98 protein-coding genes, 2 tRNA genes and 3 pseudogenes (1 of these 103 running past the window's edge) are annotated in these 115,343 nt (G+C 59.3%); 32 read left to right on the top strand and 71 right to left on the bottom strand.

Translation table 11 applies throughout. The features are described 5' to 3' along the window. From HF327_RS22160 to HF327_RS17175, 8 genes and pseudogenes are all read right to left on the bottom strand, one after another. Positions 1-294, bottom strand: partial view of a type IV pilin protein gene (locus HF327_RS22160; protein ID WP_281421567.1) — the 5' portion only. It extends 147 nt beyond the left edge of the window; 294 of the gene's 441 nt are visible here — the first part of the coding sequence; it begins with the start codon at positions 292-294; its stop codon lies beyond the left edge, outside the window. Between the two features lie 491 nt (positions 295-785). Next, positions 786-2,255: pseudogene (locus HF327_RS17205) on the bottom strand (transposase); the annotation flags it as partial. A gap of 403 nt (positions 2,256-2,658) precedes the next feature. Then, positions 2,659-2,862 (bottom strand): annotated as a pseudogene (locus HF327_RS17200) (tripartite tricarboxylate transporter substrate binding protein); the annotation flags it as partial. Positions 2,863-2,963: 101 nt separating this feature from the next. Then, on the bottom strand, positions 2,964-4,379 hold the full coding sequence (locus tag HF327_RS17195) for a malonyl-CoA decarboxylase (protein ID WP_198461560.1): 1,416 nt from the start codon (positions 4,377-4,379) through the stop codon (positions 2,964-2,966). 164 nt (positions 4,380-4,543) lie between these two features. Then, positions 4,544-5,377, bottom strand: a complete 834-nt coding sequence (lgt, locus tag HF327_RS17190; protein ID WP_198461575.1) for a prolipoprotein diacylglyceryl transferase — start codon at positions 5,375-5,377, stop codon at positions 4,544-4,546. Positions 5,378-5,503: 126 nt separating this feature from the next. Beyond that, positions 5,504-6,562, bottom strand: coding sequence for a Bug family tripartite tricarboxylate transporter substrate binding protein (locus tag HF327_RS17185; RefSeq protein WP_236024248.1), 1,059 nt, complete (start codon positions 6,560-6,562; stop codon positions 5,504-5,506). A gap of 132 nt (positions 6,563-6,694) precedes the next feature. Further along, a complete protein-coding gene (ilvD, locus tag HF327_RS17180; RefSeq protein ID WP_198461558.1) occupies positions 6,695-8,551 on the bottom strand; it encodes a dihydroxy-acid dehydratase in 1,857 nt (618 codons plus the stop codon). Between the two features lie 140 nt (positions 8,552-8,691). After that, positions 8,692-8,931: a TIGR04438 family Trp-rich protein gene (locus tag HF327_RS17175; protein WP_198461557.1), complete on the bottom strand. Its 240-nt coding sequence runs from the start codon at positions 8,929-8,931 to the stop codon at positions 8,692-8,694. 111 nt (positions 8,932-9,042) lie between these two features. On the opposite strand from HF327_RS17175, the gene HF327_RS17170 reads away from it, so the two are divergent. Continuing rightward, positions 9,043-9,348, top strand: coding sequence for a c-type cytochrome (locus HF327_RS17170; protein WP_198461574.1), 306 nt, complete (start codon positions 9,043-9,045; stop codon positions 9,346-9,348). 110 nt (positions 9,349-9,458) lie between these two features. Here the strand turns inward: HF327_RS17170 and HF327_RS17165 are convergent, their stop codons facing one another. The 11 genes from HF327_RS17165 to HF327_RS17115 all read right to left on the bottom strand — a co-directional run bounded on the left by HF327_RS17165 (position 9,459) and on the right by HF327_RS17115 (position 21,471). Then, on the bottom strand, positions 9,459-10,235 hold the full coding sequence (locus HF327_RS17165; protein WP_198461556.1) for an ABC transporter ATP-binding protein: 777 nt from the start codon (positions 10,233-10,235) through the stop codon (positions 9,459-9,461). 20 nt (positions 10,236-10,255) lie between these two features. Beyond that, a complete protein-coding gene (locus HF327_RS17160; RefSeq protein ID WP_198461555.1) occupies positions 10,256-10,969 on the bottom strand; it encodes an ABC transporter permease in 714 nt (237 codons plus the stop codon). Then, a complete protein-coding gene (locus tag HF327_RS17155) occupies positions 10,966-11,652 on the bottom strand; it encodes an ABC transporter permease (protein WP_198461554.1) in 687 nt (228 codons plus the stop codon). Before HF327_RS17155 ends, HF327_RS17160 begins: the two co-directional genes overlap by 4 nt. A gap of 71 nt (positions 11,653-11,723) precedes the next feature. Then, positions 11,724-12,476 (bottom strand): ABC transporter substrate-binding protein, encoded by a 753-nt coding sequence (locus HF327_RS17150; protein ID WP_236024247.1) that lies wholly within the window; start codon positions 12,474-12,476, stop codon positions 11,724-11,726. A 222-nt stretch (positions 12,477-12,698) separates the two neighbouring features. Continuing rightward, complete coding sequence (gene typA, locus HF327_RS17145; RefSeq protein ID WP_198461552.1) at positions 12,699-14,522, bottom strand: translational GTPase TypA; 1,824 nt, start codon at positions 14,520-14,522, stop codon at positions 12,699-12,701. Then, positions 14,519-15,511, bottom strand: a complete 993-nt coding sequence (gene truB, locus HF327_RS17140) for a tRNA pseudouridine(55) synthase TruB (protein ID WP_198461551.1) — start codon at positions 15,509-15,511, stop codon at positions 14,519-14,521. The genes typA and truB overlap by 4 nt, the downstream gene beginning before the upstream one ends. Positions 15,512-15,514: 3 nt before the next feature. After that, positions 15,515-15,892, bottom strand: coding sequence for a 30S ribosome-binding factor RbfA (gene rbfA / locus HF327_RS17135; protein WP_099736565.1), 378 nt, complete (start codon positions 15,890-15,892; stop codon positions 15,515-15,517). Between the two features lie 15 nt (positions 15,893-15,907). Then, positions 15,908-18,736, bottom strand: coding sequence for a translation initiation factor IF-2 (gene infB / locus HF327_RS17130; protein WP_198461550.1), 2,829 nt, complete (start codon positions 18,734-18,736; stop codon positions 15,908-15,910). Between the two features lie 23 nt (positions 18,737-18,759). After that, positions 18,760-20,247: a transcription termination factor NusA gene (gene nusA / locus HF327_RS17125; protein WP_198461549.1), complete on the bottom strand. Its 1,488-nt coding sequence runs from the start codon at positions 20,245-20,247 to the stop codon at positions 18,760-18,762. A gap of 86 nt (positions 20,248-20,333) precedes the next feature. After that, on the bottom strand, positions 20,334-20,909 hold the full coding sequence (gene rimP, locus HF327_RS17120; RefSeq protein ID WP_198461548.1) for a ribosome maturation factor RimP: 576 nt from the start codon (positions 20,907-20,909) through the stop codon (positions 20,334-20,336). A gap of 181 nt (positions 20,910-21,090) precedes the next feature. Further along, complete coding sequence (locus tag HF327_RS17115) at positions 21,091-21,471, bottom strand: thioredoxin family protein (protein ID WP_198461547.1); 381 nt, start codon at positions 21,469-21,471, stop codon at positions 21,091-21,093. Positions 21,472-21,701: 230 nt separating this feature from the next. On the opposite strand from HF327_RS17115, the gene HF327_RS17110 reads away from it, so the two are divergent. Together HF327_RS17110 and HF327_RS17105 are read left to right on the top strand one after the other, a co-directional pair. Beyond that, a complete protein-coding gene (locus HF327_RS17110) occupies positions 21,702-22,682 on the top strand; it encodes a DnaJ C-terminal domain-containing protein (protein WP_198461546.1) in 981 nt (326 codons plus the stop codon). Positions 22,683-22,692: 10 nt separating this feature from the next. Beyond that, positions 22,693-23,025 carry a chaperone modulator CbpM gene (locus HF327_RS17105; RefSeq protein ID WP_198461545.1) on the top strand — a complete coding sequence of 111 codons (333 nt, stop codon included), beginning with the start codon at positions 22,693-22,695 and terminating at the stop codon, positions 23,023-23,025. Between the two features lie 87 nt (positions 23,026-23,112). On the opposite strand, the gene HF327_RS17100 is transcribed toward HF327_RS17105, so the two are convergent. From HF327_RS17100 to HF327_RS17080, 5 genes are all read right to left on the bottom strand, one after another. Beyond that, on the bottom strand, positions 23,113-23,274 hold the full coding sequence (locus HF327_RS17100) for a hypothetical protein (protein ID WP_196354051.1): 162 nt from the start codon (positions 23,272-23,274) through the stop codon (positions 23,113-23,115). A 196-nt stretch (positions 23,275-23,470) separates the two neighbouring features. Continuing rightward, positions 23,471-25,126, bottom strand: coding sequence for an ABC transporter ATP-binding protein (locus HF327_RS17095; protein ID WP_198461544.1), 1,656 nt, complete (start codon positions 25,124-25,126; stop codon positions 23,471-23,473). Continuing rightward, positions 25,123-26,223: an ABC transporter permease gene (locus tag HF327_RS17090; RefSeq protein ID WP_198461573.1), complete on the bottom strand. Its 1,101-nt coding sequence runs from the start codon at positions 26,221-26,223 to the stop codon at positions 25,123-25,125. Before HF327_RS17090 ends, HF327_RS17095 begins: the two co-directional genes overlap by 4 nt. A 49-nt stretch (positions 26,224-26,272) precedes the next feature. After that, the gene (locus HF327_RS17085) at positions 26,273-27,301 is read right to left on the bottom strand and encodes a microcin C ABC transporter permease YejB (protein WP_198461543.1); all 1,029 of its coding nucleotides are present in this window, start codon (positions 27,299-27,301) and stop codon (positions 26,273-26,275) included. Next, entirely contained in the window at positions 27,268-29,166 is a 1,899-nt protein-coding gene (locus tag HF327_RS17080; RefSeq protein WP_198461542.1) for an extracellular solute-binding protein, read from the bottom strand. Before HF327_RS17080 ends, HF327_RS17085 begins: the two co-directional genes overlap by 34 nt. Before the next feature lie 120 nt (positions 29,167-29,286). Here HF327_RS17080 and fabI point away from each other — a divergent pair, with 120 nt between their 5' ends. The 3 genes from fabI to HF327_RS17065 all read left to right on the top strand — a co-directional run bounded on the left by fabI (position 29,287) and on the right by HF327_RS17065 (position 31,889). After that, positions 29,287-30,087, top strand: coding sequence for an enoyl-ACP reductase FabI (fabI, locus tag HF327_RS17075; protein ID WP_198461541.1), 801 nt, complete (start codon positions 29,287-29,289; stop codon positions 30,085-30,087). Positions 30,088-30,275: 188 nt separating this feature from the next. After that, positions 30,276-30,797, top strand: coding sequence for a superoxide dismutase family protein (locus tag HF327_RS17070; RefSeq protein WP_198461540.1), 522 nt, complete (start codon positions 30,276-30,278; stop codon positions 30,795-30,797). A gap of 177 nt (positions 30,798-30,974) precedes the next feature. Continuing rightward, positions 30,975-31,889 carry a DNA ligase gene (locus HF327_RS17065; protein ID WP_198461539.1) on the top strand — a complete coding sequence of 305 codons (915 nt, stop codon included), beginning with the start codon at positions 30,975-30,977 and terminating at the stop codon, positions 31,887-31,889. 180 nt (positions 31,890-32,069) lie between these two features. Here HF327_RS17065 and HF327_RS17060 read toward each other — a convergent pair whose 3' ends face one another. After that, on the bottom strand, positions 32,070-32,798 hold the full coding sequence (locus HF327_RS17060; protein ID WP_198461538.1) for an IclR family transcriptional regulator: 729 nt from the start codon (positions 32,796-32,798) through the stop codon (positions 32,070-32,072). A 141-nt stretch (positions 32,799-32,939) separates the two neighbouring features. Between HF327_RS17060 and HF327_RS17055 the strand changes: the two genes are divergently transcribed. From HF327_RS17055 to HF327_RS17045, 3 genes are all read left to right on the top strand, one after another. Then, entirely contained in the window at positions 32,940-33,884 is a 945-nt protein-coding gene (locus HF327_RS17055; protein WP_198461537.1) for a hydroxymethylglutaryl-CoA lyase, read from the top strand. A 26-nt stretch (positions 33,885-33,910) separates the two neighbouring features. After that, on the top strand, positions 33,911-35,125 hold the full coding sequence (locus HF327_RS17050; RefSeq protein WP_198461536.1) for a CaiB/BaiF CoA transferase family protein: 1,215 nt from the start codon (positions 33,911-33,913) through the stop codon (positions 35,123-35,125). Between the two features lie 234 nt (positions 35,126-35,359). Then, positions 35,360-36,298: a Bug family tripartite tricarboxylate transporter substrate binding protein gene (locus tag HF327_RS17045; RefSeq protein ID WP_236024254.1), complete on the top strand. Its 939-nt coding sequence runs from the start codon at positions 35,360-35,362 to the stop codon at positions 36,296-36,298. 212 nt (positions 36,299-36,510) lie between these two features. On the opposite strand, the gene HF327_RS17040 is transcribed toward HF327_RS17045, so the two are convergent. Beyond that, positions 36,511-39,021, bottom strand: coding sequence for an arginine/lysine/ornithine decarboxylase (locus HF327_RS17040; protein ID WP_198461534.1), 2,511 nt, complete (start codon positions 39,019-39,021; stop codon positions 36,511-36,513). Positions 39,022-39,161: 140 nt separating this feature from the next. Between HF327_RS17040 and HF327_RS17035 the strand changes: the two genes are divergently transcribed. The 4 genes from HF327_RS17035 (at position 39,162) to HF327_RS17020 (ending at position 40,947) form a co-directional block, all read left to right on the top strand. Continuing rightward, a complete protein-coding gene (locus tag HF327_RS17035; RefSeq protein ID WP_198461533.1) occupies positions 39,162-39,587 on the top strand; it encodes an NfeD family protein in 426 nt (141 codons plus the stop codon). Positions 39,588-39,688: 101 nt separating this feature from the next. Then, positions 39,689-40,609, top strand: coding sequence for an SPFH domain-containing protein (locus HF327_RS17030; RefSeq protein ID WP_099736544.1), 921 nt, complete (start codon positions 39,689-39,691; stop codon positions 40,607-40,609). A gap of 90 nt (positions 40,610-40,699) precedes the next feature. Then, a tRNA-Ser gene (locus HF327_RS17025) sits at positions 40,700-40,790 on the top strand. A 66-nt stretch (positions 40,791-40,856) separates the two neighbouring features. Continuing rightward, positions 40,857-40,947, top strand: a tRNA-Ser gene (locus HF327_RS17020). A gap of 77 nt (positions 40,948-41,024) precedes the next feature. Here HF327_RS17020 and HF327_RS17015 read toward each other — a convergent pair. The 3 genes from HF327_RS17015 to phaR form a co-directional block, all read right to left on the bottom strand. Continuing rightward, entirely contained in the window at positions 41,025-41,789 is a 765-nt protein-coding gene (locus tag HF327_RS17015; RefSeq protein ID WP_198461532.1) for an SDR family oxidoreductase, read from the bottom strand. A gap of 150 nt (positions 41,790-41,939) precedes the next feature. Continuing rightward, on the bottom strand, positions 41,940-43,322 hold the full coding sequence (locus HF327_RS17010) for a DUF1329 domain-containing protein (protein ID WP_198461531.1): 1,383 nt from the start codon (positions 43,320-43,322) through the stop codon (positions 41,940-41,942). Between the two features lie 241 nt (positions 43,323-43,563). Further along, positions 43,564-44,100 (bottom strand): polyhydroxyalkanoate synthesis repressor PhaR, encoded by a 537-nt coding sequence (phaR, locus tag HF327_RS17005; protein ID WP_198461530.1) that lies wholly within the window; start codon positions 44,098-44,100, stop codon positions 43,564-43,566. A gap of 260 nt (positions 44,101-44,360) precedes the next feature. Between phaR and HF327_RS17000 the strand changes: the two genes are divergently transcribed. After that, the gene (locus HF327_RS17000) at positions 44,361-44,849 is read left to right on the top strand and encodes a hypothetical protein (RefSeq protein WP_198461529.1); all 489 of its coding nucleotides are present in this window, start codon (positions 44,361-44,363) and stop codon (positions 44,847-44,849) included. A gap of 57 nt (positions 44,850-44,906) precedes the next feature. On the opposite strand, the gene murB is transcribed toward HF327_RS17000, so the two are convergent. After that, the gene (gene murB / locus HF327_RS16995) at positions 44,907-46,004 is read right to left on the bottom strand and encodes a UDP-N-acetylmuramate dehydrogenase (RefSeq protein ID WP_198461528.1); all 1,098 of its coding nucleotides are present in this window, start codon (positions 46,002-46,004) and stop codon (positions 44,907-44,909) included. 104 nt (positions 46,005-46,108) lie between these two features. Here murB and HF327_RS16990 point away from each other — a divergent pair, with 104 nt between their 5' ends. From HF327_RS16990 to HF327_RS16980, 3 genes are all read left to right on the top strand, one after another. Continuing rightward, positions 46,109-46,594, top strand: coding sequence for a YajQ family cyclic di-GMP-binding protein (locus HF327_RS16990; RefSeq protein ID WP_198461527.1), 486 nt, complete (start codon positions 46,109-46,111; stop codon positions 46,592-46,594). 123 nt (positions 46,595-46,717) lie between these two features. Continuing rightward, a complete protein-coding gene (locus HF327_RS16985; RefSeq protein ID WP_236024245.1) occupies positions 46,718-47,347 on the top strand; it encodes a retropepsin-like aspartic protease family protein in 630 nt (209 codons plus the stop codon). Positions 47,348-47,368: 21 nt separating this feature from the next. Continuing rightward, complete coding sequence (locus tag HF327_RS16980) at positions 47,369-48,364, top strand: HD-GYP domain-containing protein (protein WP_198461525.1); 996 nt, start codon at positions 47,369-47,371, stop codon at positions 48,362-48,364. 26 nt (positions 48,365-48,390) lie between these two features. Here HF327_RS16980 and HF327_RS16975 read toward each other — a convergent pair whose 3' ends face one another. From HF327_RS16975 to HF327_RS16945, 7 genes are all read right to left on the bottom strand, one after another. Next, a complete protein-coding gene (locus HF327_RS16975; protein ID WP_198461524.1) occupies positions 48,391-50,118 on the bottom strand; it encodes an NAD(P)-binding protein in 1,728 nt (575 codons plus the stop codon). Beyond that, the gene (locus HF327_RS16970; protein ID WP_198461523.1) at positions 50,118-51,674 is read right to left on the bottom strand and encodes a polyamine aminopropyltransferase; all 1,557 of its coding nucleotides are present in this window, start codon (positions 51,672-51,674) and stop codon (positions 50,118-50,120) included. Before HF327_RS16970 ends, HF327_RS16975 begins: the two co-directional genes overlap by 1 nt. Before the next feature lie 149 nt (positions 51,675-51,823). Beyond that, positions 51,824-52,042: a DUF350 domain-containing protein gene (locus HF327_RS16965; RefSeq protein WP_099736534.1), complete on the bottom strand. Its 219-nt coding sequence runs from the start codon at positions 52,040-52,042 to the stop codon at positions 51,824-51,826. Positions 52,043-52,079: 37 nt separating this feature from the next. Next, complete coding sequence (locus HF327_RS16960) at positions 52,080-53,606, bottom strand: DUF4178 domain-containing protein (protein ID WP_198461522.1); 1,527 nt, start codon at positions 53,604-53,606, stop codon at positions 52,080-52,082. Positions 53,607-53,706: 100 nt separating this feature from the next. Beyond that, positions 53,707-54,393, bottom strand: a complete 687-nt coding sequence (plsY, locus tag HF327_RS16955; RefSeq protein WP_198461521.1) for a glycerol-3-phosphate 1-O-acyltransferase PlsY — start codon at positions 54,391-54,393, stop codon at positions 53,707-53,709. Between the two features lie 112 nt (positions 54,394-54,505). Continuing rightward, the gene (gene ybaK, locus HF327_RS16950; RefSeq protein WP_198461520.1) at positions 54,506-55,006 is read right to left on the bottom strand and encodes a Cys-tRNA(Pro) deacylase; all 501 of its coding nucleotides are present in this window, start codon (positions 55,004-55,006) and stop codon (positions 54,506-54,508) included. Positions 55,007-55,079: 73 nt separating this feature from the next. Continuing rightward, positions 55,080-56,141 (bottom strand): aldo/keto reductase, encoded by a 1,062-nt coding sequence (locus HF327_RS16945; protein WP_198461518.1) that lies wholly within the window; start codon positions 56,139-56,141, stop codon positions 55,080-55,082. 170 nt (positions 56,142-56,311) lie between these two features. Here HF327_RS16945 and HF327_RS16940 point away from each other — a divergent pair, with 170 nt between their 5' ends. Further along, positions 56,312-57,283, top strand: a complete 972-nt coding sequence (locus tag HF327_RS16940) for an alpha/beta fold hydrolase (RefSeq protein ID WP_198461516.1) — start codon at positions 56,312-56,314, stop codon at positions 57,281-57,283. A 118-nt stretch (positions 57,284-57,401) separates the two neighbouring features. Here the strand turns inward: HF327_RS16940 and HF327_RS16935 are convergent. After that, positions 57,402-60,003: pseudogene (locus HF327_RS16935) on the bottom strand (penicillin acylase family protein). Positions 60,004-60,121: 118 nt separating this feature from the next. Between HF327_RS16935 and HF327_RS16930 the strand changes: the two are divergent. Then, positions 60,122-60,505, top strand: coding sequence for a hypothetical protein (locus tag HF327_RS16930; RefSeq protein WP_198461514.1), 384 nt, complete (start codon positions 60,122-60,124; stop codon positions 60,503-60,505). 40 nt (positions 60,506-60,545) lie between these two features. Here the strand turns inward: HF327_RS16930 and HF327_RS16925 are convergent, their stop codons facing one another. Next, a complete protein-coding gene (locus tag HF327_RS16925; RefSeq protein WP_198461512.1) occupies positions 60,546-60,794 on the bottom strand; it encodes a hypothetical protein in 249 nt (82 codons plus the stop codon). A gap of 237 nt (positions 60,795-61,031) precedes the next feature. Here HF327_RS16925 and fusA point away from each other — a divergent pair, with 237 nt between their 5' ends. Next, on the top strand, positions 61,032-63,155 hold the full coding sequence (gene fusA / locus HF327_RS16920; protein WP_198461510.1) for an elongation factor G: 2,124 nt from the start codon (positions 61,032-61,034) through the stop codon (positions 63,153-63,155). 61 nt (positions 63,156-63,216) lie between these two features. On the opposite strand, the gene HF327_RS16915 is transcribed toward fusA, so the two are convergent. The 7 genes from HF327_RS16915 to HF327_RS16885 all read right to left on the bottom strand — a co-directional run bounded on the left by HF327_RS16915 (position 63,217) and on the right by HF327_RS16885 (position 70,197). Beyond that, a complete protein-coding gene (locus tag HF327_RS16915; RefSeq protein ID WP_198461508.1) occupies positions 63,217-63,582 on the bottom strand; it encodes a SpoIIAA family protein in 366 nt (121 codons plus the stop codon). A 91-nt stretch (positions 63,583-63,673) separates the two neighbouring features. Continuing rightward, positions 63,674-65,467, bottom strand: a complete 1,794-nt coding sequence (locus HF327_RS16910) for a hypothetical protein (protein ID WP_198461506.1) — start codon at positions 65,465-65,467, stop codon at positions 63,674-63,676. Further along, positions 65,464-65,934: a hypothetical protein gene (locus HF327_RS16905; RefSeq protein WP_198461504.1), complete on the bottom strand. Its 471-nt coding sequence runs from the start codon at positions 65,932-65,934 to the stop codon at positions 65,464-65,466. Before HF327_RS16905 ends, HF327_RS16910 begins: the two co-directional genes overlap by 4 nt. 73 nt (positions 65,935-66,007) lie before the next feature. After that, positions 66,008-67,063, bottom strand: coding sequence for an LD-carboxypeptidase (locus HF327_RS16900; protein WP_198461572.1), 1,056 nt, complete (start codon positions 67,061-67,063; stop codon positions 66,008-66,010). 179 nt (positions 67,064-67,242) lie between these two features. Further along, complete coding sequence (gene tadA / locus HF327_RS16895) at positions 67,243-68,625, bottom strand: tRNA adenosine(34) deaminase TadA (protein WP_198461503.1); 1,383 nt, start codon at positions 68,623-68,625, stop codon at positions 67,243-67,245. A gap of 57 nt (positions 68,626-68,682) precedes the next feature. Continuing rightward, positions 68,683-69,882 (bottom strand): branched-chain amino acid ABC transporter substrate-binding protein, encoded by a 1,200-nt coding sequence (locus HF327_RS16890; RefSeq protein WP_198461502.1) that lies wholly within the window; start codon positions 69,880-69,882, stop codon positions 68,683-68,685. A 66-nt stretch (positions 69,883-69,948) separates the two neighbouring features. Beyond that, positions 69,949-70,197, bottom strand: a complete 249-nt coding sequence (locus tag HF327_RS16885; RefSeq protein ID WP_198461501.1) for a hypothetical protein — start codon at positions 70,195-70,197, stop codon at positions 69,949-69,951. Between the two features lie 116 nt (positions 70,198-70,313). Here HF327_RS16885 and HF327_RS16880 point away from each other — a divergent pair, with 116 nt between their 5' ends. Continuing rightward, complete coding sequence (locus tag HF327_RS16880) at positions 70,314-72,317, top strand: peptidase U32 family protein (protein ID WP_198461500.1); 2,004 nt, start codon at positions 70,314-70,316, stop codon at positions 72,315-72,317. A 265-nt stretch (positions 72,318-72,582) separates the two neighbouring features. Here the strand turns inward: HF327_RS16880 and HF327_RS16875 are convergent, their stop codons facing one another. The 3 genes from HF327_RS16875 to HF327_RS16865 form a co-directional block, all read right to left on the bottom strand. After that, the gene (locus HF327_RS16875) at positions 72,583-73,518 is read right to left on the bottom strand and encodes an alpha/beta hydrolase (protein WP_198461499.1); all 936 of its coding nucleotides are present in this window, start codon (positions 73,516-73,518) and stop codon (positions 72,583-72,585) included. A 65-nt stretch (positions 73,519-73,583) separates the two neighbouring features. Further along, positions 73,584-75,047, bottom strand: coding sequence for a flavin-containing monooxygenase (locus HF327_RS16870; RefSeq protein WP_198461498.1), 1,464 nt, complete (start codon positions 75,045-75,047; stop codon positions 73,584-73,586). Positions 75,048-75,059: 12 nt separating this feature from the next. Further along, entirely contained in the window at positions 75,060-75,812 is a 753-nt protein-coding gene (locus tag HF327_RS16865; RefSeq protein ID WP_198461496.1) for an SDR family NAD(P)-dependent oxidoreductase, read from the bottom strand. A gap of 309 nt (positions 75,813-76,121) precedes the next feature. On the opposite strand from HF327_RS16865, the gene HF327_RS16860 reads away from it, so the two are divergent. After that, the gene (locus HF327_RS16860) at positions 76,122-76,922 is read left to right on the top strand and encodes an SDR family oxidoreductase (RefSeq protein WP_198461494.1); all 801 of its coding nucleotides are present in this window, start codon (positions 76,122-76,124) and stop codon (positions 76,920-76,922) included. Between the two features lie 48 nt (positions 76,923-76,970). On the opposite strand, the gene HF327_RS16855 is transcribed toward HF327_RS16860, so the two are convergent. From HF327_RS16855 to HF327_RS16800, 12 genes are all read right to left on the bottom strand, one after another. Next, positions 76,971-78,557, bottom strand: coding sequence for a class I adenylate-forming enzyme family protein (locus tag HF327_RS16855; protein ID WP_198461492.1), 1,587 nt, complete (start codon positions 78,555-78,557; stop codon positions 76,971-76,973). Positions 78,558-78,620: 63 nt separating this feature from the next. After that, positions 78,621-79,424 carry an SDR family oxidoreductase gene (locus HF327_RS16850; RefSeq protein ID WP_198461490.1) on the bottom strand — a complete coding sequence of 268 codons (804 nt, stop codon included), beginning with the start codon at positions 79,422-79,424 and terminating at the stop codon, positions 78,621-78,623. 6 nt (positions 79,425-79,430) lie between these two features. Further along, on the bottom strand, positions 79,431-80,999 hold the full coding sequence (locus HF327_RS16845; RefSeq protein ID WP_236024243.1) for a class I adenylate-forming enzyme family protein: 1,569 nt from the start codon (positions 80,997-80,999) through the stop codon (positions 79,431-79,433). Positions 81,000-81,015: 16 nt separating this feature from the next. Then, complete coding sequence (locus HF327_RS16840; protein WP_198461488.1) at positions 81,016-81,882, bottom strand: BKACE family enzyme; 867 nt, start codon at positions 81,880-81,882, stop codon at positions 81,016-81,018. A gap of 62 nt (positions 81,883-81,944) precedes the next feature. Beyond that, on the bottom strand, positions 81,945-83,105 hold the full coding sequence (locus HF327_RS16835) for an acyl-CoA dehydrogenase family protein (protein ID WP_198461486.1): 1,161 nt from the start codon (positions 83,103-83,105) through the stop codon (positions 81,945-81,947). Beyond that, complete coding sequence (locus tag HF327_RS16830) at positions 83,098-85,074, bottom strand: acetyl/propionyl/methylcrotonyl-CoA carboxylase subunit alpha (protein WP_198461484.1); 1,977 nt, start codon at positions 85,072-85,074, stop codon at positions 83,098-83,100. Before HF327_RS16830 ends, HF327_RS16835 begins: the two co-directional genes overlap by 8 nt. After that, entirely contained in the window at positions 85,071-85,913 is an 843-nt protein-coding gene (locus HF327_RS16825) for an enoyl-CoA hydratase/isomerase family protein (protein WP_198461482.1), read from the bottom strand. Before HF327_RS16825 ends, HF327_RS16830 begins: the two co-directional genes overlap by 4 nt. A gap of 10 nt (positions 85,914-85,923) precedes the next feature. Then, a complete protein-coding gene (locus HF327_RS16820; RefSeq protein WP_198461481.1) occupies positions 85,924-87,102 on the bottom strand; it encodes an acyl-CoA dehydrogenase family protein in 1,179 nt (392 codons plus the stop codon). Positions 87,103-87,154: 52 nt separating this feature from the next. Next, the gene (locus HF327_RS16815) at positions 87,155-88,798 is read right to left on the bottom strand and encodes an acyl-CoA carboxylase subunit beta (RefSeq protein ID WP_198461480.1); all 1,644 of its coding nucleotides are present in this window, start codon (positions 88,796-88,798) and stop codon (positions 87,155-87,157) included. Next, positions 88,795-89,685, bottom strand: coding sequence for an SDR family oxidoreductase (locus HF327_RS16810; RefSeq protein WP_198461479.1), 891 nt, complete (start codon positions 89,683-89,685; stop codon positions 88,795-88,797). The genes HF327_RS16815 and HF327_RS16810 overlap by 4 nt, the downstream gene beginning before the upstream one ends. After that, complete coding sequence (locus HF327_RS16805; protein ID WP_236024242.1) at positions 89,685-90,332, bottom strand: TetR/AcrR family transcriptional regulator; 648 nt, start codon at positions 90,330-90,332, stop codon at positions 89,685-89,687. The genes HF327_RS16810 and HF327_RS16805 overlap by 1 nt, the downstream gene beginning before the upstream one ends. 89 nt (positions 90,333-90,421) lie before the next feature. Beyond that, positions 90,422-91,441 carry an AraC family transcriptional regulator gene (locus tag HF327_RS16800; RefSeq protein WP_198461477.1) on the bottom strand — a complete coding sequence of 340 codons (1,020 nt, stop codon included), beginning with the start codon at positions 91,439-91,441 and terminating at the stop codon, positions 90,422-90,424. A 114-nt stretch (positions 91,442-91,555) separates the two neighbouring features. Here HF327_RS16800 and HF327_RS16795 point away from each other — a divergent pair, with 114 nt between their 5' ends. The 8 genes from HF327_RS16795 to HF327_RS16760 all read left to right on the top strand — a co-directional run bounded on the left by HF327_RS16795 (position 91,556) and on the right by HF327_RS16760 (position 98,805). Next, entirely contained in the window at positions 91,556-92,740 is a 1,185-nt protein-coding gene (locus HF327_RS16795) for a lipid-transfer protein (RefSeq protein ID WP_198461476.1), read from the top strand. Positions 92,741-92,750: 10 nt separating this feature from the next. Continuing rightward, entirely contained in the window at positions 92,751-93,191 is a 441-nt protein-coding gene (locus tag HF327_RS16790; RefSeq protein WP_198461475.1) for a MaoC family dehydratase N-terminal domain-containing protein, read from the top strand. 14 nt (positions 93,192-93,205) lie between these two features. After that, the gene (locus HF327_RS16785; protein WP_198461474.1) at positions 93,206-93,619 is read left to right on the top strand and encodes a MaoC family dehydratase; all 414 of its coding nucleotides are present in this window, start codon (positions 93,206-93,208) and stop codon (positions 93,617-93,619) included. A 29-nt stretch (positions 93,620-93,648) separates the two neighbouring features. Then, positions 93,649-94,479 (top strand): SDR family NAD(P)-dependent oxidoreductase, encoded by an 831-nt coding sequence (locus HF327_RS16780; RefSeq protein ID WP_198461473.1) that lies wholly within the window; start codon positions 93,649-93,651, stop codon positions 94,477-94,479. A gap of 2 nt (positions 94,480-94,481) precedes the next feature. Then, positions 94,482-95,642 carry an acyl-CoA dehydrogenase family protein gene (locus tag HF327_RS16775; protein ID WP_236024241.1) on the top strand — a complete coding sequence of 387 codons (1,161 nt, stop codon included), beginning with the start codon at positions 94,482-94,484 and terminating at the stop codon, positions 95,640-95,642. Between the two features lie 50 nt (positions 95,643-95,692). Further along, positions 95,693-97,249, top strand: a complete 1,557-nt coding sequence (locus HF327_RS16770) for an acyl-CoA synthetase (RefSeq protein WP_198461472.1) — start codon at positions 95,693-95,695, stop codon at positions 97,247-97,249. Further along, the gene (locus tag HF327_RS16765; RefSeq protein WP_198461471.1) at positions 97,249-98,031 is read left to right on the top strand and encodes an enoyl-CoA hydratase/isomerase family protein; all 783 of its coding nucleotides are present in this window, start codon (positions 97,249-97,251) and stop codon (positions 98,029-98,031) included. The genes HF327_RS16770 and HF327_RS16765 overlap by 1 nt, the downstream gene beginning before the upstream one ends. A gap of 129 nt (positions 98,032-98,160) precedes the next feature. Beyond that, the gene (locus HF327_RS16760) at positions 98,161-98,805 is read left to right on the top strand and encodes a 3'-5' exonuclease (RefSeq protein ID WP_198461470.1); all 645 of its coding nucleotides are present in this window, start codon (positions 98,161-98,163) and stop codon (positions 98,803-98,805) included. Between the two features lie 25 nt (positions 98,806-98,830). Here the strand turns inward: HF327_RS16760 and HF327_RS16755 are convergent, their stop codons facing one another. Then, positions 98,831-100,060, bottom strand: coding sequence for a GGDEF domain-containing protein (locus HF327_RS16755; RefSeq protein WP_198461469.1), 1,230 nt, complete (start codon positions 100,058-100,060; stop codon positions 98,831-98,833). 209 nt (positions 100,061-100,269) lie between these two features. On the opposite strand from HF327_RS16755, the gene HF327_RS16750 reads away from it, so the two are divergent. Continuing rightward, positions 100,270-101,547: an O-acetylhomoserine aminocarboxypropyltransferase/cysteine synthase family protein gene (locus tag HF327_RS16750; protein WP_198461468.1), complete on the top strand. Its 1,278-nt coding sequence runs from the start codon at positions 100,270-100,272 to the stop codon at positions 101,545-101,547. A gap of 46 nt (positions 101,548-101,593) precedes the next feature. On the opposite strand, the gene egtB is transcribed toward HF327_RS16750, so the two are convergent. The 4 genes from egtB to HF327_RS16730 all read right to left on the bottom strand — a co-directional run bounded on the left by egtB (position 101,594) and on the right by HF327_RS16730 (position 106,223). Continuing rightward, complete coding sequence (egtB, locus tag HF327_RS16745) at positions 101,594-102,934, bottom strand: ergothioneine biosynthesis protein EgtB (RefSeq protein ID WP_198461467.1); 1,341 nt, start codon at positions 102,932-102,934, stop codon at positions 101,594-101,596. Beyond that, a complete protein-coding gene (gene egtD / locus HF327_RS16740) occupies positions 102,921-103,988 on the bottom strand; it encodes an L-histidine N(alpha)-methyltransferase (RefSeq protein WP_198461466.1) in 1,068 nt (355 codons plus the stop codon). Before egtD ends, egtB begins: the two co-directional genes overlap by 14 nt. Positions 103,989-104,391: 403 nt before the next feature. Beyond that, on the bottom strand, positions 104,392-105,000 hold the full coding sequence (locus HF327_RS16735; protein WP_198461465.1) for an OmpW/AlkL family protein: 609 nt from the start codon (positions 104,998-105,000) through the stop codon (positions 104,392-104,394). Between the two features lie 209 nt (positions 105,001-105,209). Beyond that, positions 105,210-106,223 carry a DUF808 domain-containing protein gene (locus HF327_RS16730; RefSeq protein ID WP_198461463.1) on the bottom strand — a complete coding sequence of 338 codons (1,014 nt, stop codon included), beginning with the start codon at positions 106,221-106,223 and terminating at the stop codon, positions 105,210-105,212. Positions 106,224-106,368: 145 nt separating this feature from the next. Here HF327_RS16730 and HF327_RS16725 point away from each other — a divergent pair, with 145 nt between their 5' ends. Next, a complete protein-coding gene (locus HF327_RS16725; protein WP_198461461.1) occupies positions 106,369-106,578 on the top strand; it encodes a hypothetical protein in 210 nt (69 codons plus the stop codon). A 39-nt stretch (positions 106,579-106,617) separates the two neighbouring features. Here HF327_RS16725 and HF327_RS16720 read toward each other — a convergent pair whose 3' ends face one another. The 5 genes from HF327_RS16720 to HF327_RS16700 form a co-directional block, all read right to left on the bottom strand. Next, positions 106,618-107,739, bottom strand: coding sequence for a VWA domain-containing protein (locus HF327_RS16720; protein ID WP_407927051.1), 1,122 nt, complete (start codon positions 107,737-107,739; stop codon positions 106,618-106,620). A gap of 107 nt (positions 107,740-107,846) precedes the next feature. Continuing rightward, the gene (locus tag HF327_RS16715; RefSeq protein ID WP_198461458.1) at positions 107,847-110,438 is read right to left on the bottom strand and encodes a DUF5682 family protein; all 2,592 of its coding nucleotides are present in this window, start codon (positions 110,436-110,438) and stop codon (positions 107,847-107,849) included. Positions 110,439-110,607: 169 nt separating this feature from the next. Beyond that, positions 110,608-111,690, bottom strand: coding sequence for an ATP-binding protein (locus HF327_RS16710; RefSeq protein WP_198461457.1), 1,083 nt, complete (start codon positions 111,688-111,690; stop codon positions 110,608-110,610). Between the two features lie 34 nt (positions 111,691-111,724). Continuing rightward, on the bottom strand, positions 111,725-113,503 hold the full coding sequence (locus HF327_RS16705; protein WP_198461456.1) for a DUF5691 domain-containing protein: 1,779 nt from the start codon (positions 113,501-113,503) through the stop codon (positions 111,725-111,727). Continuing rightward, positions 113,500-114,912 carry an SWIM zinc finger family protein gene (locus tag HF327_RS16700; RefSeq protein WP_328701883.1) on the bottom strand — a complete coding sequence of 471 codons (1,413 nt, stop codon included), beginning with the start codon at positions 114,910-114,912 and terminating at the stop codon, positions 113,500-113,502. Before HF327_RS16700 ends, HF327_RS16705 begins: the two co-directional genes overlap by 4 nt. Between the last annotated feature and the right edge of the window lie 431 nt (positions 114,913-115,343).

Raw genomic sequence — 115,343 nt, 5'->3', positions numbered from 1 at the left:
CATCGTGATGGTGGTGGCCGTGACGTTCGTGCAGGAAAAATTGAAATTCTTGCTGGAGCCGTTAGCCAGGCCCACGCCCGGCGGGCAGCCCCCGATGCCGCCAGCGCCCACATAGCTGCGGTTGTCCTGAAAGTACTGCTGCGCGGAAAGCCCCATTCCAGAGAGCAGCGAAAACGCCTCCGGCAGCTTGGCGCGTGTCACGTAGCGGCTGTAGGACGGCAGGGCCACAGCGGCCAGAATGCCGATGATGGCCACCACGATCATGAGCTCGATCAGCGTGAAACCGCCCGCCAGCGCTGAGCGGGAGGTTCCGGGAGCGTAACGCCCCCAAAGGCAGGTTCTAGACCTTGGGTTCTTTATGCTGTGCGCTGTGCGCTGTGCGCTGTGCGCTGTGCGCTGTGCGCTGTGCGCTGTCAATTCCCCGGGTGTTGTGCGTCTCATATTGTTTTGAGCATTCAAATTCAGCCCAGTGAATCTAAATGCAACAGCTTCGATCACCACCACGACAAATGTTAAAGAATGTCGAGGACGAAATTTCAATTTCCCATTGTATGAGCTTCCACCAGAAAGCTAACAAAAAGAAGCAAACGGATAGGCGTTTTAACCACATGAGGCCAAGTATCGCACCGCGGAAGCGCCATCAAGCCGGCTGAGACACTCGATTTTCCCGCCCAGGTGTCAGGTTCACCACCAGGGTTTGGCGTTCAGGAGAGTGATTTGCGGCGCTCGGCGTGTACCGGGCGCAGAGCCAGTTCGCGGCAAGTCAAAATCGCCGCTTTGTTCATTCACCAACTGATGCGCTGATCGACCTCAAAGTCCGGTGCCGGTTGCGCCGCCAGGTCCCAGTCTGCTGGCTCGGTTTGCGCCCCGTCATCCATCTGCGCATCACTACAGTCATCCCACAGCGGTGGCCCGCGTGCCGGGGAGATGCGGGGTGGCTCTGAATCTGCCCCGATGTGGTCCAGGATGTGCCGGATGTCAGCGCTGTGCGTAATGAACGCGATGATGCGCATATGCCCGCCACACAGCGGACACAAGAGGGGGAACACCTCGTAGATGCGGGCGATCAGCACCGCCCACAGGTAGTGCGCTGCACGCTTGGGCAGCACCGGCTCGCTCTGGGATGGCAGCGCGCTGCTCATCGGTACCACACCAGGCGCGCACTCCCCCGTGCTGATCGACGCGCCCAGCACGGGAGCGGCTTGCGCCGGTGTCGCCAGCGCCGTCACCGCAGCCCTGAGCGGCGAGTTGGGTGCCAACACGCCAAAATAGCGGTGCCGGTGGGTGCGTGGCGGGGGAACCAGCGCGGCAATGCGGTCGATCAGCTCCAGCGGTGTGAGGTGCAGCTCATCAACCTTGGCACCGCGCTTGTCGCTGGTGGGTTCGCTGCGCTGCTTGCCGCAGCGGTACACCAGTTTGCTTCCCTCTTTGCGCAGCCTGTCCATCGCAAAGGGTGGGCGGGCGCAATAGCGCAAGAGCCGCTCAAGGCCTGGACGGTCGTGGGATTCAATGCACACCCCGGCATCCACCGAGAAACCGCTGTGTTTGTACCCCAGCATCTCTTTTGCCTCGAAGTTCTCCAGCAGCCCACGGCCCACAAAGGCGCGCAGGATACGTTTTTGCAGTGTGGTCTGCACTGGGGCCACGGTAGCCGCATCGATGCCGGTGGCCGCGTGAAAGATGACACCCGGCGATGAGATTCGAGGGGTCGCATCAGCATCGCCCTCGCCCTCCACTTCCTCAAACACCCCGTCCACCACACAAACGTGGAAGTGGACGTGTTCATTGAGGCTGGAGCCGAATCGGTGAATGAAGGCGATGGCACCGATGTGCAGGCCTGCCTTGTCCATATGGGCCGCACCGGGGCTGTGGGTCTGCAGAGTTTGTGCGATCACCCGCAGAAAGATGCGCAGCACCATGCTCAGCACCGCTCCGTCGCGTTGCATGAAGTACCGCAACCTCTTGGGCACGGAGAGCACCCACTGGCGCACCGGCAGGCGGGGGAATACGTGATCGTTCAGGTGCGCTGCTGTCTCCACCATGCGCCGGGTGGTGCACGAGGGGCAGACTCCCCGGCCTTTGCAGGAGAAGGCTACAAAGTAGTCGTGCCCACAGTCGCCGCAGCGAGCGCGGGCAAAGCCATGGGCAAAGATGCCGCACTCAAGATACTTGGCAAACGCTTTGCGCACGAAGGGCTTGGGGGTGTGGTGGTCGCCCTGGCCGTCGAACTGACCCGCGCTGACCAACTCTAGCAGGCCGTTGAAAAAATCCCCCGTCGACGCTGGCCTCGGCCAGTATGATCTGAAACGATCGGCGAACGACGCGGACGAGGACGATGAGAGGCAACCAAGACTTCCAGGGGGCGATGTTGGGGACGTCTAAGAAAACGGAAAATAAAGTACGTTAAGCCATTGGCATGGCCACCGCTCTCGCAAACGATCATTTTCAAGAAGCCACCGTGAGAATGCGGGCCGCGCCAGTGCTGGCCTTGTCCGTCCCGTTCTCGAAAACCGCTCTCGAATCGAGCCGCCGAGACTGCCGAGTTTCGAGAACAGCCGAAACGCCGCTTCCAGCGGCAGACGCCACACGCAAAGCCGCGCCGTTGCTGGATCGAGCATTCCTTAGCGTGCTTTAAATTCCGTTTTCTGAATCGACCCCAAACTGGGCCGAAAAAGGCCTGGCAAAAGTGTCAGTTCCGCCACCAGCCGGAAACGGCACGATCAGGTTCACCGGTCTGGCGGGCCAGTCAGCGGCGTAAGCAAGACTTACCCAGCCCGCCGCACTGGCTGCAGCCAGCGCCCCTGCCGATTGAAGCAGCGTGCGGCGCTGCAAACCCAAGCTCTTTGTCGAAAAGTCCTGCATGCTCTGTCTCCTTGGCGTGCCCGGTCGGCAGCAAAGCGGCAGCCGGGCTTGTGGTTAGGCGACGCAGGACGGCAAAGGCAGGCACAACAAACGCTATGCGCTCATCCCTTGCACAGCGATTCAATCTCCGAGGAAACGGGAATCTTGCCCTGCGCCAGCAGGCTACGGTGCTTGTCCAGGCGCTTGAGGTCATAGAGGTAGTTGACCATCAGCCCCATGGATTGCTTGAGGCCTTTGGTCGACAGATCTGCCGCCCAGTTCAGACGCTCCACTCGTGCACCGTTGCCCAGGTGAAAGCGTGCCACGGCATCGAGCGGGCGACCCTTGGCAGTTTCCCGCCCCAGATAGCGGGCTGCGCAAAACATGGCGGCCCCACGCACCACCGACTTTTCAGGCAGCGATCCCGGATCATCCAGCGCGCTCAGCAATTGCGCAGCACTCACTCCGCCGGCGACCTTTTCCAGCGCTGCCTTTTGCTTGTCGTCCAGCCCAGCCAGCACAGCATCGCCATTCTTGACCAGCCAGCTGCGCAGACCCGGAATGGGCGACAGCGTGGCGAATTGCTTGAGCTTTGGGAATTCCTGCGTCAGTGTCTCCACCACATGCTTGATAAGCGAGTCGCCAAAACTCACGCCCTTCAGACCGGTCTGCGTGTTGCTAATGGAATAAAAAATAGCGGTGTTCGCTTTGGAGAGGTCGGCGGCAGCCGCCGACTCATCCAGCAGCGGCGCCATGCTGCCCGCCATCTTGTCCAGCAGCGCCACCTCCACAAAGATCAGCGGCACATTGGGCATGCGCGGGTGGAAAAAGCCGTAGCAGCGACGGTCGCTGTCCAGACGGTTCTTCAGATCGGCCCAGCTGCGAATATCGTGCACCGCCTCGTACTGAATCAGCTTTTCCAGCAGCGATGCGGGCGAGTCCCAGTTAATGCTTTTGAGCTCCAGCAGCGCCACATCGAACCAGCTGGAGAACAGATGCTCCAGCTCCGCATCCAGCGCCACATAACGCTGTTCGGCTTTGGGCAAGGCCAGCAGATCGGCACGCATATTGACGAGAAAACGCATTCCCCCTTGCGGCTGAGCAAAGCGCTGCAGCAGCCGCGTGCGCGATGAGATCAGCGCACGGCGCAGAGCCATTTCGGCTTCGCTGCGCTCGACATCGCTGGTGGCCTTGTCATAACGATCACGCGCGGCCTGCAAGGCCTTGGCATCGGGGCCGAATTTTTCAATGGCCAGCAGCCAGAAGTCCTTGCGCGCTGGCAGCTCGGCTTTGGCGTACCAGTCCATCAGCACCTGAGCGTAACGACCGCCCTCCACATCGCTGAGCGAGGCATCGGCCACCTGCTGCATGTCTTGCAGCAAGCGGCGCAGCTCACGCGGCGACAGCGATTCCTGCCCGCGCCGCAAGGTGGCTTCCAGCCGCTGCGCCAGCGGGCGGTGCAGGGCATCACCCTTCTCGCCTTCAGCACCGCGCACCCATAGTTTGGTTTGCTCAATCCAGTCTGCTGCCCAACCCATATGGCTCTCCTTGTTCTTGCACCTTGCCGCTCTCATTCACGAAGCAAGTACCGCTGACGCAGTAACGCTTTCCAGCATTATGAGCAAAGTTTTATGCGAATCAGTGCCTGAATAAAAAACGCAGACCGAAGTCTGCGTTGGGTGAGAAATGCTCAGAAGCGTGTTCAGGCAGCGGTGCGCTGCACATCGTATGCAGGGCGCTTACCGCACACGGCCCACATGAAAATACCGGCCGCAATCATGGGGATGCACAGCCACTGGCCCATGCTCATGCCCAGCGACAGAATGCCCAGAAAATCATCGGGCTGGCGGAAGTACTCGGCAATAAAGCGGAAGGCGCCATAGCCCACGAGGAAGACGGCCGCCACCTGACCGGGCTTGTGCTCCTTGCGGGCATACAGCCAGAGGATGATGAACAGCAGCAGGCCTTCCATCAGGAACTGATAAATCTGCGACGGGTGACGCGGCAGGGTGGAACCGCTTTGCGGAAACACCATGGCCCAGGGCAAGTCTGCGCTGGCAAAACGGCCCCAGAGTTCGCCGTTGATAAAGTTGCCAATTCGGCCTGCAGCCAGCCCGGTGGGTACGCAGGGTGCGACAAAATCTGCCACTTCCAACCAGTTGCGCTTGCGCGAGCGGGCAAACCAGATCATGGCGACGATCACACCCAGAAGCCCGCCGTGAAAGGCCATGCCGCCTTGCCAGACCGCAAAAATCTCCAGGGGGTGCGAGAGGTAGTAGCCGGGCTTGTAGAACAGGCAGTAGCCAATACGCCCACCAACCACCACGCCCACCACGCCAAGGAAGAGGATGTCTTCCACATCTCTGCGCGACCAGGCTCTATCACCAGTCATGTATTTGAACGGCGGATGGAGCAAGCGTCTTGTTCCGAGAAACAGGAACAGGCCAAACGCCATCAGATAAGTCAGGCCATACCAGTGCACGGCCAGTGGACCAACTTGCAAGGCAACGGGATCGATTTGCGGATACATCAGCATGACAGGCATTGTGCCGCAGGCTGGTGACTTTTCGGCGAAACCGCTCAGGCGGATAGCCCCGCAGAAGCAGTTTGAAGCAATATCAGCCTTTAGCCCTTGTTAAATAAGCGCAAGCAGCTATGTTTTTTACAAATCAAGCCCTCTCAAGGGCTGATCATTCAGCGCACCGCTGCCGGTTGCAAGCCGAACCGTCTGACGCACGGTAAGACTGGTCTCGTCGATCAGGCTACTGAGCCGCTGCGGTGCCCCACCCAAGGCCTGCACACCCATGGTTTGCAGCCGCTCCTGCACCGCCGCATCTTGCAAAGCAGCGTTGGCGGCGCTGTTGAGCTTGTGCACCACGGCCGGCGGTGTGCCCACGGGCGCGACAATGCCGAACCAGGTGATCGCCAGATCATTGAGCGCGGGATAGCCCAGTTCCTTGAAAGTCGGCACCTGCGGCAAGGCCGGCAAGCGCTCTTGGGCGGCCACCGCAAATGGAGTCAGTCGACCCGCAGCCACATGCGGGGCTGATGAGGGGTATTGATCGCTGAGCACATGGGTCTCGCCCGAGAGCGCACTACTGACCACCGGGCCTTGGCCCTTGTAAGGGATGTGGTGCAGCTTGATCTTGAGGTCGGCATTGATGCGCTCAGCGATCAGATGGCCTATGGAGCCCACACCCGCAGAGCCAATATTGAGCTGCCCCGGCTTGCTGCGTGCCAGCGCGATGATCTGCCCATAGTGGTGCACACCCAGATTGGGGTGCACCGAAAACACCGAGGGGATAGACGCCAGCGCCACCACGGGCACAAAGGCTTTGGCCTGGTCAAGCCTTGCAGGCTGCGGCAGCATGACCGGGTTCACAACCAATGTGCTGATGGTGCCCAGGCCAATGGTGTAGCCATCCGGCGCGGCATTGGCCACGGCTTCTGCTCCGATCAGGCCACTGGCACCCGAGCGGTTGTCAACCACCACGGGCTGACCGAGACTGGCGTGCATGGCATCTGCAATGACACGCGCCACGAGATCGGTGGAGCCTCCAGCTGTGAAAGGCACCACCAGCCTGACGGGCCGCTGAGGATAGCGGGCATCAGCGGCATGCACCGCGCCCGCACTCATCAGCGCCAGCAAGCCCCCACCGCAGACTTTGCACCCCAGACCAGCGGTCTTCACGATGAAGGAACGACGGGATGGAGCAGGCATGGAGATCACTTTCTGGCGAGACAATAAAAACAGCCGCGCGATTTGCATCGAGCGGCTCCGTGATTGTCCGTCAGCACGGATGCCCGTACTGCGGTCGATGACGAAACACTCGTAACCGAGCGTCGATTTGATTTAGTCGAGCAACGTCAGGTCACGCACGGCGCCGGTGTCGGCGCTGGTCACCAGCATGGCATAGGCCTTGAGCGCAGCGGAGATCTTGCGAGGACGGGCCTCCACAGGCTTCCAGCCCTTGGCGTTCTGCGCTTCGCGGCGCTTCGCCAGCTCTTCGTCGCTGACCAACATGTTGATGGTGCGATTGGGAATGTCGATACGGATGATGTCGCCGTTTTGCACCAGCCCAATCGCGCCGCCAGCGGCCGCTTCGGGCGAGCAGTGGCCAATCGACAGACCCGAGGTGCCGCCCGAGAAGCGACCATCCGTCAACAACGCGCAGGCCTTGCCCAGACCCTTGGATTTGATGTAGCTGGTGGGGTAGAGCATTTCCTGCATGCCGGGACCGCCCTTGGGGCCTTCATAGCGCACGATGACCACGTCGCCGGCCTTGACCTTGTCGGCCAGGATATTGGCCACGGCTTCGTCCTGCGACTCAACCACATGGGCCGGACCTTCGAACACCAGAATGGATTCATCCACACCGGCGGACTTCACCACGCAACCGTCCAAGGCGATATTGCCGCGCAGCACGGCCAGGCCGCCTTCTTTGCTGAAGGCGTGCTCATAGCTGCGGATGCAGCCTTCGGCACGGTCCAGGTCCAGGCTGGGCCAGCGGGTGTTCTGGCTGAAGGCCACCTGCGTGGGAATGCCTGCGGGGCCGGCCCTGTAGAAGTGGCGCACGGCTTCATCTTGCGTGACGGTGATGTCCCACTGGGCCAGTGCGTCAGCCATGGTTTTGGCGTGTACGGTGGGGACGTCGGTGTGCAGCTTGCCAGCGCGGGCCAGCTCGCCCAGGATCGCCATGATGCCGCCTGCGCGGTGCACGTCTTCGATGTGGTACTTGGGCGTATTGGGCGCGACCTTGCACAGCTGTGGCACGACCCGCGAGAGGCGGTCGATATCGGCCATGGTGAAGTCGATTTCGGCTTCCTTGGCAATGGCCAGCAGGTGCAGGATGGTGTTGGTGGAGCCGCCCATGGCGATGTCCAGCGTGATGCAGTTCTCAAACGCTTTGAAACCCACAGAGCGTGGCAGCACGCTGTAGTCGTCCTGTTCATAGTGCTGGCGAGCCAATTCCACAATGCGACGGCCGGCGCGCAGGAACAGCTCTTCGCGGTCAGCGTGTGTGGCCACCACGGTGCCATTGCCCGGCAAGGACAGACCCAGCGCCTCGGTCAAGCAGTTCATGGAGTTGGCCGTGAACATGCCCGAGCAGGAACCGCAGGTGGGGCAGGCAGAACGCTCTACCTGCGCGACCTCTTCATCCGAATAGCGGTCATCGGCCGCAATCACCATGGCATCGACCAAATCGAGCTTCTTGAACTCGATGACCTTGGTATCGGGGTTGGCCAGCTTGGTCTTGCCCGCCTCCATGGGGCCGCCGGAGACAAAGATCACCGGAATGTTCAGGCGCATGGCGGCCATCAGCATGCCGGGAGTGATCTTGTCGCAGTTCGAGATGCACACCAGCGCATCAGCGCAGTGAGCATTGACCATGTACTCCACCGAGTCAGCGATCAGATCGCGGCTGGGCAACGAATACAGCATGCCGTCGTGCCCCATGGCGATGCCATCGTCCACGGCGATGGTATTGAATTCCTTGGCCACGCCGCCGGCCTTTTCAATCTCGCGGGCAACCAACTGACCCAGGTCCTTCAGGTGTACGTGGCCGGGTACGAACTGGGTGAAGGAGTTAGCAATGGCGATGATGGGCTTTTCAAAGTCGCCATCTTTCATACCGGTGGCACGCCACAGGGCGCGCGCACCGGCCATGTTGCGGCCGCCAGTGGAGGTTTTGGAACGGTATGCGGGCATGGGGATTCGCTATAAGACGTTATCGAGGAATGAGCCTCCGATTATGGCCCAGCACCGCTGCAAGACCTAAGGCTGTCCATGACGGGCTATTGGGCAAAACACCCGCAAGACATCGTCAATCACGATACCTACTCATTCACTCAGCGACGGCGCTGACCAGGTGTCATCGCCTGCTTCTGGCGCTCAAGACGATCTTTCTTGCGCTGATCCATTTTCTCCATGGCTTTGCGCTTGGTGTAGCCAGAGGCATCTGCCCACGCCCACCAGGCAACGGCAGCTCCGTAAACGCTCAAGATGATCCACCAGCTCCAGCCCGCCACAGGGCCAATTTCAGCCACTTTCAGCAACGTCAAAACAATTGCCAAGCCTAACAAATACATACGTCCGCCCTCTCTCAAATTGTCAAAATAGCGTGCATACCAAAGAGTACACAATGCACGCTCTACAATGCGCTAAAACTTGAACTTTAAATCCCTCCCCGGAAACTCATGATGAAGCAAACACTGATCGCTATCGCTCTGTCAACTGCGGCTATCGCCCCTGCAATGGCAGACCAGGCTTTGGCCCAGTCCAAGAACTGCATGGCCTGCCACGCAGTCGACAAGAAGCTGGTGGGTCCCGCATTCAAGGATGTTGCAGCCAAGTATGCAGGTCAAAAGGATGCCACTGACAAGCTGGCTGCCAAGATCATCAAGGGTGGCTCCGGCGTGTGGGGTCCTATCCCCATGCCTGCCAACGCTCAGGTCAACGATGCCGAAGCCAAGAAGCTGGCCGCATGGGTGCTGGCACAGAAGTAATCTGCTGCCGCTCAAGGGGGTGAAAGCGCCCACATCAAAAAAACCGCATCGGCTTGCCATGCGGTTTTTTGTATTACCAAGCAGGAAATTGAATTCTGCCTGAGCGTGCCTTACTTCAGGCTGCCAGACAGGAACTTGGCTAACCGCTCACTTTGCGGATTGCGCAACACTTCACGCGGATCGCCCTGTTCCTCCACCAGTCCTTGGTGCAAAAAGATCACGTGATTGGAAACTTCGCGGGCAAAGGCAATTTCATGGGTCACGACCACCATGGTTCGCCCCTCCTCCGCCAGCAGTCGCATGACGCGAAGTACTTCACCGACCAGTTCCGGGTCCAGCGCGCTGGTGGGCTCATCAAACAGCATCACTTCAGGTTCTACCGCCAGCGCTCGCGCAATAGCAACGCGCTGCTGCTGACCACCGCTCATATGGTTGGGCCAGGTATCTTCGCGGCCCTCCAGCCCCACCAGTTTAAGATATTTGCGCGCCCGCTGGACAGCCTCGTCCTTGCCAAGGCCTAGAACATGCACGGGGGCCTCAATAACGTTCTGCAGCACCGTCTTATGTGCCCACAGATTGAAATGCTGAAATACCATGGCCAGCTTGGTGCGCAATTGTTGCAGCTGTCTCGGATCGACCGGCTCCAGTTCTCCATTGCGTCCCGCCTTGAGCTTCAGCTCTTCGCCCGCCACAAGAATTCGCCCTTGCTGGGGCTTTTCCAGCAAGTTGATACATCGCAGCAATGTGGACTTACCAGACCCTGAGCTACCGATCAGGCTGATCACATCACCAGCTTTGGCGGTCAGCGTAACGCCTCTGAGCACATGGTTGCTACCATAGCTCTTGTGAATGCCTTCTGCTTGCAGTTTGTATGCGGTGGGTGTCATGGATTCGAACAGGTACTCAGTTATTGCGTACGAGGTGCCAGATAGGCCAGAAAGCGCTTTTCCAGCAGGCGAAAAGTACCAATCAGAGCAAACGTCACACAGAGATAAATCACTGCAGCGGCAAGATAGGCTTCAAACGGCAGGTAAAAATCGGAGTAGATACGACTGGCCACGGCCGTCACATCGGTGAGGGTTGGTACCACACTGGCGAGACTCGTGGAGTGAAGCATCTGCACCACCTCGTTGCTATAGGGGGGCAGCGTGCGCCGCATGGCACTGGGCAACACGATGCGGCGCATGATCTGAAAGCGGCTCATGCCCATGGCCCGCGCCGCCTCTACTTCGCCAGGAGATGTCTCACGAATAGCGCCAGCCAGCATTTCGGCGGTATAGCCTGCATTGTTGAGTGAAAACGCCAGCAAGGCGCAAAAGAACGGTTGCTTGAAATAGGTCCAGGGCCAGACCTCATCCCAGCGCGCCTGAATCCACTCCAGCTGCCCCAGCCCGTAATAAATCAGATAGACCTGAATGAGCAGCGGCGTGCCGCGCACAAAATAGGTAAAGGAGCCTGCCAACTTGGTCAGCAGCCAGCTGCGACTGGTCAGCGCAAGAGCCGTGATCATGGCCAGCACAAAACCAATCAAGAGACAGGACAGCAGCAGCCACAGCGTAGTGATCAGCCCCTGCCCGTACATGGCCAGATGCTCGGGCTGAAAGATAATCTCCCAGCTCATAACTGCACCTTTTCAGTGCCCAGGCTGTAGCGTGCATTCAGACGCTTGAGCACCCATAAGGACATGCTGGTGAACACCAGATACAAGGCAGCTGCAAACAGCAAAAAAGCAAAGGGTTGACGCGTCGCTGCACTGGCCTGCTTGGCGAGATAGGTCATATCGTGCAAGCCAATCAGACTGACCAAAGCCGTCGCCTTGATGAGCACCAGCCAGTTGTTGGTATAGCCCGGCAAGGCATAACGCACCATCTGCGGTAGCGTAATGCGCAGAAATGTCTGCAGCGGGCTCATGCCAAACGCCCATGCCGCTTCCATCTGCCCACGCGGAATGGCAAGAATCGCGGCGCGAAATGTCTCGGTCATATACGCGCCATAAATAAAGCCCAGTGTGGCAACGCCCGCGACAAAGGGGTTCAGATCCAGCACAAAGTCGGAGCCCATGGCCTCGAACAGGCTGTTGAGCCCAATCGCAGCCCCATAAAAAACCAGCAGCATAAGCACCAGCTCAGGAATGCCGCGAATCACCGTCGTATAAAGCGTCGCCACCCAGACCAGAGGTCGCTTACTCGAGAGCTTGGCTGTCGCTCCCAGCAAACCCAGCACCGTAGAGACGCACAAGGAGGCGATAGATGCCGCCACAGTCAGCAAGGCTCCGTGCAAGATAGATAAGTAGTATTCACTCATGCGCGAAAAAGCTTGATGAAACAGAGCCCGCAGCTGTTAAAGCCGCACTGCGGGCAGCCAGGCTTCAGGGCTCAGTTCCCGTACGGGTCGAAGTCAAAGTACTTCTTGGCAATCTGGTTGTAAGTACCGTTGCTGCGAATCGTCTTGATGGCCTTGTTAATCTGATCTTTCAGGTCTTTTTGCCCCTTGCGCATGCCAATGCCAATGCCATCGCCGTAATACTTGGTCTCATACTGATCGGGACCCACATAGGCGTAGTCTTTGCCTTCAGGCTTACGCAGGAAGCCACCATGTACTTCAACCTTGTCGGCCACCGTGCCATCCAGACGGCCCGCCTTGATATCCAGATAGACCTGATCTTGTGCTTCATACGGCACGACCGTCACGCCTGCAGGTTTGAGCTCTCCCATGGCCCATTTCTCTTGCGTGCTGCCCTTCAGCACGCCAATACGCTTGCCTTTGAGAGAGGCTGGATTGGCATATACCGTACCCTTTTTCACGACAATCGCGCTCGGGGTCTTGTAATAGCGATCCGAGAAGTCAATCACGCGCTTGCGCTCTTCCGTGATCGACAAGGAACTGACGACCACATCGTATTTGCGTGCCTGTAGGCCCGGAATCATGCTGTCCCAGACCTGCTCCACAAACACGCAATTGCGCTTCATTTCTGCGCAAATGGCATTGGCAATGTCTACATCAAACCCCGTGGGCTTACCGTCGGCCGTCTTATACGTAAAGGGTTCGTAGGTGGGGTCAATGGCCACCTTCAAATCCGCGGCTTGGACCGTCAACGCCAGTGTGCTGCCAACAGCAATCAAGGCCATGTTCAACATTCTTAGTGTCATACCGTTCCTAGAGTTAATGCAAACCTGCTGAAACGCAGGATGCGTGCCACTTTGTGACGATGATTCTAGAAACCAACTCCCGCAGAACAAGGCCGATTACCCTTGGTCTGCCAGTCATGCGACACACCAGACACACTGCCCCACCGTTGCAACAGGCAATAAAAAAGGCCCCGAAGGGCCTTTTTTATTGCACAAAGCAAATCAATCGCGCGAAGCACGCTTGCGGTCATGTTCCTTCAGGTGACGCTTGCGCACGCGCAGGCTCACAGGAGTGATTTCCAGCAGTTCGTCGTCTTCGATGAATTCCACACCGTATTCCAGCGACAGCTCGATAGGAGGCGTGATCTTGATCGCGTCTTCCTTACCGCTCACGCGGAAGTTGGTCAGCTGCTTGGTACGCGTAGCATTCACCACCAGGTCGTTGTCACGGCTGTGGATACCCACAATCATGCCTTCGTACACGGGATCGTTAGGCTTCACGAACATACGACCACGATCATCCAGCTTGCCCAGGGCATAGGTGAAAATTTCACCATCATCCATGGAGATCAGCACGCCGTTCTTGCGGCCACCGATGTCGCCCTTATGGGGTTCGTAGCTGTCAAAGATGTTGGCGATCAGACCGGAACCACGTGTCAAGTTCAGGAATTCGTTGGTGAAACCGATCAGGCCACGGGCAGGAATACGGTATTCCAGACGGACGCGACCGCGGCCATCGGGTTCCATGTTGACCAGCTCGCCCTTGCGCTCGCCCAGGGCTTGCATCACGCCGCCTTGGTGGGCTTCTTCGATGTCGGCAGTCACCAGTTCGATAGGCTCGTGCTTCACGCCGTCGATCATCTGCATCACCACGCGAGGCTTGGACACAGCCAGCTCGTAACCTTCGCGGCGCATTTCTTCCAGCAGAATCGTCAGGTGCAGTTCACCACGGCCGGCCACTTCAAAGATACCGTCTTCGTCGGTTTCCTTGACGCGCAGAGCCACGTTGGAGCGCAGTTCCTTTTGCAGGCGGTCCCAGATTTGACGGCTGGTCACAAACTTGCCTTCACGACCTGCCAAAGGCGAGGTGTTCACGCAGAAGTTCATGGTCAGTGTAGGCTCGTCAATCTTCAGCATCGGCAGAGGCTGGGGATTGGCCACGTCGGTGATGGTTTCACCGATACCGATGTTTTCGATACCGCTGACCAGCACGATTTCCGAAGGACCGGCTTCGGTGGCTTGCACGCGATCGATACCCTGGAAAGTGTGAACCTGGTTGATCTTGCCGGTGTAAGGCTTGCCATCAGGGCCAGCCATCACAGCGACTTGCTGACCGGGCTTCAACGTACCTTGCGTGATACGGCCCACGGCGATACGACCCACGAACGTGGAGTAGTCCAGTGCGGAGACTTGCATCTGCAAAGGTGCAGTCGCATCGCCTTCCACGGCAGGCACGTGTTCCAGAATGGTATTGAACAGGGCCGACATGTCGGGACCCCATTGCGCACCAGCTTCGCCTTCTTCCTTGGAAGACCAGCCGTTGATGCCCGAGGCATACACCACGGGGAAGTCCAGCTGCTCATCAGTAGCGCCCAGCTTGTCGAACAGATCGAAAGCAGCGTTGATGACCTTGTCGGGGTTGGCACCAGGCTTGTCCACCTTGTTCACAACCACGATAGGACGCAGGCCCAGAGCCAGTGCCTTCTTGGTCACGAAACGCGTTTGAGGCATGGGGCCTTCTTGCGCATCGATCAGCAACACCACGCCGTCAACCATGGACAGGGCACGTTCGACTTCACCACCGAAGTCCGCATGACCGGGTGTGTCGAGAATGTTGATGTGGGTGTCATTCCAAGACACAGCACAGTTCTTGGCCAGAATGGTAATGCCACGTTCACGTTCGATGGCATGGTTGTCCATCACTGTGTCCACGACTTTTTCGTGTTCTGCGAAAGTACCCGACTGGCGCAGCAGCTGGTCAACCATGGTGGTCTTGCCATGGTCAACGTGCGCGATGATCGCAATGTTGCGGATTTGTTTGCTCATAAAGTTTCCAAACTGCCGCTTACTTGTGGACGCGGCTTTCCTTCCAAAATTTGTTGAATTTCTAGCGGACTGAGCAGACGCTCGGGAATCAACTCCCCGCTCATCACACGGCCAACCCCCAAAAGGGCATGCGGGCGCTCACCATACACCGCGACAGCCGGGGCATCATCCCATGACCCTCGACGGCGCAAGCCTGATAAATAGCGTCCTGCATCCTCTTCACCCAAGGTGATGACGGCATGACGATGCAGCAAGGCATCCACAGGCTCAACCTGCGCAACGCGCTCTTCATCATTCATGGCCTCAAGCGCCTCCAGTGTCACGCAGCGCGAAACATCAAGCCCCCCCGTTTCCACCCGGCGCAGAAAACGCAAATGGGCGCCACAGCCAAAGGCCTCGCCCACGTCTTCACCCAAGGTACGGATATAAGTGCCTTTGCTGCAGGTCACTCTCATCTTGATAGCTGGATACCCTTGCTCGTCCTGCGTTAGAGACAAATTCAATGCATGAATTGTGACATCGCGCGCTGGACGCTCCACTTCAATGCCCGCGCGGGCATATTCATAGAGAGCCTTACCGTCTTTTTTCAAAGCACTGTGCATGGGTGGCACTTGCTTGATCTCGCCTGTGAATTGAGCCTGCACCTCGGCCAGTCTCTCTGGCGTGATAGAGGCCAGATCCACCGCACGCTCCAGCACCACATCCCCTTCGGCGTCCGCCGTGGTGGTGGTCTGCCCCAGACGGGCGATGGCTTCATAGGTCTTTTCAGCTTCCAGTTGAAGCTGACTGAATTTGGTTGCAGCGCCAAAGCACAATGGCAAGACGCCACTGGCCAGCGGATCGAGCGTGCCTGTATGCCCGGCCTTTTCGGCGCGCAGCAGCCACTTGACCTTCTGCAAGATATCGTTGCTGGACCATCCCAGCGGTTTGTCGAGCAGCAACACCCCATGCACGGGGCGCCGCTGCACCCGTGTGCGAGGGGCGTTCATTGCTTACTCTTCTTCAGGACCGCGCGATGCAACCGCCTTGGCGATCAAGGCGTTCATATCGGATGCGCGCTCGGTTGTGCGGTCATAGACGAAATGCAGCGTAGGCACGGTATGAATGTGCAGACGCTTAAACAGGCCGTTGCGCAGAAAGCCTGCGGCCTGATTGAGTGCAGTCAGCGTCACTTCCGGATCGCCTACCAGCACGCTGAAGAACACCTTCGCATGGGCATAGTCTGGAGTCACCTCCACGCCTTGCAGCGTGACCATACCGATGCGCGGATCCTTCAACTCGCGGGCGATCAGCTCCGACAGATCACGCTGGATCTGGTCGGAGACTTTGAAGCTGCGGTTTGGCGCAGCAGTTTTCTTACGAGTTGCCATTAGAAATTACAGCGCTCACAGAGTGCGGGCGATTTCCTTGATCTCGAAGACTTCCAGCATGTCGCCTTCTTTGATGTCGTTGTAGTTGCGCAGCTTGATACCGCACTCGAAGCCTTCCTTGACTTCCTTAACGTCATCCTTCATGCGACGCAGGGACTCAATCTCACCCGTGTAGATAACCACGTTGTCGCGCAGCAGACGGAAGTGCGAACCGCGGGTGACATGACCTTGAGTGATGTACGAACCTGCAATTGTGCCGATCTTCGTGGCCACGAACACGGTACGGATTTCAGCCATACCAATGATCTCTTCACGCTTCTCGGGAGCCAGCATGCCGGACATCGCAGCCTTCACTTCATCTACAGCGTCGTAAATGATGTTGTAGTAGCGAAGATCCACGCCATTGCCTTCGGCTGTTTTACGAGCCTGGGCATCTGCACGCACGTTGAAGCCGATGATGATGGCCTTGGAAGCCAGCGCCAGGTTGACGTCGGATTCGGAGATACCACCCACGCCGGAGTACACCAGCTGGACCTTGATTTCGTCGGTCGAAAGCTTGAGCAGCGATGCTGCCAGTGCTTCCTGCGAGCCTTGCATGTCGGCCTTGATGATGATGGGCAGTGTCTGCACATCGCCAGCAGTCATTTCGGCGAACATGTTTTCCAGCTTGGCGGCTTGTTGCTTGGCCAGCTTGGTATGACGGAACTTGCCAGCACGGTAAGTGGCGATTTCACGGGCACGACGTTCGTCGCTCAGCACCATGAAGTCATCACCAGCCATAGGCACTTCGTTCAGGCCCTGGATTTCCACAGGAATGGAAGGACCCGCCGCCTTGGTTTGCTTGCCGTCTTCATCCAGCATGGCGCGAACGCGGCCGTAGGTCTGGCCAGCCAGCACCACATCGCCCACCTTCAGCGTACCGGACTGCACCAGCACCGTGGCCACGGTACCGCGGCCCTTGTCCAGCTGAGCTTCGATCACGATACCCTTGGCAGCTGCATCCACAGGTGCCTTGAGTTCCAGTACTTCGGCCTGCAGCAGCACTTGCTCCAGCAGCTCGTCGATGCCTTGACCAGTCTTGGAGGACACTGCGATGAACGGAGAATCACCACCGTATTCTTCTGGCAACACCTCTTCAACCACCAGTTCTTGCTTGACGCGATCGGGGTTGGCATCGGGCTTGTCAGCCTTGGTGATGGCCACAACGATAGGAACACCCGCAGCCTTGGCATGCTTGATAGCTTCCTTGGTCTGAGGCATCACGCCGTCGTCGGCAGCCGCGACCAGAATCACGATATCGGTCGACTTGGCGCCGCGAGCACGCATGGCCGTGAAGGCCTCGTGACCGGGGGTATCCAGGAAGGTAACGATGCCGCGAGGCGTCTTCACGTGGTAAGCACCAATGTGCTGGGTAATACCACCGGCTTCGCCCGACGCAACCTTGGTGCGACGAATGTAGTCCAGCAGCGAAGTCTTGCCGTGGTCCACGTGGCCCATGACGGTCACTACAGGAGCGCGAGACAGCAACTCGGCTTCTTGATTGGACACTTCTTCGGTCGTGAAGACTTCCAGATCATCCAGCGCTGCCACCTTGGCGGTGTGACCCATTTCTTCCACCACGATCATGGCGGTGTCTTGATCCAGAGGCTGGTTGATGGTGACCATCTGGCCCATCTTCATCAGAACCTTGATCAGCTCAGATGCCTTGATGGCCATCTTGTGTGCCAGTTCGGCCACAGTGATGGTCTCGGGCACCGAGATTTCAAGCTGACGGAACTCAGGAGCCTGTTGCTGCTGGTGCTGTTCGTTACGATCACTACCGCGACGACCGCCACGAGGACCACCGCGCCAGTTGGAACGGCCCACTCCACCCGAGCTGTCGCCACGGGTTTTGATTTCCTTCTTCTTGCCTGCGTCGTTAGACCAGCTTGAAGACAGCTTTGCGGACTTGACTTCCTTGCCTGGACGGGCAGCGCTGTTAGCGCCAGCACCGGCAGTACCTGCGGGCTTGGCACCATCCTTGGCAACAGGCTTCTTGGCATCCGCAGCAGCCGGAGCAACCTTCTTAGGCTCTTCCGGCTTCTTGGCGACCAGCACTTTCTTGGGCGCAGCCATCATGGCGCGAATAGCTTCAGCTTCTGCCAGAGCCTTGCGACGGCGCTCGTCCAGATCCTTGGCACGAGAAGCTTCTTCGTCAGCCTTGGCCTTGGATTCAGCTTCTGCCTTGACTCGGGCTTCAACCTGCGCAGCTGCACGAGCAGCAGCACCGGCCACATGTCCGCGCTTTTCTTCTTCCTTTGCCGCCTTGGCTTCAGCTACTTTGGCTGCTTCGGCTGCTGCATAAGCAACAGCGCGTTCCTCGGCTTCACGCTCACGGCGCTCGCGCTCTTCGCGCTCTAGACGTTCCTTGGCCAATTCTTCTTCCTGGTGACTCAACTGCTCAACCTCGCGGCGAGCGTCTTCTTCACGGCGCACCAACTCTTGAGTAGCAGCACGCACCTGCACGGCCTTGGCCATGCTTTCCGCATTGGCCTGAACCTCTGCGGGTGTATCTTCACGCTTCACAAAAGTGCGCTTCTTGCGCACTTCCACTTGAATCGTACGAGCGCGACCCGAGGAATCCGCCTGCTTGATTTCGCTGGTGGATTTCTTCGTTAGCGTAATTTTTTTGGCTCCGCTGCCATGGCTAACCTGGAGGTGGCTCAGCAAACGCTGCTTGTCACCCTCGGTCAACACATCAGCCGCATTCGCCTTATCAACCCCGGCTGCCTTGAGCTGCTGCAGCAAGGAATCAGGGGTCGTGTTGCGCTCTTCCGCAAATTCTGCAACCGTATTACTCGACATAAATGCTCTGAACCTCCCTGACCTTACTCTTGCCCATCGGTAAACCAGTGCTCACGCGCCTTCATGATCAAAGCCTTGGCTTCTTCAGCGGTCTGACCAGTAATTTCGGTCAGCTCGTCGATTGCCAGATCGGCCAGTTCATCACGGGTGTGCACATCAGCTTGCGCCAGCTTGTCCAGCAGTTCGGACGTAATACCGTCCAGGGACAGCAGATCCTCAGATGCCTTGCTCACATTTTCTTCGCGAGCGATTTCTTGACTCAGCAGTGCATCTTTAGCGCGGCTACGCAGCTCGTTTACCGTCTCTTCGTCGAAGGATTCAATTTCGAGCATTTCCTGCAGAGGCACATAGGCCACTTCTTCCAGAGTCTCGAAACCTTCTTCGATCAGGATGTTGGCGATTTCCTCGTCGACATCCAGCTTCTCCATGAACAGCTTGCGCGAGCCAGCTGACTCGTCAGCCTGCTTTTGAGCAGACTCGACAGCGTCCATGATGTTGATTTTCCAGCCAGTCAGCTCGGAGGCCAGACGCACGTTCTGACCGCCACGACCGATGGCGATGGCAAGATTTTCTTCATCCACCACCACGTCCATGGCATGCTTTTCCTCATCCACCACGATGGAAGAGACATTGGCAGGAGCCAGGGCGCCGATCACGAACTGGGCGGGGTCTTCAGACCACAGCACGATATCCACGCGTTCGCCAGCCAATTCATTGGTCACGGCATTCACACGGGTACCACGAACGCCCACGCAGGTGCCGATAGGGTCCACGCGCTTGTCATGGCTCAGCACGGCAATTTTCGCACGGCTGCCAGGATCACGAGCGCAGCTCTTGATTTCCAGCAAACCTTGCTCGATTTCGGGGACTTCATTGCGGAACAGTTCCACCATGAATTCAGGGGCAGAGCGCGACAGGATGATGGGAGCACCGCGCAGGGTGGCATCCACTTCCATGATCATGGCTCGCACACGGTCACCGTTGCGCAGATTTTCCTTGGGGATCATCTCGCCGCGCTTGAGGCGGCCTTCCACGCGACCGGATTCGACAATGATGTCGCCCTTGTCCATGCGCTTGACAGTGCCTGTGAAAATCTTGTCGCCACGAGCCAAGAACTCGTTGAGCAGCATTTCACGCTCGGCGTCACGGATTTTTTGCAGAATGACCTGCTTGGCCGCCATGGCACCAATACGGCCAATCGGCACAGACTCAATCTGCTCTTCGATGAACTCACCGACTTCAATACCGGGGACGCGGTCTTCCGCATCCATCAGCATTTCTTCGGCTTCCGGGTTTTGCAGACCGGCATCGTCAGCCACCACCACCCAGCGGCGGAAGGTGTCGTAGTCGCCGCTTTCGCGATCGATGGACACGCGGATGTCTACTTCACCTTGGTACAGCTTCTTGGTGGCTTGTGCCAGTGCGGATTCCACGGCACCAAAAACCAGATCGCGCTCAACGTTCTTCTCGCGCGAAATGGCTTCAACCAACATCAACAGTTCGCGATTCATGCGACGACTCTCCTATTTCAATCACACAAAGAGGAAATTGCTTACAGCCTCTTTGCCCCAAAAAATTCAACGCTCCAGCCGTCTTATTAGGACTTGGCGGCGCGCCCTTTGAAATTCACAATCGGTGCCAGACGCACGTCACGCAGCTCATCCAGCGTGAAGCCCATCACGTTCATCGGTGCAGGCTCACGCTTTTTGCTAACGCGCACGCCCGGCTTGGGAGGGGGCTCATCACTCCAGACGAGCTGCCAGCCACCTTCTTCAGAACGCTCCAGCGTGCCACGAAATTTCTTGCGGTTTGCATTGATCTTTTCACCGCCAGCCGCCCCAATGGGTGCCTTGAGCGTCAAGTCCACTTCAGAGCCTTCAAAACGGATGAAGTCCTGCTCATGGCGCAATAAACGATCAATTCCTGGAGATGAAACCTCCAGACGGGCGTAATCCGCGCCATCGACTTCCAGTGCGAACTGGAGCTGACGCGTGACCTTTTCGCAGTCTTCCACTGTCACGAACTGATCGGGCAGCTCAGGCGCACCGTCCTCCGGCGCCTGCCAAGGCAAATCAATCGTGATGCGCAGCAAGCCACCTGCTGTGCGTTCAATTTCGACCAAGTCATAACCTAGACCTGTCACGGTTTGTTCAACGATTTGCTGTAGTGCCACGTGTATTCAGTTCAATCCCGAAAAAATTCGTCAAATCATGGACTTAGCTCTGCTTCAAACAGACCCCGCCATGAATTGCCCAAAAAAAACGGGCGGTATGTACCCGCCCGTTTGGTCGTGAAGCCGTAATTGTAGCCGCAAACCATTGTTTTCGCACAAACTAGCTCGCATAAAACAGCTGTCAGCGCAAGACTTCCTGCAAGTCATCAGCGCGTAACAAGCGCTGCAGTAAATCTTGCGCCTCCTGCACATCGGCAGGTCTAGCTGCTGCATCCTGCGGCAGCGACTGCAACATGCGAGCCAGCACGCCCGTTTGAGGCAGCACAGGCCCTAGAAACTTGGCCTGACTTCCCTGCCCTACCAGAATCGACGGAAAAGTCTCTATCTCCAGATCACCGGCCACATCGTCGCGGTCTTCGACGTCGAGCCAGACAAAGCGCATTTGCGGAAACTGAGCGGCCAGCGCCTCAAAGGACTGCTGGTATTGCTTGCAGGTACCGCACCAGGCGGCACAGAGACAGACCACCAGCCATTCATCGGCTTTTGTATTTTTTTGTGTCATTTCAACAAACTCTGGGCCAGCATTGGCTCACCCCTTTAATCAGTCACCGTAATGGTAGCGGCTTATCAATCACTTGATCGCCGTATCAGGCATCGCTGCGGCCTTGAAGCATGCTTACTCTTGAATCCATTGCGTTCAGCCCCTATGATTTTTAACAACGGATAAATGGCGCACTGCCCAAATCTTGGCTTTGCGCCCATTCGATCTTTCTTTAGAGGACTGGTGACTCCATGGATTACAAGGACTATTACAAGATACTTGGCGTGGATAAAAAAGCCTCCGCCGACGAAATCAAAAAAGCCTACCGAAAACTCGCACGTAAATATCACCCCGACATCAGCAAAGAAAAAGATGCAGCTGTGCGCATGGCCGAAGTGAACGAAGCCAATACCGTGCTCTCGGACGCCGAGAAACGCGCCGCTTATGACGCCATGGGAGACGAGATGCACTTTGCTCAAAACTCAAGAGCACAAGGCAGCGGCGGTTTTCGCCCACCACCCAACTGGGATCAGCAAGACTTTCATTTCAGCAGCGAGTCTGATCCAGCCAGCGACGCCGATTTCAGCGACTTTTTTTCGCAAATGTTCGGCCAAGCTGCACGCACCCGACGCCATCAAAGCCAGCAAGGCACCCGCAGCACGCCCGATCTGCGCGGGCAGGATCAGCACGCCAGCATCGAACTGGATTTACAGGACAGCTACAGCGGCGCCGTTCGTTCCCTGCACCTGAGGACTACCGTGCTTGACGAGCAAGGCATACCCACCATCAAGGACAAGGAGCTTCAGGTCAGCATTCCCAAGGGGGTCCGTGAAGGTCAGATGATTCGGCTGGCCCGCCAAGGCAACCCTGGCCTGGGCAAGGGTGAGCCCGGGGATTTGTTGCTGGAAGTGCATTTTCGCAACGACCCGCGCTGGTGGTCGGAAGGCAAGGATGTCTATCAGCGCGTGCCACTAGCACCTTGGGAGGCCGAGCTGGGCGGCCCCATCCCCTTCAAAACCTTAGCCGGAGAACTGGAGGTCACCGTGCCGGCCGGATATCGCTCTGGGCGCAAGCTGCGCATCAAAGGCAAGGGGCTACCAGCGGCCACTCCCGGTGATCTCTATCTGGTGCTGGAAGTGGTGTTCCCACCCGCCGTAACGCCTGCACAAAAACAGGCCTATGCGGACTTCGCCAAAGCTTTCCCGCTGTTTGATGCGCGCAGCCTGAATTGAAAGGTTTCTCATGAACACCTCACTTACGCCTTTCTCTGAGCCTGCAGAACTGCTGGACCAGACCATGCTGAGCCTGCATGAACTGGCCCGCCACTGCCGCACCAGCCCGCAATGGGTGATTGAGCATGTGCAGACCGGCATCATCGGCTATGACAACGACGGCAGCACCGCCGCAATCAGCCATGAGCAGTGGCGTTTCAGCAGCCAGTCGCTGGTGCGGGCGCGCCGCATTGCACAGCTGGAGCACAGCTTTGAGGCAGACCCGCAGCTCGCAGCGATGACCGCCGACCTGATCGAAGAAGTGCAATGGTTGCGCCGCAAACTGCTCCATCTGCAGCGCTAAACTGCAGCGCCATAAAACAAAAAGCCCTCGCACGTAAGTGACGAGGGCTTTTCTGCAGGGCCACGCAAGCGCAGCCTGCTGCAGCAATTAACCGTGGCGCTTGCCAGCTTGCTTCTTGCTGCGAGTGTGCGAACCACGCTCCAGGCTCACGCGCTGACCACGGCCTGGTGTAGGCAGTGTCACGCCGTTAGGCGCTTGGGGACGAGGAGTGGCCTTGCGGTCTGCTTCGGTAACGATCTTATTGCCCATGTCGAATTCTCAATTGGTCGGTTGAAAAACGCTAATTAGGCCACAGCCAGAGAATTCGCGCCAAATAAATACAAATTTTCGAGTACAGATTCAATGTTTTTCAACTCTGACGCCGTATGTGAAACGAAAAATCCTCCTAAATTTCAAGCATTTAGCGCCACAACCATTACCCAAAAAGCGTTGCCTGCTACTAATTTTATAGAGCCAGTACTGGCTGAACCTCGCCCGCAGCCTCTACCAATTTACGGGTATAGGCCTCTTGCGGCGCCAGCAACACTTGCTGTACCGCGCCCTGCTCCACAATCTGGCCGTCCTTCATCACCAGCACATCATGGGCCATGGCGCGAATCACATCCACGTCGTGAGTGATGAGCAAATAGGCCAGCCCGCGCTCTTTTTGCAACCGCTGCAGCAGCGCCAGCACCTGCTGCTGAATGGTCACATCAAGCGCGCTGGTAGGCTCGTCAAGCACCAGCACCTCGGGCTCCATGATGAGCGCCCGCGAAATAGCCAGCCGCTGCCGCTGCCCGCCCGAGAACTCATGCGGATAGCGCTGCAGCAAGCCGGGGAACTGCGCGTCGCTCATTCCCACCTCGGCCAGCATCTGCACTACACGCTCGCGGCGCTGGTCGGCGCTCAACTCCGGGGCGTGGATTTGCAGGCCTTCGCCCACGATTTCCTCCACCGTCATGCGTGGCGACAGCGAGGAAAACGGGTCTTGAAACACCACCTGAATTTTGCGGCGCAAAGCCAGATTAGCCGTGCTGTTGCGAATGGTCGGTGGCTGCCATTGCTGGCCCGCCACCTGCAGCTCGCCCCCATGGGGAAGCAGCCCCAGCACGGCCTGCGCCAGCGTGGATTTGCCTGAACCCGACTCGCCAATCACCCCCAGAGTTCGAGCGGGTTTGAGTGCCATATCCGCACCCTTGACCGCAACAAACGCCCCTTTCTTGAACCAGCCACGAATACCGGGCAGCGGCGTCGCATAGCTCACCTGCAGCGACTTGGCCTGTACCACAGCTAGAGCATCAGAAGGCACCGGCCCATCATTCACATCGCGCACGGGCTTGCTAGCCAGCAGCTTGCGGGTATAGGCATGCTGGGGGTTTTGCATGACAGCGGCCACAGCGCCCTGCTCGACCAGCACGCCTTTTTCCATCACCGCCACCCGATCGGCAAAGCGGCGCACCAAATTCAGGTCATGCGTAATCATCAGCACGGCCATGCCGGTCTGGCGCTGCAGATCAGCCAGCAGATCCAGAATCTGGCCACGCAGCGTCACATCCAGCGCCGTGGTGGGCTCATCGGCCAATAACAAGCGTGGGCGGCTAGCCAGCGCCATGGCAATCATGGCGCGCTGGCGTTGGCCGCCGCTGAGCTGGTGCGGAAAGCTTTGCGCACGGCGCTCTGGCTCTGGAATGCCGGTGGTGGCCAGCAGCTCTATCGCCTGCTTTTGCGCCTGCGCCTTGCTCAACGCCTGTTTGAGCTGCAGCACCTCGGCCACTTGGTCGCCCACCGTCATCAGCGGGTTCAGCGCCGTCATGGGCTCCTGAAAAATCATGGCGATATCACCACCGCGCACGGCCTGCATCTCTCGCTCTGAAAGACGTAGCAGGTCGCGCCCGCCCAGAAAGGCTTGCCCGCTTAATTGAGCATCACCCACCAGTCGCAGCAAAGACAGCGCTGTGACGGACTTGCCCGAGCCCGATTCACCCACCAGTGCAAGCTTTTCACCGGCTGCCATTTCAAAACTCACGCCCTGCACCACGGGCTTGCCCGCAAAAGACACACCCAGGTCGCGCACCGAAAGCAGCTTGCCTGTCGTATTCACCTTAAATTCTTCTCGGCTCATGGCTTGCCTCCCGCACTTTTGACCGCAGCGCTGCGCGCCTGCTTGCGCGGGTCCAGTGCATCGCGCAGGGCATCGCCCATAAAAGTCAGCAGCAGCAAGCTGATGACCAGCACCGCAAAGGTGGACAGCGAAATCCACCATGCATCAATATTGTTTTTTCCCTGACTCAGCAACTCACCCAGGCTGGGCGTGCCGGGCGGGACACCCAGCCCCAGAAAGTCCAGCGATGTCAGCGCAAGAATGGCGCCGCTCATGCGAAACGGCAGAAAGGTGATCACCGGCGTCATGCTGTTGGGCAGGATGTGGCGAAAGATGATGGAGCGGTTGCTGGCACCCAGCGCCTGCGCAGACTTTACGTAATCCAGCTGACGGTTGCGGAAAAATTCGGCACGCACATAGTCGGCCAGTCCCATCCAGCCAAACAGGCTGAGCAAAACCAGCAGCAGCGACACGCTGGGCGCAAACAGCGCGCTGAAGATGATGAGCAGGTACAACTCGGGCATGGAGCCCCAGATTTCTGTAAAACGCTGAAAGGCCAGATCCGTCTTGCCGCCAAAAAAACCCTGCACTGCCCCGGCCAGCACGCCCAGTAGTACACCCACCACCGTCAGCGCCAGCCCGAACAGCACGCTGACGCGAAAGCCGTAAATGAGCTGCGCCAGCAGATCGCGCCCCCGGTCGTCCGTGCCCAGCCAGTTATCGGCCGATGGGGCCGATGGGTTGGGCTGCTTGGCAAAGTAGTTGATAGTGGCCTTGCCATAGCGGTTGACGGGGAAAATAGCCCAGTTGCTGCCCTCGCTCAGCTTTTGCTGAATAAAGGGATCGAGATAGTCAGTCGGCGTATGAAAGTCGCCGCCAAAGGTGGTCTCGGGGTAGTCATTGAGCAGCGGCAGATAGGTCTGCCCTTCATAGCGCACGAGGAGAGGCTTGTCGTTGGAGAGCACCTCCGCAAACAAGCTAAGCACGAGCAGCACGGCAAAAATCACCAGACTGACAAAGCCCAGACGGTTGGATTTAAAGCGCCGCCAGGCTCTGCGCCCCGGTGACTCGGACTGGACAGCAGGTGCTGGCAACACGGTTTTCACTCCTGCGTTCATAGCTGCTTGCGCTTGTGCCATCTGGGCTTGAGGTTCATTTTTCATGAAATCAGTCAAACTTGACGCGGGGATCAACCCAGACATAGCAAAGATCGCTGATGAGCTTGGTCACCAGCCCGATCAGGGTGAACAGGTACAGCGTGCCCAGCACCACGGGAAAGTCGCGACGAATCACGCTTTCGTAGCTGAGCAGGCCCAGCCCGTCGAGCGAGAACAAGGTCTCAATCAGCAGCGCCCCGGCGAAGAAGGCACCAATAAAGGCAGACGGAAAGCCGGTGACGATGGGAATCAGCGCATTGCGAAACACATGTTTGTAGAGCACCTGCCGCTCGCTCAAACCTTTGGCGCGCGCCGTCAGCACATATTGCTTGCGGATTTCTTCCAGAAAAGAGTTCTTGGTCAGCATGGCCGTGACGGCAAAACTGCCCGCCACCATAGCCGTGACTGGCAGCGCGATATGCCAGAGGTAATCCACCACCTTGCCTAGGGTGCTGAGTTCATCAAAGTTCGATGAGGTCAGCCCCCTCAGCGGGAACCATTGCAGCTGACCGCCAAAAACCACCAGCAGGGCCACGCCCAGCACAAAGCCAGGGATGGCATAGCCCACCAAGATCAGCACCGTGGTGGCCAGGTCAAAGCGCGAGCCGGCGCGCACGGCCTTGGCAATACCCAGCGGCACGGCGACCAGATAGCTGATAAAAAACGTCCACAAGCCCAGGCTGATGGAGACAGGCAGTTTTTCCTTGACCAAGGCCCAGACGCTTTTGTTCTGAAAGAAGCTGGTACCCAGATCAAAGCGCGCAAACTGGCCCAGCATCTGCACAAAGCGCTCTACGGGTGGTTTGTCAAAGCCATACAGAGCCTTGATTTCTTCAAGCCGCTTGGGGTCCACCCCTTGCCCGCCGCGGTAGCTCATGGATGCGCCTTCAACCCCGCGACCCGCGCCGGCCTTGGCTTCTGCCAGATATTGCTCTACGGGGCCACCGGGCACAAACTGAATGACGATGAAGGTCAGCAGCAGCACACCCAGCAGCGTGGGGATCATCAACAAGATGCGTTTGAGAATATAGGCAAACATGGCGTCGTCAGATCAGTGCTTGATGGGGCGGAAGGCGCGGTCTGCGCTGGCTGCTTAGCCCAGGCGGCATAGACCACCCACAACTCTCCCGGCGAATAAGGCGGAATCTTCCCCGGCAAGGCCAGTCTCCAGTCGTCATACACCATGCGGTGCTTGCCAGAGAAATACTGCGGAATCAGGTAATGGCCGTGCACGATGATGCGCTCCAGCGCGTGGCAGGCTGGCAGCATCTGCTGCTCGGACTTGGCCGACGCCATCCGAGCGATGATGGTGTCAACCGCCTTGCTTTTCAGGCCCACATAGTTCGATCCACCCTCGACATCGGCGGCGGCGCTGCCGAACAGCTCCGCATATTCCTGCCCCGGGTTGTGCGTGCCGGGCACGTTCAGCGTCACGATGTCGAAGTCGTATTTGTCCATGCGCTGCTGATAGAGGGCGTAGTCCACATTACGCACCTTGAGCGTGATGCCCAGCTTTTCCAGATTGCGCATCCAGCTGCTCACAATCTTGACGCTGCTTTCGCCGCTATCCAGGTACTCGATCTCCATAGGCTCGCCAGCAGCGTTGCGCAGTGCTCCGTCCTTGACGTTCCAGCCGGCGTCGGCCAGTAGCTTCTGCGCGCGGCGCAGGTTTCCACGCAAGCCGTCGCCAGTATCGGTGCGCGGCGGCTCGGCCATGGGACCCAAGGTGTCAGGCGGCAAACTGGCCTTGTAAGGCAGCAGCAGCGCCAGCTCTTGCTCAGTCGGCTCACCCGTGGTTTCGCAGGCCGTGTTGCCAAACAGGCCATGCACGCGCTGGTAGGCGCCGTAGAACATCTGGCGGTTCATCCACTCATAGTCGTAGGCCAGACCCAGCGCTTCGCGCACGCGCACATCCTTGAGCTGATCGCGCCGTGTATTCAGGAAAAAACTCTGAAAACCCGAGGGCAGCTTGTTCTCAAACTCCCCCTTGACCAGTTCGCCCGAGTTAAAGCGCTTGCCCGTCAACCGCCGCGCCCAGTCGCCTGCGCTGTTGATGCGCATCAGGTCAAACTCGCCCGCCTTCAGAGCCTCCAGCCGTGCCGTTCCATCTTTGTAGATCTTGATGGTGATGCGGTCAAAGTTGGCCTGCCCCACACGCACTGGCAGTGCAGCGCCCCAGTAAGCGGGGTCACGCACATAGGTAATGTCTTTGCCAAACTTAACCGGGCCGATCTTGTAGGGGCCACTGCCAATGGGTATATCCGTCACCACTTGATCAAAAGGCTTGGGCTTGCCATTCGCATCCAGCCCCCAGTCGCGGCTGAACACCGGCAGGGCAGCGCCCACGGTCAGCGGAAGATCGCGGTTGGGCTTTTTGAAGCGAAAGCGCACCGTACGCTCATTCAGCACATCGCAGCCCTCCACCTCGGCAAACAAGGTCTTGTAGCCGGGCGAGGCGTATTTGCTCAACAGCATCTCGTAGCTGTGCTTGACATCCTGCGCCAGCACAGGCTTGCCGTTGTGAAAGCGCGCCTGCTTGCGCAGCCTGAAAGTGGCAGACAGGCCATCGGCGGCCACCTCCACATCTTCAGCCAGCAGGCCGTAGCCCGTGGCGGTTTCATCGAGGCTGGGGCTAAGCAGGGTCTCCAGCAGCATGTCCCCCACGTAGGCGGGCGGCGAGCCTTTGATGGTGAAGGGGTTGTACTTATCAAAGGTGGAGTAACGCAGATTACTCACCATGCGCAACTCGCCGCCCTTGGGGGCTGCGGGGTTCACATAATCAAAGTGTTTGAAGTCCGCCGCATACCGCGGCGCGCCCCATAGTGCATAGGCATGTGCGGCCAGAGCTGGCGTGGCAACTTGGCTGCAGGCAATCAGGGCTGAACAAATCATCCAATGGCGCATGCGACAATTCTGCCCTACCCCGACTGATTCGCACCCAGTTCGAGCGGATACGTTTTCAAAGATGGCGCGTCTGCCACAGATGCAGCCATCCTCTCTTTCAATTTTCTCTGGAGATCAACAATGGGTTTTCTCGCCGGTAAAAAGCTGCTGATCACGGGCGTTCTGTCCAACCGTTCCATCGCCTACGGCATCGCCAAGGCCTGCCACGCACAAGGCGCAGAGCTGGCATTCAGCTATGTAGGCGAACGCTTCAAGGACCGTATCACCGAGTTCGCAGCCGACTTTGACTCCAAGCTGGTCTTTGACTGCGACGTGGGCAGCGACGAGCAAATCGACAAGATGTTTGCCGACCTGGGCGCTGTCTGGGGCAAGTTCGACGGTTTCGTGCACTCCATCGGTTTTGCACCCCGCGAAGCCATTGCAGGCAACTTCCTCGATGGTCTGTCACGCGAATCTTTCAAAATCGCGCACGACATCAGCGCCTACAGCTTCCCCGCAATGGCCAAGGCCGCCATGCCGTTCCTGAACGACAAGTCTTCGCTGCTGACCCTGTCGTACCTGGGTGCCCTGCGCTCCATCCCCAACTACAACACCATGGGCCTGGCCAAGGCATCGCTGGAAGCCTCCGTGCGCTACCTGGCAGAAGCCGTGGGCCGCACCGAAGACGGCCGCGCCATCCGCGCCAACGGCATCTCGGCCGGCCCTATCAAGACCTTGGCCGCCTCGGGCATCAAGGACTTTGGCAAGCTGCTCGGCCGCGTGGCCGATGCATCGCCCCTGCGCCGCAACGTGACCATTGAAGACGTGGGCAATGTCGCCGCCTTCCTGCTGTCCGATCTGGCATCTGGCGTGACCGCTGAAATCACCTATGTGGACGGCGGTTTCAGCCAGACGGCTGGCCTGTCTTCCGATCAGGTCTAAGCCCCCAAAGCTGACGCTTCAAAGCCCCGCAGGTTGCAAAGCCTGCGGGGCTTTGTGCTTGGCACATGTACTTTTCGTTGGAGTTTTCGCAACGCGCAGACGAGATCTTCGCCCTCGCCCTACAAGCAGCAGCGGGCGCAGCCGCTATGGTTTCAAGGTATTTCCACCACTACTTTAAGAGGATTGCCATGCCATATCGCTTTCTGCTTCTCGCCCTCTCCACCGCGGCACTGGCTGCCTGCAGCACCCCCGCACCCCAGCCCGCACAGGCCATTGCCAAGCTTCAGCCCACCTCGGGCAGCAAAGTCAGCGGTGATGTGAAGTTCACCCAAAAAGAAGGCCAGCAGGTCATGATCAGTGCCGTGATTTATGGTCTCAAGCCCAATTCGGAGCACGGCTTTCACATCCACGACAAGGGCGATTGCGGTGACAACGGCAATGCCGCAGCGGGTCACTTCAATCCCATGGGCAACCCGCATGGCAAATATGACACCACCCAGCACCATATGGGCGACCTGCCCAGCCTGAAGGCCGACTCCAACGGCGTCGCCAGCGTCAATGTGCAGTCGCGTGACATCACCTTGCTGGCCGGCCCCGGGAATGTCATTGACCGCGCCGTCATCGTCCACGCCCAGCCCGATGACTACACCACCCAGCCCACAGGCAATGCCGGCGCACGCATTGCCTGTGCCGTGATCGCGCGCAACTGAGGCCGCTAACTCTCGAAAAGCCGCTGCCGCCGTGCGGCGGCTTTTTTATACCCAATCGGCCTCAACCGCTTTCGCAGAAAGAACAAACAGCTATTCTTTTGATATCAAAGCGGACATCTCATCGACAGCCGGCACCCACCGCCCTGGCATGGGTTGCCCACCCACCAGGAGATCGCCATGCCTGTTTTGCCGTCCGCTCTGTGGCCCCAGTCACTGAACTGGCTTTGGCGTTGCCTTCTTTGTGCCTGCCTTTTTCTGAGTTTACCGGTACTCGCTCAATCGGCAGCACAGCCGCCACCGCTGATGCTGGCCCATATCTGGCGCAGCAACCTGCCATTGCAGGACTACTGGGTCAGCGAAAAGCTGGACGGCGTGCGCGGTTACTGGAATGGGCGTCAGCTCATCAGCCGTGGCGGGCAGGTGATCACAGCGCCAAGCTGGTTTACCCAAGGCTGGCCTGCCACGCCAATGGATGGCGAGCTCTGGGCCGGGCACGGCCATTTCTCTCATGCCCAGGCCACCACGGCACAGATCCAGCCCAGCGATACGGCATGGCGGCGCATGCAGTTCATGGTGTTTGACCTGCCTGCCGCCCCTGGCAGCTTTGACCAACGCCTGCCGCAGCTCAAGCAGACCGTGGACAAAATCAAGCAGCCCTGGGTGCAAATAGTGGCCCAGCAAAAATTGAGTAGCGAAGCGCAACTGCAGGCCTTGCTGAATCAAGTCGTCAAAGATGGCGGCGAAGGTCTGATGCTGCACAAAGGCAGCGCGCCCTATCGCAGTGGTCGCAGCGATGATCTGCTCAAGCTCAAACCGTTTGACGATGCCGAAGCCAAAGTCATTGGCTACAAGCCCGGGCGCGGCCAATGGCTGGGCATGACCGGGGCACTTATCGTGCAAAGCCCGCAGGGGCTGCAGTTTGCGCTGGGCACGGGACTGAGTGCCGAGCAGCGCAAAAACCCGCCGCCGCTGGGAAGCTGGGTCACCTACCGCTATCAGGGACTGCATGAAAAAAGCGGCCTGCCGCGCTTTGCACGCTTTATGCGAGTACGCGACGAACCTGGCTTTCAGCCTGAAGCGATCACGCCATAAATTCATAGCTGCTCGCGCTTGCTAGTAAAGCGGTACAGCCATTTTTACTGAGAACCGCTAACACGCCCCAGTCAACCGAAGCTTGACGGTAGGGACGATGCGCGAAGCCACAGGCAATACAACAGGTAGGGCCAGGCTTCGCGCCGACATATCAAGAATTTTTTTAGAGGGCCTTGACCCTCAAACCAGCTGTGCCCCCAGCTCTCGCGCCGCCTGCAGCACGTTTTTGACGTAATGCTCCTCATAACGGTGCGCAGGCATGGTCAGCGTCAAGGCTGCGGCCAGCTCCCCGCTCTGGCGGAACACAGGGGCAGAGATGCCGGCAATCTCGCTGTGCCTGTCACCCACCAAGGCCTCGTAGCCATCGGCCCGCACCCGCGCATAGTGGTTGCGGTTTTTCTTCTGCCAGTCGCCCAGCTCCGGATCAAAAGCCACCAGCACCCGCCCGCCTGCACCCTTGTCCAGCGGCAGCAAATCACCCGCGCGCGCATGGTCACGCACGGGGTGTGGTGAATCCACGCGGTACAGGCAGAGCCGCTCGCGCCCTTGGCGCACATGGTAGGCGGCGCTCTCGCCCGTGGCCTGCACCAGTGCTTTGAGCACCGGCATGACCACGCTGTCCAGCGAAAAATTCTGCGCATACACCCTGTGCAAGCGCGCCACGGCCGCCCCCACCGCATAGCGCCCATCGTCCAGCCTGGTGATCCAGCCACCGTGCTCCAGTGATGCCAGCAGGCGCAGCACCGTGCTTTTGTACATGCGCGTGCGTTCGGCCAACTGGGACAGGCTCAAGCCGTCATCGCGATCACCAAAAGCCGCCAGCAGGCTCAAGGCCCGGTCAACTGCGGCCACGCCACCGGGTGCCGCGTTTTCATCGGCAAGGGATTCAGTTTGAGATTTACGCGGCATGAAAACTCCAACCCTGCCGCTTGACAGGACATCAAGACGCAGGGCAATATTTCAACAGAGAGAACTTTATTCTATTAGATAGAACTCATTACAACACTGCCTTTGCTGCAAAGCAAGCATTGAATTCAGGTCAGGCACCCCATGTCATCCCCATCTCGTTTCGACGTCTTGATCAGTGAAGTCGGTCCCCGTGACGGTCTGCAATCGATTTCCACCACCATGAGCACCGCCCACAAATGCGCATGGATTGACGGCCTGGTTGCCTCAGGTGTGCAGGAGATCGAGGTCGGCTCCTTTGTCTCGCCCAAACTCTTGCCGCAAATGGCCGATGCTGCGCAAATCGTCACCCATGCCATCCAGCACAGCGGCGTCACCGTCATGGCTCTGGTGCCCAATATCAAGGGCGCAGAAGCGGCCATGCGCGCTGGCGTGCACAAGATCACCTTGCCCGTGTCGGCCAGCCCCGCGCATTCCATGGCCAATGTGCGCAAGACACACCAGCAGATGGTGGAGGAAGTGCGTGCCATTGCCCAATTACGTGACGACCTTGCGCCGCAGGTGCATATCGAGGCGGGCATCTCCACCGCTTTTGGCTGCACTCTGCAAGGTCTGGTCCCTGAAGATGATGTGATTGCGCTGTCCGTGGCCTGCGTGGCGGCGGGCGCGAATGAATCGGGCCTGTCTGACACCACGGGCATGGCGAACCCGGCTCAGGTCAAGCGCCTGTTCACGCGGCTGCGCAGCGAACTCGGTGATCACGCAGGTGCTGCGCATATGCACAACACGCGTGGACTGGGTCTGGCCAATTGCCTGGCTGCCTATGAAGCCGGTGTGCGCACCTTTGATGCATCGCAGGCCGGCCTGGGCGGCTGCCCTTACGCACCCGGCGCATCCGGAAATGTGGTGACAGAAGATCTGGTCTTTATGTTCGAAGCCATGGGCATACGTACCGGTATTGATATTGAGCGACTGCTTGCTGCGCGAAATGCGCTGGCCGCTGGTCTGCCGGGCGAGGCGCTTTACGGCATGCTGCCACCTGCAGGCCTGCCCAAAGGCTTTGTACCTCATCCGTATTCCACGCACTGACCCCCACAACAACAAACGAGACGCACATGCACTCCTCCAGCAATCCCCCAAGCCCCGCCAGCTCCCTGCCCTACGCCGGCATTCGCGTGGTCGAATTCACCCACATGGTCATGGGCCCCAGCTGCGGCCTGATGCTGGCTGACATGGGCGCCGAAGTCATCAAGGTTGAGCCCGTGGGTCATGGCCGCAATGGTGACGCCACGCGCAAGCTGCTGGGCTCAGGCTCCGGTTTCTTCCCGCTATTCAACCGCAACAAGAAAAGCCTGACCCTGGATTTGCAGACCCCCGAAGGCAAGGAAGCCGCCCTCAAACTGATTGCCACCGCCGATGTGGTGACCGAGAACTTCAAGCCCGGCACCATGCAAAAGCTGGGGCTGGACTATGAAAGCCTCAAAGCGCAGTTTCCCCGCCTGATCTATGTGAGCCACAAAGGTTTTCTGCCCGGCCCTTACGAGCACCGCACGGCACTCGATGAAGTCGTGCAAATGATGGGCGGACTGGCCTATATGACGGGTCGCACCGGCGATCCGCTGCGCGCAGGCACCAGCGTCAACGACATCATGGGCGGCATGTTTGGCGCCATGGGGGCCATGGCGGCCTTGGCTCAGCGTGAGAAAACCGGCAAAGGCCAGGAGGTGCAAAGCGCACTATTCGAGAACAATGTGTTCCTGATTGCCCAGCACATGATGCAGTATGCCGTCACCGGCAAGCCCGCTGCGCCCATGCCGGCACGCATCTCAGCCTGGGCCATTTACGACGTGTTCGAAGTCAAGGACGGCGAGCAGATCTTTCTGGCCGTGGTCAGCGACGGCGCGTGGCGCGAGTTCTGCAATGCCTTTGACCTGGGCGAGCTGCACGGTGATCCTCGCCTGGGCAGCAACAACGACCGCGTTCAGGCCCGCAGCTGGCTAATGCCGCTGCTGCGCGAAAAAATGTCGGCCTACAGCGGCGCACATATTGCCCAGGTCTTCGAGGAAAAAGGCCTGCCTTTTGCCCCCATTGTTCGCCCCCACGATCTGCTGGACGACCCGCACCTGAACGCCACGGGCGCACTGGCACCCATCCAGCTACCCGATGGCCGCGAGAGCAAAACCGTGCTGCTGCCGCTGACCCTGGACGGCAAACACCTGGAGGTGCGCCTGTCACCACCCAAGCTGGGAGAGCACAGCCTGGAGATTCTGACCGCCCTGGGCTATAGCCCAGAACAAGCCCGCACCCTGGCACAAGGTCAGGCCGCCTGAGCCAACACCGGCCATGAAAAGCCGGTAGCTGACGCTCCCGCGTCACTGAACACCGCGCGAACCTATCGCGCTACCCCAATCCAACCCTGGAGCAGGACGCTTGCCGTGCCTGCAGGGATGGCTATTACCCAAAATTTCTACATCTCAGGAGACAAGACCATGAAGCACCAGCCCTTATTTCACCCCACCAAACCTGGCATCAGCCGCCGCAAGGCACTTGCTGCCACGGCCTTGATGGCCATGACCGCAGGCTCCGCACTGGCTCAGCCTGCGCCATGGCCTGCCAAAGCACTTCGCATGGTCGTTCCCTTTACCCCGGGTGGTGGCACCGATGCGGTGGCCCGCCTGATCAGCGAGCGCGTGAGCACCGCCAACCATTGGACGATGGTGGTGGAGAACAAGCCCGGCGCGGGCGGCAATATCGGCCTGGACACGGTGGCCAAGGCAGCGCCCGACGGCTATACCTTCGGCCTAGGCCAGACGGCCAACCTGGCCATCAACCCTGCCCTGCTGCCCAGCATGCCCTTCAACCCCAAGACGGATCTACTGCCTGTCGCCCTGGTCGCGGCCCAGCCCGTGGTGTTGGTCGTGCCCGCCGATTCACCATGGAAATCCATCCAGGATTTAATCAAAGCCGCCAAAGCCGAGCCCGGCAATATCAAGCAAGGCCTGGCTTCCACCGGCACCGTGGGCCATCTGGCGGGCGAAATGCTGTCCTTCAAGGCCGGCATCAAGGTGCTCAATATTCCCTACAAAGGCGCAGCGCCTGCCATCACGGACTTGCTGGGCAAGCAAACGCATTACATGTTCGGGACGCCGCAAGCGGTCTACCCCATGCTCAAGGGCAAACGCCTGCGTGCGCTGGCCGTCAGCTCGGCCAAACGCCTGACCATATTGCCCGAAGTACCCACCGTGGCCGAATCCGGCTTTCCCGGATTTGAAGCCGTGGACTGGAAGCTGATCGTCGCCCCCAAGAACACGAATGCCGAGATTGCCAAAAAGCTCAATACTGCGGTCAACAAGGCCTTGCAGGATCCTGCGGTGCTCAAACAGCTGCAGGACGAAGGCAGCACCCCCCTGGGTGGCAGCATGCAGGACGCCGCGAACTATCTGCAAAAAGAACAAAACAGCTGGGCAACGCTGATTCGAGACGCCAAGATTCAGCTGGAATAAGCGCTTTTCACTCATGAATCCATAGCTTCTTGCGACTGCTTCCATTGGGCTTCAAAGCTTTTAGGTACTGAAACCCATTGATCACATGCGCTAGCTGCTATCCTTTTTGATAGAGCAACACCGAAGCCACGCACCGAGCAGACAAGAAAAAAGCCCGAAGCTTTGAAACTTCGGGCTTGATCTGCTGTGCCGACCGCAAGCGGCCAGCGTGCTTACTTGCTGGGCTTTTTGACTGCAGCTTTGACGGCGGGCTTGGCTGTCGATTTAGCGGCAGGCTTGGCTGCAACTTTCACCGCGGTTTTAGCTGGCGTCTTGACTGGTGCTTTGGCTGGCGCTTTGGCGGCCGGCTTTGCAGCGACTTTCTTGGCTGCAGGCTTTTTCGCCGCTACAACCTTCTTCACAGGCTCGGGGTGAACGCTGGACTCCGCCACGCAGTCGGCGTAGTAGCGCACTTCGCCGTCTTCACCTTCCAGCTCGACCAGACCGTGAATATCGGTCTCAAAGCCAGGGGCCATCTTCGCGAATTCGCGGGCGAACAAAAGATAGTCCACGATCTTCTTGTTGAAGACTTCACCAGGAATCAACAGCGGAATGCCCGGTGGGTATGGCGTGACCAGACCCACGGTGGTGCGGCCTACCAGATTGTCGATTTCCACACGCTCGGTCTTGCGCTGGGCAATGTGGGCGTAGGCGTCCGAGGGCTTCATCGTGGGCTTGAGGTCCGACAGATACATCTCGGTCGTCAGGCGCGCAATGTCGTACTTGGCGTACAGCTCGTGCACGTGCTGGCACAAGTCCTTCAGGCCCATGCGCTCGTAACGGCGGTGCTGCTGAATAAACTCGGGCAGGATGCGTGCCAGCGGCTGGTTGCGGTCGTAGTCGTCCTTGAACTGCTGCAGCGCCGTCAGCATGGTGTTCCAGCGGCCCTTGGTGATGCCGATGGTGAACATGATGAAGAACGAATACAGGCCGGTCTTCTCAACCACCACGCCGTGCTCAGCCAGATACTTGGTAACGATGGACGCAGGAATGCCCGTGTCATCAAAATCGCCGTCCAGATCCAGACCCGGTGTGACGATGGTGGACTTGATGGGGTCCAGCATGTTGAAGCCGTCAGCCAGATCGCCAAAGCCGTGCCAGTTGTCAAACTCTTTGCCGCTCTTCTTGGCCTTGGTCTTGGTCGATGCGTGCTTGCCGCGGATGATCCAGTCCTGGGCCAGGCCCACGCCTTCTTCGGCCAGAGCCTCGGGACCCCAGACCTCAAACCACCAGTCGTCGTCGCCAAACTCGTCTTCCACCTTGCGCATGGCGCGGCGGAAGTTCAGCGCTTCCAGAATCGACTCTTCCACTAGCGCCGTGCCGCCGGGCGGCTCCATCATGGCGGCAGCCACGTCGCAGCTGGCAATGATGCTGTACTGGGGGCTGGTCGAGGTGTGCATCAGGTACGCCTCGTTGAACAGCGGGTGATCCAGCTTTTCGGTCTGCGAATCCTGCACCAGCACATGCGATGCCTGGCTGATACCAGCCAGCAGCTTGTGGATGGACTGGGTGGCATAGACCACCGAGTGCACCGGGCGCTTGCGCTTCTTGCCCATGGCGTGGTAGCTGCCATAGAAGGGGTGGAAAGCCGCGTGAGGCAACCATGCCTCGTCAAAGTGCAGGTTGGCCACATAGCCGTCCAGCATGCTCTTGATGGTTTCGGTGTTGTAGAGAACGCCGTCGTAAGTGGACTGCGTCAGCGTCAGCACACGGGGTTTGACGGTCTTGGCATCCACACCCTTGAGCAACGGGTTGGCTGCAATCTTGGCCTGAATGGACTCGATCGAGAACTCGCTTTGCGGGATGGGGCCGATGATGCCGAAATGGTTGCGCGTGGGCTTGAGGAACACCGGAATCGCACCCGTCATGATGATGGAGTGCAGGATGGACTTGTGGCAGTTGCGGTCCACCACCACCACGTCGCCCGGGGCCACAGTGTGGTGCCAGACGATCTTGTTGGACGTCGATGTGCCGTTGGTCACAAAGTAGCAGTGATCGGCATTGAAGATGCGCGCAGCGTTGCGCTCGGACTCGCCGATGGCACCGTTGTGGTCCAGCAGCTGGCCCAGCTCTTCCACGGCATTGCAGACGTCGGCACGCAGCATGTTTTCACCGTAGAACTGGTGGTACATCTGGCCCACAGGGCTCTTCAAAAACGCCACGCCGCCCGAGTGACCGGGGCAGTGCCAGCTGTAGGAGCCGTCTTCGGCGTAGTCCAGCAGCGCTTTGAAGAACGGGGGTTGCACGCCTTCCAGGTAGCCCTTGGCTTCGCGGATGATGTGCTTGGCCACGAACTCAGGGGTGTCCTCGAACATGTGAATGAAGCCGTGCAGCTCACGCAGAATGTCGTTGGGCAGGTGGCGACTGGTCTTGGTCTCACCGTAGATGTAGATGGGCACATCTTCATTCTTGCGACGCACTTCACCGATGAAGCTGCGCAGGCTGTGAATGATGGGATCTTTGTCGCCGCCGAGCTGGAATTCCTCGTCGTCAATCGACAAAATAAAGGCACTGGCGCGGCTTTGCTGCTGAGCGAACTGCGAGAGATCTCCGTAGCTGGTCACACCCAGAACTTCAAAGCCCTCTTCTTCAATAGCTTGAGCAAGGGCGCGAATGCCCAGTCCCGAGGTGTTCTCGGAACGGTAGTCTTCGTCGATGATGACAATGGGAAAGCGAAACTTCATGGACAGCCTCCGTACCAATCAGGCCTAAAAAACGAAACAGCCGCGAAGTGTAAGGAATATCCTTATTGCGGCTTTGAAACAGGCTGTTTTTAACCCAGAATGTGGTGCACTAAATACAAGCCACAAACAGGAGCTCAGGTATGGATCATTCCACCGCGTGGTGGTTGCTTGCAGGTTTACTAGTCATTGCAGAGCTTTTGACCGGTACTTTTTACCTCCTCATGCTGGCCCTGGGTGCCATGGTCGGCGCGCTATGTGCCCACTTTGGTCAGGGCACCAGCACCCAGATTGTGGCTGCAGCACTGCTGGGCGCTGGCGCCGTCTTCGTCTGCTATCTGCTGCGCAAGCGCAGTCCACGCAGACAGCCCGCCTCCAGCAATCGTGATGTCAACATGGATGTGGGTGAAACCGTGGTCGTAGAACAGTGGAACTCCGACGGCACGGCACAGGTTCGCTACCGCGGTGCCACCTGGACCGTGATCTGCCGCACGGGCGCACTGACCATGCCCGGCCCGCACCGCGTGGCCGAAGTGGTGGGCAACCGCCTTCTTGTTGACAAAGTCTGAGCCCCAATCAGCACATTTCTCAGCCCCGGCATGGCTATGCTGAGGGCTGAAAATTTCACCCTCTTCTTCACATCAACGCCCCCACAAGGGCTGGAGACAATATGGATTACGCAGTTCCTCTCGCCATCGCCATCATTGCCGTCATCTTTATCGTGCGTTCGATCAAGGTCGTGCCCCAGCAGCATGCATGGGTCAAAGAGCGTCTGGGCAAGTACGCAGGCACCCTCACCCCCGGTCTGAATTTTCTGATCCCCTTTGTCGACCGCGTAGCGTACAAGCACAGCCTGAAGGAAATCCCGCTGGATGTGCCCAGCCAAGTCTGTATTACGCGCGACAACACGCAGCTGACCGTGGATGGCATTCTGTACTTCCAGGTCACAGACCCCATGCGCGCCAGCTACGGTTCGTCCAACTACATCATGGCCGTGACCCAGCTGGCCCAAACCTCGCTGCGCAGTGTGATCGGCAAGCTGGAACTGGATAAGACCTTTGAAGAGCGCGACATGATCAACGCTCAGGTCGTCAACGCTATTGACGAAGCTGCGCTGAACTGGGGCGTCAAGGTGCTGCGTTATGAAATCAAGGACCTGACACCGCCCGCTGAAATTCTGCGCGCCATGCAAGCGCAGATCACCGCCGAGCGTGAAAAGCGCGCCCTGATCGCGGCCTCCGAAGGCCGCCGCCAGGAACAGATCAACATCGCCACCGGCGAGCGTGAAGCCTTCATCGCCCGCTCTGAGGGTGAAAAGCAGGCCGCCATCAACAAAGCCCAAGGCGAAGCCTCTGCGATTACGACCGTGGCCGAAGCGACCGGTCAGGCTCTGGAACGCGTGGCAACGGCCATTCGCCAGCCAGGCGGTGAACAGGCCGTTCAGCTCAAGGTCGCAGAAAGCGCTGTGGAAGCCTATAGCAAGGTGGCCGCTGACTCCAATACCACGCTGGTCATCCCTGCCAACATGACCGAGGTTTCTGGCCTGATCACTTCCGCCATGAAGATGATGCAAGTGGGCAAGAGCGTCTGATCACACACCTTGATGAAGCGTGCAGAAAATAACTTGCTGCACTTTCATTTTGACGCCGGAATTTCTGGTTAGAATAGCGGCTTCAAACACGGAGCGGTGGATGAGTGGTTTAAGTCGCACGCCTGGAAAGCGTGTGTGGGTTAATAGCCCACCGCGGGTTCGAATCCCGCCTGCTCCGCCAAGTTTTAAAATCAAGTTGATCACACTTGATTTTTTACTTCAGAAATGAAGTATTCCGGTATCGCGTGGAGCGGTGGATGAGTGGTTTAAGTCGCACGCCTGGAAAGCGTGTGTGGGTTAATAGCCCACCGCGGGTTCGAATCCCGCCTGCTCCGCCAAAAACAAAAAGGCCTTGAAGAAATTCAAGGCCTTTTTTGTTTTTCGATTCATACCCCGCATTAGCGAGGCATCAGAATTAAAGACCCATGCCCAGAATCGAATTGTCGGCATGCAGCTCGCTGCCGCTCATGACACTGGATTCATCGCTGGCCAAGAACAGCACGAGCTGCGCGATGCGCTCAGGCATATAAGCGCGGCCACCACGATTGCGCTTGGCGTCATGCAGCACCATTTCCTTTGACACGCCCTTGGGCAAAGACGCCTGCATCATTGGCGTATAAATTCCGTCAGGGTGAATGGAGTTCACGCGAATTGCATAGCCCTGCTTGCGGCAGTTCAACGCAGCAGCGCGCGTCAGAGCCGAAACTGCGGCCTTGCTAGCGCTGTAGCCCGCATATTGCTCAACCGGCAACCAACTCGACACTGATGCCATATTGATGATGGAGCCGCCGGCCTCCTTCATTGCAATAATTCCTTGCTGGCAACCGAGGAAGACCGATTCGGTGTTGATCTTGAGTAAGCGGCTAAAGTCCTCGACTCGCCCAGTCTCTATATCACCAGGCAGCAAAATACCTGCGTTATTGACCAGCACGTTGAGCGTGCCCATGCGCTGCTGCACGGCAGCCATAACGCTCGTCCACTCCACTTCACTGCTCACGTCGTGGCGGACAAACATGGAGCGCTCACCCAGTTCCGCGGCCAGCTGCTGACCCACGGCTTCATTGATATCGCTGAATGCCACTTTGGCACCTTCACCCAGCAGCAGCTTCACGACTTCCAGACCCACACCACTGGCTCCACCTGTGACCAAGGCCACCTTACCCTGCAAACGATTTGCCATTACCTGTCTCCTCTTGATTTTTTCTCAGCCCTCGACGAGCTATTTTTCAGACCATAAAAAAGGAGGCGCAAGCGCCTCCTACCTTGAAAAACCAATAGCTCGCAGCCACTTCAAGGCATGCCAAAAGCTATTAACCATCTTCATGCTTGATCAGTTACCTGCATTACGAGCCGCCTGAGGCGTGAACATGGATGCATCCAGATTGCCCTTGTTCAAGATCGGACCCAGCGGACGCTCCTGGAACAAGTTGTAAGCCACATAGGCGCCCGAATTCAGGTCGTGATAGAAGCTGGTGCCGGCATGCCAGACATTCGCGTCAAACGCGTAGTAATAGTTAACCAGACCGTACTGCCACAGCTGCCCACGTGCATCGTAGAAATCGCTCATGACAGCTTGGCCTGTATCCTCATCAAGGAACAAGACGCGCTTGCCGTACATATGGCGGTAGCCGGATTTCAGAGTGGCTTCCAGCACCCAGACGCGGCGCAGTTCGTAGCGCAGGAAATCTGGACTCGCATGGCCGGGCTTGAGCAAGTCAACATACTTCACGGTATTGGCGTGAACCTTGTACGCATTGGCAGGAACGTAGACCTCCTTCTTGCCCAACGACTTCCAGTTGTAGCGCTCCGGTGAGCCATTGAACAAACGATCAGAGTCAATCGTCAGCTTGCCACCGGTGCCAGACAAAGGCTGGTCAAAACCGTATTCGGGCAACTGGCGTACGCGGCGGGTGCCGGGGTCGTAGCTCCAACCCAGTCGTTTGTCCTTGCCAAAGTCCAGAGGCTCGGCAATCACGCTCACACTGCCTTTTTCGCGCTCAGGCAGCTTGGTGATATTGATGGTCTGAGACATCGCACCCACCAGCGGCTGACCCGCTACATCGACCGCCTGAACAGGGCTGAGGGCCTTGTTATCGGCACGCCCGTAAACAATGCTTTTATCGGCAAAAACAATGCCGTTATCGCGCAACGTTTCTTCGGTGTAGGCACGCGAAGGCAGCAAATTATTGAATGCCAGCTCTAGACCATTCTTTGGAATGGGAAACGGCAGCGCACCCTTGACGGCACCAGTCACACCCAAACCATCGGAGTTGACCACAGCATCCTGAGCATTCTTCTTGGCAGAAGCGCAGGTCGCATCTGTAAAGCGGAAGTCCCGGTGACCGGTGTACACAGGGATACGGAAAGTCTGAGGATACCTGGCAAACATCGCCTTCTGACCTTCAGTCAAGCGCTCTGCATACTGGCTCAAATTTTCAGCCGTAATCGTGAACAACGGCTTTTCATTCGCATACGGATCTACCGGGTGCTGCCCCGTATGCGGCGTGTACTTTACACCCGCTGGCACACCCAGCCATTTACCAGTGAACTCCGGCACCCCACTGGCCGTCCCTGCTTTTTCGCCGCCCGTGCAATTGAGCGACTTACCCAGTTTTGCAACCTCATCCGCCGTTGCTTTGGCCCACACTGAACCTGTGGCCAACACTCCCACTGTCAAGGCCGCCAACAAACGGGGCGCCATACCAACCTTCATGCCTAGTCTCCTTGAATGCATTGCTTGCATTTGTTGTTGCTCAAACTCTCATCGCGCACACTCACCTCTACGTACTACGTACTTCGGAAGCGCCGAAATCATTGTTCGATTGACAGCACGCACAGGCATCGTCAATTGGGACTAGCGCATCCAGACCTCTTGCCGCCCCACCACAGCGAAACAAAGCAGGCACAAAAAAGCGGGCCATTTGGCCCGCCTCTTAAAAACCCCAATTCAGCGTTCAGCGCTTGATACCAAACACACCCAGCATCTGCTCCGTCTGCTTTTGCATCTGCTCCTGCATTTGCGTGAGCACCGTCTGCGACTGCTCCATATAGTTGCCCATCATGGCTTGCATGGCTGGGGGCTGCATGCTCATGAACTGCTTCCAGGCCTCGGGAGCTGCTGCTTGCGACTGGCCAGACAGTTGGGTCTGCAAGTCCGTGAACATCTGCACGTTTTTCTCGATATACGTACCCATAAAGCCCTGCATGGCGTGGCCGTAAAAGCGAATAATGTTGGCCAGCATCGCTTCGGAAAACATGGGAGCACCGCCCGCTTCCTCTTCCAGAATGATCTGCAGCAAGATAGAACGCGTCAGTTCTTCATTGGTCTTGGCATCCCGAATCACCACATCTTCGCTATCCATCACGAGTTGCTTAACCTCAGCCAGCGTGATGTAGGAAGAAGTTTTCGTGTCATACAGACGCCGATTGGGGTATTTCTTGATGAGCCGCTGCTTTGCCGCATGAGCTTCGCCCTCTGTGTTCTCTTGCATCGCAAGTCCTTTTTAATTGGGGATCGGCCCCGTTATCCATTGAGCTATTGCAGTGCAACAGATTTTAGGCAGTGCATGGAGCAGCAACGGCAAGCAGTAACCCTGACGGGCTGCGCTGTATCAACAGCAACAAAGATGTACCGTTTTCACCTACACAAACCCATCTTTGCCATTTATTCACAAAAAACAGGCTCCGGTCTTGCAAAGAAACCCTTGCAGAAGGTTTACAGTGCCTGCGTTGTTTGACGAAAGGTTAACGAATGAGTTTCACAAAAACACGTCACGCTCTTTGCCTGAGCACCTTGCTGGCCACTGCTGGCTTCATGACCGGCGCACAGGCACAGGCACAGACCGACGCACCCGCAGCCGACAACGCCAAGGCTGCCGCCCCCACCGCAGCACCAGCTGCCCCTGCCAACGTCGATGCACAAGCCGCAGATGCGGCGCTGCGCAAGCGTCTGCAAGCGGTGGTGACAGCCATTGAAGGCAAGTCCAAGCTGGCCGCCAGCAACTTCAATGAAGAGTTCCTGAAACAGTCGCCCATCGACAATGTGCAAAAAGCACTGGAATCGATTCGCACGGGTGTCGGCAGCTGCCAGGCAGCAGGCCGCATGGAAAGCACTACGCCTCTGGCCACCAGCGTTTTGCTGAATTGCACCAAGGGCTTTGTGCCTATGGAACTGGCTGTGGAGCCTAAGCCCCCCTACCGTATTTCTGGTATTTTACTGCGCCCAGCCTTCTGGAAATAAGCGCTAATAGCTATCAAAAAAGGAGCTAACAGCTCCTTTTTTCTTGTGCGCAATGGCTTAAATCACCACCGGCTCTGGCTCTAGCCGAATGCCAAAGCGCTCATAAACACTGGTCTGAATAGCACCTGCCAGCGTCATCACCTCTCCGCCGCTCACGCTACCCTCAGCGCTATGGCGGTCGCCACGGTTGACCAGCACCAGCGCCTGCTTGTCATAGACGCCCGCCCGCCCCATGGTCTTGCCTTTCCAGCCACAGGCATCAATCAGCCAGCCAGCAGCCAGCTTGATCGAGCCGTCATCCATGGGGTAGTGCACGATTTTTGGCTCGCGCGCGATGATGTCCGCGCACTGCTCGACCGTTACTGTGGGGTTTTTGAAGAAGCTGCCCGCATTGCCAATGACATCGGGGTCGGGCAGCTTGGCGCTGCGAATTTCGCAAACCCATTCAAAAATCTGCTGAGCCGTGGGCTGCGCAATCCCTTTTTCCGTCTGTTTTCGCTGCAAGTCCAGATAACCCAGATCAGGCTGCCACACCTTGGGCAAGGCCAGTCGCACATGCGTAATCACGGCCCGTCCTTTGAGACCCAGACCACGCGGCACAGCCGCAGAGCCCGTTACCGGCCAGTACTTGGGCTGTGCAGGTGCATGCTTGAACACGGAATCGCGATAACCAAAAGCACACTGACCAGCGTTCAGACTGAACTGTTCACCGGTGACCAAGTCAACCGCATCCAGCGAATCAAAGCGATCCTGCAACTCCATCCCATAAGCGCCAATGTTTTGCACCGGTGCGGCACCTACCGTACCGGGGATCAGAGCCATGTTCTCCAGCCCTGTGTAGCCCTGAGCCAGCGTCCAGGCCACCATGTCGTGCCAGCGCTCGCCCGCGCCGATCTCGACAACCCAGTGTTTGTCTGTCTCATGCAGCAGCCGCATGCCCATGATTTCCATCTTGAGCACGACTGGAGCCACATCACCCGTCAATACGACATTGCTACCGCCGCCAAGGACAAAAACCGGCTGCCGCCCCCAGAGGGGATGGGCCAAAAACTGGCGAATATCATCCTGGCTACGAATACGCACCAAGGTTTCAGCGCGCGCGGCAATGCCAAAGGTGTTGCAATGCTGCAGGGGAACATTTTTCTCGACTAACATCCATCCAATTGTCGCACTGCGCCCACCTCGCTGCTGGAAACCAGCGCATCACAGGCTGGCGCTCTGTGGCTGTTTACTGCTCTGATACTGATAGGAATAAAACCATGCCTTCTTTTGACACTGTTTGCGAAGCCGACTTCGTCGAAGTAAAGAACGCTGTCGACAACGCCTCCAAGGAAATTGGCACCCGCTTTGACTTCAAGGGTACATCGGCCGCCGTCGAGCTCAAGGACAAGGAAATCACCATGTATGGCGATGCCGAGTTTCAGCTCCAGCAAGTCGAAGACCTGCTGCGCAACAAGCTGACCAAGCGCAATGTGGACGTGCGCTTCCTGGACATTCAGAAGGCCCAAAAAATCGGCGGCGACAAGGTCAAGCAGGTCATCAAGGTCAAAAACGGTATCGAGTCCGATCTGGCCAAGCAACTGCAGAAGCTGATGAAGGAAAGCAAGCTCAAGGTGCAGGCGGCCATTCAGGAAGACAAAGTCCGCATCACCGGTGCCAAGCGCGACGACCTGCAGGCTGCCATGGCATTAATTCGCAAGGACCTGGCTGACCACCCCCTGTCGTTCAACAACTTCCGCGACTAAACAATGATCCGCCCCCTGCGCAGCTTTGCTGCTTTCCCCTCTCTCGCTTCGCGGGAAGGGAACGACACCTGCGCTGCGGGGCAGCCCTTGCAGAGTGCCTCTCACCGGCGTCACGCGGGGCTCATGCTTATCGCCACGCTGGCAGTCAGCAGTGCCTGGGGGCAATCCGTCGCATTGACCGGCGTACTGGGCAGCAAGGCCCTGCTGGTGGTGGATGGCAGCACGCCCAAAGCCATTGCAGTCAATGAAAGCCACAAGGGCGTTCGTCTGCTGCAAATCAATGGTGACGCCGCCGTAGTGGACGTCAAAGGCCAGCGCCAGAACCTGCGACTGGGCGAGGCACCTGTCAGCGTGGGCAGTCGGGGCGGCCAGGGCGGTGGCTCACGCTCAGGCAAGCTGGTGTTGATTGCCGATTCCCGGGGTCACTTCATAGACCGGGGAATGATCAACGGTAAAACCATGCAATACATGGTGGACACCGGTGCCAGCACGATTGCCATTGGCCGAGCCGATGCAGAACGCCTCGAACTGCCTTTCCTCAAAGGCGCACCCATGCTGATGCGCACAGCCAACGGCACCGCGCAAGGCTGGCGAATCAAACTCGACAGCGTCAAACTGGGCGACATAGAGCTCCGCGACGTCGATGCCATCGTCGCCCCTGAATCCATGCCCTATGTGTTGCTTGGCAACAATCTGCTGGCCCAGTTTCATATGACTCGCAAGGGCAGCGAAATGGTGCTGGAAAAAAACTAAGATCCGCCCAAGTCCCTCTTCATGCACGCACGCTACGACGAACCTTATGAGGACCTGCTGGGTCTGTGGTCAGACCTGGAGTCCGCCCTCTCCGTTCTGCTGACCGATCCGCTGCGCATTCCGGGTTTCGCCATCAAGCTGCATCAGATTGATCTCTGGCTACAGGACCTCATCACACAAGACACCGACGCTGCGCTCTACCTGATGTTTCAGCGCGCCAGCTCAACCACCGTGGGTTACAGCTCCTCGCATGCTGTGGTCTGCGCAGGCCTGTGCCATATTCTGGCGAAGGCGCTGAACCTGCCTCAGTCAGAGCGCGATACGCTGATTCATGCCTCGCTGACCATGAACATCAGCATGACGTTGCTGCAAAACCAGCTGGCCGAGCAACGCGCCCCGCTCAGCAGCACGCAAGCCGAAGCCGTCAAGCAGCACCCGCAAGAAAGCCGTCAGGTCCTTGAGCGCCTGATGGTGCGCGACACCCTCTGGCTGGAGACCGTTCAGCACCACCATGTCGTGCTGCCGCCCGCCCCGCTGGCGCAGTTGCCGCCGCTGGCGCGTCTGGTTCGCATTCTGGGCACGGTTGATCGCTATGCCGCGCTGATCAGCCCCCGTAAAACCCGTAGCGGCCGCTCGGCCCTCGAATCGCTGCAAATCCTGCAGCAAGGCCAGCAATATGCCGATGAGGTCAAACAGGCGCTGATCGATGTCGTCGGCCTTTATCCGCCGGGCACCTATGTGCAGCTCGATAACGGCGAGGTGGCCGTGGTTCTGCGCCGAGGCAAAACCGCAGACGAGCCCCAGATTGCCAGCGTGATTGACCGCGATGGCTCAAGCCTGTACCCGCCCATCTGGCACCTTGATGGGCGCAGACCCGCCATTCAGTCCGCCTTGGCGCGCTCATCGCTGACGCTGGATCTGGACCTGCGTTCCATGGCGCAGCTAGGCGGACACAGCTCTCGCGGCAACGCGGCGCTCAATCGCGTCATCAAGCTCCCCGGCAGCCAGCCTAGATAACTCAGGTCACGCCATCAAAAGCGCTTTTAGCCTTGCGCCGCCAGCAGCCCAGCGTGGTGACCCCGGGTAAAGGCTTCTTCCAGCACCGAATAGCCCGCCCAGTCAGAGTGCGCAAAGCTGAGCCTGGCCGTACTAGGGGTTGGGAGGCCTTGCACTTGCTCCCCATTCAATAGCTGCTTGCGCTTATTAATATTGGATTTGAGAGCAATTTCACTCAAAATTTTCTGATCACCAGGGCGCGGAATCGCCATGGCATGACCATAGCGGGTGATCTCCATGCGCGTAGCGCGTAGCAGCAAATCGGCGTGCGGCTCGCTCAGGGTGTTCACAATCCGGTCGCGCCAAAAGGCGAAGGGCTGCGCCATCAACTGCTTGCGCCCATCCGCCCAGTCGCCCAGCGCCTGGTAGTAGCTCAGCACCGTGGGCTGGCGGCTGACGCGGTCCAGCCGCTGATTACCCGCATCCACATAACCCAGGCCACCCTGATTGCCGTCCTGGTACAGCACGTTGTCCCAGGCAGGCTCCGCGCCGGGGTAGTCGGCCAGCGGACTGGCTATATGAATATTGGCCACCAGCCAGGGCGCCCAGTGCAGCCGGCCCGCCACCGTTCGCAAGAAATCAGGAGGGTTGCGCAACACGCGGGCCGCGATAAACGTGGGCAACGCCACCACGCAATGCCCCGTTAGCCAGCGCTCATGCTGCTGACGACCGTGGTGATAGGTGTCGATCTGCACGCCGCGGGCATCTTCAGTTATCGCCAGCACGCTGCAATCCGTCTGCTGCTGCGTGCTTTTCAGCCCTGCGACCAGTTGCTGGGCCAGCCAGCCATTGCCCTGCGGCCAGGTCAGCACCTGCTCGCCCAGCTCCTCGGCTTCATGTTCAGACTCTTGGCGCGGTGCATGAAAGCCGTGACGGCTGGCAAAGTAATGAATGCCGGCCCAGGCCGAGACCTGGGCCAGCCCCGCCCCAAAATCATCACGGCAGCAATATCCCAGATACCAGAGCAGGCGCTCGTCATCCAGCCCCTGCTCTGCCAGCCATTGCTCAAAACGCTGCGCATCCAGCCTGGCATGCGCCGCTGGCAACTGCCCTGCGCGCTGCCAGACGCGAATCGAAGGCATGGCAAAGGCGGCGAGGCTCATGGCCTCGCTCACCCGCTTTTCAAACAGCGCATATTGGTCCAGCGTGCGCTGGCTTACCCCGTGCACGGGTAGCAAGCCCTCATGCCATGTACCTTGCCAGAACAAGCGTTCCTGCGGGCTGTGGCATAGATAGCGCTCGTCATAACGCCAGCGGCCAGAGACGCGCTGGCGCACGCCCAGCTGCTCCAGCCAGTCCTGCACCTCATGGGCATCATCACCGGGCACGGGCAGGTAGTGCGCACCCAGCGGGCAGGCGATGCCTTTGATCTGCCCGCCCTGACTATTGCCGCCCATGGCAGCTTGTGTATCCAGCAAGGCTGCGCCCTGCACACCGGCCAGCTCCAGCGCCCGTGCGGCTGCAAGCCCGGCCATGCCGCCGCCCGCAATCACCACCGGAGCGCGGTGCACTACGGTAGGCGCAGGCAAATCCAGCCCCTGCGCCAAGCGCTGCCAGAAGGGGCGCAGGCTGTGGCCGCGCTCAAGCGCCGTGCCGGTAAAGCCGCCTGGCAAATCATCAAGTTGGGGGGGCACAGGCTTGCAGCCCGACAGACCCAGGGCCGCAGCACCCGCCCACTGCAAAGACTGGCGGCGATTGATGGCAAACCCCGCCATCAATGCTCTACCTTGCCCCACTCGCGCTCATAGGTGTTGACCAGCACCTGATTGGACAGGCGGTTCACCTCGGCAGGCACGCGTGCCATATCGAGCGGAAAGTCAAACATCAGGCGCAGAGTGGGCATAGTCAGGTAACGCATGCCTTCGGGCAGGCCGGGCGGTTCGCGCCAGGGACGATGACTGGCCAGCACAAAGCCCCACTCGCCAAAACTGGGCACATGGGCGTGATAAGGCTTGGCCGTCAGTCCCACGGATTCAATGGTCTGCACCACCGTCCAGAAGCTGTGCCGCGCAATCAGCGGCGATGTGGTCTGCACCACGGCATAACCACTGGCCGCAAGGCGCTTGTCCAGCAGCGAATAAAAGCTGTTGGTAAACAGCTTGCCAATCGCAAAATTGGTGGGGTCGGGGAAGTCCACCACGATCACATCAAAGCTGTCCTTGCTCTCCTGCAGCCAGTGAAAAGCATCGGTGTTGACGGTGCTGACTCGTGGATCATTGAGCGCATTACCGTTGAGCGCCGTCATCATGGCGTTGGTACGAAACAGATCGGTCATGGCCGGGTCCAGCTCCACCAGCGTGACGGCTTCTACGCTGGGGTACTTGAGCACCTCGCGCACAGCCATACCGTCGCCACCGCCCAGCACTGCTACTTTCTTGGGCGCACCATGCGCTGCCATGGCAGGGTGTACCAGCGCTTCGTGATAGCGATATTCATCACTCTGGGCAAACTGCAGATTGCCGTTCAGATACAGGCGCGCGCCCTGTCGACCCTGCGTCACCACAATGCGCTGATAGGGCGAGCTGCTGCTCAGCACAATGCGGTCTTGATAGAAATGGTCATCGGCCAGCTTGGTCAGCTGGTCGGCCCCAGCAATGCCGCCGCCCAGCGCCAGCAGCACCAGCGCGCAGGCCCAGACATGGGCACGCAGATTACGCAGTTCGTGCTTGAACAGCACCAGCGCCCACACGGCAATCGCCGCATTCATAAAGCCAAACAGCAAGCCCGTGCGCACCAGCCCCAGCTTGGGCACCAGCACAATCGGAAAAGCCAGCGACACGGCCAGTGCGCCCAGATAGTCAAAGGTCAGCACCTTGGACACCAGATCCTTGAGCGAGGCATTGCGCTTCAAAATGCGCATGACCAGCGGAATCTCCAGCCCCACCAGCGTGCCCACCACCAGCACCATGCCGTAGAGCAGAAAGCGGAAGGCGCCCGGCGCATAGGCATTGGCCAGAAACAGCACCGCAGGCAGTGCGCCGCCCACTAGCGCCACCATCAGCTCCACCCGCAAAAAATGCGCCGGCAGCTGGTCTTCAAAATAACGCGACAGCCATGAGCCAATGCCCATGGCAAACAGATAAGTACCGATGATGGTGGAGAACTGCAGCACCGAATCGCCCAGCAGATAGGACGCCAGTGCGCCCGCTGCCAGCTCATAGAGCAGACCACAGGCCGCAATCACAAACACACTGGCCAGCAGCGCCACATCAATAGGCCGCGGCCCCAGCTCCTGCGGAGCGCCGCCCGGCTCTGCCTGCGTCGAAGTCATCAAACGTACTTTCTGTCTAAATCAACCATCCAAAAAACTGGGCGCACAACTCCCAAGGGACAGCAAGCAAGGGCCGCCCCGCAGCAATGCTGTCGTCCCCCTCCGCGAAGCAGAGAGGGGGAAGCGGCAAAGCCGCTCAGGGGGTGCTATCAATGAATAGCCGCAGCCACAATGATGCTGATCCCCAGACACATGGCGGCCACCACCATGGCCAGCGCCTTGTTGTGCTTTTCCACAATTTCGGCCCACATGTCCACGGGCGTGATCTTGTCAATGATGATGAAACACAGCCAGAACACCACCACACCCACCAGAGCGTAGAGGATGGAGCCGAAGAAGTTCTGGGCGCTGAACCAGTCAAAATTCATGATGTCTCTCCTGAAATAAGGTTTGGGGCTGCCACGCTTATTTATGGCTGCCGCCCGAGGTGTAACCGCCGTAGGAGCCGCTGCTGGAGCGGCTATAGCTGCAATTGGGATCTGTGCGCGGGTCGCAGTTGGGGCTGGACATGCAGGCCCGCAAAAACGGCAAGGTGAACAACAGGATGAACAGCCAGAACAAGATCGTGCCCCAGCTGAAGCCGCTGCCCGAGACGGGGCTGACCTGAGAGCGATCCTTGAGCTTGCCTATGCCAAACGCCTGTGCGATGGACTCTGCCGACACACGCTGTCCATGGGTCCAGGTCGTTTCCTGATTCGCTGTTTCCAGCGCCAGCGTGTTTTGCTTGCCGCCATGGGCATAGTCCACATTGCTGGACTTGGCGCCCTTGAACACCGGCCAGTAAAATTCGCCCTCGGCGTATTCGGTCACAGACAGATAAGCGTAGTCGCGCTGGTATTTGCGCTGCAGATACGTGGCCGTGGCGCCGTTCTTGCTGAGCTTGGGCGCGCCGTTGATGACGCGGGCCGTGCTCCAGCCATCTTCTGAATCGACGATGAACGAAAAACCGGCTTTCTGGTTGTAGAGCAGGTACTCGTCCCACATGAAGCTGTCGTCTTCATCTTCACCCATGCCCCGGCCGCTGCGGCGTTGAAAGCCTACCACCTGCCACTTCAGGCCATCCAGCTTGCCCTGACTGCCCAGCGCTATCAGCGGACGTATTTTCTTGCGCTGCTCGGCAAAGCTCAGCTCGCCGCCCATGCCCTGAGACATGTCAATCAAGCTGCCACAACTCGGGCAGCTCATGGCCTTGGTGGTGTCAAAGCGCACCGGAACCACTGCACCGCACTTGGGGCAGTTGAAGTGGCGGCCTTCTTCCTTCTTGTTGGCGCTGCTGCGCAGACCCTGCATCTGCAAACTATCCAGTGCAATCGCAGCACCCAGACTGAATGCGGGTGCCTTGCCGCTGAAGTCGATGGAGAGAATCTGGTCTTTCTCGTTGCGCAGCTCTACCAGCTTGAAGCTTTTTCCCAGCTCCGGCAGTTGGGCCAGTTCGCCCTGCGCGGCCAGCAACTGGGCGTCTTGAATGCTGGTGACGGTAAAGGCATCCGCCCCCACCTTCATCTCGCGCCCCATGCGCCATTCGCGCGCATTGAAGGTCGTCACATTCCAGCCCGGTGGCTGCCAGGGTACTGAGAAAACAAAACTTCCACTGTCTTCACTCAGCCAGGCCAGATCCCCGTTGCTGAGCCTGGCCACCCATTCAGACCAGTTGCCGGCCCCACTCTTGTACTGAGTACGGCCTACCAGGGTAAACGGCTCGGGCTTGCCGTTGCGCTTGACCATGCCCGAAGCCCCCAGCTTGAGCGGGCTGTAGTCCTCAAACACCTCAGCCATGGAGCCAATGCGCTTGAGCGTCTCGCCATCGCGCACCACGGTGCTGCGGCAAAACTCGCAGACGGCAAAACTCGATTGCGCACTGGTGAAGTGAACCGGTGCGCCACAACCAGGACAGGGCGCGCTGTAATCACGCTGCGATGGGCTGGACGCCATAAGGGAGTGCTTTGCTTGGTGCTATTGAATAGGGAGCTGCTTGCGCCCCGTCTGCCTTGGGTTTCTTGATAAAACCCTTGATTCTTCAAGAGCCAGCGCCTTAGCGGCGCTTGCCCTTGCCTGCTTTTTTACCCGCCGTCTCGGCAGGCTTGGATTCCTCGGCTTTTTTCTTGCCCAGCCGGGATTCCTTGCCAGCGATCAGGCGCTGAATGTTTTCACGGTGGCGCCAGACCAGCAAAATTGCCATCACCACAATCGCGGTCGTAATGGGCGGCTCGGCGTCCCAGACAATGCCGCTGCACAGCACGTAGTACACCGGCGCAAAAATCGATGCGATCAGCGCCGCCAACGACGAGTAGCGGAAGAACACCGCCACGATCACCCAGGTCAGCGCCGTCGCCAGACCCAGCCAGCCGCTGATGCCCAGCAACACGCCCAGTGCAGTCGCCACGCCCTTACCGCCCTTGAAGCCAAAGAACACGGGGTAGAGATGACCCAGAAATGCGGCCAGACCGACCAGGGCCAGGGTGTTATCACCCAGACCGAACTGCTCGCCAAACACCTTGACCAGCAGCACGGGCACAAAGCCCTTGAGCGCATCCAGCAGCAGCGTCATGACCGCGGCCGGTTTGCTGCCAGAGCGCAGCACATTGGTCGCTCCGGGGTTGCCGCTGCCGTAAGTGCGCGGATCATGCAGCCCCATGACGCGGCTGACGATGACGGCAAAGGACAGGGAGCCGATCAGATAAGCCGCAACAACGGCAATCACAGGATAGAGGGCGTTCAACGAAATTCCTCGGCCAGAGTCTGGCACTGAGAGCCGCAGCTTCAAAAATGATGCGACTCTTGTTGTTGTTTGAGTTTTTACCTACCGGGCCCATTGCCCGCCAAGCCGGCCCCTATTCTGCCAGCGCGCAGTGCACCGGCTGGGCATTGAGTAGCCGGGTACAAACCTCAGGGGCCAGTTGCAGCAGATAACCGCGCCGCCCGCCATTGATGGCAATGCGGGGCAGCTCCAGAATGGTGTCCTCGATATAGACCGGCATGTCGCGCTTGGTGCCAAAGGGCGATGTGCCGCCCACCAGATAACCACTGTGGCGGTTGGCTACTTCGGGCTTGCAGGGCTCCACGCTTTTGGCACCAATCTGGCGGGCCAGATTCTTGGTGGACACCTTGCAGTCGCCATGCATGAGAACAATCAGCGGCTTGGCGTCCTGGTCTTGCATCACCAGCGTTTTGACCACCATGTGCTCGGTCAGCCCCAGCTGCTTTGCCGACTCTTCGGTACCGCCATGCTCAACGTACTCGTAGGGGTGCTCGGAAAACTCCACCTTGTGGGCCTTGAGCATTTGCGTGGCGGGGGTTTCGCTCACATGGGCGTTTTTGTCTTTTTTGGCCATGATTCAAATTTGATAGCTGCTAGCGCTTATTGGATTTACGCTAGCAGACATTCTTACTCAAAACTGCACCGTCTCAAACCGCCGGATCACGCATCTCCCAGCGGATGGCGTCAATCTCGGCCAGCAGCTCTGGCGAGAGCTGGGTGCCCCATGCGTTCAAGTCCTCATCCAGCTGCGCTACCGAGGTCACGCCGATGATGGTGCTGGCCACCTGCCATTTGGTATAGCAAAACGCCAGCGCCATTTGCACCGGCGTCATGCCATGTTTGCGGGCCAGCGCGTTGTAGCGGCGGGCGGCAGCCAGCGCATCGGGGCGGCCCCAGCGCTGCTTTTGTACCGATTCATATTTGCCAATGCGTGAATCCTTGGGCGCACCCGCGTCTGCCGGGGCAAACTCATCAAACTTGCCCGTCAGCAGACCAAAGGCCAGTGGCGAATAGGCCAGCAGCGACACATTCAGACGATGGCAGGTTTCGTCCAGGCCGTTTTCATAGCTGCGGTTGACCAGGCAATACGGGTTCTGCGTGCTCGCCACACGCGGCAGGCCATGCTGCTCGGCCAGTCGCACAAATTCATGCACGCCATAAGGGCTCTCGTTCGAGAGGCCGATATGGCGAATCTTGCCCTGCTTGACCAGACCGGCCAGCGCCGCCAGCTGCTCATGGATGGGGGTGGCCGAGGTTTCCTTCGTGGGGTCGTAATACATGGCACCGAAGGCGGGTACGTGACGTTCGGGCCAGTGAATCTGGTAGAGGTCAATCACCTCCGTCTGCAGGCGCTGCAGGCTGGCATCGCAAGAGCGAACAATGTCTGCGGCCGTCATGCCCGTGCCTTCGCGAACCCAGGGCATGCCGCGCGTCGGGCCGGCCACCTTGGTGGCCAGCGTGAGCTGCTCGCGCATTCCCGGGCGGGCCTTGAGCCAGCGTCCGATGATGGCCTCTGTCGCGCCAAAGGTGGCGGCGCGGGCGGGCACGGAATACATTTCGGCGGTGTCGAAAAAGTCCACGCCGCGCTCCACCGCGCGGTCCATGATGCGATGGGCCTCGGCCTCATCCACCTGCTCGCCAAACGTCATGGTGCCCAGACAGATGGGGCTGACGCGCAAGTCACTCTGCCCCAGAGCGACAGGATTCATGGAAAGGCGATGGTTTTGAGCTGCAGAAGTCATAGCCATCAGTTTATGGCCTGAGCCTGCATAACCACGGCAGCCCCCGTGTTTTTGCTGACGCCCCTCTGTCCCGTCTGTGTCCCATGAACGACGGCGCTGGCGGCCACAACCGCAATAATCAAAACAACGGAGACATCATGACAACGCACAACCCCATCGATCAGAGCACCGCCACCACGCAAACGCCCTACCAGCCCCGCCGTCAGTGGCAGTCGCAGATGCTGCCGGTACGCAATATGCATTACCACCTGCGTCACTGGGAGCCCGCTCAGATCAACCCCGATCTGCCCGTGCTGGTGCTGGCCCATGGCTGGATGGATGTGGCCGCCTCGTACCAGTTTGTGGTGGATGCCTTCAGCGAAGCCTTTGCGCAGGGCCGTCGCATCGTCGCCCACGACTGGCGCGGTTTTGGCCTCAGCCGCACGGCCCAGCCTTGCGACAGTTATTACTTCACCGACTATCTGGCCGATCTGGACATGCTGCTGGAGCAAATCTCGCCAGACCGCCCCGTGGATCTGGTGGGTCACAGCATGGGCGGCAATATCTCCTGCATGTACGCAGGCGCGCGGGCTGAGCGGATTCGCCGCTTTGTCAATCTCGAAGGGTTTGGCATGCCCGAAACCGCTGCCAGCCAGGCCCCAAAGCGGCTGGCTCAATGGATGGATGAGTTGCGCGAGCAACGCGCGGGCGGCATGACCCTGGCCCCTTATGCGAGCGTGGAGGCCGTGGCCGACCGTCTGCAAAAAACCAACCGCCGCCTGCCGCGCGACAAGGCGCTGTGGCTGGCCCACCACTGGGCTGCGCCTGATGAACAGGGCCACTGGCGCATTCTGGGTGATGCATCGCACAAGATCACCAACCCCTATCTGTACCGAGTGGATGAGGCCCTGGCCTGCCTGGCCTCCATCACCGCGCCCACTTTGTCGGTAGAGGCGTCTGACGACAGCCTGGGCCAGTGGCACAAGGGCCGCTATTCGCTGGCCGAGTATCACGAGCGCCTGACGCATATTCCGCAGTGCGAAATAGCCGTGGTACATGATGCAGGCCACATGCTGCACCACGACCAGCCAAAGGCCGTTGCCAAGCTGATTGAAGATTTTTTGCGCTGAAGTTTTGCTATAGCTACATGAGCTTTTAGCGCCTGTATTGAATGGGTTTCAGACTATTTATGAGCTGAAACCCATGAATATCTGGTGCTAACAGCTCATATCTTCATAGCAACACACTTCAATGCTTTGCCAGCTTTTGCGGCTGCAGCTCCAGCACATGGCGCCAGCGCGCGGGCTGCATCTGCAGTTGACGATAGCGGCCATCGGCCCATTCCTGGCTCATATCGCCATAACGTCCTGACAGCGCCAGCCCGCTCTGCCCCGTCTGGTAAATGAACTGCGACGACTCCAGATCGCCCAGGTCATAAATGGCGCGCAACGACGGCGCATGGCGGCTGACAAAGCGCCCGCCCAGCAGCTTCTTGGCACCCGCAGCTTTCACATCCGCAGGCAAAGGGTTGGCGTTGTACTGACCGACGTTGACCGTATAACTATCCCCGCCCGATGGCACGCTGACATTGAAGATGCCCGCCAGTGCCGCCACCGACCCGAAGGGCTTGTGTGCGCTCAGCGCCGGGTGCGCATCGCCCCAACGCCACTGGCCTGGATCGCTGCCGTAAGCAGCCTGCAGCTTGTTCAATGTGCGGGTCAGCGCCTCGCTTGCCTGCTGCTCGCAGCTCAGCGGTGCGCACCACCACGCATCGTTGCGCGCCAGAATGCCTTCCAGGCCGGCGCGAAAATCGCGCTTGCCATAGGTCATGGCAAAGCGCTGCTCGCCAATGCGGGGGATGACGATGCCGCGCGTCAGCTCATCCACCCAGACCGAGAAAATCAGCGGCTCGGGGCGTGCCTTGTCCATCTGCCCCTCAAAACCGGCCAGCAACTGCTGAGCCTGCGCGGCCAGTGGGTGGCTGGATTGTGCGTTGCGCAGCGCGGGCAGCAGCGCTTGCGTGGCCAGCGACTGTACGTCTCCCTGCAACGCCGCCATGCTGGCTGTGTCATGCTGGTTGCTGGCCGCCAGCGCCTGCTCTATGCGTTGGTAGCGGTAGGGCAGGCTCCAATCCTGCGTCAAAAAATGCGCATAGCCGGGCTCGGTCACACGCTGGTTAGCGGTGGCCACAAAGCCGCGCGCGCTGCCGTCATCCTGAGGGGTCTGGTCGTAACTCAGCCAGCCCTGCCAGTCATAGCGCGCATCCCAGCCGGGGGCCGGGGGCCGGGGCCACGCCGCGCAAGTCATGCGCGCTTGATCGCACCGGCACCTTGCCTGCGGCCTTGAAGCCGATATGGCCCTGCACATCAGCCGCCACAATGCTTTGCATGGGTGAGTGGTAACCCGAAAATGCCGCCAGCAGCTGCGCCACCGTCTGCGCGCCATTGGCCTTAAGACCAGCCTCGACCGTGCGGTTGTCTGTATCCAGCGCCGCCCAGCGCAGTGCCAGCGCGTATTTATCGGTGTTGATGACCTTGCCGTATTGCTGCTGCGCATCGCTGACCACCGGGCCATGGCGCGTGCTGCGCAGCGTCACTTTCACATCGCTCTGGCCTTTGACCTTGAAGACCTCCTCACGCATGCCAAATTTTTCCCAGCCCGTAGGGGTGCGGTACTGGCTGGCATCTGCGGGGTTGATCTGTTCAAGATACAAATCTTGGACATCGGGATTGGTGTTGGTAAAGCCCCAGGCCACATGAGCCGTTCGACCCAGCACCACAAAAGGCATGCCGGGCAAGGTAGCACCCGTCACATCCAATGCGCTCAGGGAGCTGCCGTCAGCCGCCTTGCCGCCCGGCGACTGCAGGCGGGCAAAGTACCAGATAGCCGGCGCGCTCAGGCCCAGATGCGGGTCGTTGGCCAGCAGCGGTTTACCGCTTTTGGTTTTGCTGCCTGCGACCACCCAGTTATTGCTGCCCAGCCCATCATTGGTGCCCATGTCTCGCACCGCTGCGCCAGCCCATTGCTGCAGGGCCGATTGAATCTGCTGCGCTGGGACGGAGACTTTTTGTGGTGCATCCGCGTTGCGGTACACGCCCAGCTGCCGATAAAGCTGGGCCAGATCAACCGCCGTCGCCGGCGACTCACCCGGGTAAGCGGGCATCAGTTGCCACAGCTGCTCGGTGCTCAAGACTTGAAGCAAATTGAGCCGCGCAAATTCATTGCCCCAGTTGCCTCCCAGATCCAATGCCATCATCAACGCCCAGCCGACGGTGTCTTCAGGGTCCCAGGCCGATGGCCCACCCGCCCCGGCCTTGGTGCCCAGCAGAAAAAATTCAGGTGCCATGGCCTGCGAAGGTCTGGCGTAGAACGCAGCAATGCCGTGGCTGTAAACCTGCAGCGACTCCTGCACCGATGGCGGCAGAGCCTGGTACTGGCGGCGGGCGGTGCCGCGAATATCCAGAGCGCGCATGAGTTGGTCCAGCTCCAGCGTGGCAGGTCCCAGAATTTCAGACAAGCGCCCCTGCATCAGCCGCCGGTTGAATTCGAGCTGCCAGCCGCGCTCCTGCGCGTGCACAAAACCCAGCGCGCGCCACACATCCTGAGGAGATTGCGCGCTGATATGCGTGACATCCGCCTCATCTCGGCGTACCCACACCTTGCTTGCCAAGCCGGCCAAGGCCATTTGGCCATCCATGCGCGGCTGGGCACGCACGCCATAGACGGAAGCAGCAGCGCCCGCCAGCAAGGCCAGTCCAGTCAATGCGGCCCCGGCGTGAAGTACGCGCCGAGTCCATGGAGCAGATGAAGCCTTGCCCCCTGAGTTTTTGTCTGCCGCCATGTCTCCCATATGCACCTCTTTTACTGGTCTTCTTGCTGATCTGTGCGCAACAACCACATGGCCGCGGCCACAAAGCATGGGTGACAATACCTGTTTGGGCACAGGCCCGGTGTTAGGAATTCAACGCATGTGGCCATTCAGCCTGTTCAAGAAACTCAGCCAAGATCCCCCTGTGGGTCAACCCCGCGGCGACTATATGGGCTGCTATCTTCTGGGCACGCACACCTCTGGCCGTGACGACGACATCAGCTATATCTCGCTGGCTACCACCCGCGAGCAGCTGGGAATAGACGCACGCAAGTATCTGCAGGAATTTTTGCAGCAGCACCCACAGCTCAAAGATTCTGAGCGCGTGGCCCTGCAAGACCTGCTGGAGCATTGGGAAGAGCGCGCTGACGCGCATCTGACCGCAGCCACTGGCAAGCCCCTGGCCGTGCAAGGCGGCAGCGATCTTTTTTTGCGCACCGGCATGCGAGCACGCAAAAAAGAAAAAGGCATTTATCTGGAGTAAGAGCGCTAAAGTCCGCCAGGCCGGCGGATTAAAGCAGTTCTTACTGGTTGAAGTTCAAATCAAATCCGGCATCCGTCAACTGAACCGCACCATCAGCGCCCATCTGCAGCCACCCTTTCCTCACTGCCAGGTCCAGCCCTGCACGTTGGTCACCATCGCTGAGGCCATGCCTTTGCAAATCCGCCGCCAGCGCCTTGGCACTCATGCTCTCTTGCGTGCGCAAGCTCTGCTCCACCACCAGGATGTAGAGAATTTTGTGGGCCGCTGCCTCAATCGTTTGCTCTGCCATGCTCAAGACTCCTGCTATGGGCTTATTGCCCGGTGATTTAGAAATGCGCCGCTGATAGAACTCAGCGCCCAGCAACAGCGTAGTGGCGAGTCACTTTGTGACGCACATCGCATACCCACGCTGGCAGTGAGCATGTCCATGCCGCTCTAATATTTCCCGCACTGTCAGTCAGGTTGCTGGCGCCGCCAATGCGGTGTCGGTGTTCGAGTTGCAGGTCTAAGTATCAGGGAGGTCATCATGGCTCGCCACACCCCTATAGAGCGCTATCGCAATATCGGCATTTCCGCGCACATTGATGCCGGCAAGACCACGACAACCGAGCGCATCCTGTTCTACACCGGGGTGAACCACAAACTGGGTGAGGTGCATGACGGCGCAGCCACCATGGACTGGATGGAGCAGGAACAAGAACGCGGCATCACCATCACCTCGGCGGCAACCACGGCGTTCTGGTCGGGCATGGAGCACAATTTCCAGCCCCATCGCATCAACATCATCGACACCCCCGGCCACGTGGACTTCACCATCGAGGTCGAGCGCTCCATGCGCGTGCTGGATGGCGCCGTCATGGTCTATGACTCCGTGGGCGGCGTGCAGCCGCAGTCTGAAACCGTCTGGCGCCAGGCCAACAAGTACAAGGTTCCGCGCCTGGCCTTTGTCAACAAAATGGACCGCGTAGGTGCCGACTTCTTTCGCGTGCGCCAGATGATGATGGACCGGCTCAAGGCCCATCCCGTGCCCGTCGTCATCCCCATCGGGGCTGAAGCCGATTTTCATGGCGTGGTCGATCTCATCAAGATGAAAGCCATTTTCTGGGACGATGAATCACAGGGCGTGAAATTTGAATATCAGGACATTCCTGAAGCCTTGCAATCCAGCGCCAGCGAGTGGCGGCAGAAGATGGTAGAAGCCGCGGCCGAAGCCACGGAAGCCTTGACCGAAAAATACCTGAACACCGGCGACCTGAACGCGCAAGACATCATCACGGGCCTGCGCCTGCGCACGATAGCGACCGAGATTCAGCCCATGCTCTGCGGCTCCGCCTTCAAGAACCGAGGCGTGCAACGGCTGCTGGATGCCATCGTCGAACTCATGCCCTCGCCGCTGGATGTACCGCCCGTAGAGGGACACAGCGAAGACGACGATGCCAGCGCCACACTGGTGCGCCATGCCAGCGACGATGAAAAATTCGCAGCCCTGGCCTTCAAGCTCATGACCGACCCGTTTGTCGGGCAGCTGACCTTTGTGCGCGTGTACTCCGGCGTGCTGTCCAAGGGTGATCTGGTTTACAACCCGATTCGCAGCAAAAAGGAGCGCATTGGCCGCATCGTGCAGATGCATGCCAACGCCCGCCAGGAAATCGAAGAAATCCGCGCAGGCGATATTGCGGCTTGCGTAGGCCTGAAGGACGTGAGCACGGGCGAGACCCTGTGCGACCCGCATGCCCCGATTGTTCTGGAGAAAATTGCCTTCCCCGACCCCGTGATTGCTCAAGCGGTAGAACCCAAAACCAAGGCCGATCAGGAAAAAATGGGACTGGCACTGGCCCGTCTTGCCGCTGAAGACCCGTCCTTCCGAGTCAGTACCGACGAAGAATCGGGCCAGACCATCATCGCGGGCATGGGCGAGCTGCACCTTGAAATCATCGTGGACCGCATGAAGCGCGAGTTCAACGTAGCGGCCAATGTGGGCAAGCCACAGGTGGCCTACCGTGAAACGATTCGCAAACCCGTAGCCGATGTCGACGGCAAGTTTGTGCGCCAGTCCGGCGGCAAAGGCCAGTACGGCCATGTCGTGCTGACAGTAGAGCCGCTTGAATCAGGCAAAGGCTTTGAGTTTGTGGACGAGATCAAGGGCGGCGTCATTCCACGTGAGTTCATTCCTGCCGTGGAAAAAGGCCTGCGCGAAGCCATGACTTCGGGCGTACTCTCGGGCTACCCCGTGGTGGATGTGCGCGTGCGCCTGACCTTCGGCTCCTACCACGATGTGGACTCGTCGGAACAGGCCTTCAAGATGGCAGCCATTCTGGGCTTCAAGGAAGCCTGCAAGAAAGCCAGCCCGGTGATTCTGGAGCCCATCATGGCTGTGGAAGTAGAGACTCCCGAGGACTATGCGGGCACCGTCATGGGCAATCTATCTTCACGCCGTGGTGCGGTTCAGGGCATGGACGATATCGCCGGTGGCGGCAAGACCATCAAGGCCGAAGTACCGCTGTCGGAGATGTTTGGTTATGCCACACATTTGCGCTCCATGACCCAAGGCCGTGCCACCTACAGCATGGAATTCAAGCGCTATGCGCAAGCGCCATCGCAGGCTGTCAGCGGTGCAGCTACAGCGCAAGCCAGCCGAAAACAAGGTTAGGCAGCACCGCCATCTCTTCCGCTAAAAATGCGGGAGAGATGGCGCGCCGTTCAGACAGAACTCAAGCCGAATGCAGCCACTGCATGGCCTTGGCATCTTCGGTAAACGGAAAATGCCTAACCTCGGCCCCCGAGAAATGCTTGCCCATGAACTCGGCCATACCGGCCAGATGGCTGTCTGTGACCAGAGCCACCTGCTCCACCTGCTTGCGGTGGTCACGCACAAAGTTCATATGAGCACTGAACCCGGCCCAGTTTTCCCAACCGGGAAAGTCCTTGGCCTGAACCATCACACCGTGCAGCTTGGGGTGATCTTCCAGAAATGCGTCTACATCCTGGCTGACGCCGTCGAAATCCTGCTCGGTCAAAGGCCCATGGGGCTCCAGCAGCAAGATTCCTTCAGGTTTCATAAGGGAGTAATTGAGCATGTTCAACTCCTGCAATGAATCATCACTGTACGACTTTGCAGGCACGCTCGCAGCCCTAGACAGTACCCGCGTCGCAGGTTTTTTGACCCGGTCATGGGCAGCCCATGACCTGACTCACTGCCTGAAGCTGCTCTTTCAGCGCCGTGCACAAATCCTCGCGCATGGCGTCCCGGGTCAGCAGCTCCTCGGCGTATAGCGCAGCCCAGTCAATGCCCACACCCAGCAAGGCACCTGCCACGGCTCCGGCAACTGCCCCCGCAGCTGTACCAATGCCAGGCACCACCGATCCCACAGCCGCACCGGCCACCGCAGCGCCTGCCTTGCCCAGCCCCTGCTTGGCGGCGGCTTTGGCCAGCACCTTGCTTGCGGCTTTCATAGAGGTTTTGGCCATGGCCTTGCCTGCGACCACCGCCGCAAAAGCGCCAGCCCCTGTGCCTGCTACTGCACTGGCCGTCAGGCGCTGGCGAGCATTGCCCAGCAAATCCAGTGCGGGCAGTTGAGGCACATCGGCCCGCACCCGGCATTGGTTCGCATCCAGCGCCAGATGGTGGCGAGCCAGCGTTTCCTGAATCTGTTGCTGGCCTTGTGAAAGGACTGCTCCACTTGTCTGGGCCTGCTGCTGCAAGTTCCGCATCCAGCCCTCAAGCCCGGGCGTCGCGCCTAATGTCTCGGTCAGTTTGCTCTGCAAGAACTGACTGACATCGCCCGTCAGCAGGCTGAAGATACGCCCCCACTCTGCACCCAGACTGAAGTACCAGTCCAGATAACGCTCCACTGCCGCATCCAGTTGCTGATTGATGGCCGGAATGCTCTGGCACAGCGCCTTGGCGACTTGCGCCTGCCCTAGTATTTCCAAGGCCTGCTTGCATGTCGCCTCCAGCGTCCCAAGGGTGTAGAGCTGCTGGCCAATGCGCTCGCATTCGATCAGCGGTTTGAGCGCCAGCGGGCTCTCGTGCTGGCGTGCCAGTCCATCCACACTGGCGGTGGTCTGAACCAGAATGCCCAGAACCAGCACCGCCACCAGTGCCAGCAACGGAGCGCTATGCACTGCAGAGCCAGCAGCCTGCGGCGGCCTGGCCTGCCGAAGAATAGCCGCCGATCCTGACGCCCCCTGCATGGCGCTGCCCATGCACAGCAACACACCCACCGGCCCCAACAACGCCAGCAACAGCCAGCGCAGCGCAGGTGTTTGCGGTAAATCGGCCAGCGCACCGCCAGCGATCTGCACAGCCAGCAAAGCATCCAGCCCCCAGCGCACCAGTCCCGAAGGCGCCGCGTGAATTTGACTCAAAGCCACATTCAATACCGCAGGCTCCGTGCCGGTAGAAAGCACACGGCCAAAGTCTTGCTGGCGGGCCATGCCATACAACCAGGCGCTACCCAGAATCCCCAGCAGCAGCCATTGAGCCATGCGCTGGCTCCACGCCCACGCAAAGGCTGAAGAGGAAAATTCAAGGGCCAGCTTGCGCTGCGCCCACCCAGCCCAGGCGACATACAGCAAAGGGGCGCAAGCCAGCAGCGCCCACTCCCAAAATGCCAGAAACCATGATTGCCAGAGCGTTGCCGTGCACAGCAGCAAGGCCAGCACCAATGCCTTGCAGGCTGGCCACCAGCCGCCTGAAAACCAGCGCGCGATGCGCCCCTGTGGTGAAAATTGAAAGTGCAGCAGCTTTTTGCGCAGCATGAAGGCCAGCCACAGGCCCCATGCAGGCAACAGTGCCAGCAGCAATACGGCAAACAGCCAGCCCCATGGCGGCAGCCTTGTCAGAAAGTGAGAAAAACCGGCCAACGCGGCCAACCAGAGCAAGCCCAGAAGCACCGTACGCACTGCCCACAAGGGCATGGCGCGCATCCATTTGGCATCTGGCTGGCGGCTTGCACTCATGGCTGGCTGGTAAGGTCTTCCGCCGATGAGCCTGTGCCGCCTCTGCCCGCTGCCGCAATGCCTCGGGCCATGCGGGCGTTGTAGACGGTCAGGCGGCTCAGGCCCAGCTGCAGGGCCACTTTGGCATCCGATGCGGTGCCGAGCAAGGCGACCGCAGCATCGCTCCAGTCAAAAGCGCCGATGCCTGCAGCGGTTACAGAAGCAATACCCAGCTCACCGCGCTTGGCCACTACGCTGGCTTTGCTGATGCCCAGTTGCCTGGCCAGCTCGGCATCTGACTCGCTGCCCAGCAACGCAATGGCCTCAGGCGTCCACTGAAAGTGTCCAAAAGCCGCAATCCCCATCGCATTGCGCTTGAGGTTCACAGTCTTGGCCGATGTGCCCCAGCGCTCGGCCAACACAGCATCTTTTTCGCGGCCCAGCTGGGCCAGCATCTCATCGGTCCATTGCAATGCAGCTTTGCCCATGCCAGCCCATTCCTTCTCTATTTCATTAAAAACAGGCCGCAGCGCTTATTCAGCAAGCGCTAGCAGCTATCAATTAATGAGTATGACCCCAGTAGATCAGAGCGTCACGACCCTCTACGGACAAAGACACTTGCGCGCCCACGGGCAGCAGTACCTTGGTCGGCACATGACCAAACGGCAGGCCTTGCAGCACGGGGCGCTTGATCTGCATGCGCAGCCAGTCGATGACGGTCTGCAGCTTGAAGCCCTTGTCGTGCGTGGTGAGCTTGAACTCGGTGAACTGGCCAAACACGATGGCCTTTTGCTTTTGCAGCACGCCAGCCAGCAGCAACTGGGTCAGCATGCGCTCAATCTTGTAGGGGTGCTCGCCCACGTCTTCAATAAACAGAATACCGCCATCAATCTGCGGGAAGTACGGTGTTCCCAGCAGGGACACCAGCACCGCCAGATTACCCCCCCACAGCGTGGCAGCGCCGGGCACATAGAAGTCCTTGAGTTGTGGCTTGCCGTTGGGCAGCTCGCCAATCTTGGGCATTTGCCAGCCTGCGCCCTCGCCCTGACCGCTGAGCAAATCCTCAAAACAGTCGAGCATGATGTCGTCCACGGGCTCACCCGTTTTCTTGGCGTCCACACCAAAATCGGCGTTGAGAGCGGGACCCGCCCAGGTGGTCGCACCCGTCTGGGCCAGCATGGCCAACTGGAAGGCGGTGAAGTCGCTTAGACCCACAAACTTGGTGCCGTTGGCGATGGCCTTGGCCACGGTCTTGTACTTGATGCCGGGCAGGATACGCGTGAGGCCGTAACCGCCGCGCGAGATCAGCGCCACATCGGCGCCGCTGGCGGCTGCGCGGTGAATCGCGGCCAGCCGCGTGGCATCGTCACCCGCAAAGCGCTGGCTGCTGGTCAGTGCGTCAACGTCCACTTCCACCTCATGGCCCAGAGCCTCCAGCTGCTTGATACCGCGCTTGAAGGCGGCCTTGTCGCGCACCGCACCCGAGGGCGAGTAGATATAGATGTGCCTGGAGCCATGGCTGTGATCATGGCCGCAGCAGCTGCCGTCGACGCTGTGCACATGATCGTGATGGCCGTGGTGCGCGTGGTGTTCATGGCCGCAATGCTCGTCGTGCACATGTTCTTCATGGCCGTTTTCGTGCGAGTGCTGGTGTGCGTGATCGTGGCTGGATGCCGGGGATTTGCGCGAGGTTGCCAAAGCCTTTTCATGCAACCGCTGGTTGCATGCTCCGTGAAAGGGTGGTGAATCCGCAGATTCAAGAGTTCAGATCAATGATCTGCAGCATGGACTGCAGACTACGGCGCAAAGTATTCCACAGCCGCTGCGGCGCTGCCCTGCTGTGGCGCAGGAACCGGAGAGCCATGCTGGGTTTGCCGCCAGACTTCAGACAATTGCGGCATCTGCGACAGTTGCGGCGCAGCTTGCTGCCATGCGGCCTGCCACTGCGCGACCGATACCAGCTGCTCAGAGGCTGGCGGTTGCAGCCACAGCTTGCGGGCCTGTGCCCATTGCTGCAAAAGAGACTCAGGCACGGCGGGCAGTTCAGCCTGCACACGCGGCCAGGCCTTGAGGGCGGCGCGGTGACCACTTTGCGCAAAAGGGGCGCTCCATGCGTGGGCTTCATCTGCCTCTGCACCGACCTGGATCTGCGCCATCGCCTTGGCCACATTCCATGAAGGCTTGCGCGCGGCCTGTTCGAACCACTGCTGGCGGCGCTCGGGCTGCGGGGTCAGCGGCCAGACATCGATCAGCCATGCGCCTGCAAAACGCTCAGGCATGGCTTGCGCAGCCGCCAGCCCCAGCCGCCCACCATCGCCATGGCCCAGCAAAATCACCTGCTGCAGATCCAGCGCCTGCACCAGCTCAGTAATGATTTGCTGATGCCATTGAGCGCTGTGCTGCCTGTCTTTCTTGGGCTGGTCGCTGCAGCCAAAGCCGGGAAGATCGGGCACCACCACTCTGTGCCCAGCCGCCAGCAGGCCCGGCAGCAGATGCCTGAATTCATAGCCCCAGCCGGGGCTGGTATGCAGGCACAACCAGGTCAACGGTGCGCTAGCTGGACCTTCATCCACCACGGCCAGGCGCAGCCCGTTAAGCGCAGGCAGATCACTGCGCCAGCGCGGCTGCCATGGCCAGTGGGGTAAATCAGCCAAGGCTTCTTGAGAGTTGCGCAGCGCCCAGTCTTTGAGCGGGTGCGGCTCGAGTGCCTTTTTCTCCTTGCGGCGCTGCTGAAAAAAGTCGGCCATCAAGGCAGTGCATTCCTCGGCCAGCACGCCGCGCAGCACCTGGGTCTGGTGGTTGATTTCAGAGTAACCAAACACATTGAGCACCGAGCCTGCCGCACCCGTCTTGGGTTCGGCCGCGCCATAGACCACTGTATCCACGCGCGCATGCAGCATGGCGCCACTGCACATGGCGCAGGGCTCCAGCGTCACGTACAGGGTGCAGCCGTCCAGCCGGTAATTGCCCAGCGCCTGCGCCGCTTCGCGCAGCGCAAGCACTTCAGCGTGGGCCGTAGGGTCGAGGGCAGACAGCGGACTATTACGGCCACGGCCAATGATCTGACCGTTTCTGACCACCACCGCACCGACCGGCACCTCGCCACAAGCCGCAGCCGCACGGGCCTGCTCCAGCGCCTGGCGCATGTAGTGTGGGTGCACGGAATTATCAAAATCCATAGCTGTATGCGCTTTATGCGAAAGGGCTAGAGGGTGATTTCTTCAAAAAAACTAGTTTCAACGGCCCGGCACCACCAGCTCTTTGCGTTCGCCCGAGGCATAGCCGTAAAGCGTGACGCGCGGGTTCTCCAGCTCGCCTTGCGAATCAAATGCAATCGTGCCGGTCACACCTTCGTAATGCGTCTGGCGCAGGCGGGGAAGATAGGCTTCGGGGTGAACAGAATCCGCGCTGATCATGGCATGCGCCAGCACCATGGTGGCGTCATACGCATAAGGGCTGTAAACCTGATATTGGCCGGGGAAGCGCTGGTCATATTTCTGCTTCCACGCCGGGCCCCCGGGCATGCCGGCCAGCGAGTTGCCGCTCATCACGCAGACCACACTCTTGAGTGCGGGGGCCTTGTCGGCCATTACCGGCAGGCGCTCGGAACATTGGGCGTCGCCGCCCAGAAATTTGACCTGATTCATCGCCAACTGCGACATCTGGCGCAGGATGGGGCCCGCCTGTGCATCGAGCCCCGCAAAGAAAATCGCATCGGGCTTATGGCGCTTGATGGCCGTGAGGATGGACGAGAACTGCGTCGCCTTGTCGCTGGTGTACTGCTTATCCACAATCTGCACATCGCGCTCGGCAGCGGCCGTTTCAAACAGCTTGACGATGCCCTGTCCATAGGCAGTGCGATCATCAATGATGGCTACGCGCTTGACACCCTGATGCTTGACGGCGTAATCCAGCAAGGCGTCGACCATAGCTCTGTCGCTAGCGATGACACGGAAGGTATCGTCATAACCCACGTCAGTAATGGCGGGGTTGGTGGCTGCGGGCGTGATGTTGGGGATGCCGCATTCGTTGTAAATCTTGGCGGCAGGCAGCGTGGTGCCGGACTGCAGGTGGCCAACCACTGCGGCCACCTTCTTGTCGCAGAACATGCGTGCCAGTGAAGTGGCCTGACCGGGATCACCGGCATCGTCACCGGCTTCCAGCTTCCACTGCACATTGCGGCCGCCCAGCTGCAGCTTGCGGGCATTGAGATCTTCAATCGCCATGCGCACGCCGTTTTCTTCATCCTTGCCTAAAGCAGCGATAGGGCCAGAGACCGGGCCGCCATGGGCAATTCGCACCACCAGAGGCTTGTTCGCATCGGCCGCACCTGCTGCATACGCCATAGGCATCAGTGGCAGGCCTGTTGCAGCCAGTGCCAGAACGGATGGGATATGGATACAACGGCTCAGGGCCGCACGAACAGTCATGGACATGCTTTCTCCTAGGATGAAACAAGAGGCTGGCACACCGGCCTGAGCGCTGCAGGCTTGGCGGTGAGATCAGGGTGCCCGGTCAGGCATGGGACGCTGCGCATTGAGCGCGGACTCAAGCTGCTGGCGATATTGCTGCTGGACCTGCTGACTGTGCTCACGCACATTTGCGGCCTCAGAGCCTTGATTGTGCCCTGCGGGCAAAGACGGGGTCTGGCGGGCCAGACTTTCCTGGCTGCTTTGCCAGCTTTTCTGGGCCAGCACTCCCACCACCGCCAGCACGATGACAAGGCTGAGCACCCCAAAGACAGCTCTCATGATGGAATCCGGCAGTTGCGACCTGGGGATTTGAACATGTCTTGATCACCGTGTGTTGACAGGCCATGCCCCACCGCAGCGCTGCAACTGTGCCTTCCTGAGATAATCCCGCCCCTATGTCTCTCCTGCCCCACCAGCTCGAACTCCTGTCCCCGGCCCGCGATGCCGATATCGGCATTGAAGCCATCAACCACGGAGCAGACGCCGTCTATATCGGCGGCCCGGCCTTTGGTGCGCGTGCCACGGCGGGCAATGACATCCGTGATATGGAGCGGCTCATCAAGCACGCCCACCGCTTTGGCAGCCGTATCTTCATCACGCTCAACACCATCTTGCGTGACGACGAGCTGGAAGGCGCGCGCCAGATGGCCTGGGATATGTACAACCTGGGCGCCGATGCACTGATCATTCAGGACATGGGTCTGCTGGAGCTCGATCTGCCCCCCATCCAGCTGCACGCCTCCACCCAGACCGACATCCGCACGCCCGAAAAAGCGCGTTTTCTGCAAGATGCAGGCCTGTCGCAAATCGTGCTGGCGCGCGAGCTGGATCTGCAGCAAATCAAGGCCATCCACAAGACCTTGTCGCCCAGCACCTCGATTGAATTCTTTATCCACGGCGCGCTGTGCGTCGCCTACTCAGGCCAGTGCTACATCACCCACGCCCACACCGGCCGCAGCGCCAACCGCGGCGACTGCAACCAGGCCTGCCGCCTGCCTTATGAGGTGATGGACGACAAGGGCCGCATCATTGCCCACGAAAAGCATGTGCTGTCCATGAAGGACAACAACCAGAGCGACAACCTGCGCGCCCTGATTGATGCCGGTGTACGCAGCTTCAAGATCGAAGGCCGCTACAAGGACATGGGCTATGTGAAGAACATCACGGCCCACTACCGCAAGCTGCTCGACGAAATCATTGAAGAGCGCGAGTTCTCCGAGCAGCCACTGGCGCGCTCATCGTCGGGCACGACCACCTTCAACTTTGAACCCGATCCCGATCAGAACTTCAACCGCGAGTTCACCGACTACTTCGTCAACGGCCGCAAGGATGACATCGGTGCCTTCGACACGCCCAAGACCCCTGGCCGCGCCATTGGCTGGGTCACTCAAGTGGGGGATAAATGGTTAGAGATCGAAACCAGCGACAAGGCCGCTGAGCTGCACAACGGCGACGGTCTGTGCTACTACGACCTGCAAAAAGAACTGGTGGGCGTACACATCAATCGCGCGGAATGCGTGCATGCCAAAAAAGGCATCTGGCGCCTGTTTCCCCGCAGCGAGATGACCGAGTTCAAGGACTTGCGCAAGGGCATGGAGATCAACCGCAACCGCGATATGGACTGGGTGCGCTCGCTGGAGAAAAAATCCAGCGAACGCCGCATTGGCCTGTGGGCCGAGTTCAAGGAAGCGGCCAATGGTTTCACCCTGACGCTGACCGATGAAGACGGCTTTGCCGCCACGGCCAGCATTGAGCAAGAACACCAAGCCGCGACCGACGCCGCCAAGGCCGAGGCCACGCTGCGCGAGCAACTGAGCCGCTTTGGCGCCAGCATCTTCTCGGTCAACGACATCAGCCTGACGCTGTCGCAGCCCTGGTTTGTGCCCGCCTCTGCGCTGAACCAGCTGCGCCGAGAGGCACTGGCTGCGCTGGAGACCACCCGCGCTGACGGTCTGGTGCGCCTGCCCCGCGCCCTGCCTGTAGAGCCACCAGCCCCCTTCCCTGAAGACACGCTGACTTATCTGGCCAACGTCTACAACCAGAAGGCGCATGACTTCTATATGAAGCACGGCGTGAAGGTGATCGATGCGGCTTACGAGAGCAAGGAAGAAGAAGGCGAAGTGAGCCTGATGATCACCAAGCACTGCGTGCGCTTCTCGATGAGCCTGTGCCCCAAACAGGCCAAGGGCGTGATCGGCGTCAAGGGCACCATCAAGGCCGAGCCGCTGCAGCTCATCAACGGCAAAGAAAAGCTGACCCTGAGCTTTGACTGCAAGCCCTGCGAAATGCATGTGGTGGGCAAGATGAAGAAGTCGGTGATGAACCAGCATGCCAAGGAAATGCAAGAGCACCCGATGCAATTTTTCCGCACACGCCCCACGCCTCAAAAGCCCGCGTAAGCAGGTATTAATGGCATCAAAAAAGCCCGCAACCGGCAACGGTTGGCGGGCTTTTTGATGCCTGATACCCACTAGAGAAAACCCTTGGTTCACCTCTTTCACACGAATCGTCTATTTTTTAAGCAATCCGTGCAAAGCACCAGCTGGCGCGGGTTTCAGCGTATTAAAGCGGAGTTTTCCACAAAAGCGTCCACATGATGCGGGGATAAAATCTGCAGCATCCTGCAAACACCGCTGTACGCATTCACAGTTGCAAAAATCGGACTCAGCCCACAGTCCTGCCGCTGTGATTTCGCAGCCTGCTGCAGGCAGCTTCCAGCAAACGGGCCACTGTCGGCACCAAGGTACTGAAGTTGGCAAAACCATGCAGCATTCCTTCTGCGCGCATGGTTGAAACCGGCACCCCCACCTGCTGCAAGCGCTTGGCAAAGTCTTCGCCTTCATCGCGCAGAATGTCCAGCTCGGCCGTTACCAGCACGGCAGGTGGAAGACCTGCAACATCGGGGTACTGCATGATCGATGCGAGCGGGTGTGCTGGCGCGCTGGGGTGGTAATGACGCCACATGGCGGCCATGGCCTCACGTGTGAGGATCGGCATTTGCGCATACAGCCCATGCGATGGCGCATCCATGCGCGAATCACAGACCGGGTAGAACAACAGCTGCTGTGTGATGCCCTTCCAGCCATCCTCCTTGGCGCGCAGGCAGGTCGCTATCGCCAGATTGCCGCCGGCACTGTCACCCGCCACCATCAACTGGCTGGCATCGCAGTTCAGCTCGGCCCCATGGTCTGCCACCCAGCGCGTGGCAGCATAGGCATCATCTAGCGCAGCAGGGAACACATGCTCGGGTGCCAGCCGGTAATCAACCGATACCACATTCATGCCGGTAATGCGCGCCAGGTGGCGGCACAGGTTGTCATGCGTATCCAGCGTACCAATGCACCAGCCGCCGCCATGAAAATAAACCATGACGGGTGCTGACTGCGCGGTGCTGGGGCGGTACAGGCGCAGCTTCATGCCCTGTCCATCGCCACCGGGAATACCGAGCTCACGCACCTCATGCATGGGCAGGTTGCCGGGTGGAAACGCCATGTGGTCCATGAGCTTGCGGATTTCAGGCACGGGCGTATTCACAAAATCCATGGGTGGAGCATCTTTGAATTGCTCAAGCACAGTGGCCATTTCGGGGTGTATCTGCATCGTCAGTCCTTGTTTTTACAGGGGCTGTCCGCAGCTTTCTGACTGCGGACCATTCAAACGGAAACTCAGGCCACGGCCTCTTCAGTCTGGTGGTGGGTGTAGTCCTGCCACACGGGTGCGAGCATTTCCTGCCTGAAGCGCGACTGCGACCAAGGCCAGGTGTTGGGTACCCCGTTCTTGTCCAGATACCAGCTATGGCAACCCGAACCAAAGACCGATCCCTTGGCCGCCTGCTTGCGATCATGGTCGTACTGCGCCAGCGCCTCGGGCTTGGCTGACAGACCTGCCACGCCCGCCTGCTCACCACGCTCGATCAGTTGGGAGATATAGCCCCACTGCATCTCGGATGTATCGATCAACGAGAAGTTGCCCACGGGCGATGTGGGCCCGTTCATGAAATAGAAGTTGGGGAAGTCCGGCACCGAGATTGACTTGTAGGCCGTGGGCACATCACTCCATGCCTGCTCCAGCGTCTTGCCCTGCAGACCCGTCACATCCATGGGTCGCACATAGCGATCGGTCTTGAAGCCGGTGGCCAAAACAATGATGTCCACTTCATGCAGCACACCATCGCTGGTGCGCACGCCGCTTTTCTCGATCTGGCTAATGCCATCGGTAATCAGCTCAGAGCCGGGCTGCTGAATCGCCTTGTAATAGTCCGGAGAATAAATCAGACGCTTGCAGCCCGCGCGGTAATGGGGCTGCAGCTTCTGGCGCAGAACCGGATCCTGAATGGAGCCATCCAGGTTATCTTGGCAAAGTTTCTGAATTTCCCGGATTTGCTCGGAGTTTGGATCCAATATCGCCTCGGTAAACCGCTCAACATTGGCCAGATAAGTCGGCTCACGCTGCAAATAGGTCAACAAATCACGGTTGCTGCGAAACTCGGCACGCTGCTCTTCGGTGAAGGCTGGATTTTCGACGGGAAATATCCACTGCGCCGTGCGCTGGAAATGGCGTACTTTGCTGCGAGCAGCCAGTGCCGAAACAATTTGAACGCCTGTCGATCCGGTGCCGATAATGGCAATTTTCTTAGCGTCCAGTGGGACCGAATGGTCCCAGCGTGCGCTGTGAATCACATGGCCAGCGAAGTCCTCCAAGCCTTTGATCTGTGGATAGTTGGGGTGATGCAGCACCCCCGTCGCCGCCACCACCACACGACCTTGGTAGCTCTGGCCACGCTGATCCTTCAGCTCCCAGGCGTCGCCCTTCCATACAGCGCCGGCGATTTCGGTACCGAAACGCACATACTCGGCGATACCATATTTATCAAATACCGCCTGAAAATACTGTTGAATCTCACCGCCAGGCGGTAGGACACGCGACCACTCCGGATTGGGCTCAAAAGAATAGGTATATGCGTGGGATGGGACATCGCAGGTCAAGCCTGGATATGTATTATCCCGCCAGGTCCCACCCAGAGTTCCTGCCTTTTCCAGAATAATGAATTTCTTGCCGCTATTCTTCAGATGAATGCCAGCCAGAATCCCAGACATTCCACAACCAATCACAATCGCATCATATTTCATGGAATTCACCCCTTAATACATTTCAATTACTTTGGCTGCTGAAAATCCGCCATCCACGGGGATATTGGTACCGGTTATAAAAGACGACATATCGGAGAGAAGGAATGCGATGGCATTGCCCACTTCATGGGCTTGACCCGCCCGGTGCAGCAAATGCTGTTTGACAAACCCGTTATAGGCTGGGCTTTGATCCAGGCCGGCGGTCATGGGCGTGTGAATCAGGCCCGGGCTGATGGCATTGATCCGTACACCATGCGGCCCCAGATCTGCCGCCAGACTGCGCACCATCTGAATGACTGCCCCCTTGGAAGTGCAATACGCAAGATTGCTGGGGTTGCCGAGAATGCCATTGATGCTGGCAAGGGTCACTATCGACCCCTGCTTGCGCTGCTTCATAAGGTTTGCCACGGCTCTAATACTGAGCATGGTTCCCGTGAGATTGACCTGCAGTACCTGATCCCACTCCTGCAGGGTCATGCTTTCCAGATCACCCACACGTGATAGGCCAGCCGATGTCACCAGACCATCGATGCGACCGTGGCGGGCCAGCACATCGGCCACCAGCTCATTCGTCATCGACTCGCTGGAGACATCCAGCTTGCGAAACTCGCAGCTCTGCGGCAAATCCTGGGTCTGCTGCAGATCAGCACACACCACCTGGGCTCCACTGGCGGCCAATGCCTGCGCACAAGCCAGACCAATCCCGGATGCACCACCGGTGATCAAAACCACCTTGTCATTCAAACCACTGATTAATGGATTCATTCTCAAACCTCAATACTTACTGATCACCGCAACCGCGCAGTGATTAATAAGATTTTCTGTTTATTTCATTTTCGAATCACTGTGAATTTTCCTCTTTACAAAATCAGAATGTGTTTACAGGACCTAGTAAAAACCATTAATCAAATCAGACACACTGTGCCCACGATTTTTTTATGTCAATAAGGGATTTTATTTAATAGATATTCAAATACTGCAAACACATGCAATCACTGTCAATCGGGAATTCATGAAAGCCTTTAATAATCAACCCCTGCTTTAATCAATCCACATTATTCAAATGAGGAAATCATGAAAGTAGCAGTCATCACTGGCGCTGCCAGCGGCATTGGAGCCGGCCTTGCCAAGCAGGCCGTCGCATTGGGAATGAAAGTCGTACTGGCGGACCGCGACCAGGCAGGCCTGGAAAAAATCGCTCAGGAACTCGGTGACCAAGCGCTGGCAGTGGTGACCGATGTCACCAGTCAGGCCTCGCTAGACGCTCTGGCCGACAAGGCCTATGCGGCTTTTGGTCAAGTAGACATGCTGTTCAACAACGCGGGCGTACTCACCACCGGAAACTGCTGGGAAATCAGCGATGCCCAATGGCAGAAGTCCTGGCAAGTCAACGTCAATGGCATCGTCAACGGCCTGCGCACCTTCGTGCCACGCCTGCTCAAGGCAGACCGTCCTGCACGCATCATCAACACCGCATCGGTGGGCGGCTTTTTGCCCAGCCCTCTGATGAGCCCTTACTCGGCGACCAAATTTGCCGTGGTGGCGCTGACCGAAAGCCTGGTCAATGAACTTGCCACGTTGAACCCACAGATCAAGGTCTCGCTTCTGGCACCGGGCCCTGTCAAATCCGCTATCTTTAGAGAAGCGCCATCCGAGGCATCTGCGCAGTTCCACAGCCTGATGACCCATATGCTTGATGAAAATGGGTTGGATGCAGATGAATTTGCCCGACTGGTTTTTGAAGCCATTAATCGCGGTGAGTACTGGATCGTTCCGCAGCCGAAAATGCTGGACCCTTTGCTGGAAGCTCGCAACAAGATCATTGCCAACCGAGCCAACCCCGTCTTTGCCTGGGCACCCGAAGCCGTGAATTGATCGAAAAAGCCAGCGGCAAGCTGGCTTTTTGACGAAGCGCCGAGGATCTCAACCGCCCCAGAGTTCCTTGGCAACCTGCTCAAACTGACGGCGCATCACATTTTTTTGCACCTTCCCCGTCGCCGTGGCGGGAAAGGCGTCCACAAAATGCACGAGCTTGGGCATCTCAAACCCGCTCAGATGATTGCGGCAATGGGCCAGCACCGACTCCTCATCCACCTCGGTACCGGGCTTGCGCATGACAAAAGCGCAGACCGCCTCACTCCAGTGCGGGTGTGGCAGACCAAAAACAGCCGCAGCCGCTACATCCGGGTGAGCGAGCACCACCGCCTCGACCTTCACGCTGGCCACGTTCTCGCCACCGGTCTTGATCATGTCTTTTTTGCGATCAATGAACTCCATACGGCCCTGGGCATCCCACATGCCTAGATCACCCGTGTGATGCCAACCAAATTTTTGCGCCTCTGCTGTGGCCTTGGGATCCTTGAAGTAGCCCAGCATGACATTGGGGCCGCGATGCACGATTTCACCCAGTTGATTTGCTCCCAGTAAATGGCCGCTGTCATCCATCACAGCTGTCTCGCAGGTCGTCAGCGATCGGCCCCAGAAATTGGCATCGCACTCCGGGTTGTTCAGCGGGTAGAAGGTCATGGTCGCCGGGTAGATCTCCGTCTGTCCCGTGGCCAGTGAAATATTGCGGCACATGCGCTTGGCGATCTGCGCAATCAGCGGCTTGGGAATGGGCGCCATGGCATAGATGCATTGCCTGATTGTGGTGGGTGCAAACCCGGGATCTGCCAGCACGGCCGCATACATCAAAGGCAGACCCACAAAAATCGTGACGCTCTCACGGATCACAAGCTGACTCACCTCAGCCGGTACAAACTGCCGCGTAAACACCGTGCAGGCGCCTGTAGCCAGCGCTGTCTGAACCAGGGCGTGCTGTGCGCAGTGAAACAATGGCAACCAGCCACTGAGCACATCCGTCTCGGTATATTTCATTTCATCAATATTGCCCTTGACGGCGGTGTAGACCGACAGATGCGAGTGCACCACGCCCTTGGGGTTGCCGGTCGTGCCGCTGGTGTACATCAGCAAGGCTGCCTGGTTGTCGTCGATATCAACCTCAGGCAAAGCATCCGACTGCGCCGCCTCTGCCTGCTGCAAAGACACGCCCGGCAGGCCTGAACCGCCTTGCGCCTGCAACCGCGTAATGATGAGCGGCAACTGCAAGCTCTGCAAAAGCTCTGGCATGCCAGGCAAGCCCAGCAGCTCCTGATCAACCACCACGGCTGAAACCTCAGCGTGCCGCAAGATGTAGTCAATGGCAGACACCTCCAACTTGATGTTCACCGGCACCCACACCTGAGAAGCTTTGTGAATGCCATTGCAAGCCACCACCATGTCAATGGAGTTGGCGCACAGCATGCCAATCTGTTTACCCGCGCCAAAATTTGACAGCAGATAGTGTGCAAAGCGTGAACTGCGCGCATCCAGCTCGGCGTAGCGCAGGCGCTGATCGCCATCAACCAGCGCCGTACGCTCGCCAAATTTCAGCGCCGTGCGATGCAGCAGGTCGCCCAGTGCAATGCGCCTGATACGGCGCGCTTCTTTCGTCAGACTCATCTCGATCATGGTTGTCCCCTTGATTGTGTGTGACTCCAAACCCCAGTGCTCACGCTTTTTTTTGTTGTGTCCCTATGTTTTCTCTCGCATACCTGTGGCCGCAGCAGTGATCATGGAAGACAGTTGCCCCTGCGCGCCACCATCGCAGGCGATCACAGTGCCCGAGATGTAGCTGGCCGCATCGCTGCCCAAAAACATGGCCAGCCGGGCAATGTCATCCGTTGTGCCCATACGCCCCAGCGGCACCATGCTGCGCACCATCGCATCACCTTCTTCGCCCTGCGGTGCCAGCCGGCGCATACCTTCCGTGCCTTCAATCGGGCCGGGAGAAATCGCATTCACCCGCACGCCTTTAGCACCCCATTCCAGCGCCAGCACGCGCGACAACTGATCCACGCCGGCCTTCGCCGCGCACACATGTGCCTGATACATCATCGGCACGGTGGACTGTGGTGCCGTGATGAAAATCAGGCTCGCACCCGGCTGACGCAAATGCACCAGCGCCTGCCTGGCTACGTGAAAACTGCCCAGCAAATCAATATCTAGCACCACCTTGAAGGCGTTGGAAGACATCTGATCCGCAGGTGCCAGAAAATTCCCTGCCGCGCCGGACACCAGTACATCCAGCGCTCCATGACGCTCCACGGCCTGCTCAAGCGCAGCCGCTACTGCCTGCTCATCGCGCACATCGGCCACCACGCCTAACGCGCCCGCACCCAGCGTGGCAACCGCCGCATCCACATTCGCCTGCTTGCGACTGACGACCGACACCCTGGCACCGGCGTTGGCATAGGCCTGCGCAATACCCAGATTGATGCCCGTGGTGCCGCCAAATACCATCACATGGCGGCCTGTGAAATCGAATTGCACATTCATGATGTTTCAGCCCTCTGCGCGCAACAGCGCTTTTTGAATCTTGCCCGCCGGAGTCAGCGGCAGCTCCGCCCGCAGCATCAGCTGGCGCGGTACTTTGTAGTCTGCCAAGTGCTGGCAGCAATGCGCCAGCAACTCGGCCTCCTTCAAAACCACACCTGGCCTGCCCACCACGTAATAGCGCCCCACCTCGCCCAGCACCGGGTCGGCCACGCCAATGCCCGCGACCATCATCACGCCCGGGTAGCTGGCGATGACGCCCTCCACTTCGCTGGGATAGACGTTGAAGCCGCCCTGAATAAACATGTCTTTCTGCCTCCCCTTCAGGTAGATCAGGCCTTGCTCATCCACAAAGCCCAGATCTCCTGAATGCAGCCAGTCACCGGCAAAAGCATTCACGTCTTGTTGCTGCCCCACATAGCCCGCAATCACCCCTGCGCCGCGAAACCACAGCTCACCCACTTCACCGGTTGGCAATGCTGCGCCATCCAAGCCTGCCACGCGCATTTCTGCGCCCGCCAGCGGCTTTCCAATACTCTGGAGCAACGCCTCCTGACTGGCCTGCCAGGGCGTCATCACAATCGCCCCCGAAGTCTCAGACAAGCCATAAAGATTCATGATGGCTACGCCCGGGAACAGCTGCTGAATACGGCTGAGCAATGCAGGTTCCACATTCGAGCCACCCACCACAATCAGGCGCAGCTGGCTCAAATCTGTTTCTGACAGCAGCGGATGCATGAGCAGCAAAGTCAGCATCGTGGGTACTCCCACCAACCACGTCGGGGGGTGGCGCTGGGCCATCTGCAGCACGGCTTCGGGGCTGAACATGGGCACCAGCTCACAGGTGCCGCCCGCCAGCAACATGATCAACAAGCCGCAGGTGATGCCGCCCACATGATTGAGCGGCATGGCCAGTTGCACCCAATCATCCTCACTGGCACGCACATGATTGCGCTGCGCCAGCGCAGAGCCCAGTTGCGAGCGATGCGTGAGACCCGCCGCCTTGGGCCTGCCTGTGGTGCCGGAGGTGTAAATAATCATCAGCAGGTCATCGGGCTGCGGGCCTACGTCATAGCCCGCTGCTTCTACCGATACGCCTGCCGTTGTCTGTAGCCGCTTCTCAAACCCTGCATCCACCCACAGCAAATGCTGCAATGACTCAAAACGCTTTCTGGCTTGATCCAGATAAGCCACATAGTCAAAGCCCGCCATCTCACGTGGCGCTAGCACGGCATTGATAGCACTGTCTTGCAACATGAAGTCCAACTCGCTGCTGCGATAGCGAACACTGAGCCCCACCACGACCGCGCCCATTTTGGCGGCGGCCAGATACGTCAAAATCCACGGCAAGCCATTGGGCAGGATGATGCCAATGCGGTCACCGCGTCGCAGACCTTGGGCAAACAAAGAATGCGCCCACGCCTCCGCCATGGCATAGACCTGCTGCCAGCTGTAGCGTCGGCCTTGGTCGATATAAGCCGTTTTATCGGGATATGCGGCCACCGTCTGCGCCAAAGCCTGCGCAACGGTTTGAGGATAGGTCTGGGGTGTCATCTGCTGCGTAGAAAGAGCGTTCATATACAGCTCCTCAGACTCAAGCGGCCAGATGCAGCATTTTTCGCGCTTCCTGCGGCGTCGCCACTTCGCGCCCCACATCCCGGGCATAGCGCGCCAATTGCTCAATCAGCGGCGCATTCGAAGTGACCTTGCGGCCATCGGGCAGGTAGAAGGTGTCTTCCAGACCGCTGCGCAGATGACCTCCCAGTTCAGCGGTGCGCAAATGCGCAGGCCAGATTTCACTGCGGCCAATCAAGGTGGTCTGCCAAGGCGCATCCTTGATCTTGAGCTTGAGCAAAATGGGCAGCAAATCCGGGTCGGCAGGCATGCCGGACTCCACACCCATCACAAAGTTGTACTCGGGCAAGCCTTTGTACATGCCGGTTTCCACATACATGCCGACACAGCGAACAATGCCCACGTCAAAGCATTCAAACTCGGGCAGCGTATTCGTTTCGGCCATCACATCCAGAAAATCCTGCACCTTGGCAGGCTGGTTGTCGAACAGCATCGGTGGCCAGGCCCAGCTGCCGTTGCTGCGCGTTTTCAGGTAATTGAGCGAGCCCGCATTGCAAGCCGCCATCTCGGGGCGCGTAGCACGCAGGCAGTCCAGCGGCCCTTGATAATCAGGTCCGACCACGCCCGTGGTCTGGTTGATGATGATGTCCGGGCAAGCATCGCGCATGGCATCCACACAGGCCTTGGCGACTACGGGGTCCCAGCTTGGGAGATGGCCCTTGCCCTCTTCCTGCTTGCGAAAGTGCACATGCACCACCGATGCACCGGCGTCATAAGCCCGGCGGGCTTCTTGCGCCAGTTGCTCTGGCGTCACAGGTACATGGTGCTGCTCAGGGTCAGTAAGAACACCTGTGATGGAACAGGTGATGATGGCTTTATCGGACATTCTTGCTCCTTAAATAGAAGCTGATAGCGCTTGATAGATAAGCGCTTCAGGCTAATTTCTCTTTAAATTCGCCACTGGCTTGCGGCCAGTTCCTTCATAATTTCCTCAGTGCCGCCACCTATGGTCAGCACCTTGACCTCGCGATAAATACGCTCGCTCACGGTGCCGCGCATAAATCCCATGCCGCCCAGAATCTGCACTGCGGTATCGGCGCAAAACTGCATGGTCTGCGTGGCGTGGTTCTTCAGCACGCAGACCTCACCCACCCAGTCAGCGCCGGTGTCACCGTCATCGGCCCGCGTGGCTACGATGTGGAGCCAGGCCTCGGTGCTGCGTATGCGCTGCTGCATATCCACCAGCTTGTGGCGCATGACCTGATGCTGATTCAGCGTGACGCCAAAGGTCTTGCGCTGCTGCGCCCAGCCCAGTGCTTCGTCGTAGCAAGCCTGGGCAAAGCCCAGTGCCGCGCAGGCAATTCCCAGCCGCTCGCCGTTGAAGTTCTGCATGATGGCGCGAAAGCCCTGGCCTTCTGCGCCCAGCAAATGACTGGCGGGCACGCGAACTCCGTCAAAGAACAAATGCGCCGTGTCTGAGCATTGCCAGCCCATCTTGTGCAGCGGGCTGCGCGACAGACCCGCGCTGTCGCCTGGCACCAGCAACAGTGAAATGCCCGAAGCGCCCTTTTCCTCACCCGTGCGCACCGCCACCGTCAGCCAGTCCGCCCGCACACCCGAGGTGATAAAGGTCTTCTCGCCATCAATCACATAGTCATCACCATCGCGACGCGCCCTGGTACGCAGTGCCGCCACATCCGATCCGCCACCGGGCTCGGTAATGGCCAGCGCCGCAATCTTGCGACCTGCCAGCACATCAGGCACCACCTGCTGATTCAAGGCTTGGCTGCCCAGCAGCACCACAGGCGGCAGGCCGATGTTGTGAGACAGCAAGCTGGCCAGTACCCCGCCGCTGCCGCCATACCGGCACAGCGCTATCCAAAGCGCAGCACGCAGGCTATGCGTGGCAGGCGTACCGCCGAGCTCCTGCGGGTAGCCAATACCCAGCAGGCCCAACTTGGCAGCTTGCCGGTACAGCTGGCGCGGAAACTCGCCCGCGTCATCCCAGGCCGTGACATGGGGCGCAATGTGCTCAGTCGCAAAGCGGCGCACCATGTCGTAGAGCATGTCCCGTTCAGACATTTCAGAGGCATCAAACGCATTAGTCATGCCAGGCCTCCGGCAGGGGAGCCAGTCGCAGCAGGACCTGCCCCGGCGATACCTGCTGGCCGCTGCTGACCAGCACGGCCTCCACCACGCAAGCGGCCTTGACGCTCAGGCTGTGTTCCAGCTTCATGGATTCAATGACGATGGCCACCGCACCACCCGCCAGCGCCTGCCCCAGTTCAGCGTTCAGCAGCACCACGCGTCCGTTGAACGGGGCTCTCAGCTCGGTGGCCTGAGCGGCTCCGCCAGCGTTCTCGGGCGGCTGATAGCTCACATCCTGCACCCACCAGTCCACCGCACCGGCCTGCAAATGCCAGCGAGAGCTGCCCTCTTCTGCATCCAGTGCCACGGCGTTCACGGTTTGAGTCAAACCACCCCGCCGTGCTCTCCAGGCATGCGGCAGCAGCTCATCAATCTGTAGCAAAACAGGTTCATCATCTTTCGCTTGCAGCGACCAGCTGTGCGCCGTTTGGGGCTGCAGTTGCAGCTCTTGCGTCTCGCCGCGATGGCGCAGTTTGCGCAGCTGCGGGTAGCTGCAGGCCAGCGGCCCGGGCATTTGGCCCACAGCGCATAGCGCGCTCCATTGCTGGTGTGCCTGTCCTTCACGCAGGCGCAACTGCTGCTGCATACGCGGCGCGTCGCCAGCCAGATAGGAGATCAGTGCCTGCCCTTGCCGGAACACCGAGTCATTCAGGCATTCCATTAAAAAGGCTCGATTGGTAGGCAGGCCCAAAACCTTGAGCTGACCCAGCGCATGAATCAACTGGTTGATGGCCTGCTCTCGCGTATCGGCATGAACAATCAGTTTGCCCAGCATGGCGTCGTAGTAGGGCGTGACCTCGCTGCCATTGCGCACGGCATGGTCAAAACGCAGCGGCGCACGGGTGAAGGCACTGGCTTGCGGCGCAGAGAAATAGCGCACAACGCCGGTATGGGGCTGAAAGCTTTCGTCCTCCGCGCACAGCCTCACTTCAATGGCATGACCGCTAAACCGAACCTGCTCCTGGGTTAGCGGCAAGGCCTCGCCACGCGCAACACGAATCTGCCACTCCACCAGGTCAAGCCCGGTCAGTGCCTCTGTCACCGGGTGCTCCACCTGCAGGCGGGTGTTCATCTCCATCAGATAGAACTGCTGGCCTTCGACCAGAAACTCCACAGTTCCGGCCCCCACATAACCAGCAGCAGCGGCCAGCGCCGTGGCGCATTGGCCCATGCGCGCCCGCAATTCCGCATTGACGGCGGGGCTGGGCGCTTCTTCAATGATTTTTTGATGACGGCGCTGCACCGAGCAGTCCCTCTCCCCCAGATGAATCACATGGCCATGCACATCGGCAAACACCTGCAGCTCAACATGGCGCGGATTCATCACCGCTCGCTCCACCAGCAAAGCACCATTACCAAAGCCTGCCAGTGCCTCCGACCGGGCACTGGCCAAAGCGGCGGCCAACTGGTCTGGCTTTTCGACCAGACGCATACCCCGCCCACCGCCACCGGCCACGGCCTTGACCATGACGGGATAGCCAACCCTCTCGGACTCTGCGAAAAATCGGGCATCAGACTGATCATCACCTTCGTAACCGGGCAAGCAGGGCACGCCATGCGCCTTGGCCAGTTGCTTGGCCTCGGCCTTGCTGCCCAGTTGGCGAATCGCCTCGGGCGGCGGGCCAATCCAGATCAGACCTGCGTCTTGCACGGCCTGTGCAAAGCCAGCGTCCTCACTCAAAAAACCATAACCGGGGTGCACGGCATCGGCCCCTGTGGCCTGCGCTGCGGTCAGCAGCTTCTGAATATCCAGATAGCTTTGCGCTGATGTCAAACCGCCCAGTGCATAAGCCTGCGTGGCCTGCTGCACATGGACGCTACCTGCATCCGCATCGGAATAAACCGCGACCGTGTCTATGCCCATGCGCTGGGCCGTGGCCATGACACGCAGCGCAATCTCGCCGCGATTGGCAATCAGAATGCGCTTCATGCGATGCCCTCCTGATTCGGTGAAACAACCCAAGGCGCAGGCTGCTTGTGTGAGAAAGCTCTGAGCCCTGCGCCCGCTTCTGCACCGCGCAGCGCACTGGCAAAGGCTTGCGCTCCCTGCTTCAGTGATGCATCCAGACTCTGTGCGGGAATGTCTGCCAGCAGTTTTTTGGTGGCGGCCACGGCAGCTGGCGCTGCCTGCGCACAGAGATCAATCTGGCGCTGCAACTGGCTTTGCCAATCTGCCCCATCACAGGCATTGACCAGGATTTGCACCAAGCCTGCCTCATATGCCTGCGCTGCAGACCAGCGCTGACCGCACAGCAGCCATTGCCGTGCACGCGCCTCACCCAATCGGCGCAGCACAAAAGGCGCGATCTGTGCAGGAACAATGCCCAACGTGACCTCTGGCGTGCCAAACACGGCTGCCTTGTCTGCCACCACCACATCGGCCACGCAGACCAGCCCCACACCGCCGCCCATGGCTGCGCCCTGCACGGCAGCGATCAGCAACTGCGGCAAGCCCGCCAGTTGCTGCAGCAAACGGCCATATTCGCGATTCACCTTCACCAGTGGGTCAAATGCCTGCGCGCTTTCCAGCGGTTTGCCAATGCTGCTGGCAAAGCCGCCCAGACTGCCACCGGCACAGAAATGTCCACCATTGCCGCTCAGCACCACCACGCGCAACTGGGCATCTTGAGCCGCGCGTTGGCAGTTTTGCAGCAAGGCCTGCACCACCTCGTCCGTCAGCGCATTACGGGTCTGGGGTGAGTTCAGTCGCCACCACTCCACAAAGCCATTGCCCAACGGCTGGCGTTCTACTTCAAGCACCTGAGTCATGCCCGGCTCCTCACTGCGCAGGGCGCTTGATCATTCCCATGGTCTTGCCGATGATGCCCAGCATCACTTCGTCAGCACCGCCGCCGATGGAACCCAGACGCCCATCCCGATACAGGCGCGAGACGCGGTTCTCCCAGGTAAAGCCCATGCCGCCCCAGAACTGCAGGCAGGTATCGGCCACCTCACGCGTCAGCCGCCCTGTCTTGAGTTTGGCCATGCTGGCCAGTTGCAGCGCATCCTGCCCGGCCATGTACAGATCAGCAGCGCGATAGGTCAGTGCGCGCAGCGCTTCCACCTCGGTCTGCAACTCGGCCAGTTTGAACTGCACCCACTGCTGATCGATCAGCGTGCTGCCAAACATGCGCCGCTGCTGCGCCCATTCGATGGTCTCTTGAATGCACTCATCCATGGCCACCAGTCCACTGGCTGCGCACCACAGCCGCTCCTCCTGGAACTGCTGCATCTGGTAGATAAAGCCCTGCCCTTCCTGCCCGATCAGATAGCGCTGCGGCACACGCACTTCATCAAAATAAATCAGGCCCGTATCGGAAGAATTCATGCCGATCTTGCGCAACTTCTTGGCTACTTCAATGCCCTGGGTCAGCCTGCCATTCGGCCCGTCACGCATGGGCACCATGATGAGGCTCTTGTTCTTGTGCACCGGCCCATCGCTGGTGTTGACCAGCATGCACATCCAGTCCGCCTGAATGCTGTTGGTGATCCACATTTTCTGGCCCGTGATGACGTAATCGTCGCCATCTTTGCGCGCATGGCTCTTGATGCCCGATACATCGCTGCCCGCACCGGGCTCGCTCACACCAATACAGCCCACCATATCGCCCGCAATGGCAGGTGCCAGAAACTGCTCCCGCAGTGCATCGCTGCCAAAGCGCGCCAGCGCGGGCGTGCACATATCGGTCTGCACCCCAATGGCCATGGGCACGCCGCCGCAGCGAATATGACCCAGCGTCTCCGCCATCAGCAGGCTGTATGAGTAGTCCAGACCCGAGCCGCCATACGCTTCGGGCTTGGTCAGCCCCAGCAACCCCAGATCACCCAGCCCCTTGAACACCTTGTGGGCAGGAAAGATCTCCGCCTCCTCCCACGCATCGACATGAGGGTTGATCTGCTCTTCGATATAGCGCTTCAGGGTCTTGCGCACTTCCAGATGCTCATGGGTCCAATGCATGACTTGTCTCCGTTGATATCTCTGAAGGGAAAGGTGAAAGGCGGCTGCCCAGCTACATGCGCGCCACCCCAAACTGCATGGGGCGCAACGTGCGCTGCTGCGCTTCTTGCAAGGTAGCCAGGCAGAAGGACAGCACCTGGCGCGTGTCGCGCGGGTCGATCACGCCGTCATCCAGCAGCAAGCCGCTGGTGTAGAAGGCGTCGGCCTGCGCTTCAAACATGGCGACGATCTGGTCGTACTGCTTTTGCATCTGCTCGTCATCCACCGGCAGACCTTTGCGGGCCATGGCCGCCTCGGTCACCTGACGCATGGTGCTGGCGGCCTGCTCGCCGCCCATCACCGCCGTCTTGGCGCCGGGCCAGCTGAACAGAAAACGCGGCGCATAGCCACGGCCGCACATACCGTAGTTGCCCGCGCCAAAACTGGCGCCGCACTGGATGGTGATCTGCGGCACGGTGGCATTGGTCACGGCCTGAATCATCTTGCTGCCGTGCTTGATCATTCCGGCCTGCTCACTGTCCTTGCCCACCATATAGCCCGTGGTGTTTTGCAGATAGATGATGGGGTGACCCAGCTGGCACATCCACTGAATGAAGTGCGCCGCCTTGTTGGCACCGGCGACATCAATGGGGCCGTTGTTCGAGATCAGGCCCACGGCATGGCCGTCGATATGCGCCTGCGCACACAGCGTGGCCGCGCCATAGCTGGACTTGAATGGCAGCAATGCAGACCCGTCCACCAATCGCGCCATGACTTCACGCATATCCACCGGCTCGCGATGGTGGGATGGCATCAAGCCGAGTAACTCTTCTGAGTCATAACGCGGCTCAGTCACTCCCCTTTTGATAGCTTCTTGCACTTTCCCATATTGCGCTGCAGGCTGTTTCCACTGAGAAAGCTGTGCCACCACATCGCGCGCCAGACCCAGGGCGTGGCGGTCATCCTCGGCCAGATATTCCCCCAGACCCGAGATGCCGGTGTGCATCTCGGCCCCGCCCAACTCTTCTTCAGTCGCGATCTCACCCGTTGCGGCCTTGAGCAAGGGCGGGCCCGCCAGAAAGGCCCGTGATCGGCCACGCACCATGATGACCACATCCGATAGTCCGGGCATATACGCACCGCCGGCCGTGCCCGATCCATGCTGCACGGTGATGACCGGAATGCCAGCCGCAGACAGCCGCGCCAGGTTGCGAAACAGCGCGCCGCCCATCACAAAGCCCTCAACGCGGTAGCGCATCAGGTTCGCGCCCGCGCTTTCCACCAAATGGATAAAGGGAAGCTTGTTCTGCAGTGCGATCTCTTGCACGCGCAGCATCTTGTCCAGCCCTTTTTCCTGAATGGCGCCAGCTTCAATGCCCGAGTCACTGGCCACCACCATGCAGCGCACGCCACTGACAAAACCAATCCCGGCCAGCATGCCGCCGCCCGGCACCGACTTGGCCGGGTCATCGCGGTCTTGCATAAAGCCCGCCAGCGTGCACAGCGGCAGCCAAGGCGATCCGCTATCAAGCAGCAGCGCCACGCGCTCGCGCGGCAGCAACTGGCCGCGCTTTTCAAACTGGGGCTTGGCGCGCTGCGACGCCTGTGCCGCACGCTGCTCCAGCGCCCTCAGCGCCTCAATGCGCATCAAAGTGGCCGCGCGGCGCTGCCCTGCCTGCTCACTACCGGCATTCCATTGCGATTCGTAGACATTCATGACTGAAACACCTTCGGTGTCTGGTAAAGCGCAAAACCATCAAAGGCACGCACGGCAGCGCGTTGCTGCACTTCAGTACTGGCCGCTACCGGACCCATACCCATGCGCACCTGCGGGCGCGCACCATCGACCCGCAGCACCGTGCCGCTGATGAAGCTGGCAGCAGGGCTGAGCAAAAACACAATGCTGGCCGAGACTTCTGCTTCATTGCCAAAGCGGCCGGCGGGTACGGTGGCAGGCATCTTGCGCAACATGGCTGCGGCCTCTGGCGGGTATTGATCCATGCCACTTGAGGCGATATAGCCAGGCGCAATCGCATTGACGCGAACGCCGTGCGGGGCCCATTCCACCGCAGCCGTTTCGGTAAAGCTGACCATGCCTGCACGCGCTGCGCCGCTATGGCCCATGCCGGGCATGGAACCCCACATATCAGCCACCATGTTGACGATGGAGCCGCCATGCCTGGCCATGTGCTGCACAAAGCACTCACGCGCCATCAAAAAGCCACCGGTGAGATTGGTGTCCAGCACCGCCTGCCAGCCCTTGGCACTAATCGTTGCCAGCGGGGCGATGTACTGACCACCCGCGTTATTGACCAATGCATCAATTCGGCCGTGCAACCCAAGAATCTGGACCACCAAAGCCTTGACGCCGGCCTCATCCCGAATGTCACCACTGTGGCAGCTGACGCGTGCGGCATCCACGCCCTCCTGCGCCAGCTCTTGCTGCACAGCGCTCAGTTTGTCAGGATTGCGACCCACCAGCGCCACCGTGGCGCCCAGTCCCGCCAGCTCATGAGCCACGCAGCGACCGATGCCTGAGCCGCCACCGGTCACCACCACCACCTGCCCCGTCATCAATGCGGGACGGAAAACGGATTGGTACATCAACGCTCCCCAATGAATAAAGCCAGAGATTGATCGGTCAACTCATCAAGGCTGAGACTGCCGCTGTCCGAATACCACTGCGCCGTCCAGTTCAGCGCGCCAAAGATCAAAAGGCGCGCAATCTCAGGCCTGGCCTTGAGTTTTCCGGTGCGATACAGGGCCTGCAGCACGGGCATCCACTGCGCCTCATAAGCGTCTTTTTGCTCCGCAACATCAAGACGCTGCTCAGGACTGAGAAGCCGCCATTCGTAAAGCATGACCGGGATGAAATCGCTTTCAGGTCCCACCATGATTTGCAAGTGATTGCGGATCAACGCCTCAAGTCGCGTCACACCGCTGGCGCGCGAACCAAGCGCCTCCAGAGCAGCCGCCTGAGCCACTGCAGCCTGAGCCATTCCATCACGCATCACCGCGTGCAGAATGGCTTCTTTGCTCTCAAAAAAATAGAACAAAGAGCCCGCCTGAATACCTGCGGCCGCTGCGATATCACGGGTACTGGTGCCATGAAAACCGCGCTGCCGAAACTGTTTCGCAGCCACACACACCAGCGCCATGCGGCGCGCACTTTCATTGCGCTGATCCACCGACTTGGCAGGTCTGCCACGCTTGCGTTTGGGTACCGAAACTTCATCCACGTTTTCTTGCATGAATGGCAGCATATCGGCATTTTTTATTTTTACCAATCGATTGCTTGGTAAAAATATCTAGGGCTTTTACCCAAGGGTTTTCGGCAGCTTCAGTCCACGACAGGACGGGCGCGGTACAGACCTGGAGAGCTGCCCGTCCACGTCTTGAAGGCGCGCTGAAAAGCCGCCGCATCAGCAAAACCCAGGTCTGCCGCCAGCTCTGAAAAACTGACCTTGCTGGTCCCCAGCCTGGACACCGCAATATCGCGGCGCAGTTCATCCTTGATGGACTGAAACGAAGTGCCGACGGCCGCCAGTTTGCGCTGCAGCGTAGGTGCCGACATGTGCAGCGCCAGCGCCGTAGATTCCAGCCCCGCCCAGCCCGGGCGCGACTGCAGCAGATAAGTGTGCACTCTGGCATCCATGCCCTCACCCATGCGCGAAGGCATGATGGCCGCTGCTGGCCAACTAGCGACAAAGTTTTTCAACGCTTGCTCATCACGACTGCAGCGGCGTGGCAGCTTTCGGGCATCAAACCAAAAAGCCGATGCAGGCAGACCAAAGTGCAGTGGCGCAGGAAAGGTGTCGCCGTAATCGTTCACGTAATCAGGCTGCTCAAACGCAAAGTCAAAGCGCTGCACTTTGAGCGAGCCACCCATTAACCAGGACGTAACGCGCCACAGCACGCGCAAAGAAAATTCGTGCAGAAAATTGGGCTGCAGCTGGTGAGGCTGCGGCGTAATCACAATGCCAGCCAGAGAGCCATCTCGCACCAGCGATATGGCTACGTCATCCTGCAGCAAAGAATGCGCCTGGCACATGCGCCTGAGTGAGGCCTCCAGCGTTTCACCGGCCAGCGCATGGCGGGCAATCAGTTCCAAACTCCCTCTTCTTAACGGGCGCGAAAACTGGCACATGGCCTCATCACCCAAGGTCTCGACCACCCGCCACATCAGCGCCACATATTGGTCTGCAGTGACCCGTGCGCCCTCTTGCTCCAACAGTTCAGGCGCAATGCCTGCGCGTTGCAGCAACCGGTCGTACGCAAACCCACGCCGGTGCACACCCGCCGCAATACCGCGCACCAGCGCCATGGGCACCGTAAAGGGAATGACAGAAGAACGGGTCATGCGCACATCACTTTGAGGTCTTTTGACATACGAAAGATGCGCTCCGCAATGGGTTTGCGCATCAGTAATTTCTACGATGCGTTGTGTTGCCCCACTGTTTTCAAGGAGCTGTTCATGAGTCGTGATGTGTTTATTGCCGGTATTGGCATGATTCCCTTCGCCAAACCCGGAAAGAGCGATCCCTACTACCAGATGGCGGCTACCGCCACAGGTCTGGCGCTGACCGATGCAGGCGTCGCTTATGACGCAGTGCAGCAAGCCTATGTAGGCTATGTCTATGGCGACTCGACCTCGGGCCAGCGTGCGCTTTATGAAGTCGGCATGACGGGCATTCCCATCGTCAACGTCAACAACAACTGTTCCACGGGCTCTACCGCGCTGTACCTTGCACGCCAAGCCGTAGCCAGCGGCGCTGCAGACTGCGTGCTGGCTTTGGGCTTTGAGCAAATGACTCCTGGCGCACTGGGCTCCGTCTTTCACGACAGACCCAGCCCATTCGACCTGTTTGAAGCGGAAACCGATGCACTGGTGGGCGACAACGGCGTGCCGCTAGCTCTGCGCTACTTTGGCGGTGCGGGCAAGGCTCACATGGATCAGTACGGCACCAGGCTCTCCACATTTGCCAAAATTCGCGCCAAAGCCAGCCGCCATGCAGCACGCAACCCGCTGGCCCTGTTCCGCACCGAAGTGACAGAAGAAGAAGTCATGGCATCGCCCATGATGTGGCCTGGTGTCATGACCCGCCTCATGGCCTGCCCTCCCACCTGCGGCGCGGCGGCTGCGCTGCTCGTGTCAGAGAGCTATGCGCGCCAACATGGGTTGGATCACAGCGTGCGCATTCGCGCCCAGTCCATGACCACGGACAGCCGCAAGACTTTTGATGCCCACGATATGCGCGAAGTGGTCGGCTTCAGCATGGCGCAAGCTGCCGCCAATCAGGTGTATGAGCAGGCCGGCATCAGCCCCAAAGATTTGGATGTGGTAGAGCTGCACGACTGCTTTGCGCATAACGAGCTGCTGACCTATGAAGCGCTGGGCCTGTGCCCCGTGGGCGGCGCTGAAAAATTTGTCTGCGATGGCGGCAACACCTATGGCGGCCAGTTTGTGACCAATCCCTCGGGCGGCTTGCTATCCAAAGGCCACCCGCTGGGCGCAACCGGTCTGGCGCAATGCACGGAGCTGGTTCAGCAATTGCGCGGCCGGGCCGAGCAACGTCAAGTAGAAAACGCCCGTCTTGCCCTGCAGCACAACCTGGGGTTGGGCGGCGCGTGCGTGGTGACGCTGTACGAACGCGTCTGAAGGGCTGGCCATGATCGACAAAAAATGGATAGGTTTCAAACTCCCCGTATCCGAGCTGAATATTGACCGCAGCCGCCTGCGATTTTTTGCCAAGACCATTGGCGAAACCAGCAGCATCTATACCGATGTGGAAGCGGCTCGCGCCGCGGGCTACGCCGATCTGCCTGCGCCGCCCACTTTCTTGTTCGCCGCCGAACTGGACAGCGGTGCCAGCGACCTGCTGCTGCAAAAGCTGGAGGTACCGATTGCCAAAATTTTGCACGGCGAGCAAAGCTTTTGCTACCACGAGAGTGCCTGTGCGGGCGACACCATCACTGTGCGCTCCATAGTGGATGACATCTATGACAAGAAAAACGGAGCGCTGGAATTCATCGTGAAGTCCTCCCGCGCCACCAATCAGCACGACCAGCTTGTGGCGGAGATGCGCATCGTCATCGTGGTGCGCAATTAAGGAGCCCTGACCGCATGAGCACTCCACGTTTTGATGAGATTCAGGTGGGTGACACCCTGCCCGCGCTGAACCTCCCGCCCATCAGTCGCACGACTCTGGCCTTGTTTGCCGGGGCATCTGGCGACCACAACCCCATTCATATCGATATCGACTTTGCCCGTAAGGCAGGCATGCCTGATGTCTTTGCGCAAGGAATGCTGAGCATGGCGTGGCTGGGTCGCCTCATCACCCAATGGGCACCCCAGTCGCAGCTGCGCCACTTTGATGTGCGCTTTCTGGGCATTACCCATCTGGCCAATGCCGTTCACTGCAGCGGCCGCGTGGCCGAAAAGCGCGATGCCGACCGCAGCGTACGTATCGAGGTTCAAAGCACCAACCAGCATGGCCAGACCAAGATCGCGGGTGATGCCTGGGTCGCCCTTCCCTGAAGCCCCTGAAGAAATCAACGGAGATAAAGATGACAAAAAAACTCGAAGGCAAAGTGGCATTGGTTTCAGGTTCGGGGCGCGGTATTGGCCGCAGCATCGCGCTCAAGCTGGCCAGTGAAGGTGCAAGACTGGTCATCAACGATCTGGATACCGAACCCGCCGAAGAAACCATCGCCTTGATCCGCGAGATGGGCGGCGAGGCCGTTGCCTGCGTGGGCAATGTCACCCATACCGACTTTGCCGAGCGCTTTGTGGGCACTGCGGTGCAGGAATTTAAGGGTCTGGACATCATCATCAATAACGCAGGCTACACCTGGGACAACGTGATCCAGAAGATGACGGACGAGCAGTGGTACGCCATGCTGGACTGCCATCTGACCGCGCCATTTCGCATACTGCGGGCAGCCCAACCCGTCATCAAGGCGCTGTCCAAATCCGAAATGGATACCGGCCAGCGTGTCATGCGCAAGGTGGTCAACATCTCTTCCGTGGCCGGTCTGTTTGGCAATGCGGGCCAGGCCAATTACTCCACCGCCAAGGCCGGCATCACGGGCCTGACCATGACGCTGGCCAAGGAATGGGGACGTCTGAACGTTAACGTGAACTGCGTGGCCTTTGGCCTTATCAAGACCCGTCTCACCCACTCTGCCGCAGCAGGCGAGACCGCCAATATTGAAGGGCGAGAGATCAAAGTAGGCGTGAACCCTGGACTGATGGCGGCCATGGAACAAGCCATCCCGCTCGGCCGCGGCGGCAGCCCCGAAGAAGCTGCTGGCGCCGTTTATCTGTTTTGCCAACCCGAGTCTGACTACATCAGCGGCCAGACCCTGATGTGTACAGGCGGCCTGACAGGAGTGTGAACATGAGCATCTTGCCCAGAGTATTTCAGCATGCATGGATGGATGCCGGTATCGCGTCCTTCCGTGAGCAGGTCCGTCGCTATGTGGAACGCGAACTCACGCCCCATGTCCCCGCTTGGCGTGCACAAGGCTATATCCCGCGCGAGACCTGGCGCGGGTTTGGTGAGCATGGCTTTTTACTGCCCGAGATGAATGAGGAATGGGGCGGCGGTGGCGGCAATCTGGCCTATCAGCTGGTGGTGCAAGAAGAGCTGACCAAGGCAGAAATCCATGGCTCCACCAGCGTGCATACCATTGCATCGCACTACATCAAGACCTACGGAACCGATGAGCAAAAGCAGCGCTGGCTGCCCAAGCTGTGCAGCGGCGAACTGCTGGCTGGCATTGCCATGACAGAGCCCGGTGTGGGCTCCGATCTCAAGGCCATGACCAGCCGCGCCCAGCGTGATGGGGATCATTACGTCATCAATGGCTCCAAGACCTTTATCACCAATGGCTACACAGCCAACTTGCTGGTGGTGGCTCTGCGCACTGGCGATGCGGGCAGCGCAGGCGTCTCTTTGCTGGTACTGGAGACTGAACACCTGCCCGGCTTTCGCGTAGGTCGCAGGCTAACCAAAATTGGCCAGCATATTTCAGACACGGCAGAGCTGTTCTTTGAAGATCTGCGCATTCCTGTCACCCAGTTGCTGGGCGGTACAGAAGGTCAGGGCTTCAAGCAGTTGATGAGCCAGCTGCCTTATGAGCGCACGCTGCTGGCCGTCTCAGCCGCTACCGCGATTGAAATGGCTGTGGAATTAACGGTGGACTACACCCAGCAGCGCAAAGCCTTTGGCCAGACGATTGCCGACTTTCAGAACACGCGCTTCAAGCTGGCCGAGTGTGCAACCACCGCCCATGTGGTGCGCAGCTTTGTGAATGACTGCATACAGCGCCTGCTCGATGGCACGCTAGAAAACGAAGCCGCCTACATGGCCAAGTGGTGGTGCAGCGAACAGCAATGCAAGGTCATGGATGAATGCCTGCAGCTGTTTGGCGGCTACGGCTTCATGGAGGAGTACCCCATTGCCCGCATGTACACCGATGCCCGCATTCAGAAAATCTACGGCGGCACCAATGAAATCATGAAGGACCTGATCGCCAGGCGCCTGTTTGCCCACTGACCGGAATTCACGCAACGTCTCTCCAGCCCCTTTACCCCGAAAGGCTTGCCATGTACCTCACTCAAAGTCTGCGCCGTGCCATTCAACAGTCTCCCAATGCCACCGCCAGCATTTACAACGGACGCCAACGCAGCTTTACGCAACTGGGCGACCGCGTAGCCCGCTTTGCAGGTGCTCTGCGAACACTGGATGTGCAGCCCGGCGACCGGGTCGGCATTCTGAGCCTGAACTCTGACTGGTATCTGGAGTACTACATGGCCAGCTACTGGGCGGGGGCTGCGGTCAACCCCATCAATATTCGTTGGAGTGCTGCCGAGATCGCCTACTCTCTGGACGATTGCGAGACCCATATCCTGCTGGTGGACGATACGTTTGTGCCTCTCATTCCAGAGATCAAAAATCTCTCCCGCGCTCTGAAGACGCTGATTCATCTGGGTGATGGTCCTGCGCCGCAAGGCATGCTGTCTTATGAAGCGCTGGTTGCCGAGGCTGCCCCTGTCGAAGATGCCATGCGCAGCGGCAATGATCTGGCAGGGGTGTTCTATACCGGCGGCACCACAGGCTCTCCCAAGGGCGTGATGCTCAGTCATGGCAACCTCTACACCAACTCGATTCTGGGTGTAGCCGAAGGCACAGTGCGGCGCGGCAGCATTGGCCTGCATGCCGCCCCCATGTTCCACCTGGCCGATGGCGCTTTCATGAATGGCCTGTTTGCTGCAGGCTGCTGCCACGTCATGCTGCCGCGCTTTGACCCGATTGGTGTATTGCAGGCCATCGCCGCCCACGGCGTGACAGACATGCTGCTGGTCCCCACCATGATTCAGATGCTGGTGGATCACCCAGATATCCATCAATACGACCTGAGCTCCCTGCAGCAGATGTTGTACGGAGCCTCGCCCATCTCAGAAGGACTGCTGGACCGCGCCATGAAGGCCATCCCTCATGCTGGCTTTATTCAGGCCTACGGCATGACAGAACTCTCCCCCGTAGCCACCATTCTCAAACCCGAAATGCACCGCGAGAAAGGCCGTGCCAAGGGCTGGCATCGCAGCGCAGGCCGCGCCACGGTCTGCACCGAAGTACGCATTGTCGACACCGAAGGCAATGAGCTGCCGCGCGGCGAAGTGGGTGAAGTCGTCGTACGGGGCCCGGGTGTCATGCTCGGTTACTGGAACAAGCCGGCAGAGACTGCGGCTGCCATCCGCAACGGCTGGATGCACACCGGTGACGGTGGGCGCATGGATGAAGACGGCTATGTATTCGTCGTGGACCGTATCAAGGACATGATCGTCACCGGCGGCGAAAACGTCTACAGCATTGAAGTGGAAAGCGTGATTGCCACCCACCCTGCCGTCGCAGCCTGCGCCGTCATCGGCACGCCGCATGAGCACTGGGGCGAGCAAGTGCATGTCTTCATCGTGCGCAAACCAGGGCAGGTGCTGGAGGCCGAAGAGCTGATTGATTTTTGCAAGGCTCGCATCGCCAGCTACAAGTGCCCGCGTGAAGTATCTTTTGTCGAGACCATGCCACTGTCTGGCGCAGGCAAGATTCTCAAAACCACATTACGTGCCCCGTTCTGGGCCCACCAAGAAAGAAAGGTCGCCTGATGTCTGATCTCGTCCTCTGGAAAGAGCGCAACGGCGTGGGTCATATCCTGCTGAACCAGCCCGAGCTGGGTAATGTCATCAGCACGCCCATGGCACATGCACTGGCAGGCGTGGTGCAGCAGGCTCTCGTGGCTGACGTTGGTGCGATCCTGATTTCAGCTTCGGGCAAGCAGTTTTGCGTGGGTGGCGATATCCGCGAATTTGTGCAAAACCGGGATCGGCTGCCGCAAACCATCCATGAAATTCTGGCCGTTCTCAACCCCGCCATGCACACGCTGGCCACACTGCCCATCCCCGTCATCAGCGCCATTCAAGGCGCGCTGGGTGGCGGCGGTATTGGCATCGGTCTGTGCGCCGATATCGTGCTGGCCTCAACCACGGTGTTCTTGCGCGGCGGCTACTCCGCCATTGGTCTCAGCCCCGACCTAGGCTCGTCCTACTACCTCACGCGCCGCGCCGGTGCTTCTCGCGCCAAATATCTGCTGATGAGCAACCGCCCGGCATCGGCTCAGGAATGCCTGCGCATGGGCATCTTTGACGAGCTGCATGAGCCCGATGCACTGGCTTCTCAGGCGCTGCAACTCGCCGAGGAACTGGCGGCAGGCGCTACCGACTCGCTGGCCCACATCAAAAAGCTCTGCGACGAGGCTCACAGCCATGCTTTGCAAGCCCATCTCGAAGCGGAGCGCTACGCGATCAGCGACTGCGCCGACACAGCCAACAGCCTTGAGGGCGTCAACGCCTTTCTGGAAAAGCGGACTCCCATATTTGTTCGCCGCTGATATCGCCTATTTTTCAGGCACTCCTTTCAAAGCGTTACCAGCAAAGGCTTTGAAAGGTTTTGCCGCTATTTACCCACAGGCCAGCCCACATGTACTGGGGATAAGAAAAGCTGGTGTGTAATCACCGTCATGCACAGACTCATTGCCCCTAACAAGGACGAAAGCGCCCTGCTTCCCCAGTTTTTGGAACTGCCAGAACAGGCAATCCATATCCCCCAGACACAGGCTGAATTTGAGGCCGCGTTCCGCGCCATCAACGCCGAGCCGGTGCTGGGCTTTGATACGGAGAGCAAACCACTTTTCAACGTAGGCCAGCATGACAGCGGCCCTCACCTGGTGCAGCTCGCAACGACGCAACAAGCCTGGCTGCTGCAACTGCACCTGCCTTTGGCCCTTGAGCTGTCACGCCAGGTGCTGGTCGCCGAACATATCTGCAAGGTCGGTTTTGGACTGGACAATGACAAGCACACTCTGCCCCGCAGGCTGGGCGCACCGCTGGTGAATATTCAAGATTTGGACAGCCGCTTCAAGCAACTGGGATATGGCGCATCAGTGGGTGTGCGGGCGGCTGCAGCGCTGGTGCTCAAACAGAGCTTTCGCAAGTCCAAGCGCACCACCACCTCCAACTGGGCGGCAATAGACCTGACTCCAGCCCAGCGGCGCTATGCCGCCAACGATGCCCATGCTCCGGCCGTGATTTACGCGCATCTGGCGGCCTGGGAAAGCACGGTTCCCGCTCAACCCCAACGCCGACGGCATAACCCTCAAGCTTGATTTCTGAGTCAAACAGGCCTCTAGCCTATGCAGATAAAGCGGTATCAGCTACTGATTCAATAGCTGCATGCTCATCATCGATGGGCCTAGCAACGGTCATCGCAGCCTGCACGCAGTCCCGGCCCGCCCTCTTGGCGGCATAGAGCAGAGCATCTGCCTGGCACAGTGCCTCGGCCAGTTCTTCGGCAGAGCGCACTGGCACGATGCCAAAGCTGGCCGTCATGCGGATACGCTCTGGCAGATGCTCAAACGCATGGGCACGCATCTGCATCCGCACTCGGTCAACAACGGGATGTGCCTCGCTCATCTGAACGCGGTTGAGCAGCAGGATGAATTCTTCGCCACCAAACCGGGCCACCAGATCTTTATCTCGCACCTGCTGCGGCAGCAACTGACCCAGCTGCACCAAAACCTGATCACCTGCTGCATGACCCCAGTTGTCATTGATGCGTTTGAAGTGATCGATGTCCACCGCCACCAGCGCCCAAGGAGCCAGTCTGCGGTCAGCCAACACCGACTGCCCAGCTTCCATAAAAGCGCGGCGGTTGAGCAGTCGGGTGAGCGGGTCGCGATTACGCTCATCCCGCAAATTGGTCACCATATCTCTCACCGAGCAAGCCAGCAGTCCCACCGTGAACAGCATGGCAAACACCAGAGCCATGACTTGCGCAAAAGCCCAGTAACCCGAGCGCGTCAACTCCTGCAGCTCATTCACAGGCAAAAGGCTTACGGCCAGCGGCCTGAACAAGGCATAGCCAACGCTGATCCCATAGGTCCAGCGCACCAGACTCTCCACCCAGTCCTGAGCAGGCTTGAGCTGAACAAATGCCGGTAAGGCCAGTGCCTGCATCAAAGCCATGGCGAACGCCAAACTTTGAATGCGAAGCAGCAAATTATTTTCTAGTTGCGAGTAATAGAACAGTACCGCCAGAGTGACCGAGGCAATCAACAAGCCACCGCTCACACTGACCCCCTTGCCTCGCAGGCGAAGGGACATGCCTTGCGCCAATGACCAGCAGCCCATCAGATACAGGCAAGCGGTAGCCAGTGCGAACTGCCCCAACTGGGCATTACTCATCAAGCTTTGCAGGGCCAGTGCCGTTGCCAACGACATAAAACTGCCGCTGAGCCAGAGCAGAAATACCGCCTGCGGCTGACGGCGCTGCACATACCAGCAAGTCAGCAAGGCAAACCCAAACAACACCACGCAAGCGGGCGCTATCAAAGCAAAGTACGTGATGGCTGGCTGGTTCAAGAAGGCATTCGCAATGTAAGAAATTGTGAATTATTTTGTCAGCAATTCTCTATTAAACAAAGCACTGAATATTTCAATTTCGATGTTGATGGCTTGCGCTGGCATAAGCACATAGCAATTAGGTCGTTCATTTGATGAAGCTGGCTACTCATAATCTGCGAAGCCTTGGTTTTTACTTAGGGCTTCAAATAACCAACTGAAAGAGACACATGCGCATAGAGACTCTCGCCGTACATGCCGGCTACTCGCCCGACCCCACCACCAAGGCTGTGGCTGTGCCCATCTACCAGACGGTGGCCTATGCGTTTGACAGTGCCCAGCATGGCGCGGATTTGTTTGATTTGAAGGTGCCGGGCAATATCTACACCCGCATCATGAACCCCACCACCGACGTGCTGGAAAAGCGCGTCGCTGCGCTGGAGGGCGGTATTGCCGGACTGGCCGTGGCATCGGGCATGGCAGCCATCACCGCCGCCATCCAGACACTGGCCGAAGCCGGCGACAACATCGTCAGCGCCAGCACGCTGTATGGCGGCACCTACAACCTGTTTGCCCACACCTTCCCGCAGCAAGGCATTGAAGTGCGCTTTGCCGACCCGCGCGACCCTGCCAGCTTTGGCGCGCTGATCGACGCCAAAACCAAGGCCGTGTTTATCGAATCCATCGGTAACCCGCTGGGCAATGTGACCGACATCCGCGCACTGGCCGATGTGGCCCATGCCCACGGCGTGCCGCTGATCGTGGACAACACCGTGCCATCGCCCTACCTGCTGCGCCCTATCGAGTTTGGTGCCGACATCGTGGTGCACTCGCTGACCAAATACCTGGGCGGCCACGGCACCAGCGTAGGCGGCGCGATTGTGGACAGCGGCAAATTCCCCTGGGCCGAACACAAAGCCCGCTTCAAGCGCCTGAACGAGCCCGACGTCAGCTACCACGGCGTGGTCTACACCGAAGCACTGGGCCCGGCCGCCTTTATTGGCCGCGCCCGTGTGGTGCCGCTGCGCAATATGGGCGCGGCCATCTCACCGCAAAACGCCTTCCAGATTTTGCAAGGCATTGAGACGTTGGCTCTGCGCATGGACCGCATCTGCGAAAACACGCAAAAGATTGCCGAAGTGCTGCAGAACCACTCCAAGGTGGAATGGGTGCGCTATGCCGGACTGAAGGATCACCCTGACCATGCCATTGTGCAAAAGCAGTCGGGAGGTCGCGCCTCAGGCATTTTGTCGTTCAGCCTCAAGGGCGACGAAGGCCGCGCCGCCGGTGCGCGCTTCCTGGATGCGCTGCAACTGTTCACGCGCCTGGTGAACATTGGCGACGCCAAATCGCTGGCCACCCACCCCGCATCCACCACGCACCGCCAGCTGGATGCCGCCGAGCTGGCCAAGGCGGGCGTGACCGAAGGCATGGTGCGCCTGTCGGTGGGTATTGAGCACATTGACGACCTGCTGGCCGACCTGAGTCAGGCGCTCGAACAGGTTTAAGCAAGCTCTGCAGCGCTAAGGCTGTTGAAGCGCTGGCGCGAGACGCTCACGCGTCGCGTGCCAGACGCAGCCCCGTCATCTGCCAGCGTGCTGTCGCCGGAAAGAAGTTGCGATAGCTCAGCCGAGCATGACCGGCAGGTGTCAGGCAAGAGCCACCACGCAGAACATATTGATTGACCATGAATTTGCCGTTGTATTCGCCCACGGCACCTTCGGCCACGCGAAAGCCCGGATAGGCGGCATAGGACGATTGGGTCCACTCCCAGACCCGACCTATGGCGGGTCCAGGGTCGCCTGTCATGGGTTCTGGATGCAGGCTTGGGTTGGCACCCAACAAAAGCTCAGGCCATCCATACACACCCATAGCCACTTCCCACTCCATCTCCGTGGGCAGACGTGCACCAGCCCAGCGCGCATAGGCATCGGCTTCGAAGTAGGAGAGATGGCAAACTGGCCGCTGCACATGCAAGGCAACCGCGCCATGCAAGCTGAACTCCTGCCAGCCCACTGCTCCGGCACTATTTTCCAGGGCCCGCCAATACCAGGGATGGCTCAGTTGCTGAGCCTGGCACCAGTCCCAGCCTTCAGACAGCCACCATTGCGGCTGGCTGTAGCCCCCCTCCAGCACAAAGCGCAAATACTCTCCATTACTCACCGGTCTCAGTGCAATCTGCGCCGCTTGCACATACACGCTGTGTCTTGGCATTTCATTGTCAAAAGCAAAGCCACTGCCGCCATGGCCAATGGCATAGACCCCCGCCTCAATCGATTGCCATGCGAGGTCGGCGGCGGCCCTTTCAAGGCTCGCATTCACCAAGCCGTCTGAAGCATAGGCAGGCCAGAGAGGGTGACAGGACAGCAAATGCTTGACGTCGGTCAGCAGCAGCTCCTGATGCTGCTGCTCATGCTGCAGGCCCAGGGCAATGAGCTGAGCAACGGCCGCCTGCTCTACCGTACTCCTTGCGTTCATCCCGGTCATCAGCGCCAGCATCTGCGCATCGACTGCCGCGCGGTAAGCCATCACATAAGCCAGAGGCGGCCTGGTCAGCAAGCCGCGCTGGGCTCGAGGATGGCGCGCGCCTACCTGCTGGTAGTAGGAGTTGAAGAGCATGCGAAAGCTGACGTCAAAAGGGCTATACCCTTGCTGGTGTACAGAAAGAACAAAGGTCTCGAAAAACCAGCTGCTGTGCGCCAGATGCCACTTGGCCGGGCTGGCATCGGGCATGGATTGCACACAGGCATCTTCAGCGGACAGCGGTGCGGCCAGCCTTTGCGTATGCGCGCGGACCCTCTCGTACTGAAGCGCCAATGCCGCCCAGTCGGGCCGACCGGCATGCGCAGGCCTCATGGGCTGCAGTCCTTGATCAGGCACTTCACGCATGGGCATGAATGACAGCAAACCACTGCTGCTCATCGGTCCAGACCCGGGTTGCACCAAAACCCGCAGCCCTCAGCATGGAGAGAAAATCAGACAAGGGGTACTTGTAGCTGTTTTCCGTATGAATGGTCTCGCCCTGCGCAAAGTAACGCACACCCTGTGGCCAGCACACCATGACACCATGGCGCGCACGCAAATGCATTTCTATGCGTGAATGCCGGGGATCAAAACAGGCCTCATGCTCCCAGTCCTGGGGCTTGAAATCGCTGCCCAGCAAACGATTCACATGGCTGAGCACATTAAGATTGAATTCGGCCGTAACGCCCTGTTCGTCATCGTAAGCAGCTATCAAAACAGGTAGCGACTTGGGCAAATCTATACCGATCAGCAGGCCTCCATCACCATTCAGCAGCGAATGCATATGTTTGAGCATATGCAGTGCCTGCTGCGTATCGAAATTGCCAATGGAAGAGCCCGGATAAAACAGCTCGCGTCGGCCCTGCGGCACGTCTGGCGGCAAATGCCAGTCGGCAGTGAAGTCCGCGGCAACGGCCCGTGCCGTCATCTGCGGAAAGTCCTGCCCCAGCCGTACAACGGCCTGCTGCAGAAACTCCACCGCAATATCCACGCCCACAAATTGCAGTGGTGCCACACTGCGGCACAGACGCCGCACCTTCTCGCAATTGCCAGCACCCAGCTCGATCAGCACCTGGCAGCCACTCATGGCCTCGGCCATTTCGACTTCGTGCTGCGCCATGATCGCCGCCTCGGTGCGCGTGGGGTAATACTCGCGCAGCTGCGTAATCTGTTCAAACAAGGCACAGCCGCGCGCGTCGTACAGAAACTTGGGAGAGATCTGTGCCTGCTGCTGCATCAGGCCTTGCGCAAGCTCGTGTCGCAACGCCGCCTGAGCGCCCTGGGGACGCTGCGTGGCGGCACGGACATCGTCATCCCCGCCCTGGCGCGGCGGCGGAACCTGTAAAGACGGCAGAGGCAAGGGAATGCGCCCGGCACGAGAGAGAAATTCGATAGATGCTGCCTGTCTGTCCGGTACCGCGCGCATGCTCATCCTCCTGAAAGGCTGATCGCGAGAGACCGCTCCCCCACCATCACTGCCAAGTCTGGTCGCCAGCCCGGCAGAGCGCGATCACCATCGCACACAAGCCGGGTAGTCATCAGCCTAGCGCCGCCAGCGGGCGGCCAAAGTAGGACTGAAGCCAGCACTCTTTGTACCCCATCACCATGCAACGGTGCTGACAAAAGCAATACTTGTCAGCCAATGCATCAAAGTCAAAAAAAATCGGTACCCCGCTTGCGCGGAATACCGATCTAAACATACACCCTAGCCTCTGAAGCCAGCCGGTCATGCAGACCTGCCGGCCTCAGTGCACCACAGAGCCTGCGGTGCGTGAGCCTCGCCTCCGGCAGAAGGTCCGGAGACAAGATCACTCTTTACTGTGGCTCTATCAGAAGCGATAGCCCACACCCACGCCAACCAGCCATGGGTCAACCTTGAACTTGGCGTTCTCCAGACCTGCGCCGGTGACCTTGGTGCCCAGATACACCTTCTTGATGTCGAAGTTCAGCGACCAGTTCTTGTCCAGCGCATAGTCAAAACCCACTTGCAGCGCGCCGCCAAAGCTGTTTTTCTTCACGGTCACTGCGCCATCGGCAATGTTCACGTTCGAGAAGCGTGTGTAGTTCACACCGGCACCCACATAAGGCTTGAATGCGCCGAAATTGGTGAAGTGGTACTGCGCCAGCAAAGTGGGGGGCAGGTGCTTGAGCGAGCCCACCTTGTCGCCGCCCAGACGCACATCATGCTTTTGAGGGTAGGTCAGCACCAGCTCAGCCGCGATGTTGGGTGTGAAGTAGTAGGACACGTCCACTTCAGGCATCCACTTGTTGTTGATGCTCACACCCGCATCACCAGCGGCACCGCCGTTATCGCTATTCAGATGCACAGCGCGCACGCGCACTTGCCAGGGGCTGCTGCCATCAAAGGATTGCGCAAAAGCGGTACCAGCAGTCAGTGCGCTGGCAGCGGCGGCAATCGCGATCAGAGTCTTTTTCATGGGCTTTTTCCTTGAGTAAATCGGTGGGAGCACTTGTTTGCATCCCTTGGCGTTGATTGAAGCAAAGCCACCTGCTTCCGGGTTTGTCCCAGGTCAACCCACCCACCGACTCCGCCAAAGAAAAAGCGGGCGTTGCCCAATGGCCACGCCCGCTTTGATGTCTGACGCAGCGCAAACCATTGCTGCATCAGCGGTGTTAGCTACTGCTTTTAATGAGCTATCTGAGCCGGGCGCAGCTTGCTCCACAGCTCAACGCACAGCACTACCGCACCGCCAATAGCTGCGCCCACCACCACATGTACCAGCACCGGGCCCAGTGCAGAAGCCATGCCGCCCAAGGGAATCACCACCGCCTGCACCCAATGCTCAATCGGCGCAATACCGTGCACCAGCAAGCTGCCGCCCACCATGAACATGGCGGCCGTGCCCACAATCGACAGCCCGCGCATCAGCCATGGCGTAAAGGCAATCATGCTGCGGCCCAGTGCCTTGGCGGCGCTGCTGCTCTTGGCCATCAGCCAGCCGCCCACGTCATCCATACGCACAATGGCAGCCACCAGGCCATAGACAAACACCGTAATGGCCAGAGCCACCACAACCAGCACAGCGCCCTGCTCCCAGATCGGTTTGGTGGAGACCGTGCCCAGCGCAATCGCCATGATTTCGGCCGACAAAATGAAGTCGGTACGCACCGCGCCACTGACCTTTTGCTTTTCGTACTCCATCGGGTCCATATGCTGCTCACGCGCCGCGCGCACCGATGACGGCGCCACACCCTTCAGAGCAGCCTCCTGCGCATCGACCACCACTTCTTTCTCGCTGTGCGCCTGCTTTTTGTGAAAAAGGTGCAGGATTTTTTCTACACCCTCAAAGCACAGAAAAGCCCCGCCCACCATCAAAAGCGGCGTAATCAACCAGGGTGCAAACGCACTGATCAGCAAGGCGGCAGGCACCAGAATGGCTTTGTTCCATAACGAGCCCTTGGCCACGGCCCAGACCACCGGCAACTCTCGACTGGCCTTGACACCTGTGACCTGCTCGGCATTCAGCGCCAGATCGTCACCCAGCACACCGGCGGTTTTCTGCATGGCCACCTTGGTCTGCATGGCCACATCATCCAAAATCGCCGTGCTTTTGCCCGCCGCGGTCTTGGTCATCAACGCTACGTCATCAAGCAAGGCTGCAATATCGTCAAGCAGCATCAAAAGGCCGGCACCCGCCATCGCACTCCCCTGTTGGTTTCAATGGCTGTCATCATGCCTTTAAACCGCGTCGTAACTGCGACAGGAATTTGCCATTCACATCGGCTAAAAATGTTCTTGGCGCGTTTTGCAACGACAATGGGCGCTCTTATTGAACGGACATCCTGTGACCCAACCTATTGCACACGCCGAGCTGATCGCCAGCTACCGAAAAGTCGCGGCGGAAGCCGCCAAGAAGGCGGAGCTGATCAAGGCCTCTGCTGGCAAAGGCCCGCGCACCATCGCCACCGTGACCGAAACAGCCAACAAAGCGGCTCGCCGACGCGATGTGCTGGCCAACAAACTGGCCAAGCTGGGCGTGGTTCTGGCGGACTAAGCCAGCCCATCAAAACAGCCTGCCACTGCAGGCTGTTTTTTATTTGCTGGTCTTGAAGCCCTGTGTCGCCGCCCAGGCCGCCACATCGTCGCGGCGAATGGCGGCAGCCATCAGTTGCGGGAAGGCATCTGGCGTGCAAGCAAACGATGGCACACCCAAGGCAGCCAGTTTGGCCGCCAGATCGGCGTCATAGGCCGGCGCACCCTCATCGCTGAGCGCCAGCAGCGTGATGAACTGCACGCCAGACTCCACCAGCTCATTGGCCCGGCGCAGCAGGCCGGACTCCACACCCCCTTCATACAAGTCAGAGATCAGCACCAGAATGCTGTTGCGCGGCTCGCTAATGATGCCCTGGCAGTAACCGACCGCACCGTTGATGTCCGTGCCGCCACCCAGCTGCACACCAAACAGCACATCCACCGGGTCATCCAGCTTTTCCGTCAGATCAACCACCGCTGTATCAAACACCACCAGCTTGGTCGCCACGGCGGGCAGACTGGCCATCACCGCGCCAAAGATGCTGGAGTAGACCACCGAGTTGGCCATGGAGCCGCTTTGGTCAATGCACAAAATCACCTCGCGCTGCGGACGACGCGCCTTGCGGCCGTAGCCAATCAGCGTCTCGGGAACGATGGTCTGGTAATCGGGCTGCCAGTGGCGCAGATTGGCGCGAATCGTGCGGTTCCAGTCAATCTCGGCATGGCGCGGGCGGCGATTGCGCTGGCTGCGGTCCAGCGCACCTGCCACGGCGCTGCGCATGGGTTCTTCCAGCTTTTTCATCAGCGCATCGACCACCTTGCGCACCACCAGCCGGGCCGTGGCCTTGGTGTTTTGCGGAATGACCGAGCCCAGCGAGATCAGATCGGCCACCAGATGCACATCGGGCTGCACGTTCTCCAGCATCTCGGGCTGCAGCAGCAACTCGCGCAGGTTCAGGCGCTCCATGGCATCGCGCTGCATGACCTGCACCACCTGACTGGGAAAGTACTTGCGGATATCACCCAGCCAGCGCGAGACGGACGGCGATGAATTGCCGCGCCCGCCCTTGCGGGATGAGAGCTTGCTGTCTTCCTCATACAAGGCAGCCAGCGTCTGGTCCATTTCCTGCAAGCGGCCCGTCACGCCGCCGCAACTGGCATCGGCCGGGCTGCCCAGTACCATGCGCCAGCGCTGCAAACGACTGGTGGGCTGAAATTCTTCGGTGACCTCTTGAAGTGCGTCGGTGTCGCTGTCAGCGTCGGTGTCGATATCGGTATTGGCTATCTGGTTCATCGTGACACCTTGGCAGAAGACGCATCAAAATTAGTAGCTACCAGTGCTTTATCTATAAGCGCCGGCGGCAGATTAAGACCCAAAAGTGCGTTGAGCACAGGCAGCGCCAACGCAGCGCGTTGCTCATCCCATGGAGCATCGCCTGCATCGCTGGCATTACTTGCTAGCGGTGCAGCCACGCCCGAGCCTGAAACAGGCACCCGCTTGGCCTTCTCGCCCAGGCTTTGCCGCTCATGCTTGCTGAAATTGGCAAAGCTGCGGCGCACCAGCGGCAAAATCTGTGCAAATTGCACTTCGCCAAGCCCGCTGAGCCAGGCATCAATCGCTCCCCAGATGGATTCGTCGTGCAGCAGCACCAGCGCCTGCTGGTTCAAAAAGCCATCCAGCCAGGCTGCCACATCCATGGGTGCAGCGCCCAGCGACAGATTGCGGTTGAACTGCTGCACCACCTCGGTGCTTTCCAGCAAATGCTCATCCAGCAACAGACGGCAGGCCATTCCGCGCAGCAAGGCGGCAGCCGCATCGCCCATGGCCAGACTGCGCAGGGCGGCCCGCCAGGCGTCCACGGCTTCTTGCGCTTTGCCATCCGTTCCGCGCAAACGCAAGGCATCGTGCGCGGCCAGCACCTTGGCCTTCATGGCTGCCGCTGCATCGTCATCCATGGCCATGCAGGCCACGGGCAGGCCGATAGAGGCGCGCACGATGAGTGAATCAATCACCGTGGCCAGCAAAGCGGTATCCGTCTGGCGCACGCTGCCATAGCGGTACACATTGGCCAGCGGCGGCAGAGCCTGCAGCAGCTGGGCCACATCGCCCGTGGTGGCGGCGCGCTCGGCCAAGGTTTCAATCAGGGCTTCCACCAGCTGGGGCAAATTGGCCAGCAGCGCGTCGTCAATCGCCTGGGCAATCTCAGGCAGCGCCGTGTCGGGCTTGAGACTGGCACGCAGCTTGGCCGTCGCGGCCTGCGCCACCGTAGCGCCATGCACACTGGCTTCAATGATGCGTACGGCCAGCTCAGGCTCCCACTGCAGCTGCCAGCTTTCACGGAAGGTGCCGCGATTGCGCTGCGCGTCTTGTGCGCGCGTGCCCCAGTCAATGCCCAGCAAGCGCAAGCGGTGCAAGAAGTGGCTGCGCGCCAGATCAATGTCTTTGCGCAGGTCCAGCGCCAGCAGCTTGCTTGCGGCTTCGGGCTTCATGCGCAGCGACTTTTGCTGCTGCTCCATATCCCGCTGCAGCGGCACCTGAGGCACATCGGCGGGCACGCCGCCCAGCACATGGCCCACGGTCAGTTCATCCTCTATCAGCTGCAGCGGCGCGTTCTCGCCCATGCAGATGACGGTGACGATGGATTCATTGATTTCCTCCAGCCCCGGCGTTGGCTGACCCCGCAGCGCGGCCAGACTTTCGGCCAAGCGCGTAGCTTCAATGATGTGGGCGCTGGAGCAGTCCAGGTCTTTCTCACGCAGCAAATGGGCTACACGCGTCAGCCAGCCAGCGGTGCGCAGTATGGCGGGAGTTACTCCGCCATTTGCTCTATTTTTGATAGCTGGCAGCGCTTCCTCATCCTGGATCACGACCTTTTTTGATTCAATATCTGCCTGATAACAGCGCCACAAATGCTCGTACCAGCCCGGCGAGGTCACGCCCGCACCATAGCCGCTGCGGCTGGCCAGATTGCGGTATGTCCACGGTGCCCAGGTGGCCTGCACCTTGGCCTTGGGCAAGCCCTTGAGCAGGGCTGCATCGGCCTTGGCCGTGACGCTTTGCTGCAGCGCGGGTACATGCCATGCACCGCAAACGACTGCAATGCGCTGGTAACCCGCCTTGGTGGCCTCGCGAATGCACTGGCGCATATGGGCTTCGCGCAATGCCTCGCGCTGCACATAGGCTTCGCCACGCCAGTGCTCACCATCCTTGGCCAGCTCGCTGCGCACGGCGGTCATGGCTTCGTTGATCGATTCAAACAGCGATTCGCTGTCGCCGCGCTCTTCGACCAGCCGGTTCCACCAGGTTTCACCATCTTCAAAACCAGCGGCCTGGGCCAGCCAGTCCAGCGGATCACGGTGAATCTCGACAGGCAGTTCGGCTGCGACTTCTGCATCGATGGATTCTGCTTCTGCATCTGATGCATCCTCGGCACCGGCATCTTCAAGCGCTGTATCTTCAGGCGACTCTTCCACTGCCAGCTCACCCGCTTGCGCAGCATCGTCCTCCGCGTCCGCCGCCAGTTTCAAGGCTTCGCGCCGCGCCAGCTCAATAGCCATGGCATGGGTCTGGGGCAGGTCTATAAAGCGCGTGACAACGCTGTTGCGACTGGCCCATTGCAGCGCCTGCCATTCGGGCGAGAACTCCGCAAACGGATAAAACGCCGCCTGACTGGGTGTGTCCTGCATATAGACCAGCATGGCCACGGGCGGGCGCAGCTCGGCGCTTTGCAGCATGGGCAGCAGCGACTCGCCCTCAGGTGGGCCCTCCACCAGCAAGCAGTCGGGCTGCAAAGCTTCAAGTGCCTGCAGCAGGCTGCGCGCGCAGCCTGGGCCGTGATGGCGTATGCCAAAAAAATGAATCAAATCAGCGGAAGTGGCCATGGGCTTGTCGGACTGTGAAGGGAAAAATTAACCAACTTCAAGCGGCTAAGACAGCTCAGCCCATCGCAGATGGGCGTTTGAGACGAGACGTCATCACCGAATACCGTAGCAGCGCTACGGCGAGGTGAGGCAACGAAGTATCAAGAGCTGTATTAGTCGCTCACAGACCTCACAGCTGTTCGCGGCAGGCTCGATATAGATCCTTCCACTCACTGCGTTCCTTGACCACGGTTTCCAGATACTCCTTCCACACCACGGTGTCCTGCACCGGGTCTTTGATGACAGCACCCAACAGGCCCGAGGCCACATCGCCTGCGCGCAGCACGCCATCGCCAAAGTGGCCAGCCAGTGCCATGCCGCTGTTGATGACCGAGATGGCCTCAGCCGTAGACAGCGTGGAGCTGGGCGACTTCACGCGCACGGTCTTGCCGTCTTCGGTCTGGCCGTTGCGCAGCTCGCGGAAGATTTGCACCACGCGGCGCACTTCCTGCAGCGCGGGCGGCTCGGCAGGCAGTTGCAGGGCGCGGCTTTGTTCGGCCACGCGCTTGGTGACGATCTGCACTTCTGCATCTTGCGACGCAGGCACGGGCAACACCACGGTGTTGAAACGGCGCTTGAGGGCGCTGGAGAGTTCGTTCACGCCCTTGTCGCGGTTGTTGGCCGTGGCGATGACCGAAAAGCCCTGCACGGCCTGCACTTCGCTGCTGAGTTCAGGAATGGGCAGGGTCTTTTCAGACAGCACGGTGATCAAGGTGTCCTGCACATCGGCGGGGATGCGGGTCAGCTCTTCGATGCGGGCAATCTTGCCCAGCTTCATGGCGTGAACCAGCGGGCTGGGGATCAGCGCCTTGTCGGATGGGCCGTGGGCCAGCAGTTGGGCATAGTTCCAGCCGTAGCGCAGCTGCTCTTCGCTGGTACCTGCCGTGCCCTGGATCAGCATGGTCGAATCACCGCTGACGGCAGCCGACAGATGCTCGGACACCCAGGACTTGGCCGTGCCCGGCACGCCGTACAGCAGCAGAGCGCGGTCGGTGGCCAGGGTGGAGACCGCAATCTCCATCAGGCGCGGGCTGCCAATGTATTTGGGGCTGACCTCGAAGCCGTTGCTCAGCTTGCCGCCCATGAGGTACTGCAGCACGGCCCAGGGCGAGAGCTTCCAGTTCTGTGGACGCGCGCGGTCGTCCACTTTTTGCAGGGCATCGAGTTCTTCGGCAAATTGCGTCTCGGCGTGCTGACGTAGTACTTGGCTCATGATGTGCTTCCGGTATGAATTCAGAAAATGGGGATCAGCTGCGCAGCTCGGCATGCAATGCCATGCGCAGATCGACAATGCGGTTCAGTTGCGCCAGCACCTGCGCGTCATCCCAGGGACGCAGGCGAGCGCGGTCCAGTCTGGCTTGCTGCTCTGGCGTAAGAGTGCTGACCACGACAGCGGCTGTGGCCTCTTCCACCACGGCATCGGTCTTGGAGACCAGTTTGCGCCACAGCTGGGTCAGCCGCGGCATCACCGCGGTTTCAGTGGCCGAGGCCGATTCGGAATCTTCAGCCACTTCCAGCCTGGGTTCAGGAGCTGGCACAGACTGGCGCCAGAGCTTTGCAAAGCGCGGCAACACCGCCGCATGCAAGCGGCGGGCGCAGACCAGAATGGCCTGATCGGCCTGCCAGCTATGCCAGCTGCCTGTGGCCTGCTTGCCGCCCAAAGCCTTGTCCAGCTCGTCCATCACGCGCTCGGACATGGGCAGTGAAAACTCGCCGACCACCGGCATGCCGCCTTCCAGCGTGTTGATGCGGTCAATCAGCGTGCCCTTGGCCTGCTGCAACTGGCGCAGCCAATAGGCTTCGCGCTGCTCGGGACTGAGCTGGTTGAGCATGGCGGGCAGCAAGGACTCGGCCCGCGCATCGCGGTCCATGGTCTGCAGCAGATCAATCCAGCGCACATCCGGCTGATCGCGCAAAGCCGCCAGCCACCCCTGGCGCAGCGCCGTCTTCCAGTCGCTGCGGCGGCTCCACTCCCACAGTTGCTCGGGCGTCATGCCCAGCTGCTGCATCCAGAAGTCCAGCGGTGCCAGCTCCACCATCTGCTGCAGCCACCAGGCTTTCACGCCCTTGATATAGGCCGGCGGCTGCAGCGCAATGCCATCGCGCTCCCAGTCCTTGTGGCCTTCTTCGGGCGGCTCGATCTGCCATTCGCCTTTACTTCCCTGACTCAGCATGGCTTGCAGCCAGGCGGTAATGCGCTGGCTGTGCGCGCTTTGCGGCAGACGCGACAGCAGACGGGCGGCGCTTTCACGCACCTCCTTGCTGCGATCGGTCAGCAGTTTTTCCAGCAGCGGCTCATCCTGAATGGAAAGGCTGATTTCCAGCGCCATCACCATGGGCGCACGCTCTTTGGCGCTGAGTTCTTTGAGGCTGCCTTCCAGCCGGGTACGCGCCTGGCTGGCATCGTGCGCGCGCTCATCGCGCAGCAAGGCCACGCGCTGATCGATAGAGCCTTCCTGCCAGATCTGCTCGGCGTTCGCCGTCTCCTGCACACCGCTGGCATAGGCCCACTGCGGGTTCAATGCGGCCAGCCAGCGGCCACGCTCACCCAGCACCGGCGTCAGCCATGCGCGCAGCTCCACAGACTGGCGGCCTTCATTCAAGGCCGGCACCAGCAACTCATGCGACAGGCGCATGCCGACCTCATTCAGCCGCTGAAACATGGGGGCCAGCAAGTCTCGCGGGCCATGCTCCAGCACATCCTTCATCAAGGTCAGCAACAGCACGCTTTGCGGTGCATGGCGCGACTCTGCGGCAGGCAAGGCCGGTAGCGTCAGGCTCTGGCTCAGTCTGATCTGCGCGCCGGGCGTCCAGCCCGCACGCTCCAGCACAGCGGCCACGGCACTGGCCCGCAGCACTTGCGCAGCGGTCGATGTCGCGGGCGGCTGCAGGGCACTTTCCAAAGCTTGCCGTGTCGGTGCCAGAGAGGCATCGGCACCCGAAAGCAATGCCGCAGGCACGGGCAAACGATCGACACCGACCAGGCTGGACTGCTGCAAGGCCGCCCATAAATGGGTGCTGCTCATAAAACTTCTCCCTGGTTCTGCCACAGCTTGCGCAGGACCTGACCTGATTCATCGGTCTGCCAGGCGCTGAGCAAACGCCAGCGACCCAGTTGCGGCCCCGGCTCCCATTCGCCAAACAAGGCCATGGGCGCACCGCCCGTCAGCGCCAGCAGATGCCAGGCTTGCTCATCCGCAATCACGGCCGGAACCGGAGCGTGCGACTCCTTGCCTTGCGGCCAGGCCACCAGCCATTGCCCATCGGCAAACAGCAAATGTGCCTGCGTGCACCACAACGGCTGGACGGACTGCAAAGGATTGGCGGCAATGCGCTGGCTCAATCGCTGCAAGGGCTGGGCCAAGACGGCTGGCGTCAACGGCGCGGCATCCGCAGGCGCCAATGCCTGCGCGCCGCTGGCGGCAATCGCCCGCAGCGGGGCGTTGCCGGGATAAAAACTCAAACGGCTGCGATAGGTGGAGCCCGGCACCAACGCGGTTTCAAAGCCGCGCCCACCTTGCGAATAGTCCAGCACCAACGCCATGCGGCCGGTCTGCAAACCTTGCAACCAGACTCTGCGTTCGACCAGGCGGCCTTCACGCTCCAGCATGCGCAAGCCGACCACCAGCCAGTCGTCGCTGATGGTTTCGCCCAGCGCCTGCACCTCGACCTTGTCCATGGGCCAGCCCAGCGCTGCCATGACATCGGCTTTGACTTCGGGGCTCAGCGACTCGCGGCGTTCGACCGCGTCGACCAGCAACTGCCAATGCCCCAGTTGCACCAGCAAGTCACGCGCCCAGTTGGGATGGCTATCCACCACGTCCCAAGCCTCTTTAATGCGGGCTGACATGCCAGTCGCCTGCGCATCGACCATGCGTGCAGCCATGGTGTTCCAGTGCTGGCGGGCTTGCGCATCGCTGGACTGATTGGCCAGGCCCGTGCGCACCATGTCCTGCATCCACAGCGACAGCTCCTGCATACCGGCAGCGACTTTGTCCCAGCGCTTGTCATCGCGCTTGGCCTGCTGTTTGGCAAGGACTTCAGGATCGGCCGGAGGCGCAGCGGCAATGGCTGCCGCTTTGGCTTCTTTTTTCTCAGCCTTGTCTTGTCTGCCACCCAGCCAGGCATTGACCCATTCTGGTGATTCACCACCTTCGGGCACCTGAGCTGCCGCACGCAGCAGCATCAATGCCAAGCCATGCTTGCAGGGAAATTTGCGGCTGGGGCAGCTGCACTTGAAGGCCGGGCCGCTGAGGTCGACCTGGGTTTGATAGGGCTTGCTGCCACTACCCTGGCATTCGCCCCAGACGGCAACATCGTTGCTGCCCGTGGTCGGCCATTTGTTGATGGATTGCAGCCCTTTGGCGGCTTTGGACGAAGCGGCATCCGGCGACAAGGCCAGAACTTCTGCTTCCGTTGCTAATACACGCGACACCCAAGTCTCCCGTCTCAAACTGTTGCCACATCTATTTTGATAGCTTAATGCGCTTGTATATCAAGGGCCAGCTGCAAATTATTCTAAAAATCGGCCACAGCGCCTTGCCACTGACTGATGCAAGAGGCGGTTGCTTGCCTGCTCACGGCCTGGCGCTGCGCCAAATGCGTCAGCCTATCACTGCCGTTGCAACGCGCAGATGAAAACGCATCAAAATCCGGAGCACAAAAAAGCCAGCTGATTTGCATCAACCGGCTTTGAGGCTTGCCGGCGCTGACACTTTGGGCAGCAGGCTGTCAGCACATCAGCGCTGGCGCAGATGCGAGTGCCGACTGCGCCCCAAATCAGCCTTGGCACCGGCTCTACTTTTGCTTACCAATAGTACTTAACGCTCAGGTTGGCCTCACGGTCCACACCCCGGAAAATGCCCG

The organism is Comamonas suwonensis, assembly GCF_012844455.2.
GTDB classification, from domain to species: Bacteria; Pseudomonadota; Gammaproteobacteria; order Burkholderiales; family Burkholderiaceae_C; genus Comamonas; species Comamonas suwonensis.
The sequence above is the reverse complement of the archived record's forward strand: the minus strand, read 5'-3'. Positions and strand labels throughout refer to the sequence as shown.

Coding starts and splice junctions, on each gene's coding strand:
- truB (WP_198461551.1), bottom strand. CDS start 15,511: ATGAACGCCCCTCGCACACGGGTGCAGCGGCGCCCCGTGCATGGGGTG.
- lgt (WP_198461575.1), bottom strand. CDS start 5,377: ATGCTGATGTATCCGCAAATCGATCCCGTTGCCTTGCAAGTTGGTCCA.
- HF327_RS16910 (WP_198461506.1), bottom strand. CDS start 65,467: ATGAGTGCAAGCCGCCAGCCAGATGCCAAATGGATGCGCGCCATGCCC.
- HF327_RS17175 (WP_198461557.1), bottom strand. CDS start 8,931: ATGTATTTGTTAGGCTTGGCAATTGTTTTGACGTTGCTGAAAGTGGCT.
- HF327_RS16875 (WP_198461499.1), bottom strand. CDS start 73,518: ATGCAGATACACCCCGAAATGGCCACTGTGCTTGAGCAATTCAAAGAT.
- HF327_RS17065 (WP_198461539.1), top strand. CDS start 30,975: ATGCCTGTTTTGCCGTCCGCTCTGTGGCCCCAGTCACTGAACTGGCTT.
- ybaK (WP_198461520.1), bottom strand. CDS start 55,006: ATGGCCAAAAAAGACAAAAACGCCCATGTGAGCGAAACCCCCGCCACG.
- HF327_RS16975 (WP_198461524.1), bottom strand. CDS start 50,118: ATGGCGGGGTTTGCCATCAATCGCCGCCAGTCTTTGCAGTGGGCGGGT.
- HF327_RS17100 (WP_196354051.1), bottom strand. CDS start 23,274: ATGGGCAATAAGATCGTTACCGAAGCAGACCGCAAGGCCACTCCTCGT.
- HF327_RS16890 (WP_198461502.1), bottom strand. CDS start 69,882: ATGTCCATGACTGTTCGTGCGGCCCTGAGCCGTTGTATCCATATCCCA.
- HF327_RS17115 (WP_198461547.1), bottom strand. CDS start 21,471: ATGACACAAAAAAATACAAAAGCCGATGAATGGCTGGTGGTCTGTCTC.
- HF327_RS16905 (WP_198461504.1), bottom strand. CDS start 65,934: ATGGGCAAAGCTGCATTGCAATGGACCGATGAGATGCTGGCCCAGCTG.
- HF327_RS16780 (WP_198461473.1), top strand. CDS start 93,649: ATGACAAAAAAACTCGAAGGCAAAGTGGCATTGGTTTCAGGTTCGGGG.
- HF327_RS17040 (WP_198461534.1), bottom strand. CDS start 39,021: ATGAAGTTTCGCTTTCCCATTGTCATCATCGACGAAGACTACCGTTCC.
- HF327_RS17165 (WP_198461556.1), bottom strand. CDS start 10,235: ATGACACCCACCGCATACAAACTGCAAGCAGAAGGCATTCACAAGAGC.
- HF327_RS17195 (WP_198461560.1), bottom strand. CDS start 4,379: ATGGGTTGGGCAGCAGACTGGATTGAGCAAACCAAACTATGGGTGCGC.
- HF327_RS17030 (WP_099736544.1), top strand. CDS start 39,689: ATGGATTACGCAGTTCCTCTCGCCATCGCCATCATTGCCGTCATCTTT.
- HF327_RS16885 (WP_198461501.1), bottom strand. CDS start 70,197: ATGAGAGCTGTCTTTGGGGTGCTCAGCCTTGTCATCGTGCTGGCGGTG.
- HF327_RS16825 (WP_198461482.1), bottom strand. CDS start 85,913: ATGACTCAGGTGCTTGAAGTAGAACGCCAGCCGTTGGGCAATGGCTTT.
- nusA (WP_198461549.1), bottom strand. CDS start 20,247: ATGAATCGCGAACTGTTGATGTTGGTTGAAGCCATTTCGCGCGAGAAG.
- egtB (WP_198461467.1), bottom strand. CDS start 102,934: ATGCCCATGCGTGAAGTGCCTGATCAAGGACTGCAGCCCATGAGGCCT.
- infB (WP_198461550.1), bottom strand. CDS start 18,736: ATGTCGAGTAATACGGTTGCAGAATTTGCGGAAGAGCGCAACACGACC.
- HF327_RS17060 (WP_198461538.1), bottom strand. CDS start 32,798: ATGCCGCGTAAATCTCAAACTGAATCCCTTGCCGATGAAAACGCGGCA.
- HF327_RS16970 (WP_198461523.1), bottom strand. CDS start 51,674: ATGACTTCGACGCAGGCAGAGCCGGGCGGCGCTCCGCAGGAGCTGGGG.
- HF327_RS16960 (WP_198461522.1), bottom strand. CDS start 53,606: ATGGCGTCCAGCCCATCGCAGCGTGATTACAGCGCGCCCTGTCCTGGT.
- HF327_RS16860 (WP_198461494.1), top strand. CDS start 76,122: ATGAAAGTAGCAGTCATCACTGGCGCTGCCAGCGGCATTGGAGCCGGC.
- HF327_RS17170 (WP_198461574.1), top strand. CDS start 9,043: ATGAAGCAAACACTGATCGCTATCGCTCTGTCAACTGCGGCTATCGCC.
- HF327_RS17045 (WP_236024254.1), top strand. CDS start 35,360: ATGGCCATGACCGCAGGCTCCGCACTGGCTCAGCCTGCGCCATGGCCT.
- HF327_RS16865 (WP_198461496.1), bottom strand. CDS start 75,812: ATGAATCCATTAATCAGTGGTTTGAATGACAAGGTGGTTTTGATCACC.
- HF327_RS17150 (WP_236024247.1), bottom strand. CDS start 12,476: ATGGCCTTGATTGCTGTTGGCAGCACACTGGCGTTGACGGTCCAAGCC.
- HF327_RS17155 (WP_198461554.1), bottom strand. CDS start 11,652: ATGAGTGAATACTACTTATCTATCTTGCACGGAGCCTTGCTGACTGTG.
- HF327_RS17000 (WP_198461529.1), top strand. CDS start 44,361: ATGAGTTTCACAAAAACACGTCACGCTCTTTGCCTGAGCACCTTGCTG.
- fabI (WP_198461541.1), top strand. CDS start 29,287: ATGGGTTTTCTCGCCGGTAAAAAGCTGCTGATCACGGGCGTTCTGTCC.
- HF327_RS16770 (WP_198461472.1), top strand. CDS start 95,693: ATGTACCTCACTCAAAGTCTGCGCCGTGCCATTCAACAGTCTCCCAAT.
- HF327_RS17050 (WP_198461536.1), top strand. CDS start 33,911: ATGCACTCCTCCAGCAATCCCCCAAGCCCCGCCAGCTCCCTGCCCTAC.
- HF327_RS16760 (WP_198461470.1), top strand. CDS start 98,161: ATGCACAGACTCATTGCCCCTAACAAGGACGAAAGCGCCCTGCTTCCC.
- HF327_RS16810 (WP_198461479.1), bottom strand. CDS start 89,685: ATGTACCAATCCGTTTTCCGTCCCGCATTGATGACGGGGCAGGTGGTG.
- HF327_RS17085 (WP_198461543.1), bottom strand. CDS start 27,301: ATGTTTGCCTATATTCTCAAACGCATCTTGTTGATGATCCCCACGCTG.
- HF327_RS16705 (WP_198461456.1), bottom strand. CDS start 113,503: ATGAGCAGCACCCATTTATGGGCGGCCTTGCAGCAGTCCAGCCTGGTC.
- HF327_RS16795 (WP_198461476.1), top strand. CDS start 91,556: ATGAGTCGTGATGTGTTTATTGCCGGTATTGGCATGATTCCCTTCGCC.
- HF327_RS17090 (WP_198461573.1), bottom strand. CDS start 26,223: ATGAACGCAGGAGTGAAAACCGTGTTGCCAGCACCTGCTGTCCAGTCC.
- rbfA (WP_099736565.1), bottom strand. CDS start 15,892: ATGGCAACTCGTAAGAAAACTGCTGCGCCAAACCGCAGCTTCAAAGTC.
- HF327_RS16775 (WP_236024241.1), top strand. CDS start 94,482: ATGAGCATCTTGCCCAGAGTATTTCAGCATGCATGGATGGATGCCGGT.
- ilvD (WP_198461558.1), bottom strand. CDS start 8,551: ATGCCCGCATACCGTTCCAAAACCTCCACTGGCGGCCGCAACATGGCC.
- HF327_RS16750 (WP_198461468.1), top strand. CDS start 100,270: ATGCGCATAGAGACTCTCGCCGTACATGCCGGCTACTCGCCCGACCCC.
- tadA (WP_198461503.1), bottom strand. CDS start 68,625: ATGGATTTTGATAATTCCGTGCACCCACACTACATGCGCCAGGCGCTG.
- HF327_RS16805 (WP_236024242.1), bottom strand. CDS start 90,332: ATGCAAGAAAACGTGGATGAAGTTTCGGTACCCAAACGCAAGCGTGGC.
- HF327_RS16965 (WP_099736534.1), bottom strand. CDS start 52,042: ATGAATTTTGACTGGTTCAGCGCCCAGAACTTCTTCGGCTCCATCCTC.
- HF327_RS16730 (WP_198461463.1), bottom strand. CDS start 106,223: ATGGCGGGTGCCGGCCTTTTGATGCTGCTTGACGATATTGCAGCCTTG.
- HF327_RS16815 (WP_198461480.1), bottom strand. CDS start 88,798: ATGAATGTCTACGAATCGCAATGGAATGCCGGTAGTGAGCAGGCAGGG.
- HF327_RS17055 (WP_198461537.1), top strand. CDS start 32,940: ATGTCATCCCCATCTCGTTTCGACGTCTTGATCAGTGAAGTCGGTCCC.
- HF327_RS16855 (WP_198461492.1), bottom strand. CDS start 78,557: ATGATCGAGATGAGTCTGACGAAAGAAGCGCGCCGTATCAGGCGCATT.
- fusA (WP_198461510.1), top strand. CDS start 61,032: ATGGCTCGCCACACCCCTATAGAGCGCTATCGCAATATCGGCATTTCC.
- HF327_RS17015 (WP_198461532.1), bottom strand. CDS start 41,789: ATGGCAAATCGTTTGCAGGGTAAGGTGGCCTTGGTCACAGGTGGAGCC.
- phaR (WP_198461530.1), bottom strand. CDS start 44,100: ATGCAAGAGAACACAGAGGGCGAAGCTCATGCGGCAAAGCAGCGGCTC.
- HF327_RS17105 (WP_198461545.1), top strand. CDS start 22,693: ATGAACACCTCACTTACGCCTTTCTCTGAGCCTGCAGAACTGCTGGAC.
- HF327_RS17095 (WP_198461544.1), bottom strand. CDS start 25,126: ATGAGCCGAGAAGAATTTAAGGTGAATACGACAGGCAAGCTGCTTTCG.
- HF327_RS17070 (WP_198461540.1), top strand. CDS start 30,276: ATGCCATATCGCTTTCTGCTTCTCGCCCTCTCCACCGCGGCACTGGCT.
- HF327_RS16790 (WP_198461475.1), top strand. CDS start 92,751: ATGATCGACAAAAAATGGATAGGTTTCAAACTCCCCGTATCCGAGCTG.
- HF327_RS16915 (WP_198461508.1), bottom strand. CDS start 63,582: ATGCTCAATTACTCCCTTATGAAACCTGAAGGAATCTTGCTGCTGGAG.
- murB (WP_198461528.1), bottom strand. CDS start 46,004: ATGTTAGTCGAGAAAAATGTTCCCCTGCAGCATTGCAACACCTTTGGC.
- HF327_RS16870 (WP_198461498.1), bottom strand. CDS start 75,047: ATGAAATATGATGCGATTGTGATTGGTTGTGGAATGTCTGGGATTCTG.
- HF327_RS16785 (WP_198461474.1), top strand. CDS start 93,206: ATGAGCACTCCACGTTTTGATGAGATTCAGGTGGGTGACACCCTGCCC.
- HF327_RS16830 (WP_198461484.1), bottom strand. CDS start 85,074: ATGAAGCGCATTCTGATTGCCAATCGCGGCGAGATTGCGCTGCGTGTC.
- HF327_RS16945 (WP_198461518.1), bottom strand. CDS start 56,141: ATGAATCCTGTCGCTCTGGGGCAGAGTGACTTGCGCGTCAGCCCCATC.
- HF327_RS17080 (WP_198461542.1), bottom strand. CDS start 29,166: ATGCGCCATTGGATGATTTGTTCAGCCCTGATTGCCTGCAGCCAAGTT.
- HF327_RS16735 (WP_198461465.1), bottom strand. CDS start 105,000: ATGAAAAAGACTCTGATCGCGATTGCCGCCGCTGCCAGCGCACTGACT.
- HF327_RS16800 (WP_198461477.1), bottom strand. CDS start 91,441: ATGACCCGTTCTTCTGTCATTCCCTTTACGGTGCCCATGGCGCTGGTG.
- HF327_RS16925 (WP_198461512.1), bottom strand. CDS start 60,794: ATGGCAGAGCAAACGATTGAGGCAGCGGCCCACAAAATTCTCTACATC.
- HF327_RS16720 (WP_407927051.1), bottom strand. CDS start 107,739: ATGGTACTGGGCAGCCCGGCCGATGCCAGTTGCGGCGGCGTGACGGGC.
- HF327_RS16715 (WP_198461458.1), bottom strand. CDS start 110,438: ATGGCCACTTCCGCTGATTTGATTCATTTTTTTGGCATACGCCATCAC.
- HF327_RS16820 (WP_198461481.1), bottom strand. CDS start 87,102: ATGCATTGGACCCATGAGCATCTGGAAGTGCGCAAGACCCTGAAGCGC.
- HF327_RS16980 (WP_198461525.1), top strand. CDS start 47,369: ATGCACGCACGCTACGACGAACCTTATGAGGACCTGCTGGGTCTGTGG.
- typA (WP_198461552.1), bottom strand. CDS start 14,522: ATGAGCAAACAAATCCGCAACATTGCGATCATCGCGCACGTTGACCAT.
- HF327_RS17110 (WP_198461546.1), top strand. CDS start 21,702: ATGGATTACAAGGACTATTACAAGATACTTGGCGTGGATAAAAAAGCC.
- HF327_RS17185 (WP_236024248.1), bottom strand. CDS start 6,562: ATGCCTGCTCCATCCCGTCGTTCCTTCATCGTGAAGACCGCTGGTCTG.
- HF327_RS16940 (WP_198461516.1), top strand. CDS start 56,312: ATGACAACGCACAACCCCATCGATCAGAGCACCGCCACCACGCAAACG.
- HF327_RS16835 (WP_198461486.1), bottom strand. CDS start 83,105: ATGACTAATGCGTTTGATGCCTCTGAAATGTCTGAACGGGACATGCTC.
- HF327_RS16765 (WP_198461471.1), top strand. CDS start 97,249: ATGTCTGATCTCGTCCTCTGGAAAGAGCGCAACGGCGTGGGTCATATC.
- HF327_RS16930 (WP_198461514.1), top strand. CDS start 60,122: ATGTGGCCATTCAGCCTGTTCAAGAAACTCAGCCAAGATCCCCCTGTG.
- HF327_RS17035 (WP_198461533.1), top strand. CDS start 39,162: ATGGATCATTCCACCGCGTGGTGGTTGCTTGCAGGTTTACTAGTCATT.
- HF327_RS16850 (WP_198461490.1), bottom strand. CDS start 79,424: ATGAATGTGCAATTCGATTTCACAGGCCGCCATGTGATGGTATTTGGC.
- HF327_RS16840 (WP_198461488.1), bottom strand. CDS start 81,882: ATGTCCGATAAAGCCATCATCACCTGTTCCATCACAGGTGTTCTTACT.
- HF327_RS16985 (WP_236024245.1), top strand. CDS start 46,718: ATGCTTATCGCCACGCTGGCAGTCAGCAGTGCCTGGGGGCAATCCGTC.
- HF327_RS16990 (WP_198461527.1), top strand. CDS start 46,109: ATGCCTTCTTTTGACACTGTTTGCGAAGCCGACTTCGTCGAAGTAAAG.
- HF327_RS16880 (WP_198461500.1), top strand. CDS start 70,314: ATGTCTCTCCTGCCCCACCAGCTCGAACTCCTGTCCCCGGCCCGCGAT.
- HF327_RS16710 (WP_198461457.1), bottom strand. CDS start 111,690: ATGAGCCAAGTACTACGTCAGCACGCCGAGACGCAATTTGCCGAAGAA.
- HF327_RS17010 (WP_198461531.1), bottom strand. CDS start 43,322: ATGAAGGTTGGTATGGCGCCCCGTTTGTTGGCGGCCTTGACAGTGGGA.
- HF327_RS17160 (WP_198461555.1), bottom strand. CDS start 10,969: ATGAGCTGGGAGATTATCTTTCAGCCCGAGCATCTGGCCATGTACGGG.
- HF327_RS16845 (WP_236024243.1), bottom strand. CDS start 80,999: ATGAACGCTCTTTCTACGCAGCAGATGACACCCCAGACCTATCCTCAA.
- egtD (WP_198461466.1), bottom strand. CDS start 103,988: ATGCGCGCGGTACCGGACAGACAGGCAGCATCTATCGAATTTCTCTCT.